Annotated in this window: 93 protein-coding genes, 2 tRNA genes, 2 pseudogenes, 1 CRISPR repeat array and 2 riboswitches (2 of these 100 cut by a window edge); of the genes and pseudogenes, 30 read left to right on the forward strand and 67 right to left on the reverse strand. The window is 47.3% G+C overall.

The window, feature by feature from the left end; all coding sequences use genetic code 11:
- Window positions 1-1,137, forward strand: partial view of a sodium/glutamate symporter gene (locus DW931_RS03695; RefSeq protein ID WP_107001073.1) — the 3' portion only. It extends 117 nt beyond the left edge of the window; 1,137 of the gene's 1,254 nt are visible here — the last part of the coding sequence; its start codon lies beyond the left edge, outside the window; its stop codon occupies window positions 1,135-1,137.
- A 416-nt stretch (window positions 1,138-1,553) separates the two neighbouring features.
- Complete coding sequence (locus DW931_RS03700) at window positions 1,554-2,576, forward strand: TAXI family TRAP transporter solute-binding subunit (protein ID WP_117795945.1); 1,023 nt, start codon at window positions 1,554-1,556, stop codon at window positions 2,574-2,576.
- A 126-nt stretch (window positions 2,577-2,702) separates the two neighbouring features.
- On the opposite strand, the gene ribE is transcribed toward DW931_RS03700, so the two are convergent.
- From ribE to DW931_RS03770, 14 genes are all read right to left on the reverse strand, one after another.
- Window positions 2,703-3,173 carry a 6,7-dimethyl-8-ribityllumazine synthase gene (gene ribE, locus DW931_RS03705; RefSeq protein WP_022359479.1) on the reverse strand — a complete coding sequence of 157 codons (471 nt, stop codon included), beginning with the start codon at window positions 3,171-3,173 and terminating at the stop codon, window positions 2,703-2,705.
- A 44-nt stretch (window positions 3,174-3,217) separates the two neighbouring features.
- The gene (locus DW931_RS03710) at window positions 3,218-4,420 is read right to left on the reverse strand and encodes a bifunctional 3,4-dihydroxy-2-butanone-4-phosphate synthase/GTP cyclohydrolase II (protein WP_107001076.1); all 1,203 of its coding nucleotides are present in this window, start codon (window positions 4,418-4,420) and stop codon (window positions 3,218-3,220) included.
- 15 nt (window positions 4,421-4,435) lie between these two features.
- On the reverse strand, window positions 4,436-5,083 hold the full coding sequence (locus DW931_RS03715; protein ID WP_118467255.1) for a riboflavin synthase: 648 nt from the start codon (window positions 5,081-5,083) through the stop codon (window positions 4,436-4,438).
- A 47-nt stretch (window positions 5,084-5,130) separates the two neighbouring features.
- Window positions 5,131-6,273, reverse strand: a complete 1,143-nt coding sequence (gene ribD, locus DW931_RS03720) for a bifunctional diaminohydroxyphosphoribosylaminopyrimidine deaminase/5-amino-6-(5-phosphoribosylamino)uracil reductase RibD (protein ID WP_118467254.1) — start codon at window positions 6,271-6,273, stop codon at window positions 5,131-5,133.
- 365 nt (window positions 6,274-6,638) lie between these two features.
- Window positions 6,639-6,754, reverse strand: a riboswitch (FMN riboswitch).
- Window positions 6,755-6,888: 134 nt separating this feature from the next.
- Entirely contained in the window at window positions 6,889-8,280 is a 1,392-nt protein-coding gene (locus DW931_RS03725; RefSeq protein ID WP_118467252.1) for an MATE family efflux transporter, read from the reverse strand.
- A gap of 662 nt (window positions 8,281-8,942) precedes the next feature.
- Window positions 8,943-10,304 (reverse strand): NCS2 family permease, encoded by a 1,362-nt coding sequence (locus tag DW931_RS03730; RefSeq protein ID WP_118467250.1) that lies wholly within the window; start codon window positions 10,302-10,304, stop codon window positions 8,943-8,945.
- A gap of 40 nt (window positions 10,305-10,344) precedes the next feature.
- On the reverse strand, window positions 10,345-11,622 hold the full coding sequence (locus DW931_RS03735; protein WP_118467248.1) for a ribonuclease E/G: 1,278 nt from the start codon (window positions 11,620-11,622) through the stop codon (window positions 10,345-10,347).
- Window positions 11,623-11,726: 104 nt separating this feature from the next.
- Window positions 11,727-12,533, reverse strand: coding sequence for a TIGR03936 family radical SAM-associated protein (locus DW931_RS03740; RefSeq protein ID WP_118467246.1), 807 nt, complete (start codon window positions 12,531-12,533; stop codon window positions 11,727-11,729).
- A gap of 13 nt (window positions 12,534-12,546) precedes the next feature.
- Window positions 12,547-14,415, reverse strand: a complete 1,869-nt coding sequence (locus tag DW931_RS03745) for a TIGR03960 family B12-binding radical SAM protein (RefSeq protein ID WP_118467761.1) — start codon at window positions 14,413-14,415, stop codon at window positions 12,547-12,549.
- A 294-nt stretch (window positions 14,416-14,709) separates the two neighbouring features.
- The gene (locus DW931_RS03750) at window positions 14,710-15,033 is read right to left on the reverse strand and encodes a pyridoxamine 5'-phosphate oxidase family protein (RefSeq protein ID WP_118467244.1); all 324 of its coding nucleotides are present in this window, start codon (window positions 15,031-15,033) and stop codon (window positions 14,710-14,712) included.
- Window positions 15,034-15,115: 82 nt separating this feature from the next.
- The gene (locus tag DW931_RS03755; protein WP_118467242.1) at window positions 15,116-16,429 is read right to left on the reverse strand and encodes an ATP-binding protein; all 1,314 of its coding nucleotides are present in this window, start codon (window positions 16,427-16,429) and stop codon (window positions 15,116-15,118) included.
- Window positions 16,430-16,940: 511 nt separating this feature from the next.
- The gene (locus DW931_RS03760) at window positions 16,941-18,287 is read right to left on the reverse strand and encodes a YjiH family protein (RefSeq protein WP_147353088.1); all 1,347 of its coding nucleotides are present in this window, start codon (window positions 18,285-18,287) and stop codon (window positions 16,941-16,943) included.
- Window positions 18,288-18,390: 103 nt separating this feature from the next.
- The gene (locus tag DW931_RS03765) at window positions 18,391-19,467 is read right to left on the reverse strand and encodes an iron-containing alcohol dehydrogenase family protein (RefSeq protein ID WP_118467238.1); all 1,077 of its coding nucleotides are present in this window, start codon (window positions 19,465-19,467) and stop codon (window positions 18,391-18,393) included.
- 1 nt (window position 19,468) lies between these two features.
- Window positions 19,469-20,644 carry an aminotransferase class I/II-fold pyridoxal phosphate-dependent enzyme gene (locus DW931_RS03770; RefSeq protein ID WP_118467236.1) on the reverse strand — a complete coding sequence of 392 codons (1,176 nt, stop codon included), beginning with the start codon at window positions 20,642-20,644 and terminating at the stop codon, window positions 19,469-19,471.
- A 113-nt stretch (window positions 20,645-20,757) separates the two neighbouring features.
- On the opposite strand from DW931_RS03770, the gene DW931_RS03775 reads away from it, so the two are divergent.
- Complete coding sequence (locus DW931_RS03775; RefSeq protein WP_118467234.1) at window positions 20,758-21,633, forward strand: MerR family transcriptional regulator; 876 nt, start codon at window positions 20,758-20,760, stop codon at window positions 21,631-21,633.
- A 10-nt stretch (window positions 21,634-21,643) separates the two neighbouring features.
- Here DW931_RS03775 and DW931_RS03780 read toward each other — a convergent pair whose 3' ends face one another.
- The 25 genes from DW931_RS03780 to hrcA all read right to left on the reverse strand — a co-directional run bounded on the left by DW931_RS03780 (window position 21,644) and on the right by hrcA (window position 59,058).
- On the reverse strand, window positions 21,644-23,353 hold the full coding sequence (locus tag DW931_RS03780) for an acyl-CoA dehydratase activase (RefSeq protein ID WP_118467232.1): 1,710 nt from the start codon (window positions 23,351-23,353) through the stop codon (window positions 21,644-21,646).
- Window positions 23,350-24,645: a 2-hydroxyacyl-CoA dehydratase family protein gene (locus DW931_RS03785; RefSeq protein ID WP_227589603.1), complete on the reverse strand. Its 1,296-nt coding sequence runs from the start codon at window positions 24,643-24,645 to the stop codon at window positions 23,350-23,352. Before DW931_RS03785 ends, DW931_RS03780 begins: the two co-directional genes overlap by 4 nt.
- 339 nt (window positions 24,646-24,984) lie before the next feature.
- Window positions 24,985-27,880: a CRISPR direct-repeat array (repeat unit 28 nt; unit sequence GGATCACCCCCGCTTGCGCGGGGAATAC).
- Window positions 27,881-27,924: 44 nt separating this feature from the next.
- Window positions 27,925-28,791 carry a type I-E CRISPR-associated endoribonuclease Cas2e gene (gene cas2e / locus DW931_RS03790; RefSeq protein WP_118467228.1) on the reverse strand — a complete coding sequence of 289 codons (867 nt, stop codon included), beginning with the start codon at window positions 28,789-28,791 and terminating at the stop codon, window positions 27,925-27,927.
- On the reverse strand, window positions 28,791-29,738 hold the full coding sequence (cas1e, locus tag DW931_RS03795) for a type I-E CRISPR-associated endonuclease Cas1e (protein ID WP_118482150.1): 948 nt from the start codon (window positions 29,736-29,738) through the stop codon (window positions 28,791-28,793). Before cas1e ends, cas2e begins: the two co-directional genes overlap by 1 nt.
- A complete protein-coding gene (gene cas6e / locus DW931_RS03800; RefSeq protein ID WP_118467224.1) occupies window positions 29,735-30,394 on the reverse strand; it encodes a type I-E CRISPR-associated protein Cas6/Cse3/CasE in 660 nt (219 codons plus the stop codon). Before cas6e ends, cas1e begins: the two co-directional genes overlap by 4 nt.
- On the reverse strand, window positions 30,391-31,047 hold the full coding sequence (cas5e, locus tag DW931_RS03805; RefSeq protein ID WP_118467222.1) for a type I-E CRISPR-associated protein Cas5/CasD: 657 nt from the start codon (window positions 31,045-31,047) through the stop codon (window positions 30,391-30,393). The genes cas6e and cas5e overlap by 4 nt, the downstream gene beginning before the upstream one ends.
- A complete protein-coding gene (gene cas7e, locus DW931_RS03810; RefSeq protein WP_118467220.1) occupies window positions 31,047-32,132 on the reverse strand; it encodes a type I-E CRISPR-associated protein Cas7/Cse4/CasC in 1,086 nt (361 codons plus the stop codon). Before cas7e ends, cas5e begins: the two co-directional genes overlap by 1 nt.
- The gene (casB, locus tag DW931_RS03815) at window positions 32,125-32,724 is read right to left on the reverse strand and encodes a type I-E CRISPR-associated protein Cse2/CasB (protein ID WP_118467218.1); all 600 of its coding nucleotides are present in this window, start codon (window positions 32,722-32,724) and stop codon (window positions 32,125-32,127) included. The genes cas7e and casB overlap by 8 nt, the downstream gene beginning before the upstream one ends.
- A 14-nt stretch (window positions 32,725-32,738) precedes the next feature.
- Window positions 32,739-34,352 (reverse strand): type I-E CRISPR-associated protein Cse1/CasA, encoded by a 1,614-nt coding sequence (gene casA / locus DW931_RS03820; RefSeq protein WP_118467216.1) that lies wholly within the window; start codon window positions 34,350-34,352, stop codon window positions 32,739-32,741.
- On the reverse strand, window positions 34,345-37,014 hold the full coding sequence (gene cas3, locus DW931_RS03825) for a CRISPR-associated helicase Cas3' (RefSeq protein WP_182426608.1): 2,670 nt from the start codon (window positions 37,012-37,014) through the stop codon (window positions 34,345-34,347). The genes casA and cas3 overlap by 8 nt, the downstream gene beginning before the upstream one ends.
- Window positions 37,015-37,469: 455 nt before the next feature.
- The gene (locus DW931_RS03830; protein WP_118467212.1) at window positions 37,470-37,679 is read right to left on the reverse strand and encodes a hypothetical protein; all 210 of its coding nucleotides are present in this window, start codon (window positions 37,677-37,679) and stop codon (window positions 37,470-37,472) included.
- A 155-nt stretch (window positions 37,680-37,834) separates the two neighbouring features.
- Window positions 37,835-39,667 carry an ATP-dependent helicase gene (locus tag DW931_RS03835; protein WP_118467210.1) on the reverse strand — a complete coding sequence of 611 codons (1,833 nt, stop codon included), beginning with the start codon at window positions 39,665-39,667 and terminating at the stop codon, window positions 37,835-37,837.
- A 281-nt stretch (window positions 39,668-39,948) separates the two neighbouring features.
- Entirely contained in the window at window positions 39,949-41,406 is a 1,458-nt protein-coding gene (gene gltX, locus DW931_RS03840; protein ID WP_118467759.1) for a glutamate--tRNA ligase, read from the reverse strand.
- Between the two features lie 162 nt (window positions 41,407-41,568).
- On the reverse strand, window positions 41,569-42,951 hold the full coding sequence (gene mgtE / locus DW931_RS03845) for a magnesium transporter (RefSeq protein ID WP_337496886.1): 1,383 nt from the start codon (window positions 42,949-42,951) through the stop codon (window positions 41,569-41,571).
- Window positions 42,952-43,295: 344 nt separating this feature from the next.
- The gene (locus DW931_RS03850) at window positions 43,296-44,405 is read right to left on the reverse strand and encodes a hypothetical protein (RefSeq protein ID WP_118467206.1); all 1,110 of its coding nucleotides are present in this window, start codon (window positions 44,403-44,405) and stop codon (window positions 43,296-43,298) included.
- Window positions 44,406-44,408: 3 nt separating this feature from the next.
- Entirely contained in the window at window positions 44,409-45,602 is a 1,194-nt protein-coding gene (locus DW931_RS03855) for an ABC transporter permease (protein WP_118467204.1), read from the reverse strand.
- Window positions 45,603-45,612: 10 nt separating this feature from the next.
- Window positions 45,613-47,418 carry a zinc ribbon domain-containing protein gene (locus tag DW931_RS03860; protein ID WP_118467202.1) on the reverse strand — a complete coding sequence of 602 codons (1,806 nt, stop codon included), beginning with the start codon at window positions 47,416-47,418 and terminating at the stop codon, window positions 45,613-45,615.
- A 65-nt stretch (window positions 47,419-47,483) separates the two neighbouring features.
- Window positions 47,484-48,155: an ABC transporter ATP-binding protein gene (locus DW931_RS03865; RefSeq protein ID WP_118467200.1), complete on the reverse strand. Its 672-nt coding sequence runs from the start codon at window positions 48,153-48,155 to the stop codon at window positions 47,484-47,486.
- A gap of 165 nt (window positions 48,156-48,320) precedes the next feature.
- Window positions 48,321-50,420 carry a polyribonucleotide nucleotidyltransferase gene (locus DW931_RS03870; RefSeq protein WP_107001095.1) on the reverse strand — a complete coding sequence of 700 codons (2,100 nt, stop codon included), beginning with the start codon at window positions 50,418-50,420 and terminating at the stop codon, window positions 48,321-48,323.
- A gap of 216 nt (window positions 50,421-50,636) precedes the next feature.
- Window positions 50,637-50,903, reverse strand: coding sequence for a 30S ribosomal protein S15 (rpsO, locus tag DW931_RS03875; protein WP_022358577.1), 267 nt, complete (start codon window positions 50,901-50,903; stop codon window positions 50,637-50,639).
- Between the two features lie 347 nt (window positions 50,904-51,250).
- Complete coding sequence (locus DW931_RS03880) at window positions 51,251-53,359, reverse strand: L,D-transpeptidase family protein (protein ID WP_118467198.1); 2,109 nt, start codon at window positions 53,357-53,359, stop codon at window positions 51,251-51,253.
- Window positions 53,360-53,818: 459 nt separating this feature from the next.
- Complete coding sequence (dnaJ, locus tag DW931_RS03885) at window positions 53,819-54,973, reverse strand: molecular chaperone DnaJ (RefSeq protein WP_118467196.1); 1,155 nt, start codon at window positions 54,971-54,973, stop codon at window positions 53,819-53,821.
- Between the two features lie 385 nt (window positions 54,974-55,358).
- On the reverse strand, window positions 55,359-57,227 hold the full coding sequence (dnaK, locus tag DW931_RS03890; protein ID WP_022359496.1) for a molecular chaperone DnaK: 1,869 nt from the start codon (window positions 57,225-57,227) through the stop codon (window positions 55,359-55,361).
- Between the two features lie 144 nt (window positions 57,228-57,371).
- Window positions 57,372-57,983: a nucleotide exchange factor GrpE gene (grpE, locus tag DW931_RS03895; protein WP_118467194.1), complete on the reverse strand. Its 612-nt coding sequence runs from the start codon at window positions 57,981-57,983 to the stop codon at window positions 57,372-57,374.
- Between the two features lie 31 nt (window positions 57,984-58,014).
- The gene (gene hrcA / locus DW931_RS03900; protein ID WP_107001098.1) at window positions 58,015-59,058 is read right to left on the reverse strand and encodes a heat-inducible transcriptional repressor HrcA; all 1,044 of its coding nucleotides are present in this window, start codon (window positions 59,056-59,058) and stop codon (window positions 58,015-58,017) included.
- Between the two features lie 452 nt (window positions 59,059-59,510).
- Here hrcA and DW931_RS03905 point away from each other — a divergent pair, with 452 nt between their 5' ends.
- On the forward strand, window positions 59,511-60,212 hold the full coding sequence (locus DW931_RS03905; protein WP_118467192.1) for a 3D domain-containing protein: 702 nt from the start codon (window positions 59,511-59,513) through the stop codon (window positions 60,210-60,212).
- Window positions 60,213-60,437: 225 nt separating this feature from the next.
- Here the strand turns inward: DW931_RS03905 and DW931_RS15855 are convergent, their stop codons facing one another.
- Window positions 60,438-60,581, reverse strand: a complete 144-nt coding sequence (locus tag DW931_RS15855; RefSeq protein WP_022358601.1) for a hypothetical protein — start codon at window positions 60,579-60,581, stop codon at window positions 60,438-60,440.
- Window positions 60,582-60,899: 318 nt separating this feature from the next.
- Between DW931_RS15855 and DW931_RS03910 the strand changes: the two genes are divergently transcribed.
- The 3 genes from DW931_RS03910 (at window position 60,900) to DW931_RS03920 (ending at window position 61,933) form a co-directional block, all read left to right on the forward strand.
- Window positions 60,900-60,973: transfer RNA gene (locus tag DW931_RS03910), tRNA-Pro, on the forward strand.
- 18 nt (window positions 60,974-60,991) lie between these two features.
- Window positions 60,992-61,063: transfer RNA gene (locus DW931_RS03915), tRNA-Glu, on the forward strand.
- Between the two features lie 240 nt (window positions 61,064-61,303).
- Window positions 61,304-61,933, forward strand: coding sequence for a DUF4397 domain-containing protein (locus DW931_RS03920; RefSeq protein ID WP_107001100.1), 630 nt, complete (start codon window positions 61,304-61,306; stop codon window positions 61,931-61,933).
- A 185-nt stretch (window positions 61,934-62,118) separates the two neighbouring features.
- Here the strand turns inward: DW931_RS03920 and DW931_RS03925 are convergent, their stop codons facing one another.
- From DW931_RS03925 to DW931_RS03940, 4 genes are all read right to left on the reverse strand, one after another.
- Complete coding sequence (locus tag DW931_RS03925) at window positions 62,119-62,529, reverse strand: metal-dependent transcriptional regulator (protein ID WP_107001101.1); 411 nt, start codon at window positions 62,527-62,529, stop codon at window positions 62,119-62,121.
- A 241-nt stretch (window positions 62,530-62,770) separates the two neighbouring features.
- Window positions 62,771-63,058: a DUF2325 domain-containing protein gene (locus tag DW931_RS03930; protein WP_022358490.1), complete on the reverse strand. Its 288-nt coding sequence runs from the start codon at window positions 63,056-63,058 to the stop codon at window positions 62,771-62,773.
- 211 nt (window positions 63,059-63,269) lie between these two features.
- Complete coding sequence (locus DW931_RS03935) at window positions 63,270-64,256, reverse strand: glycyl-radical enzyme activating protein (protein ID WP_118467190.1); 987 nt, start codon at window positions 64,254-64,256, stop codon at window positions 63,270-63,272.
- 117 nt (window positions 64,257-64,373) lie between these two features.
- Window positions 64,374-66,761: a formate C-acetyltransferase/glycerol dehydratase family glycyl radical enzyme gene (locus tag DW931_RS03940; RefSeq protein WP_118626907.1), complete on the reverse strand. Its 2,388-nt coding sequence runs from the start codon at window positions 66,759-66,761 to the stop codon at window positions 64,374-64,376.
- 178 nt (window positions 66,762-66,939) lie between these two features.
- Here DW931_RS03940 and DW931_RS03945 point away from each other — a divergent pair, with 178 nt between their 5' ends.
- Window positions 66,940-67,848, forward strand: a complete 909-nt coding sequence (locus DW931_RS03945) for an AraC family transcriptional regulator (protein ID WP_118467187.1) — start codon at window positions 66,940-66,942, stop codon at window positions 67,846-67,848.
- A gap of 96 nt (window positions 67,849-67,944) precedes the next feature.
- On the opposite strand, the gene proC is transcribed toward DW931_RS03945, so the two are convergent.
- From proC to DW931_RS04010, 13 genes are all read right to left on the reverse strand, one after another.
- Complete coding sequence (gene proC, locus DW931_RS03950; protein ID WP_107001105.1) at window positions 67,945-68,775, reverse strand: pyrroline-5-carboxylate reductase; 831 nt, start codon at window positions 68,773-68,775, stop codon at window positions 67,945-67,947.
- A gap of 105 nt (window positions 68,776-68,880) precedes the next feature.
- The gene (locus DW931_RS03955) at window positions 68,881-69,507 is read right to left on the reverse strand and encodes a GntR family transcriptional regulator (RefSeq protein WP_107001106.1); all 627 of its coding nucleotides are present in this window, start codon (window positions 69,505-69,507) and stop codon (window positions 68,881-68,883) included.
- Between the two features lie 177 nt (window positions 69,508-69,684).
- Complete coding sequence (locus tag DW931_RS03960) at window positions 69,685-70,656, reverse strand: hypothetical protein (protein WP_107001107.1); 972 nt, start codon at window positions 70,654-70,656, stop codon at window positions 69,685-69,687.
- Window positions 70,657-70,691: 35 nt separating this feature from the next.
- Window positions 70,692-71,750: a TRAP transporter substrate-binding protein gene (locus DW931_RS03965; RefSeq protein ID WP_182426606.1), complete on the reverse strand. Its 1,059-nt coding sequence runs from the start codon at window positions 71,748-71,750 to the stop codon at window positions 70,692-70,694.
- Window positions 71,751-71,780: 30 nt separating this feature from the next.
- Entirely contained in the window at window positions 71,781-73,061 is a 1,281-nt protein-coding gene (locus DW931_RS03970; protein ID WP_118467183.1) for a TRAP transporter large permease, read from the reverse strand.
- 16 nt (window positions 73,062-73,077) lie between these two features.
- Window positions 73,078-73,587, reverse strand: a complete 510-nt coding sequence (locus DW931_RS03975) for a TRAP transporter small permease (protein ID WP_118467181.1) — start codon at window positions 73,585-73,587, stop codon at window positions 73,078-73,080.
- A gap of 68 nt (window positions 73,588-73,655) precedes the next feature.
- Window positions 73,656-74,372, reverse strand: coding sequence for a hypothetical protein (locus tag DW931_RS03980; RefSeq protein ID WP_107001111.1), 717 nt, complete (start codon window positions 74,370-74,372; stop codon window positions 73,656-73,658).
- A gap of 16 nt (window positions 74,373-74,388) precedes the next feature.
- Entirely contained in the window at window positions 74,389-75,468 is a 1,080-nt protein-coding gene (locus DW931_RS03985) for a Gfo/Idh/MocA family oxidoreductase (RefSeq protein ID WP_118467179.1), read from the reverse strand.
- A gap of 381 nt (window positions 75,469-75,849) precedes the next feature.
- On the reverse strand, window positions 75,850-78,426 hold the full coding sequence (locus DW931_RS03990; protein ID WP_242995738.1) for a transglycosylase domain-containing protein: 2,577 nt from the start codon (window positions 78,424-78,426) through the stop codon (window positions 75,850-75,852).
- A gap of 283 nt (window positions 78,427-78,709) precedes the next feature.
- Window positions 78,710-81,325 (reverse strand): cation-translocating P-type ATPase, encoded by a 2,616-nt coding sequence (locus DW931_RS03995; protein ID WP_118467177.1) that lies wholly within the window; start codon window positions 81,323-81,325, stop codon window positions 78,710-78,712.
- Window positions 81,326-81,542: 217 nt separating this feature from the next.
- Window positions 81,543-82,505 (reverse strand): hypothetical protein, encoded by a 963-nt coding sequence (locus DW931_RS16180; protein ID WP_243015294.1) that lies wholly within the window; start codon window positions 82,503-82,505, stop codon window positions 81,543-81,545.
- 288 nt (window positions 82,506-82,793) lie between these two features.
- Complete coding sequence (locus DW931_RS04005) at window positions 82,794-84,746, reverse strand: oleate hydratase (RefSeq protein WP_118467757.1); 1,953 nt, start codon at window positions 84,744-84,746, stop codon at window positions 82,794-82,796.
- Between the two features lie 248 nt (window positions 84,747-84,994).
- A complete protein-coding gene (locus DW931_RS04010; protein WP_347475372.1) occupies window positions 84,995-86,179 on the reverse strand; it encodes an MFS transporter in 1,185 nt (394 codons plus the stop codon).
- Window positions 86,180-86,290: 111 nt separating this feature from the next.
- Here DW931_RS04010 and DW931_RS04015 point away from each other — a divergent pair, with 111 nt between their 5' ends.
- Window positions 86,291-87,190, forward strand: coding sequence for an AraC family transcriptional regulator (locus DW931_RS04015; RefSeq protein ID WP_118467174.1), 900 nt, complete (start codon window positions 86,291-86,293; stop codon window positions 87,188-87,190).
- 44 nt (window positions 87,191-87,234) lie between these two features.
- On the opposite strand, the gene DW931_RS16455 is transcribed toward DW931_RS04015, so the two are convergent.
- On the reverse strand, window positions 87,235-87,531 hold the full coding sequence (locus DW931_RS16455; RefSeq protein ID WP_347559428.1) for a hypothetical protein: 297 nt from the start codon (window positions 87,529-87,531) through the stop codon (window positions 87,235-87,237).
- On the opposite strand from DW931_RS16455, the gene DW931_RS04025 reads away from it, so the two are divergent.
- The 4 genes from DW931_RS04025 (at window position 87,467) to DW931_RS04040 (ending at window position 89,714) form a co-directional block, all read left to right on the forward strand.
- Window positions 87,467-88,246, forward strand: a complete 780-nt coding sequence (locus tag DW931_RS04025; RefSeq protein WP_118523256.1) for a DUF134 domain-containing protein — start codon at window positions 87,467-87,469, stop codon at window positions 88,244-88,246. The two genes, DW931_RS16455 and DW931_RS04025, sit on opposite strands and share 65 nt — an antisense overlap.
- 77 nt (window positions 88,247-88,323) lie before the next feature.
- Window positions 88,324-88,851 (forward strand): rubredoxin-like domain-containing protein, encoded by a 528-nt coding sequence (locus DW931_RS04030; RefSeq protein WP_279220878.1) that lies wholly within the window; start codon window positions 88,324-88,326, stop codon window positions 88,849-88,851.
- A gap of 21 nt (window positions 88,852-88,872) precedes the next feature.
- Complete coding sequence (locus DW931_RS04035; protein WP_117795958.1) at window positions 88,873-89,247, forward strand: desulfoferrodoxin family protein; 375 nt, start codon at window positions 88,873-88,875, stop codon at window positions 89,245-89,247.
- Window positions 89,248-89,429: 182 nt separating this feature from the next.
- Window positions 89,430-89,714 (forward strand): ABC transporter ATP-binding protein, encoded by a 285-nt coding sequence (locus tag DW931_RS04040; protein ID WP_147352785.1) that lies wholly within the window; start codon window positions 89,430-89,432, stop codon window positions 89,712-89,714.
- Window positions 89,715-89,764: 50 nt separating this feature from the next.
- Here DW931_RS04040 and DW931_RS04045 read toward each other — a convergent pair whose 3' ends face one another.
- The 5 genes from DW931_RS04045 to DW931_RS04065 all read right to left on the reverse strand — a co-directional run bounded on the left by DW931_RS04045 (window position 89,765) and on the right by DW931_RS04065 (window position 97,847).
- Window positions 89,765-90,118 (reverse strand): Hpt domain-containing protein, encoded by a 354-nt coding sequence (locus DW931_RS04045; RefSeq protein WP_118467168.1) that lies wholly within the window; start codon window positions 90,116-90,118, stop codon window positions 89,765-89,767.
- 51 nt (window positions 90,119-90,169) lie between these two features.
- The gene (locus tag DW931_RS04050; protein ID WP_118467166.1) at window positions 90,170-92,998 is read right to left on the reverse strand and encodes a transporter substrate-binding domain-containing protein; all 2,829 of its coding nucleotides are present in this window, start codon (window positions 92,996-92,998) and stop codon (window positions 90,170-90,172) included.
- 49 nt (window positions 92,999-93,047) lie between these two features.
- Entirely contained in the window at window positions 93,048-95,213 is a 2,166-nt protein-coding gene (locus DW931_RS04055) for an ATP-binding protein (protein WP_243015293.1), read from the reverse strand.
- Window positions 95,214-95,359: 146 nt separating this feature from the next.
- Window positions 95,360-97,204 (reverse strand): ABC transporter substrate-binding protein, encoded by a 1,845-nt coding sequence (locus tag DW931_RS04060; protein ID WP_118467164.1) that lies wholly within the window; start codon window positions 97,202-97,204, stop codon window positions 95,360-95,362.
- Window positions 97,205-97,304: 100 nt separating this feature from the next.
- Window positions 97,305-97,380: riboswitch (cyclic di-GMP riboswitch) on the reverse strand.
- Between the two features lie 134 nt (window positions 97,381-97,514).
- The gene (locus DW931_RS04065) at window positions 97,515-97,847 is read right to left on the reverse strand and encodes a helix-turn-helix transcriptional regulator (RefSeq protein WP_181986209.1); all 333 of its coding nucleotides are present in this window, start codon (window positions 97,845-97,847) and stop codon (window positions 97,515-97,517) included.
- 585 nt (window positions 97,848-98,432) lie between these two features.
- Between DW931_RS04065 and DW931_RS04070 the strand changes: the two genes are divergently transcribed.
- Both DW931_RS04070 and DW931_RS16185 read left to right on the forward strand, forming a co-directional pair.
- Complete coding sequence (locus DW931_RS04070) at window positions 98,433-100,127, forward strand: ATP-binding protein (RefSeq protein WP_243015292.1); 1,695 nt, start codon at window positions 98,433-98,435, stop codon at window positions 100,125-100,127.
- Window positions 100,128-100,139: 12 nt separating this feature from the next.
- Complete coding sequence (locus tag DW931_RS16185; RefSeq protein ID WP_227589577.1) at window positions 100,140-100,367, forward strand: response regulator; 228 nt, start codon at window positions 100,140-100,142, stop codon at window positions 100,365-100,367.
- A 151-nt stretch (window positions 100,368-100,518) separates the two neighbouring features.
- Here the strand turns inward: DW931_RS16185 and DW931_RS04075 are convergent, their stop codons facing one another.
- Window positions 100,519-100,959: a MerR family transcriptional regulator gene (locus tag DW931_RS04075; protein ID WP_118467162.1), complete on the reverse strand. Its 441-nt coding sequence runs from the start codon at window positions 100,957-100,959 to the stop codon at window positions 100,519-100,521.
- A gap of 119 nt (window positions 100,960-101,078) precedes the next feature.
- Between DW931_RS04075 and DW931_RS04080 the strand changes: the two genes are divergently transcribed.
- Both DW931_RS04080 and DW931_RS04085 read left to right on the forward strand, forming a co-directional pair.
- Window positions 101,079-101,789: a flavodoxin gene (locus tag DW931_RS04080; RefSeq protein ID WP_118467160.1), complete on the forward strand. Its 711-nt coding sequence runs from the start codon at window positions 101,079-101,081 to the stop codon at window positions 101,787-101,789.
- Window positions 101,790-101,804: 15 nt separating this feature from the next.
- Window positions 101,805-102,776: an alpha/beta hydrolase gene (locus tag DW931_RS04085; RefSeq protein ID WP_118482143.1), complete on the forward strand. Its 972-nt coding sequence runs from the start codon at window positions 101,805-101,807 to the stop codon at window positions 102,774-102,776.
- 46 nt (window positions 102,777-102,822) lie between these two features.
- Here DW931_RS04085 and rhuM read toward each other — a convergent pair.
- Window positions 102,823-103,026 (reverse strand): annotated as a pseudogene (gene rhuM, locus DW931_RS04090) (RhuM family protein); the annotation flags it as partial.
- A 55-nt stretch (window positions 103,027-103,081) separates the two neighbouring features.
- Between rhuM and DW931_RS15860 the strand changes: the two are divergent.
- The 5 genes and pseudogenes from DW931_RS15860 to DW931_RS04110 all read left to right on the forward strand — a co-directional run bounded on the left by DW931_RS15860 (window position 103,082) and on the right by DW931_RS04110 (window position 104,979).
- Complete coding sequence (locus DW931_RS15860; RefSeq protein ID WP_207664438.1) at window positions 103,082-103,249, forward strand: hypothetical protein; 168 nt, start codon at window positions 103,082-103,084, stop codon at window positions 103,247-103,249.
- An 85-nt stretch (window positions 103,250-103,334) separates the two neighbouring features.
- Window positions 103,335-103,607: a type II toxin-antitoxin system RelB/DinJ family antitoxin gene (locus tag DW931_RS04095; protein ID WP_118467157.1), complete on the forward strand. Its 273-nt coding sequence runs from the start codon at window positions 103,335-103,337 to the stop codon at window positions 103,605-103,607.
- Window positions 103,604-103,885 (forward strand): annotated as a pseudogene (locus DW931_RS04100) (type II toxin-antitoxin system YafQ family toxin). Before DW931_RS04095 ends, DW931_RS04100 begins: the two are co-directional and overlap by 4 nt.
- Before the next feature lie 34 nt (window positions 103,886-103,919).
- Window positions 103,920-104,456 carry a TIGR00730 family Rossman fold protein gene (locus DW931_RS04105; protein ID WP_107001131.1) on the forward strand — a complete coding sequence of 179 codons (537 nt, stop codon included), beginning with the start codon at window positions 103,920-103,922 and terminating at the stop codon, window positions 104,454-104,456.
- A gap of 79 nt (window positions 104,457-104,535) precedes the next feature.
- Window positions 104,536-104,979, forward strand: coding sequence for a GNAT family N-acetyltransferase (locus DW931_RS04110; RefSeq protein ID WP_118467155.1), 444 nt, complete (start codon window positions 104,536-104,538; stop codon window positions 104,977-104,979).
- 301 nt (window positions 104,980-105,280) lie between these two features.
- On the opposite strand, the gene DW931_RS04115 is transcribed toward DW931_RS04110, so the two are convergent.
- Both DW931_RS04115 and DW931_RS04120 read right to left on the reverse strand, forming a co-directional pair.
- A complete protein-coding gene (locus DW931_RS04115; RefSeq protein ID WP_118467153.1) occupies window positions 105,281-107,725 on the reverse strand; it encodes an FtsX-like permease family protein in 2,445 nt (814 codons plus the stop codon).
- Window positions 107,722-108,396, reverse strand: a complete 675-nt coding sequence (locus DW931_RS04120; protein ID WP_107001136.1) for an ABC transporter ATP-binding protein — start codon at window positions 108,394-108,396, stop codon at window positions 107,722-107,724. Before DW931_RS04120 ends, DW931_RS04115 begins: the two co-directional genes overlap by 4 nt.
- Before the next feature lie 339 nt (window positions 108,397-108,735).
- On the opposite strand from DW931_RS04120, the gene DW931_RS04125 reads away from it, so the two are divergent.
- The 8 genes from DW931_RS04125 to DW931_RS04160 all read left to right on the forward strand — a co-directional run.
- Complete coding sequence (locus tag DW931_RS04125; protein WP_117461868.1) at window positions 108,736-110,181, forward strand: ParB/RepB/Spo0J family partition protein; 1,446 nt, start codon at window positions 108,736-108,738, stop codon at window positions 110,179-110,181.
- A 282-nt stretch (window positions 110,182-110,463) separates the two neighbouring features.
- On the forward strand, window positions 110,464-110,805 hold the full coding sequence (locus tag DW931_RS04130; RefSeq protein WP_003020223.1) for a hypothetical protein: 342 nt from the start codon (window positions 110,464-110,466) through the stop codon (window positions 110,803-110,805).
- Window positions 110,805-111,518 carry an antirestriction protein ArdA gene (locus DW931_RS04135; protein WP_117461867.1) on the forward strand — a complete coding sequence of 238 codons (714 nt, stop codon included), beginning with the start codon at window positions 110,805-110,807 and terminating at the stop codon, window positions 111,516-111,518. The genes DW931_RS04130 and DW931_RS04135 overlap by 1 nt, the downstream gene beginning before the upstream one ends.
- A gap of 124 nt (window positions 111,519-111,642) precedes the next feature.
- The gene (locus DW931_RS04140) at window positions 111,643-112,041 is read left to right on the forward strand and encodes a PcfB family protein (RefSeq protein WP_117461866.1); all 399 of its coding nucleotides are present in this window, start codon (window positions 111,643-111,645) and stop codon (window positions 112,039-112,041) included.
- A complete protein-coding gene (locus tag DW931_RS04145) occupies window positions 112,028-113,863 on the forward strand; it encodes a VirD4-like conjugal transfer protein, CD1115 family (protein WP_117461865.1) in 1,836 nt (611 codons plus the stop codon). Before DW931_RS04140 ends, DW931_RS04145 begins: the two co-directional genes overlap by 14 nt.
- A gap of 95 nt (window positions 113,864-113,958) precedes the next feature.
- Complete coding sequence (locus tag DW931_RS04150; RefSeq protein WP_044963257.1) at window positions 113,959-114,171, forward strand: Maff2 family mobile element protein; 213 nt, start codon at window positions 113,959-113,961, stop codon at window positions 114,169-114,171.
- 11 nt (window positions 114,172-114,182) lie between these two features.
- On the forward strand, window positions 114,183-115,049 hold the full coding sequence (locus DW931_RS04155; protein WP_117461320.1) for a VirB6/TrbL-like conjugal transfer protein, CD1112 family: 867 nt from the start codon (window positions 114,183-114,185) through the stop codon (window positions 115,047-115,049).
- A 15-nt stretch (window positions 115,050-115,064) separates the two neighbouring features.
- A protein-coding gene (locus DW931_RS04160) for a septation protein SpoVG family protein (RefSeq protein ID WP_117461321.1) crosses the window boundary here: on the forward strand, window positions 115,065-115,343 show its 5' end (the start). It continues 453 nt past the right edge of the window; only the first 279 of its 732 coding nucleotides appear in the window; its start codon is at window positions 115,065-115,067; its stop codon lies beyond the right edge, outside the window.

The following is a 115,343-nucleotide window of genomic DNA, read 5'->3' on the forward strand; positions in this document are numbered from 1 at the left end:
TTAGGACGCGCGATTGTCGCTCACAGCGCCCTGCTCAGAAAATATGCAATACCGGCTCCGGTTATTTCCGGTATCATCTTTTCTGTTGTTGTATCTATCATCAAGGGTTCCGGAATCATCGGTTTTTCCTTTGATGCAAAAATCGTGAAAGACTTATGCCAGAACTTATTCTTCCTGTGCGTAGGTTTCGGCTTCAGCTACAAGATGTTAAAGCATGCAGGCGGAAAGCTTTGTATCGCAATCGCAGTTGCAGCCTGTGTCCTGATTACCTTACAGGATGTCGTTGGTTACCTGGTAGGCAGCGCCATCGGTCTTCATCCGCTTCTGGCTCTGCAGTGTTCTTCCTCAGCTATGTCCGGCGGTGTTGGTACTGCTTCTGCATTTGGTCCTATCTTCGAGAACATGGGTGCTCCGGATGCAACCACAGTCGGTGTAGCAGCCGGTACTATGGGCAACATCATGGGTTCCTTAATCGGTGGCCCGGTTGCAGCTTTCCTGATTTCCCGTCACGGTCTGAAATCTGACCCGAACGACAGACCGGAATCCGCAAAAGCAGGTTCAGCAGCTGTTCTTAACAACACCCGTATGATCAAAGCATTTGCCCTGTCTCTGCTTGTAGCAGCACTTGGTATGCCGATCTACTGCCTGTTAGACAACATCCCAATGATCGAGATGCCGAAATTCATCGGCTGTCTGTTCGCAGGTGCTATCGCAAGAAACATCATGGATGCAGCTGGTATCGAATTCCCGGTTCCGGAGATCGACGCTATCGAGCATATGTTCCTGGAACTCTACCTGGCACTGGTTCTGATGACCATCGATATCACAAAGCTGGCTCCGGTAGCTGGTCAGATGGGTATCATCCTCCTTGCACAGGCTATCCTGATGGCACTCTTTGCAATCTTCGTATCCTTCAACGTATTTGGCCGCGATTACGGTGCAGCTGTTATGGCAGCTGGTAACTGTGGATGGGGCTGTGGTTCAGGTCCGAACGCAGTAGCAAACGAGAAAGCCGTTATGGATCAGTATGGATGGCACACCGTTGCTTGGGTTCTGTATCCGTCCTTCGCAGTTATCATCGACGATATTTACAACCCGATTTTCCTTTCCATCTTCTCCAGCCTGATTACAAAATAATCACTGAGACGAGATAGGAACACTTCATATAAGACATCTTTTATATAACAACATACCTAAAGCTCAATTGAAAATGTAACCTGAAAGAAGAGCGTCCGGTTCCCCCACATAAACCGGACGCTCTTTTTTGTTACTGTTCACGCATACGTGCCCAGTAACGGAATTTGCCGTGGCTTCGCATTTAAATACGGCAAATTCCTGCTGCCACCACGTTTTCTTACGGCACTTTCGGTTCCAAAAGTGCCTACCTGTGAACAGTTACATTTATATTTTCCTCTTCCTTGGTCTTGTCTTATCACTGTTTTTTATGTTATACTTTTATAGAGTTTTAATATTCTTTTAATCGCTAAGGCAGCATTCGACAGAACCGCTGCGTTTTTTTCTATATACTGATAAACTACGAAAAGGTGAGATCTATGAAAATAAAAAAACTGGTAAAATTGGCACCAATGATGCTTCTTACCTTCCTGCTCGGACTTTCCGGCTGTTCCGGCAGCACCTCCGCAGATGCGCGGGTCAACGACCATCCCAACGAAGCAGACGAAGAGCTGCACGTTCTGACCATCGGAACTGCCGACAGCGGCGGAACCATGTACCCGGTTGGCAGTGCCATCGCCTCTGTTTTAAGCGGACATGATGAACAGCTCAAGGTCAATTTAAGCGCCTCCAACGGTTCCTACACGAACGTGGAAAATATCAAAAACGGACAATTTGATATGGGACTGGTCAGCGGCGATGTGGCATTTTCCGCCTATCAGGGAACGGACGAATTTTCCGGTCATCCGGTCGAATCCCTGCGGGCGATCGGGGCCGTCTATTCAAGCCTGTCCACCTGGATGGCGCCGGAATCCGAGCATATCTCCTACGTTCATGAACTCGCCGGACACCACATTGCCGTCGGACCAGAAGGATCCACCACGGAGCTTTCCGCCCGCACCGCTCTCAAGGCAGCCGGGCTCAATATTGCCAACACTGCCCTTGAAAACTACAGCTTCTCCGCCAGCGTGGACTCTGTCTTAAACGGTAAACTCGACGCCGTCCACAGCTTCGCCGGAATCCCGGTCCACAGCCTGACCGACCTGGCCAGCCAGACGCCCTGCCGCCTGCTGGAGTACACTGACGAAGAACTGCAAAAAATTCTTGCAGCCAGCCCCTTCTACGTCCGCGCCACCGTCCCAGCCGGTACCTATCCGGGACAAACCGAGACACTGAAAACCTTCGGAATCAAATGCCTTCTCTGCGTGGACGCATCCATGGACGAACAGCTGGTCTACACCATCACCAAGATTCTCGACGAATCCCGTGAAGAACTGATCAGCGCCCACCCCTCCTTAAGTAACTTATCTGATCCGGAATATATATGCAGCCAGCTTCCTATTCCGCTGCATCCGGGAGCTGAGAAATATTATACGGAACAGGGGCTGTTGAAAACAGAGTAACATGATAGCAAACAAAAACAGGTAACACCAAAACCTGGCGCATGGACGAATTTTCCTAAGACAAAAAACCAGGGCTGCAGCATTCCGCAGTCCTGGCTTTTTCGATGCCCGATTACCTGATTATTTTTACTTCCGGATCTCCCGCAGCAAATTCACCATCTCGATTGCTCCCATCGCGCAGTCAAATCCCTTATTTCCGCTCTTTGTTCCCGCTCTCTCGATCGCCTGCTCGATCGTATCCGTCGTCAGCACACCGAACATAACCGGCACGCTGCTTGCCAGAGAAACCTGTGCGATTCCTTTCGAAACCTCGCTGCACACATAATCATAATGGCTTGTGCTTCCACGGATAACTGCACCCACGCAGATCACCGCATCATACTTTCCGCACTTCGCCATCTCCGACGCAATCAGCGGAATCTCAAAAGCACCTGGAACCCACGCAACATCTACATCCTCCTCCGAGACATTGTGACGACGCAGCGCATCCTGCGCGCCTGCAACCAGTTTCGAGGTGATAAACTCATTGAATCGTGCCGCCACAATTCCGATCCTCATATTATTTTCCGCTACTACGTTTCCTTCAAATGTACGCATAAGTACCATCCTTTCCGACGATCTATTTTCGCCTGTCACTTTTTCTATTTAAAATTCAAAATATGTCCCATCCGCGCCTGCTTCGTTTTCAGGTAAAATCCATCATACGGCGTTGCCTCCATCTGAATCGGCACGCGCTCCTTGATTTCCATGCCAAAATCCGAAAGCTGATATACCTTATCCGGGTTATTGGTCAGAAGACGCAGCGTCTTGATTCCCAGATCCTTTAAAATCTGCGCCCCAATGTAGTATTCCCGCAGATCGCCCTTAAATCCCAGCGCCAGGTTCGCATCCAGCGTATCCATGCCGCCATCCTGCAGCTTGTAGGCGCGCAGCTTATTTAAAAGCCCGATGCCGCGTCCCTCCTGCCGCATATAAAGGAGAACGCCTCGTCCCTCTTTCTCAATCTGGGTCATCGCCGACGCAAGCTGCTGTCCGCAGTCACACCGCAGGGAACCAAATGCATCGCCGGTCAGGCACTCCGAATGCACGCGGCAGAGTACATCTTTCCCATCTCCGATATCGCCCTTGACGAGTGCCACATGGTGTTCTCCATTTAAGAGATTCAGGTAGCCATACGCGCGGAATTCGCCGTATTTCGTCGGCATCCGCGTCTCTGCCACACACTCGACCAGCTTTTCATGTCTCTTGCGGTACTCCTGCAGCTGTTTAATGGAAATCATCGCCAGACCCCATTGTTCTGCCATCGCAAATAATTCTTCCGACCGCATCATCGTTCCATCCTCGCGCATGATCTCGCAGCACAGACCGCATTCCGGCAGCCCTGCAAGCCGCATCAGGTCTACCGTCGCCTCTGTGTGACCGTTGCGCTCCAGAATGCCGTTTTTCTTCGCCATCAGCGGAAACATATGTCCCGGACGGCGGAAATCCTCCGGCTTTGTGTCCGGATCCACGCACGCGCGCGCCGTAATACCGCGCTCCTCGGCAGAAATACCGGTGGTCGTCGTTTTATGGTCGATCGATACGGTAAACGCCGTCTCATGGTTATCCGTGTTATCCATCACCATCTGTGGGAATTGCAGCTTCCGGCAGATTTCTGCGCTCATCGGCATACAGATTAAGCCCTTCGCATGCGTCGCCATGAAATTGACATTTTCTGTCGTGGCAAAACTTGCCGCGCAGATAAGATCGCCTTCGTTTTCGCGATCCTCGTCATCCGTAACCAGGATTAAATGTCCCTGTTTCAGCTCGTCCAGAGCCTTTTCAACTGTATCAAACTGCTTCATTGTTCTCCTCCTCTATTAAAATCCATATCGCTGCAGAAATTCTCTTGTCATGCCCTTTCCTGCCTTATCCTCTTCTTCTACTCCCATCAGCTTCGCCACATACTTTCCAATGCAGTCATTTTCCAGATTGACGATATCGCCTGCCCTCTTAAACGCAAGCGCTGTCTCCTGCAGTGTATGCGGGATGATGGAAACGGAAAATGATACGTGATCCACCCGTGCGACCGTCAGGCTGATTCCGTCGATCGCGATCGATCCTTTTTCCACAATCAGCCGCAGAATCGGTTCTGGGACCTGAATCGTATACCAGACGGCATTTCCGTCCCGGCGCACATCCCGGATGGTTCCAGTTCCATCGATGTGACCGGAGACGATATGTCCGCCAAACCGTCCGCCCGCCAGCATCGCCCGCTCCAGATTGACCGGGCTTTTGACACCCAGCGCCCCCAGGGACGAACGGTTCAGCGTCTCATGCATTACATCCGCACAGAAATAATCTCTCCCAAATGACGTGACCGTCAGACACACACCGTTGACCGCAATGCTGTCGCCCAGATGAACATCCGAGAGCACCTTGGACGCAGCAACCGTCAGCCGTGCCGAGACTGCCTGGCGCTCAATCGCACGGATCCTTCCCACTTCCTCTATGATTCCTGTGAACATCTTTTCTCCTTTTCAAATCAGCGATTTTTTCCCGTTCTAACACCGCCTCATGCATCTTGACCGGACACCTCATATTCCAGCAGCAGATCCTCTCCCAGCCACACTGCCTCCGGCTTTTTAAGAAGAAATGCCTCCGGCGGCGCATCCACACCGGTTCCCCTCACCGGGGTCGGGGCGCCTGCCCCTCCGAAAATCTTCGGTGCAATGTAGGCCTGCACCCGGTTCACAAGCCCTGCCTTTAAAAACGACCATGCCAGCGTCCCGCCGCTCTCGACCATCACGCTGTCCACTTTTTCCTCGCCCAGCCGCTGCATCATCGCCTGCAAATCCAGTTCTCCCTCTTTTGCCGGGACACTTAAAACACGACAGCCGGCGTCCTCATATGCTTTCTTTCTTCCGGCATCCGATACCGCCGTCACAATCCAGGTCGGTGTCTCCCGCGCGGTCTGTACCACGGTCGATGAAAGCGGCGTCCGAAGCTTCGTATCTGCAATCACCCGGATCGGATTTTTCCCTCCCGGAATCCGGCAGGTCAGCTGCGGATTGTCCGCCAGCACCGTCGAAACGCCAGTCAGAATCGCCATATAACGCCCGCGGTCCTCATGCACCCGCTTCCGCGCCGCCTCGCCCGTGATCCACTGGGATTTACCCAACACCGTCGCTGTCTTTCCGTCGAGTGTCATCGCGTATTTCAGCACCGTAAACGGAAGTTTCGTCCGCATGAAATGGAAGAACACCTCATTCTGCCGTTCACACTCTCCGCGTAAAACTCCGGCCACCACTTCCAGCCCTTTTTCCCTCAGAAGCCGGATGCCGCGCCCTGCCACCACCGGATTCGGATCCGTGCAGCCGACAATCACGCGCTTCACCCCGGATGCCAGCACCGCTTCCGTACACGGCGGCTGTTTTCCGGTGTGACAGCAGGGTTCCAGCGTCACATACAAATCTGCTCCCGCCGTCTCTTCGCCTCGCTCTGCCGCATTCTTAAATGCCTCCCGTTCTGCATGAAGCTGTCCATATCGTGTATGATATCCCTCGCCGATGATGCGTCCATCCTTTACCAGCACCGCGCCGACCATCGGATTCGGATTGACCCATCCGTGCCCTTTTTCTGCCAGTGCTAACGCCTGCTTCATATATTCCCGATCCTGTAGCTGCTCACCGGGAACCTTTACATGGATTCGTTCCATCTTTTTCCCCACCTTTCTATCAAAAGAATGTGCCAAGGCACATTCTCGCACCGAATGCGGTCGCCTGCGACATATTTCTGCTTCGCGCAAGTGTGCATCCTCACGGAGCGTTTTTTGTTTCATATGATACAATTTTCTATTGAAACAAAAAAGCCCTGAAATGTGAAATACTTTTATTTTCACATCTCAGGGCTTATAATTTCTATTTTATAATATCTTTCATGATATTAATTATCGTAAATATTTTTTTACATCCATTCTCGATGACTTCTCTCTCTCTTTTGCCATAGCGGTATATATCCGCCATATCCATCATCCGGGGGAGTGTATCTGGAAGCTTCCCGGCACCGCCGTTTTTATTTACGTTTTCTCTTCTTTCATCCAGACTATACAGTCGGTTTTGGAATTGCACCAAATCATGCGCCATGCGCTCGCGGACTTTACCGCCGGTCGGGAATTACACCCTGCCCTGAAGATATCGTTATTTTGTTGTCATTCATTATCTGTATTGCATTATAGATCCAGAGAATCCGTTTGTCAATCCATTATTTTTTTCATTTATTGATTGATGACAACGTTATCTGACACACATTTTCAGCCATTTTAAGCGCCGCTTCAAGTGTCTGCTTCCACTGCTTTCCCGTTCAATTTCGCGCGCTCTACACAGCGCCCCATAATGCGCCCAATCAAAAGAAGATACACGATCACCGACACCGTCGTTCCGCCGAAATCCGATACCACTTCTGCATAGAAAACATTTTCAACTCCCGCAAACACCGGAATCAGGAACACGCTGACCAGGTACAGCAGCTTCCGGAACATTGACAGCGAGATCGCCACCGACGGCACACCCATTCCGGTAAATCCATCTACGACCTCATACTGGACTGCCAGCGGAATAATCCCCATCGTGTAGACCCGGATCGCCCAGACAGTCAGTTCCACATAGGACTCATTGCGCGTAAAGAGATACACAAAATATTGCGCCAGCGTCCGGGAAAACAGGAACATGATGCTGCACTGCACCACCGCCAGCAATGTGATATACTTCTGTGCGCTCCGGATCCGATCCGGGCGTCCCGCGCCGAAATTGAATCCCAGGATCGCCCCCGTTCCCGATGTAATGCCTCCGAGCGGCATCGTCACGATCAGCATAAAGCTCTGCACGATTGTCGTACAGGTCAAAAGCATGTCCGCCTCCGCGCCGCCATACATCTGAATTACCGTATTGAGCGAAATGATCAGCACATTATCAAATGCGATGATCAAAAATGGCGACAGTCCCATCAGCGCAATCTTACAGACTGTCTTTACCTGCGGACATTCAAATTCAAGCCGCAGAAGCACGCGGTTTCCTCGCAGGAAACGAAGGACAAAGACCGCCGACGCAAACTGTGACAGAACCGTGGCAAACGCCGCCCCCGCCACGCCCATGTCAAACACAAAAATAAACACTGGATCCAGCACAATATTCGTTACCGCACCGAGCGCCACCGAAATCATTCCGATCCGTGCAAATCCCTGGCAGATAATAAACTGGTTCATTCCGATCGAAAGCAGCGCAAAGACCGTTCCCAGCAGATAGATCGTAAAGTACGATTCCGCATACGGCAGAATCGCCTCACTCGCACCAAACCGCGTCAAAATTTCTCGTTTAAATACAAACAGAACCAACGTCAGAACCGCCGACAGCCCGACAATCATCCAGAAGCTGTTTGCCAGAATCTTTTTCGCTTTCTCATCCTGCCCCTCGCCCATACGGATGCTCATGAGCGGCGAGCCGCCCAGACCGACCAGATAGGCAAACGCGGAGATCAGCGTCACAATCGGTCCGCTGACGCCGACGCCCGCAAGCGCCGTCTCCCCGATCACCGGGATATTTCCAATATAGATTCGATCGACCACGCTGTAGAGCACATTGATAAACTGCGCCAGCATCGAAGGAATCGCCAGACGGAGCACCAGCCGCCGGATATCGTCCCGCCCCAAATCATTTTCTATCTTCATATGTATCCCACCTCCGTATGAAACCCGCCCTGCTGTTTTATTTTCTTAACTTTTCCTCCCAGAACTGGTTCCATGCGTGTTTCTATCGCCAGAGTCTACTCTCTCTTCTGTCGTTACTGTTCACACACGTGTGCCCAGCAACGGGATTTTGCCGATGCTACGCATTCCAAATCGGCAAAATCTGCTGCCAGAACTGTATCGTACGGAATTTTCCGTTCAGAAAATTCCTACCTGTGAACAGTTACCCTCTGTCCTTTATACCGTCTGCCCGCCAAAATGTCAATGAGATATTCCTGATAAAAATTACCCCTTTTTTGTACAGTAAAAAGCGCCGGCACTGCAAGCAGGTCCGGCGCTTTTTACCCAATATCGGTTGCTGGTTGTCAACCGATACCGAAAAGATCCCAGCAGAAAATCTTGGACAGTTCGTAACGGAGTGTAATGCATCAAGGAATTTCGAGTAACTTGATTTGTTTTTGTTCGTCTCTGTCCGCGTTCTTCCGCGCGGGAATGATTTTCATCCGTTCAATAAGTTAATGCGCTGCATACGCATTTTATTGCACGTTAATCAAAAAAATTTTAAAAACTTTTTTTGATATAGACTATTTTATTATGAAAACCTGTTTTCGTCAAGTTTTCAGGGGTTAAATTATTACAAGTTGTTACAGGAAAATGTATTTGAGAACGAAGAGTACCGCCAGCACATACATAAGCGGAGTGATCTTCTTTGCTTTTCCTGCTGCCACATTCAAAAGCACATAAGAGATAATTCCCATGGAAATACCCTCGGAAATGCTGTAGAACAACGGCATGGCGATGATTGCCAGATATGCCGGGATTGCCTCGGTGATATTGTCCTCATCGAAACGAATTTCGGTTACAGTTCCCACCATCAGGAAGCCAACCATGATTAATGCCGGAGCCGTCGCAAAGGACGGGATCGCCGTAAAAATCGGTGCAAACAGGGTGGAAAGCAGGAACAGGAGTGCCGATACCAGGGCAGTCAGACCGGTACGTCCTCCGACTGCAACACCCGATGCAGACTCAACGAAGGTAGTCGTTGTGGAAGTACCTAATACCGCACCAAAGGAAGTTGCGATCGCATCTGCCATCAGCGCCGGACGGATACCCGGAAGACGTCCTTCCTCATCCAGCATGTCTGCCTTGGTTGCTACACCAATTAATGTACCAAGTGTATCAAAAATATCTACAAACAGGAATGAGAAAATAACTACGATAAAATTGATAATTCCAGCTGCATCGAAGTCAACGGTAAAGCATTTACCAAATGTCTCTCCCAGTTTGGAGAAATCGGTGATTCCCAGGGTCGGGAACAGGGTGTAGAAACCATTCTCTACGTCCGGTGTGTAAATGCCGGTTACCTGGCACAGCATACCGAGAATCCAGGTTCCCAGAATGCCGTACAGAATCGCGCCCTTCACACGGTAGGTGTATAAAACCGCCATGATAAACAGACCGATCAGCGCCAGCAGCGCGCAGATACCTGCGGTATGGAAATTTTCCGGGAAGCTGATGATCGTTACCAGTGTGGAAGAGTCTACTGAAAGTCCCGCATTCTGAAGACCGATAAATGCGATGAACAGACCGATACCGACGGACACACCGCGCTTTAAAGTCAACGGAATCGCATTGAAGATCGCCTCGCGCACGTTTGTCAGAGACAGCACGATGAAGATCAGACCTTCTGCAAATACAGCCAGCAGTGCAACATGCCAGCTATAGCCATAGCCCGCGCACACCGTATACGCCATATACGCGTTGAGCCCCATGCCTGCGGACAGAACGAACGGCAGGTTCGCCATAAATGCCATGCAGGCAGTACCGATGAATGATGCCAGAGCCGTAGCCAGAAGCACCGCAGTCGGGTCCATGCCGGTCGATCCGAGGATGCTCGGATTAACTGCCAGAATGTACGCCATCGTCATAAAGGTCGTAATTCCAGCCATGACTTCCGTCTTTACGGTCGTCTGATGCTCGGATAGCTTAAATACTTTTTCAAACATCTTTTCTTCTCCTTGTGTTTTTCATTCTATGACTCAACCGCTACAAAATCTCATGAAGCGGACGGCGCACCTTTTTGCGGGTGATCTCCACCAGCCCAAGCCGCGTCATATCCACCAGGATCGTTTTGACCGGGTCACGGGAAAGCTCTTCCCCGAGCGTCCGCATCAGCGTCTCCTGATCTTCTTTCGATTCCATATCGATAAAATCCACAATAATAATACCGGAAAGATTCCGCAGAGAAAGCTGGCGCGCCACCTCATGCGCCGCCTCCAGATTAATCTTAAGAATGGTCTCCGCCGGTGTCTTCTTGCCGGTGTATTTCCCCGTATTGACATCGATAACTGTCAACGCTTCCGTAGGTTCAATCACAAGATATCCACCGGATTTCATCCAGACACGGCGATCCGATGCACTTTTAAGCACCGATTCCAGGCGGTACAGCTTCATTAATGGAAGGTTCTCATCTGTATATAGGGACAATTTCGGAACCGCCTGTTTTATGCTTTCATTTTTATCTGCCTGGGTCTGATTTTCTTTTTGTTCCTTGTCCTCTTCCTTCTCTTCCTCCAGCCATGCCTCAATCTTCTTCGCATACTCCGGCACATCTGTGATGATCTCCGAAAGGGTTCCTTTCTTCGCATCCCTAAGACTCTGGATATAGGGCGGCGTACCCTGCTCTAAAAGGCTGTAACAGGTGCGGCAGGCTGCCCGGGCAAAAAGTTCTTCCATCTGCTGTTTCAGCTTCTCCGTCTCGGCACAGAGTGTTTCGATGGAAGCCGACGCCCCGTTCGTCCGGACAATCAGTCCAAACCGCTCATCCTTATGTGTCAGAAGTTCCTCCCGCACCTTCTCTTTCCAGGCATTATCCTTGATTTTTGCCGAAAATCCGATCTGCGGTTTTCCAACCGTCAGAACCATATAGGTACCCGGAAAATTCAGACAGCAGGTCACGGACGGATCCTTGGTTTTCAGGGCGTCGCGGGACACCTGGACGAGAAGCTCGTCTCCAGCTTTTAGTTTCCGTGGACTTACTTTCTTCTCAGAATTTCCAGAATATCCGAATGAACATAGCTGGTTCAGCTCGTCTGTATAAAGCGGAACCAGGTTTTCCGCCAGGCTGAAATATCCGGTTTTTCCACCGCCGAGGTCAATAAACGCGGCGTTGATGTTTTTTACCACATTTTTTACCTTGCCGATGTAAATATTCCCCAGCAGGCTTTCATAGCCAGATTCCAGCGTCAGCGACCGGCAGTGCCCGTCCGAGAGGAGCGCCGTCAGGCTTCGATCCTTCCATTTTGTCACTATTAACTGATCCAAACTCTTCGTCTCCTCTCTTTTTTACTGCCGTTCACACTTTGCGCTACCTGCAGCCGGATTTTGCTGGCGCTTCGCATTTCATCTCTTAATGAACATTGAAGCATTTACACAATCTCGCTTCCATACGCCTCAAGCGGCACATACTCCGGTGTGCCCTCGGCGCCCTCGTCCGCATACAGCTCCTCGCGCTCGACCTGAATGGCAAACGGGCGATAGGTCAGCCCCAGGCTCTCATAGAATGCCTGCAATACCTGCTCCGGCTTTCCGTTTGCCGCACTGCCCGATAAGAGGCGCAGGAAGACACAGATTCCTTCTGCCTGTTTTTCCTCCTCAACCGTCTCATTTTCCAGATCCGGATACCAGTCTGCGACCATCGCCGGAACATACTCTTTCCGCTCCGCGATTCGCGCCTCACAGATCAGCGGACGCAGATCCACGGTTCTCTCGCCCTTTTTCGTCTGCTTCACAAACGGAATTGTCTCGTTTTTGCAGAATGTCAGGAATTTCCCGAAAAATTCTTCTACACTGCTGCCGTCCTCCGGTTCAAATCCCTCTTTAAACCAGAATGTGTAATCAGCAGCTGCCACCAGCGACATCGCATTCTTTGCCGTCTCCGGAAGCTCGCGGTAGCTGAGCACCTCCAGCCCCTCGGCGCTGACCTCATTTAAGCGGCGCACCATCCCGGTCGAATTTCCGCTGGAATTGACATCAATATCCACATACTCCGCATGGCTGATAAGCCCCACGCTGAGCGGAGACGCAAACGACATGATCTGGTGCGGGCTGAATCCTTCGCTATAACGGATATCCACTTCCGCCCGGCGCATCACCTTCTGGAAGTAACGCATGACGTCCAGATGACCGATAAAACGCACCGTTCCCTGTTTTTGAAATTTAATTCGTATTTTCATGACCGCTCCTTCCTCATGCCCGTTCTTCGAAACAGACTCCGCCGCCGTACTTACGGACACCACATCCCGAACAGCGCATCCGGCAGTTCGGCGTTACCGTTTCCGCCTGTGCGTTCGCCCACTCTCGTTTTAAGAAATCCTTCGTCACACCCGCGTCGATGAAATCCCACGGGAACACTTCATCAAGGCTTCGCTCACGCGTCGTATAGAAATCAATGTCCACGCCACAGGTCTCAAACGCCTTCATCCAGATATCATTGTTGAAATACTCTGACCAGGAATCGTAGATTGCACCCTGACGGTACGCCTCTTCGATCACAGTTGCCACCTTGCGGTCGCCGCGCGCCAGAACACCTTCCAGCACAGTCACATCCGCCTCATGCCAGTTATAGCGGAGACTCTTCTTATTTAACATCTCCTTCATGCGGTGGTTGACGATGCTTGCACGCTCTAAGAACTGCTCTTTCGTGCACATCGGCGCCCACTGGAACGGGGTAAACGGCTTCGGCACAAAGAACGAGGTGCTGGCGGTTACCTGCACCTTGCCGTGGCGCTGCTCCTTCGGAACCGTGTCATAATACACTTCCGCTACCTTCTCCGAAAGCTCGGCAATACCCTGCATATCTTCCACTGTCTCGGTCGGAAGTCCCAGCATGAAGTAGAGCTTTACGCGGTTCCAGCCGCCCTTGAACGCCTCGGCGGAACCATTTAAAATATTTTCCTCGGTCAGACCCTTGTTGATAACATTACGCAGACGCTGGGATCCCGCCTCCGGTGCAAAGGTCAGGCTGCTCTTCTTCACGTCCTGCACCTTGCTCATGACGTCGAGGGAAAATGCGTCAATACGCAGGGACGGCAGGGACACATTGACGCCCTTTCCGTCAAACTCGTCAATCAGGAAATTGACGATTCCCTCCAGCTTCGTGTAATCACTGGAGCTCAACGAACTCAGCGAAATTTCCTCATGTCCGGTGCTCTTTAGCATCGTCCGGGCCAGACGTTTCAGTTCCTCCAGGCTGCGCTCGCGCACCGGGCGGTATACCATGCCCGCCTGGCAGAAACGGCATCCGCGGATACAGCCGCGCATGATCTCGAGAACCACACGATCCTGCGTCGCGCGCAGATACGGAACCACCGGCTTCTCCGGATACCAGGTATCGCTCATATCCATGACAAGCTGCTTGGAAACGGTCTGCGGCGCGTGCGGGTTGTTCGGCGTCATCGCCTCGATCGTGCCATCCTCTTTGTACGTCACATCATAAAATCCCGGCACATAGATACCCGGAATCTGCGCCGCCTGCTCCAGAAATTCCTTCCGGCTGCCGCCGCGCGCCTTGATCTCCTTGTAGCGGTCGATCAGGTCAAAATAAACCACCTCGCCCTCGCCCATGTAGAAGAGATCGAAAAATGGTGCAATCGGCTCCGGATTGTAGGTACACGGACCGCCGCCGATGACGATCGGATCCTCCTCGGTACGATCTTCTGCATGGAGCGGAATCTGTGATAATTCCAGCACCTGTAAAATATTGGTGTAGCACATTTCGTACTGGATTGTAATTCCAAGGAAGTCAAATTTTTTGATCGGATCCTGGCTTTCAACAGCAAACAGCGGGATCTTCTGCTCCCGCATGATCGGATCTAAGTCCATCCACGGGGAATAAACACGCTCACAGTAAACGTCATCCCGGCGGTTGAACATATCATAAAGAATCTGGATGCCCAGATGGGACATACCGATCTCGTACACGTCCGGAAAGCACATGGCAAACCGGACTGCTACCTTCGACGGATCCTTCTTCACCATATTCACCTCGCCGCCAATATAACGCGCCGGCTGGGAGATCTTGAGAAGGATTTCATCACTTAATGCTAATTTTCTCATAAAATTATTTTTACCTACATTTCTCATTTTTTGCGATGTGTTCATCGCTGTTTTTTAGTTCTTTTTTTGTTTTTCTCCATAAGCGTAAAAATACAAATTCTTGTCAAGTATTTTTTTGCAGACAGTTTACATAACTTTTTTCACTCTTACAGCAAAAAATTGTTTCTGAAATACGCACAATTCTGATTTTTCATTTTTTTACGGACAAATCTGTTGCATATGTGCAGATCAGACCGCATTATTATACGGTATTTCCCGCGTTTCCGCAACAGATTCTTTCCCGAAAGAAATTTTTCAAACTCCTATCATCGAACTTTTTATCAAGTTTTCCGAATATTCATCAAATCCAGGAACCTCAAATAACATCGGCTCGATGAGCTTTGCCGTTCCCATGACCAGTACGCTTTTCAGCGCACCAAAGTCCGGGGGCTTTTCAAAGACAGCAAGACTGACATTTTTATTCCTCTCAAGTCCTATGAACTTCTCGCCGCCTTCTGTAAAAATCCAAAACTGGCCATCATGATAGCTATATTCCAAGAGAGTACATCGCACATAGTCACCGATTCCGGCAGCTAATGCACATACTACATTGCCGTGAAGGGACTCCAGAACCTCCATTTCATTAGTTCGCTTAGCGCGAACTTCTGTATTGTCTGATTCAGAACAAAAAATACCCCGTTGGTTTTGAGGTAAATTGTTATCAGCTTACCACATATATTGTTCTTTTCAAATATTCCGCAAGCATATATAACGGAACATTTGTCAGCCAGTCTTCCTGCTTATAATTTGACATACTGCTACGAATCGCCATGTCCGGCTTATATTTATCGCAAAATGCCCTCAAACTCCTGGCACGGAGATTCTGTTCTGCCTTCACCTCAATCGGAACGCAGTCTAAATCTCCCTGCAACATAAAATCTATCTCTCCAGTTGATCGTGCTGTTGCAAAATAATAAAGCGGATATCCTGCAGCGTGTAACTCCTGTGCAACATACTGTTCCGTAAGTGCCCCCTTGAATTCTTCAAAGATCCGGCTTCCCTCCAATAGAAGTCTTGCTGATAGTCCGGCCTTTGCTGTTAACAATCCCACATCGAACATGAACATTTTAAAACTGTTCATTTCCATGTATGCAATCAGTGGAATATCTGGCTTTGATACTCTATAGCTTTTCAGGATTAACCCTGCATCTTCCAACCACTGAATTGCAAGTTCAAAATCTTTTGCCCGTGCACCCTCTCGTAGTGCTCCATACATAAACTTACGATTTTCCTTAGCCAATTGGGAAGGAATCGAATTCCAGACCATCATGATGCGCGGAACAACTTCCTTTGGCGCATGTTTGCTAAAATCCTCTTCATAGTACTGCAGAAGATTGTTTTGGATCTCACGTACCTCAAATAGATCATCGGAATCAATATATGTCTGGACTACTTCTGGCATTCCGCCCACATAATAATACTTTTTTAACAAATCCGTATATTTCCCGGCATATGCATTGATCAGTTCATAATCTTGGGACCTCAACGCTTCATGCAACCCCTTTTCACCAACTGCCAAAATGAATTCATTGAAGCTCATAGGGCATAATTTTAAAAAATCAACTTTCCCAACAGGAAAGGATGTTCCCTGATGTAATGCAACACCGAGCAGGGAACCAGCTGCAATGATAGAATACTGCGGTGCATTCTCATAGAAATATTTTAAAGATGCCAGCGCCTTTGGTGCTTCCTGGATCTCATCAAAAATAATCAATGTATTTTCAGCCTGAAAACTCTTTCCGTACTCAATTTTGATTGCAGAAAGGATCCGCTTTAAGTCAAAGTCTAGGTCAAATACATCCTTCATTGCTTTATTATTATCAAAATTGATATAGACTGTATTTTCATAGAACCTGGCTCCAAATTCCTTCATAATCCAGGTTTTTCCGACCTGGCGCGCTCCTTGTATGATCAGCGGCTTTCTGTTCTTTTTATTCATCCATCGTTCCAGTTTCGTAAACAGCTCTCTTTCCATTAAGAAACCTCCTGCGCAACATATACATCCAAAAGCATCTGTATTCTATCTTAACACTTTTCAGGGCATATTTCCATTGCTAAACAGCATTTTTGCGGACATTATTTTATTATAAATCACATTTTTTCGATTAATATTATTATAATTCCAACATTTTTTCGGACATATTCATTCTTCCAGAAGCGCCCATTTGACGGCCTCCAGATAGACCGAAAGCGTTTCTTCTTTTTCGTGTTCCAGAAAATGGGGGAAGGTTCCGTTTGGAATACAGTTGATTTTTATAGCCATATGTAAAGTCTTTTTGTATTGCAAAAAGCTATACCATAGATATAAGGATTCCAATCAGTAATGCTTCCCGCACCGTCCAAAGACATCAAAAATGAGGTGTCCTATACAGCCTGATTGGGTAAAAAATACCCCGTTGGCTTCCCAACGAGGCATCGAAGATTATAATGTTTTAATTTGATTTCTGATTTCAGAATGTAGATGCATTCTTGGATTTTTATTCACTTTACAGTCCAATCATATTGGCAAAAAGTACAATCAACGGAATCGCAACCAGTGTTCTCTCCAAGAAGATAACCAGCAGTTTCCAGAAATTCAGCGGAATCTCACTTTTGATGATAATGGTTCCTACCTCTGTCAGATATATAATCTGAACCAGAGATAAGACACCGACCACAAATTTTGTCTTCACGGAGGTAAGTCCCACCGACAGAAGCGCCGGAATAAACATATCTGTGAATCCAACCAGTGTTGCCGGTGCTGCTGCAAAGCTTTCCGGAACTCCCAGTGCCTGCAAATACATTCCCATCGGATAAGAAATCCAGCTGAAGAACGGAGTGTAGGTCGCGATAATCAGGGCAATGGTTCCCCAGGATACTACGATGGGAATCAGGTCAAAAAACATGCCCATCAGAACCTCAAAACCGCTTGTGACTACTGTTTTTGCAGTAAATTTATCCGCACGCTTGCAGCTCATCTCCAGAGCATAAGCAAACATTCCTTTTTCCTGTGGAATATCCTCATCAATCTGCTTTCCAACTGCCTCTCTATAGGTATTCGGAATGGTACAGATCGGTGGAATTCTAGCTATGATGACAGCCAGGATGATTCCCACTACACAGATGCACAGGTAAAATGGAGGGAAAATATTGGAAATTCCCATGGTATCTGCTACCATCAGACAGAACGGAATGGATACCAGAGAGAAGTTCGTCATGATATATCCAGCCTCTCTCCTGGTGTAAAAGCCCTTCATATACTGCTCTCTGGTCAGGATAACCGCCGCATTGGAGGCACCAAACCAGGATGCAATCAGGTCGATGGAAGCTCTTCCCGGTACATGAAACAGCGGGCGAACCACCGGTCTTGCGATCACTCCCAGAAATTCCATAATTCCGCAGTCAGTCAGAAACGGCATGATAAAACTAAAGGCGATAACGATGCTGAACAGCGTTCCGCACAGATCCACCATGGTTGCTCCGGTATCGGCGGAAATCACCTGCTCCGGTCCGATTTTAAATACAACCATAACGGCAAATACCGCACCAATTATCTTAGAAACAAGATACAGCGGTGTGGTCGAAAAAGCTCTGGACAGATAATGATTCTTCCGAATCCAATCCGGCTTTACGATGTAGTCATACAAACTGACCACGGCCGATACCACCAGAATCGCCATAATGATGTAGGGCAAACTCGCACCAAATAGTCCCTTAATCCAGCTTTTCAGAAAATCAAGCAGTGTTGTAAATGATTCTCCCTGCGGAATCGGCACAAGGAACATCAAAACACCAAATGCTGAACCAAACAGAAATTTACATAGATTCTTTGCTGTCACATATGATTTTTCCATATTGTCTCCTCTCGTTTTGCTTTTCTCCCAGAATCTTTCATCCGTAACTGTTCGCGCATGCGTGCCCAGCAACGGAATTTTGTTCAGCTGCACCCTTTATTGACTATAATTCTTCCACCTTACATAAGGCGTCATAAACCATGTCTTCCGTCACCTCATACGGAATATGCTCCATATCCGGACCGGTCACAATCTCTTTTAATACAGCCGTAAGCGCTTCTCTCTCAAAAGGCGCCCCCATCTCGGCTAAGGTGGTGCGGATTCCAAGCTTTTCAAGAAATCCCTTCATTTCCCGTGCTTTTTCTTCTTCGCCGTCTATCATCAGCTGAACCAGCACACCATAGGCTACCACATCGCCGTGAAGATTTTTCTCCTCAAACCCCGGCAGCAGCACCAGTCCATAGTAGACCGAATGGGCAATCGCACCGTTATAATCGTCCAGAACCAGAAGCGATACCAATCCGGTGCTCACGATATTGGCAAGAACCGCCTGCTCCAGCGCCTCGCCCGCCTGGTGTTTCCGGCATTCCTCCAGCGCACTTTCTGCATACTCCCGCAGTGGCAGATAACACATATTGCTGATTTCACGTCCAAGCGCCGAACTGTGCGTCAGCCGGTCGCCTCTCGCGGAAAAATGGCACTCAAAGTATTTTCCCAGCGTATCACCGATTCCCGCCCGCAGGTAGCACTCCGGGGCAGCGGCAATAATCTCTGTGTCAATAAAGCTGTGGCGCGCCGGTTTCTCATAGAAGTAGAAACTGTCAAAATTTCCGTCCTCCTTATAGACAACCGAGAGGGCCGTCGTCGCCGCGCAGGTTGCCGCGATCGTCGGGAAGGTAAAAACCGGAAGGGCGCATTTTTCAGCCGTTCCCTTCGCTGTATCCAGCGCCTTGCCGCCTCCCATGCCAAAAATCATATCCGCACCGCATTTTTTTACGTGTGCAGCAATTTTTTCCATCCCGGCATAGGTACAGTCCTCTCCAAACAGGACTGTATCCACGATCGTGACCGGATTTTCCCCTTCTGCAAGCGCTTGCAGAAGCTTTTCCTTTCCTGCCTCCAATGCCAGTTTTCCACCGATCAGCAGCGCTTTCGTACCGTATTGGCGGCACACTTCATTTACATTTTTATATGCTTCTTTTCCGATTGTATAATTCGCAAAATTTACCGAATAAGTCATCTTACAGCAACTCCTTTAATTTCTTCAAACGTGCCAGTGCCTTGTCGATCGTCTTCTCCTCCCGTGCAAAATGCAGACGGATCAGATTGTTTACATTTTCCCGGAAAAAGCTGGAACCCGGAACGGCTGCCACGCCGATATTTTTGATCATCCACTCGCAGAACTCCAGATCGGTATATCCGGCAAACTGCGGCAGATCCAGGAACTCCTGGATATCGATCATGACAAAATACGTTCCCTGCGGCACATTGTGCTTCAGACCGATCGCATCCAGACCTTTTAAGAAATGCTCCCTCTTCTTTGTATAGAGCGCCAACAGGTCGCTGTAATAGGATTCTGGAAATTCCAGCCCCACCACGGCAGCCTCCTGCAGCGGTGCGGCTGCTCCGACGGTCAGGAAATCATGTACCTTTTTCGCTCCCTCGATCACTTCCTCCGGTCCGATCAGATAGCCCAGTCTCCAGCCAGTGATGGAATAAGTCTTGGAAAGAGAATTACAGGTAATCGTGTGCTCGTACATACCCGGAAGGGACGCCATGCAGACATGCTCGTTCGGCGCATATACCATGTGCTCATAAACCTCATCCGTCACAACAAATCCATCATATTTGACTGCCAGCTCTCCGATCTGAGTCAGCTCTTCTCTGGTAAATACCTTTCCGCACGGGTTGGACGGGTTGCAGACGATGATCGCTTTCGCCCCTGCCTTAAAGCCCTCTTCTACCAAATTGATATCAAACTCATACGTCGGCGGCACCAGCGGAATATAGATCGGCTCTGCTCCGGACAGAATCGCGTCTGCCCCGTAATTTTCATAAAATGGGGAAAATACCATTACCTTGTCGCCCGGATTGCAGATGGTCATCATAGCACTCATCATCGCCTCGGTTCCGCCGCAGGTAACCACAATCTCCGTCTCCGGGTTGATCTCTCTTCCGATCGCTTTTCCCTGCTTTTTCGCCAGCGCTTCGCGGAAATTTTCCGCTCCAAAGGTAACGGAATACTGGTGCGGTCCCTCATAGGCCACCTCAGCCAGGCGATCCAGGATCGCCTTTGGCGGATCAAAATCCGGAAATCCCTGGGACAGGTTGATTGCCCCGTACTCATCGCTGATTCTCGTCATGCGCCGGATGACGGAATCCGTAAATGTATTAACTCGGTCACTTAATTTTGGCATACTATCTACCGCTCCTTTTTCGTTATATATGTTCTATTTAGTTGCTTTCTTTTAAAAACAAATATATAATATGGTATAACGTTACGGTATAGTCAAGAAGGAAATGAATATTTATGCAAAAACTCAAAAATGCGTGCATACGAACCGGCGATTTTGCAAAATTATGCAACACAAACAAGCGCACACTGATTCATTATGATGAAATCGGGCTCTTTAAACCCGCCTATATTGATGAAAAAGGCTATCGGTATTATAGTGAAAGCCAATTTGATGTGTTTTTTACCATCACCTGTTTAAAAGAACTTGGGATGCCTTTAAAAGAAATCGGTGCTTTTTTAGACCGGCGCAATCCGGAGTCATTAAAAGCACTTCTTTTGAAACAACGTGAAAAGATTAAGAAGGAGGAAGAACACCTCCGCAAAATTAAAGAAGTGGTTGAAACAAAATTATCCCTGGTATCACTCCAGGAATCACTGAATCAGAAACAGGCAGAATACACAGAAGATGAATTATTCTTCCATACAGAAAATAAAAATGGTCGTATTTTTCTCGAGACGACACCGGAAGAATATCTGATTCTCAGCGATCCGATTCATACAGATGACCATCAGAAAATCATCCAGGCTCTTTGCCGCCACATCGGTTACTGCAATGCCCACGCTCTAAATGCCGGTCATCCCTATGGTGCCATGCTTGATGTGGCAGATTTACGAAAAAATCATCTGGATACCTATGCTTATTTTTTCACAAAAGTTATAACAAAACCGAAAAATTACCCCTATCACTTAAAACCGACCGGAACCTATGCAGTTGCTTACTTAATGGGAAATTACTATGACTCGAAAGATACCTACGAAAAACTCTTTGATTGGATCGATGAACACAAGTTTAAAACCGGCAAATACTCTTATAAAGAGGCTGTGATCGACGAATTAGCCACAGCCTCTCCCAGTGAATATCTGACGAAAATATCGATACAAGTGTTTTAACCCTGCCGCTTCATCGCGTTTCCTCCGCACTGCCTTTACATTTCTCATAAGCAAATAGCGCCGCTCCCAGCGCACCGCAGAGCTGCGCCTCATCACAGATATAAAGTTTAGCACCAAGCTTCTCTTCCAATGCCTGGATGATACCCTGGTTCTTCGCCACACCGCCGGTCATCATATATTCGCCTGGATGATCCTTTCCAAGGCGGGCTGCCAACGCGCCGACTTTTGAGGCAACTGACACATTTAAACCGTGGATAATATCTGCCACATCCTTATTCTGTGCCACCAGCGACACGACCTCCGACTCTGCAAACACCGTACACATGCTGGAAATCACGATATCATGCTTCCATTCCAGTCCTTTCACACTCATTTCCTCCAGGGAAAGTCCCAGCGTTTTCGCCATCATTTCCAGAAAACGTCCCGTTCCGGCGGCACATTTGTCATTCATCAGGAAATTTTTCACGGCTCCCTGCCCGTCGATGCTGATCGCCTTGATATCCTGCCCGCCAATGTCGATGATAGTGCGGACATTCGGATTCAGATAATTTGCGCCCTTGGCATGGCAGGTAATCTCCGTGATGCTGTCATCCCCGCTGTCAATATAGGATCGTCCATATCCGGTCGTATCGATCCGCACGATCTCCTCTTTCTTAATTCCCGCTTTCTCAATCGCCAGATCCAGACTCTTCTCGGCGCTCATCATCGCACCGCCGCCGGTCGGAATAATCATCGTCGATTTAATTTTTCCATCCCGATCCAGTATGACCACATCCGTACTTGTCGAACCGCTGTCGATTCCCGCTACATAAAAAATGCCCGACTCCATCTTCTTTCTTGCCTCCTCACTGATACCTTTTCCCGGATCCATATCCTCTGATCCCTCGATCGTCTCCTCAAATGCCTGAATGCGCGTCAAAAGCTGCCCCGCGCTCTGGCTCGTAAAATCAGTCTCAATCTTAAGGAGCGGAACCTTGATATCCCGCTTGATACTCGCATACTCAAATCCATAATAATCACAGAACTTGATCGTGTGATAAATAATTCCCTTTAAATTCGGATCCAGATACAGACGGTTTCTGCGGATCGAACGGTTCATGCGGAAACACGGCATCTGTCCCAGCAGGACGTCCGCATAAGAAAGAAACAGCTCCTCTTCCTCCATATTCCACATTTCATCCTGTACGACCGACAGTTTCCGACCACCCGTACAGGTCAGATTTTCCACATCCATCTGGATATTGTCCCGGATCATATCCTCCAGAATACCGCTGACCCGCACGCCCAGCACACCAATGTACGGCTCCGTGTTCATTTCCGGCGTAATAAAGGACTTGATAAAAGCGCGTTTATCAAACACTTTCCCGGAATATGCCTCATATGCCTTTTTAAGCCTCCGGATCGTGCCCGCAAATTTCACTTTTTCACATTCATTATCATCATGCGGCAGATCCAGCATATATAAAAACTTACATTTTCCCGTGCTCTCCACGATATCGTAAACGCGCCGCATCGAATCGCAGCAGTTTACCAGCACCAGCTGTTCAACCTTTCCTTCCAGCACTGCCTGAATGACCGATTTTCCAAAGCCGCACAGATTTGCATGTGCAATCTGATCCGACTGTTCGAAATTTTCCGGCATTTCCTCCAAAACAGAACATTCTTCTCCAAACCCCCGGAACAGCTCAATCGGGGTGTACTTACAGACGTAATAAATCATGCGTGTTTCTCCTCCTTGCCCTTTTCCAGCATTTCCACAAACGCCTGAAGCCGCGTCGATACCTGACCGTCGCTTGTATTGGCAGGGTTGCAGCCGTCACCATCGAGAATCATCGTCGGAAGTCCTGTCTTTTCTAAGGACTGCTTAATCAGGCTGGATGCACCAATCGTTCCCTTACAGCCCCAGTGGGCAAATAAAACAGCACCATCCACTTCCGTGATTCTGGCAAGCCGTTCCGCTTCCTCAACTCTCTGTTTCACACTGCCATTGTAAATGCAATAGACCATTTTCTCTGCCATCGCCTCATACGGGTCTTCCGCATGCATCTCCTGAAAACCATCTGCGATGAAATCACAAGCGCGGATGTGCATTTTCTTACTATAATTAAAAATATCCTTAACCGGCTCCTGTAAAAATGGCATGATGTGCATCCAGATTACCGAAAGACCATCTCCCCTCGGTGACATCCGCACATCGCGCAGAAGTTTTTCCGTATAGGTAACCGCCGTCTCTGAGCCAGCCATCAGATGGCACATAAAAAGCGCATACAATTCATTCGTCAGAGAGGTCACCGGGTCATGCGCACACCGCAGGGCAAGCTGTTTTTTATAATTCGCTGCCGCTTTCCGGCTGTTATCTACCGCACTCCGCACTGTTTCCTCCGAAATCCGTCTGCCCGTCGTCTCCTCCAGAAACCGTTTCAATTTCCGCAGCTGATCCGCCACATACAGAACCGATTCCCGGTTTTTCTCATACGGAACATCAATATAAAAGCCTGGACATTCAAATTTATCCTTTAAATAAGGAAACGTCATCATATTCCCATCACACGCAAGGTTCGTATAAATCATGCAGTTCGGTTTTGGCAGAATCCCCGTCAGCGCCGCCCCCAGAAACACCCTGTGGTACGAACACATCGTCTCCGGAAATCCTTCTTCCTCCGTTTTCCGAAGAAACGTCTGCTCACACTTCGTTCCCGCCATAAAACAGGACATCGCCTCCACTGAGTACGGCGTCAGCCCTGCCGCCATCACCAGCTCTCCCGGCACAAATATGCTGACCATCGCCGCATTCTCCGGTTCCGACAGCGACTGAATGATATTTTTCATAACCACCCGCGCCACATACTGTCCCGACGACGGCAGCCCCCGATCCGGCAAAAACTGAAGCTTCTTTTCCTGCAGGCGGTATCCCGCAAGAAGCAGCCGACGCGCTTTTTCCGGATCCTTAAGCGCCTGGCTGCTCACCCTATTTCCAAATTTTCCAATTACATCCATTGTTGTTTCTTCCATTCTTTTAAATTCATTTTTCTGTCATATCGCCCTGATGCAGATGGATATGGTTCCGCGCCTTTGCAGGCAAACGGACATTCTTTATTATAGTCAGTTGGATGGGAATTGTAAATATATCGGATATGAAATGCGAAACAGAGAGGGAGAAGAACTTTACGCCTGTGACAAAATCATCTATATTCCAAAAAACTGAGCAAACAACCACCTATCATTTCCCACAAATTCTGGTGACCTTCAAGATGCGGCAGTGAAGTTTTCTATACGAAAAAAACAACCTTATGGCTTCATATGTTGAAATCATAAGGTTGTTCTTATCTTCCCAAACTTTAGATTTTAGGAAAAACACCCCCGCTTACGCGGGGAATACATCTGATCCATCGTCAACCATTCCGGTTTTTCGGGATCACCCCCGCTTGCGCGGGGAATACGGCAGACTTCCGGTTCCGCTGATTGTACCGGTAGGATCACCCCCGCTTGCGCGGGGAATACGGATACAGGAGGATGCAATGGTAAAAGCAACAAGGATCACCCCCGCTTGCGCGGGGAATACTTCCAGCTGTACTTTTCCATCTCGGCCAGATGAGGATCACCCCCGCTTGCGCGGGGAATACTCCAGCGCCCTCTTTGCTGCCTCTTCCTCCAGAGGATCACCCCCGCTTGCGCGGGGAATACCAACCCGTTTCCAACCAACATCCTCCGCGACCGGGATCACCCCCGCTTGCGCGGGGAATACATGCGCTACGGATTATAACTCGCGATGATGTGAGGATCACCCCCGCTTGCGCGGGGAATACTCCCACTAGGTCAAACTGCTCCGGATACCTTGAGGATCACCCCCGCTTGCGCGGGGAATACAAGCCATTGAATCAGGACAGGTTAAAGATAAGGGGATCACCCCCGCTTGCGCGGGGAATACTGTTATCCAATAAGTAATTCAGCTGAATTATTAGGATCACCCCCGCTTGCGCGGGGAATACGTGGTTACTATGTAATTCTTTTCTCCGATGAAAGGATCACCCCCGCTTGCGCGGGGAATACCCTTAAGTCCGATGATTTCGGGGCGCTTCTCAAGGATCACCCCCGCTTGCGCGGGGAATACATCATGAATCTATTGACATTTTAAATGCAATAGGGATCACCCCCGCTTGCGCGGGGAATACCCGTCAAATTTGAGGGGGCAAAAGTGCCGGAGGGGATCACCCCCGCTTGCGCGGGGAATACCCGTCAGTAATGTTAAGCTGGTTCGGTGTGACGGGATCACCCCCGCTTGCGCGGGGAATACCCTCCCTTCTACTTGCCAGCTTTACCCCAACAGGGATCACCCCCGCTTGCGCGGGGAATACACGTTTGCGGTGTGAAACACAACAAGCGCCCTAGGATCACCCCCGCTTGCGCGGGGAATACTTCTCTTCTCCTCTTGGGATAAGCATCTGCCGGGGATCACCCCCGCTTGCGCGGGGAATACTTCTCTTCTCCTCTTGGGATAAGCATCTGCCGGGGATCACCCCCGCTTGCGCGGGGAATACTTCTCTTCTCCTCTTGGGATAAGCATCTGCCGGGGATCACCCCCGCTTGCGCGGGGAATACAGGTTGGTGGCGGCGGAGAAAGCGGTTACTCAGGGATCACCCCCGCTTGCGCGGGGAATACTCTTAAATTTAAGATTACGCCGAAGCATCCGTAGGATCACCCCCGCTTGCGCGGGGAATACCATTTCCAAGGACTTTCCGCAATGCCTCATACAGGATCACCCCCGCTTGCGCGGGGAATACTGTTATCTTCGCAGGTGGCGGCAAGGAAGACAGGGATCACCCCCGCTTGCGCGGGGAATACCAAATGTCCCGTAACGTTGTTTGAGGATGTTCGGGATCACCCCCGCTTGCGCGGGGAATACCCTCAATTTGCTCGCATTTGCTGATACTGATAGGGATCACCCCCGCTTGCGCGGGGAATACCAACTTTATATGTATCATATCATGTAGATATGGGGATCACCCCCGCTTGCGCGGGGAATACATTACCATCCAGTAATTTTCATCAGATAATAAAAGGATCACCCCCGCTTGCGCGGGGAATACCAGGTCGTCGGGGTCTTATACGACAGGGACGCTGGATCACCCCCGCTTGCGCGGGGAATACGCTGTACCGAAGAATACAATCCGCTCATACCTAGGATCACCCCCGCTTGCGCGGGGAATACGAAACATTTGTTAAAAAATCCATTGCGGACGAAGGATCACCCCCGCTTGCGCGGGGAATACTTTTCATTAAACGCCACGCCCGACATGATTTTAGGATCACCCCCGCTTGCGCGGGGAATACTCTCCAGCATTAATAGTATAGTCTCCGGATACGGGATCACCCCCGCTTGCGCGGGGAATACCAAAATTGCTGATGGGAACGTTGCTGCTACCGAGGATCACCCCCGCTTGCGCGGGGAATACTGTTTATCCAACCATCCGGTTCGTACAATTCAAGGATCACCCCCGCTTGCGCGGGGAATACGTATGATTTTAAACGCCCGACACAATCGGCTAGGGATCACCCCCGCTTGCGCGGGGAATACCATAAAAAAGCGTCATTGTCCCACTGCACCTGGGGATCACCCCCGCTTGCGCGGGGAATACCAACAGCGTGTCTGGAATAGCATGACGCGTTCGGGATCACCCCCGCTTGCGCGGGGAATACTATACAACATTATCGCGGCAAGTTACAGGCATAGGATCACCCCCGCTTGCGCGGGGAATACGCTGGTTTACATGGATTCTAACGATTTCCAACGGGATCACCCCCGCTTGCGCGGGGAATACATTGCTCCCATAGCGCTGCCTTGGTAAACGCTGGGATCACCCCCGCTTGCGCGGGGAATACTTATTAGATATTGGAAATAAATCTGAACAACAAGGATCACCCCCGCTTGCGCGGGGAATACTAAATTTGTACCAGTGACCCAGATTGTTTTACGGGATCACCCCCGCTTGCGCGGGGAATACAATGACTGGAACACTGACAAGGCAACAGAGCAGGGATCACCCCCGCTTGCGCGGGGAATACCATTATATCTGTCAGACGAGGACAAAGAGATGGGGATCACCCCCGCTTGCGCGGGGAATACAACTATGGAGGCAACCCTCCAACTTGGAATCAGGGATCACCCCCGCTTGCGCGGGGAATACCAAGCAATGATAAGGAGATTCATGCAGAGTTCAGGATCACCCCCGCTTGCGCGGGGAATACACTAAAAAAATCCCTTATTTACAACCTTTTCCCGATCTCCATCTCTAAATTTCATTTAGTTTCTCAAACACCTGAAATGTTGTGATGCAATCACTTAATGCCCTATGTTCCTCCTCAACTTTTATCTGGAAATAGTCTGCTAGTGCATGCAGCTTATAATCATCAATATCATCGATTCGTCTTCTCGCAAGATCTAATGTATCTTTTGCCGGATTTTTTAGATTCATACGATTGGTCTTTCGACAAGCTTCCTTTAAAAAGCTGCGATCAAATGCGATGTTATGACCCACTATTGTACTTTGTCCAATAAATTCACAAAACTTCTCTATCGCTGAAGAAAGAACCATCCCCTTTTCCTCAAGAATCTCCTCTGTAATCCCCGTAAGTTCAGTAATTACTTTTGGAACACCTTTTTCTGCTTTCACTAGAATCTCCAATTGGTCTGCTATTTTGTGGTTAATGATTCTGATCGCCGCCAACTCAATAATCTCATCTGATGAACTATTTAATCCTGTTGTTTCTAAATCTATCACCACATAACCTTCTTGTCGTTCTTTATATGTTTGAGATTGCTTTTTCTTAATCAACATCTGTTGAACTTCTGCCCGACTTGCACGCGCTTTTGTTTCGCGCCGTGCCTGTTCTGGTCGCATAACTAATTGTAATCCATCAAAATCCACAGGTTTCCAGGATGAGTTGTGAACACAGAATTCCATTCCCTGTTCATTATTAGTACTATATACCATTGTTGCCCGTCCCTGAGACAGGTGCTCACAGATTCGCGTCCAAAGCATTTCCCGAATTCTTGCGCTCACCTTTCCAACGTATACTCCTGTATTGATCTCCATAAGCCACTTCGTAAGATCTCCGCGCAATTTAGGTGGGCAATCAGTCAGCGTTACAACTACCATTATTCACCTTCTTCAAGATCGTCTCCATACGAATGCCCATTCTCAACTTCCCCGACTTTGTTATCCCACAAATATACTGCATCTGAATCCTCTGCTTCTCCTTCTTTGGCAAACAAAGATTTGATATCATGCACCATTTGTTTCAGAATATTCATTTTTACCATTTTATCTCTGGTTTTTCTCCGCATTACAGACGGAATTTCTTCCTTGGAAATCGTTGCAGCCACCTCAAACGCTAACGGAATCGTGATATCTGCCTTATATAAATCTGCAATATCATATACAAATGAGTTTTCATGTCCAACATGTACAAATCCCAATCCCGGAGAGCACCCTAACGCAGCAATTACCGCATGTGCCAAGCCATAAAGACATGCATGGCCGGCAGATAATGCCTGGTTAACAGAATCTCCACTTGTAAAATCATCTGGATCGTATTCACGCCCATTCCAAGGTACATTCCACTCTTTTGATACTCTTTTATATACTGCACGAATTCGTGCTCCCTCCCGTCCTCTCAATTGCTGAAGCGTAAGGCGTGAAACATCTTCATTAGGAAATCGCATGGAATACATCTGTCTCACAATATTTAAATGCATTCTCGTATTGCTGACTGATTCCGCTTGTCTCTGCAAAAGAGCTGCCCGGTGGGTGAGCGGACAACCCGATGCATAATAACGCACACCATGTTCTCCCACCCATATCACTGTTACCCCGGCATCTCCAATTAATTCCATCGCCCGATGTGTAATCTTAGTTCCAGGTCCCAGCATAATCACACTGATTGCTGCTGCCGGTACAAAAACGGTTCCTCTATCATCTGCGACTGTAATTGCACTATCCTGTCGATTTAGGACACATCTTTCCAGATAAAGGAACGTCAGACGATCTGCAACCTGCGGCAGCATCTGGATTTCCGGCCGTATCATTCCAGGAATATTTGTCATACTGTTCCCTTCTCCATATGTACCAATGTCATAAGACCTACTCCATATGCCTTTTCACGTCCAATACCGTCTATCAGCATTTTTCGTACTTTCTCTTCATCCACTATTTTTAAAATACCTTCATATGTTACAGACAGCATACTAACCTGATTCTTTCCAGAAGCCTTATTAAAATGGTACCATTTAGATTCCCTAATCTCAAAAGAATCTTCACTCACTGCAAAACCATGCAGTTTACCCTGTTTTATAAGCCATTTTCGCTGATTATCTGCTGTAGTATGTGCACAAATTCTGCCTCTTTGATCCTTTCCTGCAGCTTTCTGGTATGTTGGATTTGCCGTCAAACGAAAATGCCACCATGAATTAGCTTTGATTTTCTCCAGAAAAGGATCATACTCTTTTGTCACCCATTCTTCACCTTCTGGCGCAAATTGGCTTACTGCTTCGGAGAGATCCGGTTTTTCCCGGCTTAGAATAAGCAAATAATACTTACTATTAAGCCGATCGATTCTCCATAGCTTTCTATGACGAACTGCTTCTGTCATATCAAACGAAGCCTCAACGGCTCCATGGAACAGGTTTGGCGAGCTCAATGCCCGCAATGTTTTCCTTTTAGTCACATCCAATGTCATTCTGCTTAAATACAAACCAATCACCCCAATTCTGCCATTGGATCATGGCATTGAAGCGGTTCTCGTACCGCCCGATATTTCTCCGTCACTTTTCGAAACGCATGTTTTCTCTTCTCTGGATTATAGGATATCGGAAGATCTTTAACAATATTTCCGTCTTCTCCTTCTTTTGCATCCAGTATTATGCGTACTGTTTCAACTGATTCATTCCGAAATGCTTCTTCAAGCAAAGCGTCTTCCAATTCTCGTTTTCTAATACCAAGGCATAATCTTCCAGTAGGCGGACACGATCTCCGCCCCAGATATAATGGAAACACCGGATTCAATAATGCATATTCAATTCTTTTTAAAAGTTCTTCATCCGCACTTTCAAAGCCTACCAGAAATTCTGCATCCGCAAGATAATAGCGATTTGTGACATATGAATCTCCTTTTTTTGAGCGTGCTATGTGAAAATCACGCATGAAATGCCCCTCTTTATCTACACGCACGCCAAATCGCAGTGTTGCTAATTGACTCACCATCTCATCATCATCTCTTTTGATTCCAAAGGCGGCGCAGATAAGCCCGATCACCCCGCTTTTGCTAGGTTCCCGTCCTGTCCGGCGAATATCAAACTTCGAATCAATTCCCCATGATTGAAGTGGTGCTGCCAACCGAAGCAGCAATGTACTCATTATTTCGTCACCTCTTCCAGATCAATAAAAACCTGTTTTTCCAGTTCATCTAATAATTTTGTTAGATTCATTGTTGCCGCAAGCGGCTCCAACTCTCTTCCCACTGCAAATGTCACTTCCGGCTCATTTACATAATCTTCATAAGATTCTTTTGCATAATCAACCAACGCCTTTATTGACTGCTCCACATATCCACCCTTTGTGGTAATTGGTTTTTCAAAAGCACAGGCCATATTAACCGGCTGATCTCTGCGAACCGTCACATAAACAGCATCCGGGCGTGTTCTGTTTGCAAATGTATTTTGTTTTCCTGTCGGCATACTGGTGATAAATGCCTCTGCAAAATTTCTAACTGCTTTCGGAGTATCTTCTCCCAGATAGTTTGCAAGTTCTGCCGCATTCACAGTCGCATAACGATATAAGGTAGATGAGCTATACTCCACTGTACCAAGATGTCCTGCCCCAGAATTATCTTCCGATGTACAATCATCAACAGCTGTAAAGTAATCATACTCATTATGTACAGCATGTGTTGATATGGCATGGGCCACTTGTGCCGTTGCGTCGTAATTCAAGGAAGGTTCATCTGCCACCATGCGGCCAAACAAAGCAAGATCAACTGACGGGTAGTTTTTTAATGCCTCCTGCAATTCTTTTTTATCCTCTTTTTCAAATTTCCCATCTGGATGAGCCATTGCCTTTTCTGCCAATTTTTCAATTTGTTTTGCACTAATAAAAAACAGAGCTCCTGTTTCTGCTTTTCCATTTTTCTCTGTTAATTTAATTCCTGCTGCTTCTAATACCTTTTTTGCCAATTTTTCAGCACTCTGAATCTCCGAATCCAACTCAGATATTTTCTTTGCAAGCAGGTCTACAATTTTCTTTGTTCGAATTCCTTTTTCTTCTTCTGTATACATATCAGCAAACATAAGGCGCATTGCACGTTTCCAGGACTGACTTGAAACCCTCGCTCTGGTTACACCACCATAAATCGCTGTCTTGGGGCTGCCTGTATCATCACGATTTACGCAGCTCGGCGGAAGTGTTTGAATCACATGAAGATCAATATACAAATTTTTACTCATTTTCTTTTTCCTCCTCTTCCTGTTTTACTACTCGATAAAAATCCTGTCCCCAGCGAAGCTTAACCTTCTGGGCACCATTCTCCGTTTGAAATTGATATAGGTCATATGCTAGCTGAATATAATCCATCGGCACTCCCTTTGCCCGCAGAAGCTGCACTAATCCTCGAAGATAATACGCACATTCTTCCATATCTGCCGATGTTGCAAAAACGGTAAATCGTTTTCGAATTCGTGTCAGTTCTGATTCATCCTGCAAAGCCGCCAATTTTCTAACTGCCTTTCCTAATGGTTGCTGTTCGCTATGCATGTTTTTTTTGTGAATATCACTTCCCTGCTGATGCAGAGCATACATACATAACGAAAGAGATACCGCCCACTCAGCCCAACTAGGTTCTCCATTTCTGCTCATCAATTCTTCCGGAAATCTGTTAAATAAAAGTTCCCACATTTCTGGAACCTCTCCGGGCTTTTTCCCGATTCCATGACGAAGCTGTGCCAATTCTCCTTTGACGCGTGCATCATTTGGCTCATTCTCCCATTGTTTCAGACGCATGGCCATATACTTTCTGACCATCTGTCCCTGGTTTCCCATACAATCCCTCCTTGCTACTGCTCAAAGCATTTTTTCAATGACACCTTAAATATATTAAAAGCACTTGAAGATGAATAATAAACTTTTCTTTCAACTCCATCCTTTTTTTCTTGTATTTCCCGCCCAACAAAAGCCTTATCTCCTGCTTGTTCAACATAGTTCATCCCAAGCTTTTCCGCTATCCGATATGCCTGAACTCTCCAGTCGTTTCGAATGTTCTCATAATATTCAGAATCACTCTCACCTATCGGATCCAACTCCTTTAACCATTTGCGGAATGGTATATCTATCTGGTAAAAGTACTCTTCTTTTCCATATTGAGTTTTTTCACCTGAACAATCTCCTGCAGCCTTCTTTAAGTCTTCTGTTAAATGATTAACTATATTTGCTGCTTTTTCACATTTTTCAATCTCTTCTCGTATGATTCTTACCAATATTTTTCCATTTGCAGTTAATAATTCTGTATGAAATTCCAGGTAATCGCCAAGAACATCTTTTACAAAAAAGTCTTTGTCCCCATATTGTACCGAGGCTGTCTTAAAGCAAATGATATTCTTTTTATCAATCATTTTCTTATCTTTCAGCCAAGCGACCCACCTAAGCACACCCGGTGTTCTGTTTTCCTGATCTGACATAACAAGGTTTGAAAAGTCGCGCCACATCTGTTTTTCTGGCAAATGCCTTCTTGGCTGATAATACGGAACGGCATTTCCTTTCGGTTCATATTTTTTCCATACAGTCATTTGTTCCATATATGCTGCTTCTTTTGGAAAAAAATCACCTCCCAACACATAATAACCACTGACCCCTTGCACCTCTTTTTTTAGAAGAATTCTTCTGGATTGTACTGTCAGTAGCTCTGCCTGATTTGATGGGACCACAATTTCGGTTCTCTCCGCACTCTTAACTGTTTCTGCTTCCCACACAGGTTTTGGACTGTCCCAACATTCTTTATCTGAAATATTGACCACTACAAGGTTCAACATCAAGGTTTCAAATAAATTGCTTCCATCTGCATAAATTAATCCCAGTTTTCCAAGCCATCCGGTTCCGGGTGATGGAAGACCCTTTTGCTTTGGCTTTGCAGATGTATCATCATATCCATTCAGATACAACAGCCATCTAGCTGCTTCTGAATCACTTAAAAATTTCTTTTCTTTTCCTGCACGATTTGAAAATAAGCGCAGTTTATTACTGCTCTCTGAGATTTCACCATTTAGCTTTGCTGCTTTACATTCTGTTCCAATAGCAGCCTTCGGTACCTGATAAAAGGGTCTGTTACTATCGTATAGATAAAAGCGTTCCTTCCACTTTGCTAAATATTCCCGAATCGGTTTCTCCGGAAGTTTTCCTTCATTCCAAATTTCTTCCCACCGTTCATATGCATCCTCTGTTTCTACAAGTTCGTCTTCATTTCCATCTGCATCATATCGATAAACAACTGTTTGCAATACTGCCAGAAGTAATCTTAATACTGCAACATCCTGCGTTGGCAACTCTCCAGATAATCCTCGATACTGGTGTGCATGGATCAGTGCATCTATCAATGATAGTTCCTTTACTTCTCCATTTTCCTGCATAACACAAACCCATGGTTCTTCTAAAAGATTGAATTTTTTATCATCCACGTTTCTCAACCTCCCATTCTAGACCCTTCTTTTCATCGTAAAACAGCTGGATTTCATCTAAACTCACGTGATTTGTCGTATCTAAAAATAATATTAACTCACCTTCCAGCATGGGACTGTTTTTCCACTCTTCTGTATGCCGTTCCATATCTATCCGTAATTGTTCTATCACACGTCCCACGCACCATGATTGCGCAAATCTTTGAGGAAGGCGGAGTTTTTGCTCTGATATTTCTCTGGCTTCCTCTATCGATAAAGTTTCCTTGAGATTGTATTTTTTCCCCTTTGATTTCCCAGCAATTATAGATGCAAAACCAGATTCTGCTTCTTTTACAACTATCACTTCTATTGATGGATTTCCATCCCTCACTGCTGCCTGTGCTTTTATATCGTCTAAGCCAACCGACTTATCCAGAAGCCCTACTAAAGTCCCTCCACATTTTCCTATCTCTGGTTTCTCCAGACAATATGGTTTCGCATTCTGTTTCCTAAGCATGCACTTCTTCTTATAATCTTCATATGCATTCTGAAAGCGTTGATTATCATCTGTTTCGCAATAAGTCTTCTGTACCAATGAGCAGATATCCGATGGAATCATAATCTTTTCCGGAAGAAGTGCTGATGTCTGCAGCAGCAGATATTCTCCATAAACCTCTGTCGCTCCCTTTTCCAGATTGTCTAACTCTGAATTCAATACTATGCATCTGGCACTTTCAAACATTTCTGGTCTTTTCCTCTCATGACGATGAAGACGACCAATTCTTTGCAATAAAAGATCCATTGGGCATAAATCTGTTATCAGTACATCAAAATCAAGATCCAATGATTGCTCCAACACCTGACTTCCAACTACAATCACCTCTCTTCTCTGCTCATTCGCCGAATGTTTTCCAACACAGTTCAAAATTTCTTTCTCATGTTCAAGTCGATCCGGAAGTATAAACTGCGAATGATCAATCAATACTTTTGCTTCCGGAAATTTATCCTGTATGAATTTTGCAATTTTCTGCACTCTTGAAACAGTATTTAATATAATTCCCATACACCCGCCATGTTTCAATACATTGCGGACTTCTTCTTCCAGTTGTTCTTCATTCTCTCTAACAATCTGAACAACCCTGTCTTTTTTATCATAAGGAATTGGTATTAATTGTACTCGTTCGTGATCTGACCATGAAATCAACGGGTATGAAGTTGTTTCCTTAATCAAGACATTTTTACATTTTTTCTTTCCGGCATATGCCTGCATCAAAGCCAATCGTTTATCCCCAGGGAGCGTAGCTGACAAAAGAATTACCGGAATATGATAAATCCCCAGCCACTGCAAAATACGTTCCAAATATGTATTCATATAAGGATCAAATGAATGGCACTCATCAATCACTGCAACTTTTCCTGCAAGCCCCAGATGACGAAGCATCACATGTTTCTGCATCAATGCTGCCATCAGAAGCTGATCGATTGTGCCAACCACAATATCGGATAACATTCTTGTTTTCTTTCCTCTAAAAAAGCTATGAACTATCAAAGCATCCTGATCATCGTCTTCTATGCAGACATCCCCATATTCCAGTTTTCTAAAATCTTCATTTAATTCCGCATTGGAATGATAAAGCTGGATCGAAACCTGATTAACATCTGACTGACCTGTTAGCCAGGAACTGATTCTTGTAAACATGGCATTTGTTGTTGCCTGTGATGGGAGAAAAAAGGCAATTCCTTTTAAATCGAAACGATTCATAAGAATCTCAGCTGCTGCCAGAGCCGCCTCCGTTTTTCCTTCTCCCATTGGTGCCTCCAGAATGATCAATCCTGGTTTTTTCATTCTGGCTGCAACACCATACATTTCCTTCTGTACTCGATTTGCAGTAAAATGGAACCTCTCTTCAAAAAAATCCTCCTGTTTCCACGCAGAACCCATCAAACATCCATCCGATAGGTTAAGATGTCTCATTGCATTCCTTGACCGATTATTATCATATGGTTCTGGATCATCTGTTACAGATAACAACGGAAAATAATAGCTGTTGCTTGCAATCCAGTCTGCCATAATCAAAAGTCCACAAAAAAGCATCTGAGCTGCTTCCGAAATACCTGGAATTTCTTCCTTTTCCGAATATCCCGCCTCTTCTAATGCCCATTTCAAGAGTTCCTCTTGCATTTTCCGCCATATAGATTTTTTATCTCCGTATTTTTTTCGCTCTAATGTTAATTCATCGATTGCGTCATCATCCATATTATTGGGTTCGGGAGATCCATGGTGTGCACCTACAATTGCTGCCACTGATTCCGGATATCCCATTGCTCGAAGAAGAACAGCCCCTGCATGTGCATGTTTAATATCCATCTGTGTTTTATTCAAGTTTGTTTCAATTCCGGCCGATTCTTGAAAACACCTGATGTCTGGAAGCTGTTCCAATATTCTTGTCTGGAATGCCGGAATACCTTTCCCTATATCATGCAGCAATGCGAGCAGTTTTGCTAATCGTATTCCCTCTTTTCTCGAGATCTCCATCTCATCATACACAGACCCCGGCAGCCATCTGCTCGCCAGGTATTCTATAACTCCAGCTGTGTCTTTTAAGTGGTCTAACAGCGGAAGCCACAAATTATCATTCTCTTTGCTGGCTTTTGCTGCAAGCAAGCGAATTTCAGGAATCATATATTCCCTCCTCACCAACATACATTTTTAAATTAACCATTCTTATTATATATTAGCACTCTGACCATCATTTATAAATCATTATTTATATTTTGCAAACTACTATTTGTTTTTCCTTTTTGCATAAATATGCTCACTTCTCTGTTCTTCACGTTCCTATCCGTTTTGCCATCTACAGATTATCAATCTTCACAGTGAGATAGTTTTTTGCAAAATCATCTGAACTTCCATAAATCAATCATATCATACTTTCCCATATATAGTAACCGCCAATCCGACAGATGTCGTATATATAGCCCACATAAAATCATCCATACAGTGATACTCTTTTCCAAAAAAGAAAAGCGGCTGCCCCCCGCTCAACCGCTTTAAATAATTCTTTTACCTATTATCTTCCTGCTTCTTCATCCCAGCTGCCGTTGACTTTTTCCATCTTTCTTCTGCATAGTAATTTTTTACAATACCAATTTTGCTATCAGCCAAACTCCGGCAATTCCCAAAAGCACCACCGAAAATGCCGCCGACAGTCCAAACACCAGTGTTCCAACTGCCAGTGAAATGATAAATCCAGCCAGACTCAGAACAGCTCCAAGGAGTCTTCCGCAGACACTTAAAAGCAGACCGACCACCTTAAAAACGACTACTAAAAATATAATTGCAAACAAAATCGGCGTACAACCGCCTCCTACCTATTTTCTTTTTCACCTTACGTTATGCTTCACGATAAACATATGCCAGAGTGCATCTCTGACTGACGATAGTATAGCTATTTTTCTGCCATTTGTAAATCTTATTATTCTCCCGTTTTCCGAATTTTTCTCTATGACTCCCGCCCCAGATACTCCCACACAAACCGCGATACTTCCGCCTTTTTATGGTACCTCTCCCGCACCGCATATACATGCAGCCGGGTCTTTGCACGCGTCATTGCCACATAGAACAGACGTCGTTCTTCCTCCATATCCTCGTCCAGCATCGCGCGGCTGTGCGGTGTGATGCCTTCATTGGCATCGAGAATATAGACAATGGGAAATTCCAGCCCCTTGGCACTGTGCATCGTCGCGAGCGTGATCGCGTCCGTCTCCGTCCGCCGCTGCACCGCCTGCCGGAGCAGTTCCTCCTTGTACGCGTCGATGTGTGCAAACCACTCGTCAAAGGTCTTGAAACCCGCCGCACTTTCTTTTAACTCATCGGCAGTCTCTAAAAGTTCCTCCGGCCGCATCCGCCGGAATGCCGCATACTCGATCAGATATTCGTCGTATCCCATGCCCTGGCGGATATAATTGACGGCTGCCAGAGGTGACATCCGGGCGATGGCCCGCAGATCGCCTTCCAGATTCTCGATCCGCTCGGCAATCCAGTCTTTCTCCGCATAGAATGCCTTCATCTTCTCGAACGAAACCGTCTCATCCGGCATCGCATCCCGGCTGATATAACGCTTCGGACGGTTGATGACCTGCAAAATATCTTCCCGCGCCCGGCTTCCCATGGCGATCCGGATATAGGTCAGGATATTTCGCGAAATCCAGTGTTCATAGAGGTTCGGCACCGTGTCCCGTGTCCGGAACGGCAGATTGTATTCCATCAGCTTTTCCATCAGAAAACGAGGACCAGCATTGGTCCGGTATAAAACTGCGATATCCCCCGGCCGCACTCCCGACTGCAGATACAGCTGTATCTCCCTGGCAATGGCCAGATTTTCTTCCCCCGGATCCTGCCAGAGCTTCGTGATCACGTTCTTCCCATGACGTCCCGTTGTATGGATGGCCTTTGAAAAACGTTTCTGGTTTTCTCCGATCAGCCGCAATGCCGGTGCCACGATCTCCTCGGTACTGCGGTAATTCACATCCAGAAGAATCCGTCCAGCCCCCGGATAATCCCGCTCAAACCCCAGCATAATCTCCGGTTTGGCCCCACGAAACCGGTAAATCGACTGATCATCATCGCCCACGATAAAAAGATTATCTTCCGGCTTGGCTAACATCCGCACGATCTCATATTGAAGCCGATTGATGTCCTGAAACTCATCAATCAGGATGTACCGATACCTTCTCTGCCAGGCAGACAGGATATCTTTTCTTTCCGTAAAAAGTTCCAGACACAGCACCATCATGTCATCGAAATCGATGAGTCCGGCTCGGCGCATTTTCTCTTCATAGCCTGCATAGAGCTGACGGAAAACTGCATCCGGACAGTTTTTGGAATAGTAATGTTCCAGTGCAATCCTCTCTCCCTTGACAGAGCTTATCTCACTTAAAATGGAGGCTGCAAACTCATTTTCATCCTCCGGCTCCAGACCTCCGGCCTGAGCCAGCTCCCGGACAAACTGCATCTGCTGCTCTTCCCGGACAATATTGTCAGCGGTATATCGGTATGCCAGCTTTAAGATCCTAAAAAAGATCGAATGAAAAGTACCGAAGGTGACTCTGGATCCGCCGCCGGTCAATGCTTCATACCGCTCCCGCATCTCCTCGGCTGCTGCCCGGGTAAAGGTGATTACCAGAATATCCCCCGGATCGATTCCGTACTCCTTCGTCAGATACTGGACCCGATGGGTGATCACCGTTGTTTTCCCTGATCCCGGTCCCGCCAGAACCATCATGGGACCATCTTTATGCATGATTGCCTGTGTCTGTGCTTTACTGAATGCCATTTCCTGTTTCCTTACTCCACAATTCAAGAATATCTCGGCATATTTGCTTCGAAATTCGCATTTTGACGTGCAAGACATCCTTCTGCCGCGCATCTGAAGCAAATCTGTCAAGTACAAATGTAAGAAAAGTGCGCCTTGGAATGTATTTCTCACAAAGCGCACCTTTTCACTGCTTTTCATGCATCTACGATACATGAAAAAGCAGTTATTTATTTACTACCTACTGATTTAATCTGCGAAGCCAAACTTGCTTCAAGTCGAACATCGACGGTTACGACAGCCTACTGCTGTGCCTCCAGAAGTTCAATCCCCTTCTTGATACGGCTGATCGACTCTTCCTTGCCAAGCACTTCCATGATCTCGGTCGCGCCTGCCGGCGTCATCTGCTTGCCGGATACAGCGGTACGGATCGGCCACATTACAAAGCCGGTCTTAACGCCCTCTTTGGATACATACTCGGACAGCGCCGCGTACAGGGCGTCGTTGGAGTAATCTTCCTGTGCTTCCAGAATCGGCAGAACATCTTTTAATACCTTTAAGGATGTCTCCAGATTGGTCTTCATCTTCTTGTGAACATACATCTGCGGATCATACTCCGGCAGTGTCTCAAAGAAATCGATGTGTCCCTCGATATCCGGGAAAATCTCGATTCTCGTCTTCACCATCGCCGCGATCTTCTTCAGATCCAGATCCTTGGTGATTACTTTTTTGATGTACGGCTCTGCCATTTCATAGAACTTATCAAAATCCATCGCCTTGATGTACTCGCCGTTCATCCATTTCAGTTTTACCATATCGAAAACAGCCGGAGATTTGCTGATATTCTTGTAGTTGAACTCTTTTACCAGCTCGTCTAAGGAGAAAATCTCCTGATTATTTTCCGGTGACCAGCCAAGCAGGGCAACGAAGTTGACAACTGCCTCGGAAACGAAGCCCTGATCGATCAGATCCTGATAGGAAGAATGACCGCTTCGCTTGCTCAGCTTCTTGTGCTCCTCGTTCGTGATGGTCGGGCAGTGCACATAAACCGGAACCTTCCATCCGAATGCGTCGTACAGACGGTTGTACTTCGGTGAAGAAGACAGGTACTCGTTACCGCGGACTACATGGGTGATCTGCTGTAAATGATCGTCCACCACATTTGCGAAGTTGTAGGTCGGGAATCCATCCGATTTGATTAAAACCATATCGTCCAGCTCGGAGTTATCTACGGAAATATCCCCGTAAATCTCATCGTGGAAGGTAGTCTTTCCCTCGGTCGGATTGTTCTGACGGATGACAAACGGCTTTCCTGCCTTTAAGTTTGCCTCTACCTCTTCCTTGGAAAGGTGCAGGCAGTGCTTATCATAGGTCATGATCTCTTCGCCGTTTACTTCTCTCTTTAAGCTGTTTAAGCGTTCCTGATCGCAGAAACAGTAATAAGCTTCGCCTTTATCAATCAGCTTCTTCGCATATTCCATGTAGATGCCCTGTTTCTGACGGTCGCTCTGTACATACGGGCCAACCGGACCTCCGATGTCCGGACCTTCGTCATGCTTCAGTCCGGTATCGCGCATCGTATTGTAAATGATCTCGGTCGCGCCTTCAACGAAACGCTCCTGATCGGTATCCTCGATTCGCAGGATAAAATCGCCGCCCTCATGTTTTGCAATCAGGTATGCGTATAATGCAGTTCTTAAGTTTCCTACATGCATTTTGCCTGTCGGGCTCGGTGCGTATCTGGTTCTGATCTTTGTCATACTTTTCACACGGCTGTCTGGAAGCTTATGTTCCAAACAGTTTTTCCTTTCCTAGAAATAATTAAAATATTGGAATTATAAAATAAAGTAACTGTTCCGTAAGTCTGCGCATTTACTGCGCTGACCATACGAAAACATGGGCCAGCAGGCAGGTAATTTATATCACGCCTTCATATTCAGCAGATGGCACGCCAGCTGGAAATAAATCATCAGGCTGCACGCATCCACGATCGTCGTGATCATCGGCGACGCCATGATCGCCGGGTCGAGGTGGATCGTCTTCGCCGCAATCGGAAGCACACATCCGATCGTCTTCGCGATGATAACCGTGCAGAACAGGCTGATAACTACCGTCAGGCAGATGAGTACCTGCCCCGGATACTGGATCATCAGGCGCACGAAATTGACAAGCGCCAGAGAAAGTCCACAGAGCATTCCCACGCGGATTTCTTTCCACATAACTTTCAGAATATCCGCCGGTTCTACCTCGCCGACCGCCATACCACGGATTATCATCGTGCTCGCCTGGCTGCCGGAGTTTCCGCCCGTATCCATCAGCATCGGAATAAACGTAACCAAAAGCGGAATTACCGAAAAGGCATTCTCATATTTTAACAAAATACCGCCGGTCACCATACTGCTCAACATCAGGATCATCAGCCACGGAATACGGTTTCTCGCGAGCTGGAACACGCCCGTCTTCAGGTACGGCTTCTCACTCGGCAGCATCGCCGCCATCTTCTCGAAGTCCTCCGTCGCCTCCTGCTCCATGACATCCATGACATCATCGACCGTGATGATGCCGACCAGACGGTCTTCACCGTCCACAACCGGTAAACTCAAGAGGTTGTACTCATTGAACGTCTCCACAACCTTTTCCTGGTCTTCCGTCGTATACGCCTTGATCACATGCGGATCCATGATATCGCCCATGAGCGCCGCATAATCATTCATCAGAAGATCCTTGACCGTCACAACGCCCTCTAAGCGGCGTTTTTCATCCATGACGTAGCAGGTGTAAATCGTCTCCTTGTCCACGCCATATTTCCGGATATAATCAAATGCCTGCTCCACCGTCATATTTTTCTTGAGTCCCACGTACTCCGCCGTCATAACGCTTCCGGCACTGTTTTCCGGGTAATTGAGGAACTGGTTGATCAGTTTTCTCGTATCCGGGCTGGAGTTCTGAAGTACGCGCCGCACGATCGTCGCCGGCAGCTCCTCCAGCATATCGACCGCATCATCGACATACAGGTCGTCAATGATGGCACGCAGCTCATTATCCGTAATACTGGTAATGATGTGCTGCTGCTGTTCGACTTCCAGACAGGCAAATACCTCCGATGCCAGCTCTTTCGGCAGCATACGGAATACAACGACCGTCTTTTCTGAATCCAATTCTTCGATAAATGAGGCAATATCCACCTCATTCATCTCGACCAGCTGGCTTTTCAGCTCCCGATACTTCTTCCCGGACAGCAGAGCCAGCAGCTCTTCTTTCTTCTCTTCTTCTAACATTCCCGTCTCCTTCCAAAATATTGTCATTTTGGAAATCGGACAGGCTGCTCCTTTCCTGCTCCTGCACACAGGCAGAATGCCGGAAACTTATCCACAGATGCGGCAGTGTACACAAGGAATCCGCTGTTTGCAGCTGTCATTCCTGCAAATGCATGTGTACGCTGCCTTCGGTTCTGGGTAGCTGCCGTCTGATTCCGCCTTATGACTCCGGCTTTCCATTGTGTTCACTCCTCTCCTGATTTTCTCGCATGAAAACATCCGGCAGATTGATGCTCGATACCGGATGTCTCTTTTTATTATAATAATTGAATGAAAAAATAGCAATCTTTTTATCGAAGTTATCCAAAAAAACGTTGTAAAAAAGTAATTGTTCACGGGTAGACACTTTGGGAACCAAAAATGCCGCTCAGATACCACCACGGCGGCAGCAGCTTTCGCACACCCGCGGCTCCCGGCAAAAAGAGCGAAGCGTCAAAAAAGATCGGACAGAGCAGGAGGCTCGCAAGGATAAACACCGGAATCAGCGCCGCCAGAAATCCCGGCTTCCGGCAGACTGCCAGGCATCCAAAGGCATACATGGTCACGAAGAAGAGATAAAAAAGCAGCTTTCCCGCCTCTAAAAGCGGCTCTGCCCCATTTCCCGACGCCAGAAGCGCCGCATAGGCCGAAATGGATGCTAAAAAGACAAATGCCGCGATCTCCGCCGTCTGCAGCAGCCACCGCTCCCGGCTCCGGACCGCCGCATAAAGCCCGCGCTCTGCATCCTCGCCCGCCATGACAGCTGCCGCCAGCCCCATGATAAAAAGGAAAACCGCCGTCAGCCCGCGCACCGGAAAGACCACCTTCATCGCCCCTGTCTGCAGTGCCGTTCCTCCCTGTAAGGTCTGATAATCAAAGGTAAAGGTGCTTCCGTTGCTGCGGTATTTTTCATAGAGTTTCATCAGCACGCCGCACGCCTTTTCCCGCGCCTCCGTCGTCTGGCAGCGCGCCATCACCGTCTGGAATGCCGCTCCATTTTTCCCATAATCTGCCAGCAGTTCCCGCCCGTACACCTCGAACAGTTCAGAAAATATCTTTTCTGATATAATTTTCTCTGCCACCGTGGACGGCGACACCAGCACGCGGACCGCACGGGTATAATGCCCCTCGTCCAGCCGTTCTTTTAATCTCTCTGGAAACAGGTAGGCGCACTCCGCCCGTCCGGTCATAACCGCCTTCTTTGCCTCTTCCTCCGTCCCGCACGGATAAAAGAAAAATGAACGGCTCTCTTCCGATTCCAGTCTTTCTGCAAGCGCCTGATTCCATGCATCCGTTCCCGGACAGAGCGCCACCGCGATCCGCCCGGAATCCCGTTTTTCCACCTGATGGAGCACGCCCATTCCCAATGGAAAAATCAGAAGAAATAGGAGGAACACCGGGCGGTAAAGAGCCCGCCGCAGCGTCATTCCAAACATACAGAACCACCACGCCAGCTTCCGCATCCGTCAATCCCTCCTTTTTCCGGCGGCAAGCGCCATTGCAAAGCATGCCAATGCAGCCGCTGCCAGTTTCCACAGCACCGAAACCGCCCCTGTCTCCTCGCCCGAAGCAATAAAGCGGATTCCATCCATCCAGAGCGCCGTCACCGTCATATTTCCGACTTTCTGAACCAGTTCCGGCAGAAAGACGGACGGGATGATGCCGCCCGCCAGAAAGAGAAATACCACACTGACCGCAAACAACGTCAAAATCGCCGCTGCCGAACTTCTGCACACCTCATAAAACAGCAGAATCCACGCCGAAACTGCCGCGCAGGTCAGCCCCCACGCCGCCAGTTCTTCCCGCCCCGCCAGCGCATATCCCTTCTGCACCGCCCAGCCATAGCCGCCCGCTGTGACTGCCATCAGAAGAAGCGTCATGCACAAGCATTTGCAGAAAAGCGGATACCACCGCCGGATCCCGATGCGCCGAAGCCCCTGTTCCAGCGCCTCCGTCTGGGGAGCCAGAAACGGTGCTGCCGGGATTCCGGTAAGAATCATCAGAAATACAATCCCCGAAATTCCATAAAAGACCGCCGTCGATACATTCCCTGCAGCGCTGACCGTTTTCTTCCGGAAAAGTGCCTCGCGGTTCATCGCATATTTTAAAAAGATACGGTTCAAATCCTGTTCAGACACCGAAATCTGTTCCGGCACTCCCTGGATATTTAAACATTCATTTGCCGCGTAGATCGCCGCCTGCGAAGTGCCAAGCATCGAACTGCCCGACTCTGCCAGTTCCCGGAAAACAGCGCCTTCCAGCCCGCTCTCATCCGGAAACCAGATCGTGGCTGGCTGGTTCGTACCGTCCAAAATGCCGCGCGCCATGCCGGACGGCACCTCGAAAACCGCTTGAAGCTCCCCGCTTTTCATCTTTTGAAACGCTTCATCGTGTTCCAGATACGAAAAGTCGCAGAGACTTTCCACGCTGTCCAGCGAGGCAATCATTTTGGTTATCTTTTCCGAAAGCGCATCGTCCTCCGGAAGCACCACGCCCACCTCGATTTTCTTTAAAGATGTTTCCCCATATAAAACCTTAGACGCCGAAAATGCCGCCATGCCGACGAGCAGCACCATCACCGCCAGCCCTGCCAGAAAATACGGCAGCTGGCGGAGCAGGCGCTTTCCGGTCAGCAGCAGATATATCATATATGTTCGCATTTTCCGCCGCCTATGACATGACTTTCAGGAGAATTGCGAACAGGTTGCCTGTTATCTCCGTTGTGACCTGGTTATAATCCTCCTCGGAGGAAGCCAGCACATCAAATGGAACGCCGTCCGGCTGCGCGATCTCATCCTCCAGCGGGTTGACATAATAGGAACCGGCAAATTCAACATAAGAACTGCTTCCATTTAACAATGTCGTTTCCAGACGCAGGGAATCCATATCGATATGGACGCTCTCGCCCTTCGAAAGCTCGCTGACCGCGCCATTCGCCGTGAGCGACGCCTGAGACGCACCATTACTCTGCAGATCCAGCTTTACCTCATAGCTGCCGTCCGCGATCTGATAGTCGCCATCCAGGATAAACTGGTATTTCTCTTCGTCGCCTTGCAGGGTCGCAATTACCTGACCACTCCAGCTCTTTCCAGCCTCGTAAGCGCCTGTTTTATCCAGGGAAACCGTGATAATCTGACCGTCCGAATCCTCAATATTTAACGCCCCATTCACATTCGACAGCATGTTGTAACCGCCGCCAAAGGAAACATCGCCGTAAAAACGGACATTTTCTTCCTCAACCGTTGCATCCGTCTCATAGGAAAATCCAGCCATTTTGCCGTCTTTTCTCACATAGACATCCATCGTCACATCCCCGATGGTATTTTCCATTTCCTCTACCAGATTGTCCAGCACCGCTTCCGCCTGGGCCCAGAGTTCCTTCTGCTGTTCCTCCGGATCCACGCTCTCTCCGTCCCCGTCCGCTGCATAGATGCCGCTTGCGCCGCCTGCCAGTTCCAGATAGCGCACCACATCCTGCTTGAGCGTCTCATCGTTCAGGAAAAATTCTCTCGTCGTCTTTGCAAAGCTGATCAGCGCATCCTTCGGCAGAGTCACATGGTAACCGCGGCAGTTCTCGCTCTGTCCGTCGATCGTAAACTCTTTTTTGTCATTCTTAGTGACGGTCATAGCCGCTTTGAGGTCATCAATCGCCTTGCTTCCCTCTTTGTAGCGGTTCCAGAGTGCTTTCAGATCCAGCATCGGCTCCTCGTCCGAAAGCGCTTCCTTGTACTGTCCCAGATAATTTGCCAGCCCCTCAATATCAATCCCCTGCTCTTCGAGCTTCTGCGCCGCATACGGAGAATTAATGAGCTGTCCTTCCAGATCATTGGCATAGTCAAGGGTAAACATACGGCTGGAAAGTACCGGAATCGCCGCCATGATCTGTGTATCATCCATGTAAAGCTGTGCGTCCGCCAATTCTCCTCCGCCATACTGCAAGGAAAGATTTAGCAGCTGCCGTCCGCTGTCCACATCGCGCTTCACATCCAGACCGATGCCCGCACCGCTCATCTGGTTCAGGGATTCATCGGAAATACCTGTCATACTTAACTCCATCCCCGTCTGCGCGGATCCCTTCTGTAAAAGGTCTTCCAGCTCTTTCGTCCCAAAGATCTCCTCAGACGGATTTAACTGCCCTTCCGCCGTGATGCTCTTGAACGCATCGATCACTGTGTCCTTCGGATCTGCCTGATGGCTGAGCATCACACCGCCGCCGATCACGGCCACCGCTGCGGCTGCTCCGGCTGGAATGAGCCATTTCTTCCTGCTGGAACCATTTCCGCCCGTTCTGCCACCTGCAGCATTTCCACCGATTTCAGCGCCAGCTGTTCCGCCTGCACCGGTTCCATCCGCTGTGTTAGATGCGGCCGTAAGCGCCTGCGCCGCTGCCTCTGCCGGGTTTAGTGGGGTTGAATTGTTTGACATGTTTGTATTGTTTGCATTGTTTGTGTTGTTTGTGTTGTTTCCCTCTTTCACCTTGTACCTCCTCCTGTTTTCTCACTCTTAAAACGTTACTGTTCACGCATACGTGCCCAGTAACCTTAAAACCTCTGTATCAGCTCCCGCGCCGAAAGCCCTGCCTCCGTCGGAACCAGCACACCGTCCTTTAATACATAAAGGGTTGTACACGCCCCTATCTCTCCCATCTCATGGGATGTTAAAAGAACTGTCCCCCCTGCTTTCACATAGCTCCTGATATAAGTCAGGATCTGCTCCTTGGCCTCCAGGTCAAGCGCTGCCCCCGGTTCATCGAGAATCAGGATATCCGCGCGTCCGGAGAGTGCCGCCGCGATGCTCAGCCTCTTTTTCTCTCCGCCTGAAAGCCGTCCCGCCTGCGTTTTCAAGAATCGGTCCACGCCCAGCACATGACCGACGCCGCATTCCAGATCCCGCTCCATCTCCCGCCGTTTCCCCCGGAACCAGAGACGGTAATTATCAAATGCCGTCAGCTCCGGGATCAATGGATTTTCCTGAGGCACATAGGCGATTTTTTCTTCTAATAGACGATGTCTTCCAAGCGCCTCCTGCCCGTCAATCCGAATACTCCCCCGATCCGGCTTGCGGATCCCCGCGAGGATCGAGAGCAGCGTCGTCTTGCCGCATCCATTTCCGCCGACAATCCCGATGCATTCCCCTGGATTTGCCCGAAAAGAGACATTTTTTAGGATCGTCCTTCCGCGGTACCGTTTTTCTATCCCTGTTACCTCTAACATATTTTTCCTCTTTGTAAAGTAAAAAGGAACACCGCAAAGCAGAAGCGAACCGCTTCTCTGCCTTGCAGCATTCCTTACTTTATCTGGTCTGCGCCGCAGTGATGCAGGCACATTGATTTTATGATGGATGATTGCAGCACATCGTGTGCATTTGCAATCTATTTATTATTTATTTTCAGCCAGATCGCCTGGTTTCATGCTCAGGTTGATACGCCCCATCTTATCGACCTCGATTACCTTTACAGTAACTTCATCGCCGATGTTGACAACATCCTCTACCTTCGCTACGCGCTTGTCCGAAAGCTTGGAAATATGAACCATACCATCCTTGTTCGGAGCCAGCTCTACGAATGCACCAAAATTCATGATACGGACAACGGTACCTGTCAGAATCTGACCCGGCTCGATGTCGGTCACGATGCCCTTGATGATGGAAACTGCCTTGTCGATCATTGCCTGATCGGTGCCGCATACAGATACGCTGCCATCGTCCTCGATATCGATCTTAACGCCGGTCTGCTCGATGATCTTGTTGATTACCTTGCCCTGTTTGCCGACTACATCGCCGATCTTCTGCGGATCGATGGAGATCTGAACGATCTTCGGAGCATACTGGCTGACGGTCTTTCTCGGCTCGGAGATAACCGGAGCCATAACTTCATCCAGAATGTAGAGTCTTGCCTCTCTCGTCTTAGCGATTGCCTCCTCGATGATCGGGCGGGTCAGACCGTGGATCTTGATATCCATCTGGATGGAAGTAATACCCTTGTGAGTGCCGCCTACCTTGAAGTCCATATCGCCGAAGAAGTCTTCCAGACCCTGGATATCGGTCAGAACGATGTAATCATCATCGGTGTCGCCTGTTACCAGACCGCAGGAAATACCAGCTACCGGAGCTTTGATCGGTACACCTGCTGCCATCAGGGACAGAGTGGATGCACAGATACTTGCCTGGGAGGTAGAACCATTGGATTCCATCGTCTCAGATACGGTACGGATTGCATACGGGAACTCTTCCGCAGTCGGAAGTACCGGCACAAGCGCACGCTCCGCCAACGCACCATGACCGATCTCACGGCGTCCCGGTCCTCTGGACGGTTTGGTTTCGCCTACGGAGTAGGACGGGAAGTTGTAATGGTGCATATATCTCTTGGATGTCTCGTTCTCATCCAGTCCGTCGATCTTCTGTGCCTCGGACAGCGGAGCCAGTGTACAGATATTTAAAATCTGTGTCTGTCCACGGGTGAACATACCGGAACCGTGTACACGCGGCAGAATGTCGATCTCTGCTGCCAGCGGACGGATCTCGGTAATACCGCGGCCATCCGGACGCTTGTGATCTTTGAGGATCATCTTGCGGACAGTCTTCTTCTGGTACTGATATACAGCCTCACCCAGAACAGCCAGCCACTCCTCGTTATCAGCGAATGCCTCTTCCAGGCGCTCAGTGATTGCGCGGATATTCTCTTCTCTCTTCTGTTTCTCGTCTGTAAATACAGCCTCTTCCATCTCTTCCTGCGGAACCAGCTCACGAATCGCTGCAAACAGCTCTTCCGGAACTGCACAGCTCTCGTAGGAATGTTTCGGCTTGCCGCACTCTGCTACGATGGTGTCGATGAATTTGATGATCTCCTGGTTTACTTCGTGTGCCTTGAAGATCGCATCGATCATGATGTTCTCCGGAACTTCCTTTGCGCCAGCCTCGATCATGATAACCTTCTCGCGGGTGGAAGCAACGGTCAGAGCCATATCAGATACTTTCTTCTGTGCGTTAGTCGGGTTTACGATAAACTCGCCGTCGATCATGCCGATCTGGGTGGTCGCACACGGACCATCAAACGGGATATCGGAAATGCAGGTTGCGATTGCAGAACCTAACATCGCGGTATACTCCGGGCTGCAGTCCTGGTCAACGGATAATACGAGGTTATTTAAGGTAACATCGTTGCGGTAATCCTTCGGGAACAGCGGACGCATCGGACGGTCGATAACACGTGCCGTCAGAACTGCGTTCTCAGATGCCTTTCCCTCTCTCTTGTTAAATCCGCCCGGAATCTTTCCGACCGAATACATCTTCTCCTCAAACTCAACGCTTAACGGGAAGAAATCAATACCGTCACGCGGCTTGTCAGAAGCTGTCGCGGTTGATAATACGGTTGTATCTCCATAATGCATAAATGCAGCACCATTTGCCTGAGCTGCTACACGGCCAACATCCACTGTTAAAGTTCTGCCAGCCAGTTCCATCGAAAAACTCTTGTACATCTCATATCTCCTTTCATCTTGTTTTGCAGAAGAACCTTCACATTCTCATACGCCGCTTTCGGTTCCAAAAGTGCCTTTCTGTGAAAAGTAATACCGAAACTACTGCTCTGCCCGCAAATATGTTTTTCTGCTTTACGGGTACAGCAGCGGTCTCGGACTTTTCTTCTACATAAACAACTAGGGTGGATTGCTCCACCCTATACGTTTTAATCTTAATTACTTTCTGATGCCTAACTTCTCGATCAGTGCACGGTATCCTTCCAGATCGGATTTCTTTAAGTAATCCAGAAGACCACGTCTCTGTCCTACCATCTTCAGAAGTCCGCGGCGGGAATGATGATCCTTCTGATTGGATTTTAAATGCTCTGTAAGCTCAGCGATTCTAGCGGTCAGAATTGCGATCTGAACCTCCGGTGAACCTGTATCGCCTGCTTTTCTTCCGTACTGTTCGATAATAGCTGCTTTCTTTTCCTTTGAAATCATTGTGATTTCCTCCTTAAAATAATTATTCTTACCGTATGCTAAGTTTATGTCGGAGTCGTCAAAAAACTGAGCACCGGCGGACTCATACCTAGTTAGTATAACACAATATGTTTTCGGTGTAAATCATTTTATGCAGGTTTTTTCTCGATTTTTATTCCCAATTCAAAGAAACGGGCACTGGAACTCTGTGCCAAAGGCTTTTCCCTTATCCAGTTGTACGCATCTTGAACACATCTGTCCGAATGTGGCGGACCGTGGTCCGTCACAGGCGAACAGATGTTGTGAAAGCAAGCGAACAACGATAAGGGAAGAAGCCGGAGGTGCAGAGTTCCAGTGCCCGTTTCTTCCTATGCTCCTGGTCCCACTGCAATATTTCCACCATTATCCCCCGAAGGACCTCCCGGTCCTGCCTGGGTCGGTGCCGCAGTCTCCGGCGCTTTCGTCTCCGCCTGCGTCGGCGCTGTGGTCGGTGCCGGACCCGGTGCCTGTGTTTCTGCCGGTGCTGGCGCCTGCGTCTCTGGCGGAGCTGCTGTTTCTGCTGGCGCCTGCGTCTCTGCCGGCTTCGTCTCCGCCGGTTTTGCCGTACCGCTCGTCGTACTCTTCTCCGTACCAGGCAGATTGTAGCAGATCACCGGAGTTCCTGCCGAAATATTGTCAAAGATCGTCTTTGCAACACTCGGCGGCAGGTTGATACAGCCGTGGGAACCGCCCGTCTTGTAAATCGTACCGCCAAAACTGCTTCTCCACTTCGCATCATGCATACCGATACCATTATTGAACGGCATCCAGTAATTAACCGGCGTCCGGTAATTTTCACCCTTCAGGACCGCATTTTTCTGCTTATATGCCAGCGGATACGAGCCTGCCGGGGTTCCCCAGCCTTTCGCCAGGTTTCCAGATACGAAATCCGACTCTACCACCAGCTTTCCTTCTTTATAGAAGAAAAGGTGCTGTCCGGTCAGGTTGATCTCCACGTAAGTATCGCCGTAGTCATTTGCCCCATGGCTCGCCGCCTTCTGGGAATACTCCGGCTCACGCGTCGTACTCTCGCCGGAGGCAATTATCGCTGCCAGCGCTTCCGTCTCTGCCGCCTGGTTGATCTTCCAGCCATACGTTCCGCCGCTTACCTGAATCGTGGAACCATACGATGTTTTCAATGTTTTCGCTTTGTTTGAAGTATTGTGTGCTTTCGCCATCTCAGACACGTACTCCGACACCTTGGAGGAATCTACCGAAACACTTCCGTCTGCATTGGCAATCAGCCACGCATGAATCTGATCTCCATTTAAGGTCTCCGTCGAATCGCCAAACTGGTATGTCACGCTCATTTTCGCGTATTTATTCATCTTATCCAGCTGTTCTGCCAGAGATGCATCGTCTTTCAATACCGTCGGCTTCTTATAGACATCTGCTTCCTCCAGCGATAAATGATCCTGCAGATTCTCGATCGCACCCGTTACCGCCTGTGTCAGCTTCTCCGCCTCGACTGCCGTTCCTTCCTGTTCGGGCTCAATCGAATATCCCTGTCCGGACACATACTCAGAAATCTTTGCATTGACCGGTTCTACCGCTTTCTCCGGGTCTAAACACGATAAATTCCGGATCTGACTTTCCAGCGCCGCATCGTCATACGCCACCATCGTTCCGATCGTATATTCTTCCTGTTTCATATGCCACAGCCATGCGAACGGGTTCTGCGCCGCTACCATCTTTTCCAGGCTGCCGTCAAACTCCGCATGCAGCTTGATATCGGTTCCGGCGATGGTTTCTGTCTGATTATTTCTCTCATCGATCGTCAGTGTATAACCATTCACACCTTCCGCAATCAGTTCCTGCACCTCTGCCGCTGTCTTTCCGGACGCGTCAACACCGTTGATCTGCGTATTCGGAAAGAACCGGGTCTTATATTTCTGGGACATTCCCACATAGACGCCTCCGGCTGCCACGAGCAGAATGCCCGCCGTACAGGCAGCGATCCACGCCGCCTTTTTACCGTTTTTTCTATGCTCAGCTTTCAGAGCTGCCTTTTCCGGGGTGGCTTCCGTCCAGGATGCCGTCTTTCCGGAATCCTGTCCCCGCTGCGGCGCCGCATGGGCTGCCTCCCGCCCTGTACCCGCGCTCTGATTTCCACGGGCGCGGCTGCGCTTTCGACTGGCTGTCTCCTCCGGCTCTTTCTCCGGCAGGCGTTCCGGCTCTTCCCACCGGTTCTGATCCTGACGCTCTGGCTGGTGTATGTTTTCCATGTCCAGCTCTGCTTCCCTTAGGATCCGTTCTTCCATATCCCGGTCGAAATAATCATCATCCAAATAGCCCTCATCCGGCTCATCCAGATAATCTTCATCTTCCAGCATAATCTCCCGGCTGTTCATCGCCGTATTTCGTCTCACCGGCTCCCGCCCATCTTCGCGGCTGCCGGAACGTGAATTTTTATTCAAATTCCCGTTTCTATCTGTCATCTTCCTATTCTCCCTTTAAAAATCCAATACGGGTTCCTATTCCCGGAAGGACCTGCCATTCAAGTAATGATTTTATCATTTGGCATATTTTTCTGACAAAAATCCATGCTATCTGTGTTGCTGGTCCTCCATCGTCCTATTGTATATAAGTTTTAAACGGAAGTCAACTTACAAAACTCTGTCATTTTCTGGTATATTCTGTTACGTTTCTGTTCACGGGTAGGCACTTTTGGAACCGAAAGTGCCGTAAGAAAACGTGGTGGCAGCAGGAATTTGCCGTATTTAAATGCGAAGCCACGGCAAATTCCGTTACTGGTCACGTATGCGTGAACAGTAACTATATTCTGTTACAGAACGCGTAATGGGACGTAATTTTCTATGAAACAGAAACAAAGAGCTGCCGCGCCGCATTTTTATGTCAGCCCGACAGCTCTTTTCTATTTTTGTCCTGTCCGTATTCTATTTCTCCAGCTTTCCGAACAGTCCTTTCTTCTTATGTTTCTCGCCCTCCGGTGCAATTCCGTTCATGGCATCGTCAAACTTGCGAAGCGCTTCCTTCTGTGCCTCGGTCATGCGCTCCGGAACCTGTACCACCAGCGTCACGAAATGGTCGCCGCGCACGTTGCGGTTACGCAGGGACGGAACACCTTTTCCTTTCAGACGGACTCTCGTATCTGTCTGGGTTCCCGGTTTGACCTCATACTCTACCTCGCCGTCCACCGTCTTGATGCGGATCGGACCGCCGAGTGCTGCTTTCACGAAGGAAATCGGCACAGTTGAGTAGATTGTTGTATCCTGACGCTTGAAGACCGGGTGCTGGGATACCACTACTTCTACCAGTAGATCTCCGCGCGGACCGCCGTTGGTACCCGGTTCGCCATTGCCGCGGTCACGCAGCATCTGACCGTTGTCAATACCTGCCGGGATCGTCACTTTGATCTTCTTTCTCTTCGCTACATAGCCGGTTCCGTAGCAATCCGGGCATTTATCCTTGATGATCTTTCCGGTTCCGTTGCAATCCGGACAGGTCTGTACATTCTGAATCTGACCAAAGAACGACTGCTGCGTGTACATGATCTTGCCTTTACCGTTACATTTCGGACAGGTCTGCGGCTGGGTTCCCGGTTTTGCACCCGTTCCATGGCATTTCTCACAGGTTTCCTTTAAGTTTAACTCCAGCTCTTTTTCACAGCCGAAGATCGCTTCTTCAAAAGTAATCCGCACACTGGTACGCACATCCGCGCCGCGCATCGGTCCGTTGCTTCTGCCGCCGCGGCTGCGTCCGCCGCCAAAAATATCTCCGAAGATATCTCCGAAAATGTCTCCCATATCGCCGCCGTTGAAATCAAAACCACCGAATCCGCCAGCGCCGCCTGCACCGCCGTCAAAAGCCGCATGGCCGAACTGATCATACTGACGTCTCTTCTCCGGATCACTCAGTACGCTGTAGGCCTCCGATGCCTCCTTAAATTTATCGGCTGCCGCCTGATCGCCCGGATTTGCATCCGGATGATACTTTTTGGCCAGGGTTCTGTATGCTTTTTTGAGTGTCGCATCGTCCGCATCTTTCGGGACGCCTAAGACCTCATAGTAATCTCTCTTACTCTCTGCCATTTCAGCTCTTCCTTCCCAAAATCCGCCGGTACATTTGACCGCATCCGGCAGAGTTTCTATCGTATCTATTTATCTTCCCACAACGTAACTGTTCAGTACCTTCACAGTCACGCGCAAAAATCCATTAAAAATTGCCTACGGCAATGGGATTTTTGCCTGCTGACCCATGTTTTCGTACGGTCAGCGCAGTAAATGCGCAGACCTACTGAACAGTTACCCCACAACCTACAAATGGGGGTCTGCCGCAGATTCCTGCGACAGCCCCTCACTGCGTTTTTCTATTGATACCCCGATGCCCCGGATTGCTCCGCACTGCGTGCTCCCGCAATCCTCAAAAGCATTCGTAATCCGCTCATTTTTCTTTGAAAAATGGCTGCTTATTATATTATACCTCTTTAAAGTCGCCGTCAACTACATTATCGTCGTGCGGTGCACTTCCTGCATCAGCTGCACCCTGAGCACCGCCCTGTGCTCCTGCTGCGCCAGCTGCCTGTGCCTGCTCGTAAACCTTGCTGAAGAGTGCCTGTGCGCTGTTCATCAGTTTTTCCTTGCCAGCCTTGATTTCATCAATCTGTGCATCGGTCATCTGGTCGATCGGAGCTTTGTTGATAGCCTCTTTCAGTGCATTTAAGTCAGCTTCTACGGCTGCTTTATCGTTTGCATCGATCTTATCGCCTACATCCTGCAGAGCTTTCTCGGTCTGGAATACCATGGAGTCAGCTTCATTTCTTGCATCGATGCCCTCTTTTCTCTTCTTATCCTGTGCCTCGTACTCAGCTGCCTCTTTGACTGCCTTATCGATATCGGAATCGGACATATTGGAACCAGAGGTAATCGTGATGTGCTGCTCTTTACCTGTACCAAGGTCTTTTGCAGATACATTTACGATACCGTTTGCATCAATATCGAAGGTAACCTCAATCTGCGGAACACCTCTTCTTGCCGGAAGAATGCCATCCAGACGGAAGGTTCCCAGTGTCTTGTTGTCCTTTGCGAACTGTCTCTCGCCCTGTACAACGTGGATATCAACAGCGGTCTGGTTATCGGCTGCGGTAGAGAAGATCTGGCTCTTCTTGGTCGGGATTGTGGTATTTCTCTCAATCAGTCTGGTTGCTACACCACCCATAGTCTCGATGGACAGGGACAGCGGAGTTACATCCAGAAGAAGGATATCACCGGCACCGGCATCGCCAGCCAGCTTACCACCCTGGATAGCTGCACCGATTGCTACGCACTCATCCGGGTTTAAGGATTTGCTCGGCTCTTTACCAGTCAGACGTTTTACTTCTTCCTGTGCTGCCAGCATACGTGTGGAACCACCTACCAGAAGTACTTTGCTTAACTCAGAAGCAGTGATACCAGCATCTTTCAGTGCGTTCTGTACCGGAATTGCGGTTCTCTCGATTAAGTCTCTGGTCAGCTCATCAAATTTAGCTCTGGTCAGGTTCATATCCAGATGCTTCGGTCCCTCGCTGGTTGCAGTGATGAACGGAAGGTTGATATTGGTTGTAGTTGCGGAAGAAAGCTCTTTTTTCGCTTTCTCAGCTGCTTCTTTCAGTCTCTGAAGCGCCATCTTATCAGCGGAAAGGTCTACACCCTCTGCTTTCTTGAACTCGTCGATCATCCACTGGGTAATACGGTTATCGAAATCATCGCCGCCCAGATGTGTATCGCCGTTGGTTGCCAGAACCTCGATAACGCCGTCACCGATCTCGATGATGGAAACATCGAATGTACCGCCACCTAAGTCATATACCATGATCTTCTGCTCTTTCTCATTATCAAGGCCATACGCAAGCGCTGCTGCCGTCGGCTCGTTGATAATTCTCTTTACATCCAGACCAGCGATCTTACCTGCATCCTTGGTTGCCTGACGCTGTGCGTCGTTGAAGTAAGCCGGAACAGTAATAACTGCCTCGTTTACCTTCTCGCCCAAGTAGCTCTCTGCATCTGCTTTCAGCTTCTGAAGAATCATCGCGGAAATCTCCTGCGGCGTATATTTCTTGTCATCAATGGTTACTTTGTAGTCGCTGCCCATGTGTCTCTTGATAGAAGAAATGGTCTTCTCAGCGTTGGTAACTGCCTGACGCTTTGCCGGCTCGCCGACCAGTCTCTCGCCTGTCTTTGTAAATGCCACAACGGACGGTGTGGTACGGATACCTTCTGTATTTGCGATAACAACCGGTTTACCACCTTCCATAACGGCTACACAACTGTTTGTTGTACCTAAGTCAATACCGATAATCTTGCTCATAGTTATTTCCTCCTGAAATTATCTTTTTCTGGCAGTTCTCTTTCTCCTCATGGGAGCTAAATTCTGCCGCCTGTCTGTCTATATTATATCAAATCAACCACCAGCACCGAATTCTGGGTGCCAGCTGTCTACGTGTTACCTATTTTAATTTGCCACTTTTACCATGCTGTGGCGAACCACGCTGTCGCGGTATACATAGCCTTTCTGGAACTCCTCGGCTACCACATTCTCACCCAGGTTTTCATCCTCAATATGCATCACTGCATTGTGGAAGTTCGGATCAAATGGCTGACCAACCGCTTCGATTGGCTTTACACCTGCATCACCCAGTGTTTTTACGAGCTGCTTGTAAACCTTATCCATGCCCTCGGCGAAAGCACTTTTTTCTTCGCCCTCCGGGATGGTCGCCAGACCACGCTCGAAATTGTCCACCACCGGGAGAATCTTCTCGATGATGTCCTTTGCGCCAATCTCATACATCGCTGATTTTTCTTTCTCCGTTCGTTTCCGGAAATTGTCAAATTCAGCCATCGTGCGCTTCAGGCGATCCGTCAGCTCCTCGATCTGCTCATCTTTCTTATCCTTCTTCTTGGAGAAAAATCCTTTTTTCTCTTTTTCTATCTCCGGCGCTTGTGCGTCTTCCGAAGAAGCTTCCTTTTCCTTCACTGCCTCAGCTTCTGCCTGGGTTTCTGTTTCTTTTACCTGCTCCTCATTTGCCGCCTCGGCTGCTTTGGAATCTATCTCTGTCTTTGCCATGTCTCTCACCTCTTTATTTTGCACATCCGTGCTACTCGGTATCTTTATGATTGAATGTCTGATCGAGCTGGCTCTTTAATGAGCGCAGGGTCGATACAACTTTGTCATAATCCATTCGTTTCGGTCCAACGATTCCTATCGTTCCCCGAAGTCCGTCCCCCAATTCATAATTGGCAGTAACGATACTGCAGTCCTTCATCGACTGCACCTGTGTCTCACTTCCGATGTAGACCTGAATCTCATTTTTCTTATCGCTGTCCGCATCGTCCTCGGTAAGAATCTCTCTCCAGAGGTCTTTCTGCTCCAGTGTCCCGATGAGCTGGCTGGCTTTCGCGCCATCGCTCAGTTCTGGATATTTGAAAATGTTCGTCGTACCTTCGGTGTAAATCTGTAAATCTTCCTCGCCGGAACGAATCGCCTCGGCCACCTCGCTTAGTACCACATCCACGATGTGGCTGCGCTCGCCTGCCTGCCCTTTCATCCGGGTAATGACATCCAGATTAATCTGCTCCATCGTCAATCCGTTGAGACCGCTATTTAAAAGAATATTCAGATTCAGGATGTCCTCATCGGTCAGCTCCGCATCGAGTGCCACAATCGAGTTCTTGATAATGTTGCCTTCTAAAACAGTGACAATCAGGAGTTTCCCGGCTTCCACTCTGGAAAGCTGTATAAACTTGATCTTCGTCTGGTGATACTGCGGTCCGCTGATCAGCGTCGCATAATTCGTATTGCTTGCCAAAAGCTTTGCCATCTGCTTTAACAGAAGCTCCACCCGATCCACTCTCTGGATGACCATATCACGCACTTGCGTGACCTCCGTCTCTTTCTCATGAATCAACTGATCCACATAGAAACGATATCCTTTATCTGAAGGAATCCGGCCTGCCGATGTGTGCGGCTGAATGATATATCCCAGTTCTTCCAGATCCGACATCTCATTTCGAATCGTCGCCGAACTGAGTTTCAAATCGGAATACTTGGAGATCGTTCTGGAACCAACCGGCTCTCCGGTCTCCAGATAGTTCTGGATAATCGCTTTCAAAATCTTTTCTTTTCTCTCATCCAGTTCCATCCAATCTCTCCTTCCGTGCATCCGCTTCCGCCGGTCTCTTAAACCCGCTCTGGAAGTTTTCTGTTAGCACTCAATCTATCAGAGTGCTAATATCTACAGTTCATACTATATTACTTACGCAAGTATTTGTCAATGATTTTTTTCGGTTTTTAAAAAAAATTTTTTCTTCTTTTTTCGAATAAAATTTTTCATTCTGCATACCCTGTTTTTAGGCACGCTGATTTTCACACTTTCTATAGGTAGAAACTCACTCACCCGCTTTCCTGTTTGCGCTCGAACAAGTTTTCGACTTGTCGAACCTCCGACCGCTCCCAAAGCCCTATTTCCGGCTCTCCGGCTTGACATTTAACATTTTTGTAATATAATAGTAACAAATTATAACATTTGTAAACGCATTGCAATATTTGTGAGATACACAATCGTTGCGGTGAGACAAATGAATCTAAATTGAAATGAGAGGTTTTTATTTGATGAATATGATGAACACCATGCGGCGCGGACTTGCCACAACGGCAATGAGCCTGGTCTGTCTCATGGCAGGCACCATGAATACACTGGCAGCCACAGATGCCGGAACCGAGCTTGTCTCCCAAATAGATGCGGCAGCCGGTGAAGAAACAAACGGCACTTCCACCGAAGCAGCCCAGACACCATCTGGTCCGGCTTCCGATCCGGAGCTGATTAGAAAGCAGACAAACGCTGCTGCGGAAGAAGCGGCTGACACGAACGCTTCCGAGGCAGAAGTCGCTGCATTTTCAAATGAGTCTGCACAGGTGGAGGCAGAGAACGCTGACGAAGCTGCAATGACTGAAAATACTGACACAAATGCTGCTGCCGAGGCACAGGAAGCAGAGGCACCTGCTGAAATCTACGCCGGACGTTTTACGACAACTGCTTACTGCAGCTGCCGCAGATGCTGCCGTGGCGGAAAGAACCGCACTAAATCCGGCACCATTCCGCAGGCAGGACATACCATTTCCGCTGACTTGCGCGTATTCCCGCTCGGAACCAAACTCCGCATCAACGGCGTTGTCTATACCGTCGAAGACAGCGGCAGCGGCATCCGCGGAAACAAACTGGACATCTTCTTCAACTCCCACAGTCAGGCACTACAGTATGGAAAGAGAAGCGCCGATGTCTATATTGTCCGATAATTACATTGATTTTAAGCAAAAAAGGGTCTTGCAGATAGAAAATCTTTCATCTGCAAGGCCCTTTTTTTATAATTCTTATTTGTAACTGTTCAGTACCTTCACAGTCACGCGCAAAAATCCATTAAAAATTGCCTACGGCAATGGGATTTTTGCCTGCTAGCCCATGTTTTCGTACGGTCAGCGCAGTAAATGCACAGACCTACTGAACAGTTACCCTTATTTTACTTAATCCGTCAGCGCCTTATGATATTTCGTTTTCCGGTAAATTTTCCAAATAATGATACCCGGAATGCTCACGGTACATACGACGGTACTCACGCCTCCGATCACTCCATATATTCCAAATAAGATGGCTGCGATGATGTTCATACTTAATTCCTCCTGACTCATTCATTTTTCAATGCAAGCTCACTATGCTTTGTTCCCCATTTTATTCTTTTTATCCAAAATGAAAAGAGTTTCGGCGCATCCTTAGCAAGACTTTAATCATCCTTTCGCTTTCTTACGTTATTCATAATAATTTCGAAATATAAGTTAAAAGCGTGAAAATATTGATTTTAAAGGGTTTTTTCAATTTTTTAAAACTTTTTCAATTTTTTTCAAAAAAAACGCTTGCATTTTTTGGGAAGGCGTGATAGTATATAGGAGTCGCTGATGAGCACCGCTTCAAAAGCGAGAAAATCATATCGAGGCGTGGCTCAGTTTGGTAGAGCGCTGCGTTCGGGACGCAGAGGTCGCGTGTTCGAATCACGTCGCCTCGATTGAATAAAATTGAATATGGCCTGTTGGTCAAGCGGTCAAGACGACGCCCTCTCACGGCGTAAACCCGGGTTCGATTCCCGGACAGGTCACTGAAAAGAGATTCGAGATTCGAGTCTCTTTTTTATTTTCTTCATTCTTGATCTTTCACCAAATCATGTAAACTATAACTGAATTTTGCCGATGCTCCGCATTCCAGATCGGCAAAATACACTTTTCTACAGTATCGAACAGGATTTTCAGTCCAGAAAATTCCTGCCTGCAAATAGTAACTCTCCTTTTTTCTTCTTCATATACTGCAATATAGCCAATATGAAAAGAGGTATCTTTTTATGGAAACATACAACTACGATGCAGCAGCAGTGCCTGAGGGGGATGCTGACACGACTCCGGCGGCGGCACCGGAGACGGATGCGGCAGCAGCTGGAACCAGTGATACGGCACAGTCTGGATTTAGTTCTCAGCCTCCTGTTATCTTAACATATCCGGACAGCTCATCCAATGATCTTCAGGTATCTCCGGGCTTCGGACCATACGGGGATGTGATGCCCACCCTGCCGTCCAATAATCATGGCAGCCCGAACACCGGTGGCTGCATAAACTGCGGCGGTTCCAACTGGAAGCCATCTCCAAATGGCGCGCTCTGGACCTGGGGCATTCTCTCGCCGTTCTTTTCCACCTCATCGGAGATCGCGCACCTGCGTTTTTACAATGCCGCCTCCATCCGCGAACCGATCGATATATACCTGAACGGACGTCTGGTCGTATCCGATCTGGATTACATGAATTATACGCGCTACATGCACATCATCCCCGGCATCTACCAGCTGACCGTCTACCGCCGGACCAATCCGGGCTTCGCCATCGTCAACACGAATATCCGGCTTCGCAGCGGTTACAGCTACACGCTGGCGGTTCTGGGTACTTTTAATGATTTTTCGGTACAGATGCTCAACGCCTGATCGCTTTTATTTGAGAAAAGCTTCTTCACGCGAGTGCAAATCCCGCGAAGCGTTTTTTGTTTCATAGGACGTAATTTCCTATGAAAAAAGAGACCGCCACGTTCACGCGTGCGGTCTCTCTTCCGTGTCCTCTGCAATTATAAATTTATGATGAGAATATAACTGTCCGAATCTTAAACAGCCATCTATTTTTCCGGCTCATCTGTCCGGTTTGCTTTCTCGAGCTTTGCCAGATGCGCGGCTGCAAATTCTTTGATTGCCTCAAAACTCTGCGGGCTGATCACATGTTCAATGCGGCAGGCATCTTCCACTGCCACCTCTCTTGGCACATCCAACGCTACTAAAAGCTTTGTCAGTAATGTATGACGCTCATAAATCATCTCCGCGATCTTCCGTCCCGACGGCTCCAGAGTGATATATCCCTCATGATCCATCGAAATATAACCGTTTTCACGAAGATTCTTCATCGCAACGCTGACGCTTGGTTTTGAATACCCCAGCTCATTGACTACATCGATCGAACGGATCATCGGCTTGCGATAGCTTAACATAAGAATCGTTTCCAGATAATCCTCTGCTGACTGCTGTATTTTCAAAGTGATTCCCTCCAAACTTCTAACACATAACCGGCCTGGCTTCGTGCCTTCCCGTCTCCCGCAGAATAGTCTTCCCAAGCTGCCGACCAGTTACCATAATACTATATACTAGAATACCATATTTGGAAGAATATTTCAAACCATATCGAAATCAATCTATCGTTTCCAGAAACCGACGGAGTTACTGTTCACGCATACGTGCCCAGTAACGGAACTTGCCGTGGCTTCGCCTTTAAATACGTCAGCAAGCTGCACAGTGTTCCTGCAAAATTTCTTCCAACGCGGTTTTGCTGCTGGTGTGGCAGCGGACAACTTCTGTCCGGCTTCCCTTTGCACCATCAACCGCCGTCCGAATCATTTTATGGGAAACGGTGCTTGTAAAGAGTACAAGCAGATCCGGCGCTCCGATCTGTTTGCCGAAATCCGCCGTCATCTGTGTAAATACCTTTGCCTTACAGTTAAATGATTTGCAGATTTTCACGTACTGGCTGACCATGCGGTCATGACCACCTACAATTACAACACTCATATTTTATCCTCCGAAAGTTAGTTCTGTCTAACTGCTGATGAAGTTAGTATACACTAACTTATCTTGTTTGTCCAGAGGAAAATTGAAATTCATAGAAAATTCATAGAAATAAACGTACCGTGCAAGACTATTTTTCACCAACCAACCTTATCTTACACGGTACGCATTTTCCCATTATCCATTTTTATCCAATACTAATTTTTATCGTATTTTACGCTTTTAACACCTCCTCTGTTACTCCCGTTTTTCCTATTCCAGCTTTATACACCTCCAATCCTGATATCGCTATATCAAACATCCAATCCATTTCGCACAGAAATCCCATTTTCTGATACACATCCCAACGGCTCATCGACGCATGTTCTTCTAATTGATAGTTTCTTCCCAGCTGCCGGTATGCATGAAGCCCCAGTCTATGATATGGCAGAAATTCCAATTCCTGACAATTTTTAAGTTCCTGGCATAACTGCGCCGTTTTCCGAATATTTTCCACATCATCATTGACTCCTTCTACCAGCGGCACACGGACATGAATCGAATGCGGCGCGCAGATCGCATCGGCTTTGCGGATATTTTCCAGAATACAGGCATTGTCCTGCCCCGTCCATTTCTTATGCTTTTCCGGATCCATGGTTTTCACATCCACATAAAACATCTGCAGATGCGGCACGATCCGTTTCACATTTTCAAACGAAGTAAACATATCTAACTCTGCCGCCGCATTGATACAGGCATCATCACAGGCCTCCAGCAGTGCTTCCGCAAAATCCGTCTGACAGAACAGATCACCTCCTGAAAGTGTCACGCCACCACCAGAATAGAAGAAAAACATCTCATCCTTCTGGATCTCGCGCATTACCTCTTTTACGGTCATCTCCTTGCCATAGATCTGCTGTGCCCGGTAATTGCAGGCATCCACACACTGAAAGCACTGTTTACAGCGGCTGTAATCCCTCACGATCTCTCCCGTTTTTTCGCTCCGGCGAAGTGCCTGTTCCGAACAGACCTGGATGCAGGCGCCGCATCCGGTGCAGCGCTCTTTCATATAGTAGACTTCCCGCTGCCCCGACTGTGACTCCGGTGTCGAACACCAGGCACAGCGCAGGGGACAGCCCTTAAAAAATACAACCGTCCGCATTCCCTTCCCATCGGAGAGGGATAACCGCTCAATCCGAAGAATATTTGCTTTTAATTCCATACGCTGTTCCTCCTGTCAAGTACACCTTGCCTGCTGCCCGCCACCGCGCATGATGCACATCCCCGGTAGCTGATTTGCCGTATTTTTTATGAAACACGGCAGATTTCACTCTTTTTCCTAGCAGATATTGGAATGTGAAGTTCTGGAAATGATATCGTCCTGTACTTCTTTTCCAAGCTCTGTAAAATATGCTGTATAACCAGCTACACGTACCAGCAGTCCGTTGTAATCCTCCGGATGCTTCTGTGCTTCTTTTAAGGTCTCCGTATCAATGACATTGAACTGTGTGTGGAATACGCCCAGGGAGCAGAGACTCCGCAGGTAGTTCATCAGTTCTTTTGTCGAGTTCGGGCTGTCGCGAAATACCGTATCCATCTTTACATTCAGCAGGGTTCCCTGATTGAAACGGCCATGCGGAATGTGGGAAATGGATTTCAATACAGCGCCCATGCCCTCGGTATCGGTTCCCTGGTTCGGAGATACGCCGTCTGCTAACGGTTTCCAAGCCAGACGTCCGGACGGAAGTGCACCGACCTCCAGACCAAACGGAGTATTTCCAGATACCGGAAGAATACCTGGCGTCATCTTGCCGAATTTGCTGTGGAACGACTCGATATAGTCCGCGATAAAACAGAACATATCACCGGTCAGCTCGTTTACTTCGTCGTCATCATTGCCGTACTTCGGAGCTTCATCACACATCTTCTTGACATCCTCATAACCCACAAAGTTTGCATCCAGTGCATCCAGAAGACGCTGCATCGTTACTTTTTTCTCATCAAATACAAGTTTCTTTACTGCAATCAGGCTGTTGATCAGGTCTGCTACGCCGATCGCATCAATACCATTTCCAAGGTTATATTTCGCACCGCCCCATGCGTAATCTTTCGCATTCTCTACGCACTCATAGAAGGAAAGGGAAAGTGCCGGAACGACCCTCTGGAAGCCAATGTCATCGCATACATGGCTGGAAGCCACGGTTCCGCGAAGTTCATAGCGGATCTGCTCTTTGACTGCCTCTTCAAACTCTTCGTAGGTATTAAAGGCAGTCGGATCGCCGGTCGTCTCAGATGCCTGAATGCCATATTTACGGCTCTTGCCGTTTAACAGGGCAAATTCAACCGCAGAACCTAAGTTAAAGTCTGCATATGCGGTGTAGCATCTCTGTTTTCCTTCCAGGTTCGTCTCTACACAGCCGCATGGATTCCAGTTATATGCTTCTTTTAACGGGATTCCCTTGTTCAGGAGCATCTCGATACCAACTTCATCGTTGTGGAATGCCGGGAAACCGGTTCCAAGCTTGATAACCTCTGCAATCTTCTTTAAGAAGCTGCTCGGATTCTTCGCCATATTGTAGCGGACAGACAGGGACGGCTGATATAACTGTACTTCTGCGGTTGCCTGCAAAATCAGGTACGACACGTCATTGACTGCGTCCATGCCGCGCTCATCCACACCGCCACAGCATACGTTCTGGAACATTGGGTAACCGGCGGAAAACTGTGCGGTTACCTGATCCTGGAACAGGCACTGCTCAGAGAATTTAACCCATAAGCAGTCCAAAAGTTCCTGCGCCTCTTCCTCTGTCAAACGGCCAGCCTCGATATCTGCCTTATAAAATGGGTAAAGATACTGATCCATACGTCCCGGGTTGTAGCTTGCTGCATTCTGCTCCATGAAAATACAGGTCTGGTAAATATACATCGACTGAATCGCCTCGCGGAAGTTACGCGCCGGTTTTTCCGGAACCTGATCGCAGGTCCCTGCAATCTGTAACAGTTCTTTTCTGCGCTTCTCATCCGGCTCTGCCTCTGCCAGCTTTCTCGCCTCTGCCGCATAGCGGTGTCCCAATGCGGAGATACCGTCAGCTGCCAGCTCCATCGCTTTCAGGTATTCAATCTTCTCATAGTCACCCGGACGGGTAATATCAAGTGTATCAAGCACTTTATGGATATGCACCTTGATTCCCTCCATGCCTTCTTTAATGACTCTGGAATAACCCGCAGTCGTCTCGCCCCAGCCACGAACCGATTTACGGTTGATGTAAAGAGCGCCGCAGTCACGTAAGGTTGCCGCAAAATCCGGGCATTGTACCAGCCACTGCTCATATGTGGAACGTCCCTTCCAGTACGGGCGGATGATCTCCTCAAATGCCTTCCGATCCTCTGGGCGCAGATAGAATGGGTCATATGGACGGGTACTGATGGTATCCAGCTCCTCATCCAGAACCGACCAGCAGGTATCGACACTTAAAATACCGCCGCGCTGCTTGCTTCCGGCATTGCCGACAATCAGCTCATCCCCCCAGATTTTTACAGTTTTCTCCAGGCACTGTTTCTTAAATGCATATGCTTTCCGGATGCACAGCGGCTGCCCCTCTGATTCCTGGAAACCCTTTGTCAGGATAATTGCATTTTCCAGATCCATCTCTGGCTTGGTCTTTAATACTCTCTGTTTTAATCGATCAATCCGATCCATGTATGGTTTTCTTTCGATTGCTGCCATCTGATTTCCTCCTATTTTTTACTCACATTCCCATTCTGTGGGATTTATTTTTTAGCACCTGCTATAAATCTCTTTTCGTTTAAAAGTATAGCAATTCTTATGTGGAAATGGTACAATATCAATAACTAAAAATACCAAAATCTTAACATATTGAATTTTTATAGAAAGAAGGGATCCTTTGAAATCTACTTCCCAGTTACAGGAAATCAACCACTATCAAGATCAAGATTTTCCGGTCAATGTCTACTATTCTGATATTCATTCCATGCAGCCGCCGGGACGCTGGCTGCGCGACTTCCACTGGCATGATGAGCTGCAGTTTACCCTCGTACTAAGCGGAACATTGACAATGCAGGCAGATAATCTTTCTCTGCCCGGACAGGCTGGAGATCTGATTTTCGTCAACACCTCCTTGATTCATGCCGTCACACAGATGTCGGAAGACGGCTCCTATGCAAGCCTCAATTTTCCTTACCGCCTTCTTGCCTTTTTTCCTGGAAGCCGCATGGATCAGGACTACGTCCTGCCCTATACCGCCGGCGGGAAATTCTCCGCTTTCTCTATTCACCCGGAATCCGAATGGCAAAAAGAGTTGATCGGACTGCACAAAAAAATAACCGATTTATTTCTTTCCAATCAGGTTAAAGGCAATGAATATTCTATTTGCATTAAGATTGCCTCGATGTGGAATCTGTTGATTTCCAATTTTCACAGCAGTGGGAATTCTACCTCTATTAACCTCCTGCGCCAGCAGCGCCTACAATCCATTCTCCTGTTCATCTATGCACATTACGCAGATGATTTACAGCTCTCAGACCTGGCTGCATCAGCCAATATCAGCGTCGGAGAATGCTGCCGGATTTTTCAAAATATTCTTCACACAACTCCTTATGGATATTTAACTAATTACCGCATCCAGACCAGTGTTTCCCTCCTTCACCGCGATCTGCCCATCTCACAGATTGCCGGACTGGTCGGATACAACCAGGTCAGCAATTACATCGCCACATTCAAACGGATCATTGGCTGCACACCGGCACAGTACCGGAAACAGCACTTATCAAAACCAGATATCCCAAGCAGTTAATGGGAAACCGGTCGGCTTCTCTTCATCAGGGAAACCGACCGGCTGCTAAGGTGGTATAAAAATATAAAGGGGGGCTTTTTCAGGATGATGCAACGATTATTTTAATTTTCCAATTTCATCAAATCGTTTATAAGCATCGACAACTGCATTGATCACGCTGCTGCGGAATCCACGGTCTTCCAGTGTCTTCACACCGATCATCGCCGGACCAGCCGGAGAACACACATCATCTTTTAAATTCTCAAGATGCTTTTCGCTCTGTAAAAACAGCTGCACGGTTCCAAGGATTCCTTCCAGTGCATATCTTCTCGCCTGATAACGTAAAAGACCATTGTAAACGCCGCCGTCTGCCAGAGAATTAGCAAACATTGCGATAAACGCCGGGGATGTAGATGTTAATACTGTGCCTGCCACAAACTGGGAGGCCGGAAGGCTGTCAAATCCACCGGCTTCACGTAGAATATACCGGAATTCGTCCTCCTGTTCCTTCGTGTAGCTGTCGCCCTGTTCGATCAGGATAAAACCTTTTCCAATCAAGCAGGCTGTATTCGGGAGAATACGGATAACCGGAACATTCTTTCCTTCTAACTCTAATTCTTTCATATAGGTTGAAACCTCAACACCCGCTACAATCGAAACGATAATTTTTTCCTGCCCTTCTTCTGCACATGCCGCAAAGACCGGTTTCACCTCTTCCAGAACACTCTTTAAAAACTGCGGTTTTACACAGAACACAACATAATGAGCTGCCTTGATCGCTTCTCCATTGGTCTCAACAAAGTTGCATCCCAGCTCGTCCGCTAATTTCTGTCCTTTTTCTGTAACCACATCTGTAATCACAACTTCCGATGGATCAATTCCCTTGCAGGCTGCCGTTGCAAGAGCTGTACCCATAGTTCCACTTCCAATAAAAGCAATTTTTTTCATAGCTGGTCTCCTTTCAACTTAAAGTCCGAGTTAGTAATATACTTCAAATATATCTTATGTGGCTTATATTTCCCTTCGCCTTTCAGCGAAGGGAAGTTCCCGCTCTCAGCGGATAAATTTTTCTTTAAATGCCTGAACATGCGCTTTCTGAACCGATATCAATTTATCTACATCTCTCTCCTGAAGACAACGATAAATTTCCTCATGATGTCCAATATCCATATCATCAATCGAAGATAAATTAATCCGGTTTAAAAACAGAAGACGAATACTCAAATCCTGGTAATTATTCATCTCCCGCTCAAGAAACGGATTCCTAGTCATAGAAGAAATAATTCTATGAAATGCTCGATCCAAAAGAACTCTTTCTTCCGCATCTGTCTCCTCTCTCAGGACTTCCAGGCTGTCTTTCAGCCGCTTTAAATCTTCTTCCGTCCGATTCATAGCAGCAAGCTCTGATTCAAGTGGAGACAGAGCAAATCTCATCTGATAAATCGATTCCACTTCATATAAGGAAATCTCATTTACCATAATACATTGTCTCGGGACAATTTTCACAAAGTTTTCCCATGCCAGTCGATTCAGTGCCTCACGGATGGGAGTTCGTCCCATCCCCAGCTCTTCCATCAATTCAGCCTCTACTAATGTCTGTCCGGGGCGAAGTCTGGCTGTAATAATCATCATCTTAATCTTCTCGTATGCCACATCACTAACTCGCATTGTTTCCCTCATCTTTCTTGTAGAACAAATCTGTGATTTGCATCCAACTTCTTTTAGTCTACAGGAATGCTTATTTTTATAATAGCGCAAATAAGGATCAAATTCAATTAGACTTTTGTATATACCCCGTTTCTGATATAGTTACTGTTCACGCATACATGCCCAGTAACCTGATATGCCCTATTTTTTTTATAATTTTTCGACGCATCGCTTGTAATTTTCTTCCGCGTTGCCGCCCTTATGCCAGATATCCGCGATCGCTTCCGCGATTGGAAGCGGATCCGATTCATTGTACATAACATTTCGTCCCAGCAAGATTCCGCGGATATTGCTGCTGATTCCGATCTCTTTCGTGTACTCTTCTACAACCTCAATCGGCTCACTCTTTACCTCGTCTGGAACTACCAGCACCGGACAGGTGGTCGCCGCCGTCGGAACTGCATATTCATGATTCAGCGGAACTTCAATCCATTTGCCGGATGCACGGCAGCCAAGAGCGCCTACCACGCCGACTACCTTACACAGACTCTCTGAATCCGTCTTCATCGTAAACCCCGTTTCCGTCGTTTCTACATACAGCGCCTCGATAAAAATTGGAAGACCAGCTGACTCTGCTGCATTGACAGCTTCTGCACAGTACCGAACCGTATATTTGCTTCGCTCATCCATCGGATTCAGACGGATCATAAACTTTACACCGTCCATCCGAAGTTTCACTAGGCGATCGACTGTATAACAGGACGGCATATCGTCCATCTCCCATACCGTATTTTTCAAACCGCCCCGGTTCACAGTGCCAACCAGCATCTTCCCATCCAGAAACGCCTTTTCTCCACGTTCCCGCTGCAACTTATTGAGGATAAATAAATCTTCAATAATATCCGGTGTCGCCTCGATTCCATCAATCTGATCACTCTGCAGCATCCGCACCAGGCGGGATAAATACTCCCGCCTATTACTTAAACCAATCGGATTTCCTTTGTACTCATTGATCATTCTGGCATTGTGATCCGCTGCCGCAAATACCAGCTTATCATGCGGAAATCCCGGTTTTTTTCGCGCCGCCGCTTCCTGCTCAATAACCTCCGGAGAAAAGGCTTTTATCTTGTTTAATTCTTCAAAAATCTTGTCATTCAAAAAACTTTGATAATCAAATCCCATATACACCTTTGCCTTTCTCTGTCACTGAACACATTTTATTTTCCAAAATTAACGATTGCGTCAATTTTATCTCTTCCGCCTACTTTATCGCCCCACTGATCATATACGCTCTGGGCTGCCTCGATAAATGGTTCGCGATCCGGCTCTGTGATTTCGATGCCCTCTCCCTTTAACAGTTCCAAGCACTCATCCTCAGATGCTGTATAAAGTTCTCTCTCTTTATCGATCATTTCTTTGGTGCACTCATCGATAATCTGTTTGTGCTCGTCCGAAAGAGAATCATAGAAATTCTTAGCAACTACGCAGATACCTAAGTCGTTGGTCCATCCAACCATTGCCCAGTGCGGCGCTGCCTCATAAAACTTCTTGGAATAATAGTTTGTATTGGCCGCTTCTGCACCGTCAATAATGTTCTGCTGCAGCGCTGTGTATAATTCGCCGTATGCCATCGGCAGCGGGCTTGCGCCGAATGCGGTAAAGGAATCCAGCTGTACCTGATTTTCCATGGTCCGGATCTTGAGGTTCTTTAAATCCTCGATACTGTTGATCGTCTTCTGCGTTGTCATGATATGTCTGGTTCCCAAATCCAGGAAGCCCATCAGATGGAAGCCTTTCTCCTCACAGTCACCGCTATAGGACATTCCAATCTCGTCAGAGTCCAGAACGGAATACATATGTTCCTTATCTCTCCAGAGGAACGGAAGGCAGAATATATTAACAGATGGAACAAAGCTGGAGAACGGCGCTACCGACGTCATCGCCATCTCTACAGTGCCAAGCTGCATACCCTCAATGACATCTCGCTCGTTGCCAAGCTGGTTATCCGGATATACTTCTACTTTAATTTCGCCATTGGAGCGCTCTTCCACAATCTCTTTAAAATACTCCGCTGCTTTTACCGGAGGTTCGGTTGCTGCCTGTGATAAGGAAACCTTTACGGTCACCGCACCACCGGATGAACCGCCTGTATTAGCCGCTGCCTTTGCGGACTCTCCTGTGGAAGCGCTGCCGCCTCCTCCACATCCTGCCAGAGAACCAGCTGCCACCAGCATCGCCATCGTCATGCTTACAAACCGTTTCACATTTTTCTTCATAACAATAAATCCTCCTTTCATTTCATCTTTTTATCCCATTAACTGCGGCAGCCATAAATAGGTCTGCGGGAAATATGTAACAATAATCAGTACAACTAACATTGCAAGAATCGTAGGAATTACAAACGGGAATACCTCTCTTACACTCTTGCCGGTCAATCCACAGGCAACGAATAAAGTTGCTCCATAAGGCGGTGTTACGTATCCAATCGCCAGGTTGATGCAGACAATAACACCAAAGTGAATCGGGTCGATTCCATAAGCGGTTGCTACCGGGAATAAGATCGGCATTAAAACGATAATTGCAGAGAAACTTTCCATAAACATTCCAACTAAGAACAGCGCAATATTTAAGAAAATAAGGAATGCAGTCTTACTTGTGATGAATGTATTCATAACCTGGATTAAGAGCTGCGGCAGCTGTTTTGCTGTGATAAACCATGCAAAGATATAAGCGCAGCCTGTGATAATCATGATGCCAGCCGCCGTCTGCGCGGACTTAACAAAAATACCAGGTAAATCTTTCAATGTAATTTCTTTGTAAATAAACATACCTACCAGGAAGCCATAGACAACCGCCACAGCCGCTGCTTCAGTTGCAGAAAAGATACCGCTGATGATACCACCGATAATGATAATCGGAAGTCCTAAACCAGGAAGTGCAGAAAACATCGTTCTCCGTACTTCTTTCGGATCAAACTTGGTTGTCTGGATATATGCATCTCCGCCCCTGGAAGCGTGAATATAGGAGTAGACCATCAGTGCCACACCAATCATAACTCCAGGAATAGCGCCTCCGAGGAATAACTGACCAACAGATGCACCTGTGGAATATCCAATCAGAACCATTAAGATACTTGGCGGAATAATCGGTCCGATACTTCCTGCTGCTGAGAGCAGAACCGTTACGAAACTCATGTTATAGCCTTTTTCTTTAAATGCAGGCGTCATGATCGAACCGATTGCTGCTGTTCCAGCCGTTGCTGAACCGGAAATTGCCGCGAAAATCATGGATGCCAGTACGGCTACCATCGCCAGACTTCCTTTTACAAAGCCGATCGACGCACTTGCAAAATCTACAATCCGTTTGGACATACCGCCCTGATCCATCAGATTTCCTGCCAGCATGAACATCGGAATCGCCATGATCGGCCAGCTGTCAAGACCCGCAAACATTCTCTGTGGTACCAGAACCAATGGGAAATTTCCCTCAAGCATAATCGAAAGTGTCGTTCCCATTCCGAGTGCAACAAAAATAGGGGCTCCGATTAGAAACAGACACAAAATACAGATAAATAAAAATCCTAACATATCGCAGCCTCCTTTACTAATCTATAAATTCTCTCGGTTCTTCCGGTGCATTCTTGTTTTTTAAGCGTTCGATAAAGGTAAGGAGCTGTTCCATAATCATCAAAGCTCCACCGGTTGGGAATGCCGCGTAAATCAAAGCCATCGGAATCTGCATCGCCGGAGACGTCTGAGCCGTCGTAGACTGTACTACTTTGAACCCGAAATATGTCATAATACATAAGAAAACAATCGTTAAAAGATCTACAATCGCGGTCAAAATGCGTTTCGGCTTTTGCGGAAGTGCAGATGTCAGAACATCTACCTGAAGGTGAGAACGATTTCTCATCGCAATCGCCGATGCCATCAATACCAGCCATATCATCAGATATCTCGCTAATTCTTCGGTCCATCTAAGAGGACTCTGTATTACAAAACGGAAAAAAACCTGAATAATAACCGTAATTGTCATCGCAAGAAAAAGAACAACTACTACCGCATCATTTACATTTCGAATTATCTGGAGAAGTGGGTTCCCCTTTTCTTTCATAACGTATCCCCCTTTCCTGGATAGTTTTTACAAAGGCGGCAGCCTGTGAAACTGCCGCCGGTTTTTCATTAGATCTTTCTCTCCAAGCCGCGTTTCTCATAATAAGAATCCGGGATATCTTTCGGATCTTTGTACATAACCATCACACACTTACCGTCGCTGCCGATAGTCGGCACATCCATGATGAATAATGGCCATCCAAACCATTTGTACCAACCAAACTCCCACATGGTTGTACAGTTCAGGCAGTAGCACTGGAATCCTTCCTTATTATAAGCTCTTGGATCCGGTTTATCTAAAGTCTGTACCTTGTCTTGACATTCGGTTACCAGCCAGCCGCCGCTGTTACAACGCGGAAGTGTAAAGGTAATCTTCTCCTCATCCTCTTCCCAAATCTGATCGCCGTTATCATGAAGAGCAGACCATAATACTGCACGGTTCTCCAGGAAATCTTCCATTGGGAAATCTTTATATGTAGCCTGACCCGCTTTATATTTCTCCATCCAGTCCTGCAGACATGGCGGATAGCACCATAATGCATAGTCTTCCATACATTCAAAGATCGCCTCATCCGGTGCCCATTTCTTGAAATTGCGTAATGTCTGATTTACCCAGCGGACTGCGAAATGGTGAAATCCTGTCTTTTTCTCTACATTTAATTTGTGCAGCTCCAGCGCTTTTTCCATATCACCGGCTTTGATCGCTGCCTCTAATTTATCAATATTGCGAACCGCATAATCATTGCGAACCTTTTCCAACGTCTCTGTATACATCTTCTTTTCCATAATCTATACCTCCTTATTACCAAGCTGTCTTCTTTCCGTATTTTTCATCTTCCTGGATCGGGAAATGCACTTCTTTACCAAGGTCGCTCGACTGATAAATCGCACGGATAAATTCAAGTGTTCTTCTTCCCTCTACGCCGTCTACCATCGGCTCACGATCTTCTTTGATCGCATGGATGAAATCAGTAAGCTGTCTTCTGTGATTTTCGGTTGCCACATAGCCAGCACCCGTTGCTGTATCACCAGAGTCAACTTTTACCTTGGTCAGGTAATCATCCTCGTTCATGCCTTCTACTTTCCATTCTACGATCTCTTCTTCCACAATCTTGATCGTACCTTTTTCACCATGGATTTCGATGTGACGCGGATAACCCGGACGGACTGCACTACTACTTACCAGGCTTCCCAACGCCCCATTCTTAAATTTGAATATTGCGTTGGCTACGTCATCTACTTCAATATCCGGATGCAGGGTTGTCATATAATTACCAGTCAGTCTCTCTACATCGCCGACTAAATAAAGCATTAAGTCAATAAAATGAACGGTCTGGCTAATCAGGGAACCGCCGCCCTCACCTTTCCATGTACCTCTCCATGCACCGGAAGCATAGTATTCATCGCTTCGGAAGCATTTTCCAGAACAATCAACCGAAAGAAGTTTACCAAGCTTGCCTTCATCCAGCGCTTTCTTGATCAGCTGAGCCTGATCCATGAAACGGTACATAAAGATAACACCAAATTTAACGCCCGCTTCTTTACATGCTGCAATCATCCTGTCAGCTGCATTACAATCGACAGAAATTGGTTTCTCACACATTACGTGTTTGCCAGCCTTCGCACAGTCCACAACCATCTGCTCATGCAGGAATGGAGGTGTTACTACACAGACAGCATCGATATCATCTCGTTTCAGCATCTCTTTATAATCCGTGTAATAAGACGGAATATTGTACTCTTTGCTGAATTCCTTTGCCACATCCTCTTTCACGTCACAGAATGAAACAACCTCTGCTTCCGGGATATCCCGAAGTGCTCCTGCATTTAACGGACCTGCCATACCGCCGCCGATAATACCAAATCTGATTTTGTCGCCCATACTCTTTTTCCTTCCTTTCTTTTTTAATCTTTTATTAGTACATGCACTTTGTTTTCTTTAATATATCTCAGATATCTTACTGATATATTAGCACTTTATTTTTTCATTTTCAAGTCGTTTTCTGATTTTATTTGACGAACTTTAAATCGTATTGATCTTTTATCATGTTTTATTTCATTGTATTGTACATTTCCAATCCATTTTCCCCCATATTTCCCTTATTGCATAAACAATCGGTCAATTTTATTCTCATTCAAATATTCTTCCGCCATTGATTCCACATAAATCTTGAACAGATTTCATAGAACAATTCTTTTCTACAAAACAAAGAAGAGCCATTTAATGTCTCTGCATCAAATGACTCTTCTCATTTTCAATTCTTTACTGCCCAATCTCCGCCGCCGGACCCACTGCCGGTTCCTGCGCCGGACCGTGTCCTGGTCCGATGTCGCTGCCCGGTCCTGCCGGCACGATCGTCGTGCTAGATTCTGCCGGATCTTCAACTGTCTCGGCAGGTGTTTCCGGCACCACCGCCGGGGCTGAATACCGTTTTCCTGCCGTACCCGTCTTGTGGATCCGCTGCATCCGCTCTTTGATGGATTCGCTCTTGATCTGCTCGATCTTGGCGCTGGCGTCTTCTTTTAACTCCTTGCTGCTGCGGCCGGAATCGCCGCTCTTTGCAGACTCCAGAAGCTTCGCCGCCTCATCCGAGAGCAAATGATCCCTTCTGAAATTCGCCGCGGTATATCCGCTGGTTGTGATTTCAAATGCATCCGGATGACCTGCCAGATAGGTTCCTTCTCCGCGTCCATTGTCCGTCTCCGGGGTATCAAAGGACGCCGCCGGAAGCCCCTCTACCATCTTTTCCATCGCATTTTTCCAGATCTTCGCCGGATACGTGCCGCCGTACAGGCTGGAAAGTGTCTTCTGCTGGTCGTAGCCAACCCAGACCGTCATCGTATAATATGGCGTCATGCCGCAGAACCAGCCGTCACGGCTGCCGTTGGTCGTACCGGTCTTTCCGGCCGCCTCTATATTGCCGCTCCACCCCATCGACGCCGCCGTACCTTTTGTGACAACTCCCTTTAAAATATCGGTCATCAGCACGGCGCTGCTCTCCTGGTAAACCTGAACCGATTCATAATCTTCAAAAATATCTTCGCCCTGGTTATTGATCATCTTGATAATACAGGTCGGTTCGCGGTACTGTCCCCGGTCTGACAGCGCCGCATAAGCGCCCGCCATCTCCTCGGTCGTCATACCGGTGGTAAAGCCGCCCAGGGAGGTCGCCGGATAATAGTCCGCCGCTTGCACACTCGCGAAGCGCATCTGGGTTAAATATGCCATGCCGACATCCGGTGTGATATCATCATAGATATACCATGCCACACCATTTTTACTTCGCTCGACCGCATTTCGAAGCTCCAGCCTCTCGCCGGAAAGGGACTTCACATCCACGCCCTTCTGCTTCGCCGCGTCAATATCGATATTCGGAATCCTTGTTTCCGATGTGTAACCATTTTCCAGTGCCGGTGTATACACAATCAACGGTTTGATAGAACTTCCCGGCTGTCTCGGGCTCTGGAACGCACGGTTTAATGTGTAGGTATCCGTCTCCTGACTGCGTCCACCCACAATCGCCACGACGCGGTTCGTCTTGTTGTCAATAACGGTGGACGCGCCTTGCAGCTTGTAAACGCCGTTTTCGGATGTATTGCCATCAAAGGACAGAACTCCATCTAATGCATCCTGCAGGATCGTCTGCTTGTCCGGATCCAACGAGGTATAAAGGTTATAGCCGCCCGTATAGAGCGCATCGCGCTCCTGGTTGTACACCTCGTTGTAATTGGCATTGTACTCTTTGTAAGCCTCGTCGCTGCGGAATCCATACTGGAATTCAAAACCGTCACGGCGCATCAGATAGCGAATCGCACAGTCGATCGCATACGTCGTCTCATAGTTGTGCAGCGGCACTCTCTGACGGTTGACCGTGATCTCCTCCGCCTTTGCCTCTTTGCACGCTTTCTCCGTAATAAATCCCATACTCAGCATATCTTCCAGAATCTTATCGCGGCGTGTCAGCGCATTTTCCGGATGACGGTACGGGTTGTAATACGTCGGCGAGTTCGGAATCGCACACAAATATGCCGTCTGGCTCAAGGACAGTTCATCCGCATCCTTGCCAAAATAACCTCTTGCAGCCGCCTGAAGCCCGTAGTACGTGTTCGCGAAGCTGATATCATTGATATAGAACTCCATAATCTGCTCTTTGGTGTATTTCTTCGTCAGATCTAAGGAAATCAGCATCTCCTTGATCTTCCGCTCCATCGACACCTCGCGGGTCAGAAAACGGTTTCTCGCTAACTGCTGGGTGATCGTACTCGCGCCGTGCTTTTCTGCTCCCTCAGTCAAAAAGTAATTGATTGCGACACGGAAAATACCTTTTATATCAATGCCTGGATTTTCCCAGAACGTCCGATCCTCGATCGCCACAAATGCGTTGACTGCATTCTGCGGTATCTGGTCATACGTCAAATAACTGGAATCCTCGTCTCCCGTCAGCTTCGCCAGCACATTACCGTTGGAATCATAAATATAACTTGCCTCCTGCAAACGGAACGTATCCAGCGTACTGTTTTCCACCACTCCCTCTATCTGGCTTTTATAGTCCTCATAGAGCGGAATCAGCTTATATGCGCCAAATCCGGCACCGCCAATCACCAGCAGTACCAGACACACCAGAAGCGTCTTGAACATGGTTCCAAAGATCCTTGCCATCGCATGGAACACGATCTGCCCACCGCTCCGGCTGTTATTTTTGCCCGCTTTCTTTTGCTTGCCGACATCAATTTTCCCGCTTTTCTTTGCGGTGCCCCGCCTGCCCGAAGATCGTGCGGATGAAGCTGCCGGCTTCTTTCGAACGCCGGAGGCGTCCTCTCTCGTCTGTTTCTCCCTCATCTCTTCCCTCATCTTCCTATGTATCTATGGTTGCTTCCATTCTATTTTCATGCGGCACCTTAGACTTCAAAAATGCCTGTCTGCGGACAGCAACTTTTTATACTTTTCTGACAAAATCAGCTTGGACTCCCTTTTATTATAAGTTTTTTTGTCCAAAAGAACAAGCCTGTTTTCGAAATCTGCTCAATCTCCTGCCGCGTGTTACTGTTCGCGCATACGTGCCCAGTAACGGAATTTGCCGGGGCTTCAAAAATACCTATCTGTAAACTGCATTTTCGCTGTATCAACGCCGTTTCCGAAAAAGAAATGCTAAAAGTTCATGCACTAACAGCGGCGTGGCGGATAACAGGAGAAGCGCCAGCCACTCTGCCGGGTGCAGCCGCACCGTGTGAAGGAGTTTCATCAAAAAAGGAATCTCCGTCACCGCAACCTGCATCAGAATCCCCACAAGGAATGCCGCAAGCATCAGCGGATTTTTTCCAAGACTGCGTGAAAATGCCGAGCCCGTAAGCGAGCGCATGCCGACCGCATGAAAGAGCTCCGACAGCCCCAGAACGGTAAATGCATACGTCTGCGCCCGCAAAAGCTCCTGTCTGCTGAAAAATGCCCCCAGCGTGACTGCTGCAATCAGAGACCCGTAAAATACCATGCAGAACCACCCTCCTCCGGCAAACAGCGACTCGCCCGTCCGGCGCGGCGGCTGACGCATCAAGTTCTCCCGGTCGTTTCCATCCATGCCGAGTGCCAGCGCCGGAAGCGAATCCGTAATCAGATTGATCCAAAGGATGTGCCCGGCTCCCAGCGGCGCCGGTATTCCGATAGCAACGGCGGCAAACATGGTTAAAATCTCCCCCAGATTGGAGGAAAGCAGAAACAGTATAGATTTTCGTATATTTTCATAGATGCCGCGCCCTTCCTCAATTGCCCTCTCGATCGTCGCAAAATTATCATCCGTCAAAACCATATCCGCCGCCTGCCGCGCCACATCGGTGCCACTCTTTCCCATCGCGATCCCGATATCGGCTGATTTAAGCGCCGGCGCATCATTTACGCCGTCCCCGGTCATCGCCGTCACGCACCCGGCGCGTTTTAAAGCCCGCACAATCCGGACTTTATGTTCCGGCGACACCCGTGCAAAGACTGATACAGAACCGATTCGTTCCTCCAGAGCTCCCTCATCCAGCGTTTCCAGCTGCGCCCCCGTCATGCATTCTTCCCGCCGTTTGGCAATCCCCAGCTGCCTGGCGATCGCAAGCGCCGTGTCTGCATGATCTCCAGTGATCATGACCGTCCGCACAGATGCCCTGCGAAATGCCTCAACTGCCCCGGCTGCTGCCTCCCTCGGCGGATCCATCATGCCTGCCAGACCCAGAAATATCAGGTTCTGCTCCAGCTGTCCCACCTGTTTCTCCCTCTTTCCATCCGGCATTTTTCCTGTTTGAAGCTCCCTATACGCCCCCGCGAGTACTCGCAGGGCACGCGCGGACATACGCGTGATCTCCGCCTCAATCTCTGTCCGCCTCTCCCTGGTCAGCGGCACAATTTTGTCCTCTTCCATCTCATAACGACACCTTTTAAGAATCACATCCGGCGCCCCTTTTACACAAGAAATCCAGTTTTCTCCCTGCTCATGCACCGTCGTCATTCTCTTCCGATCCGAATCAAAGGGAATCTCCCCTTTCCGCGGATATCTCCGACGCAGATGCTCCGGAGAAACACCACAATTTTCACAAAATCCGTACAGCGCCCGCTCGGTGGCATCCCCCACCGTCTCCCCGGCATCGCTGCACAGCGCAAATACCTCCAGAAGCCGTTTTCCCACTTCTCTTTCCTTAGAGCGCGCCAATTCCTGTTCCGTATACTCCTGTCGATTTACATAACATGTCGTCACCGTCATCTCATTTTTCGTCAGCGTCCCCGTTTTATCTGAGCAGACCACGCTGACTGCCCCCAGTGTTTCCACGGACGGAAGACGGCGCACGATCGTGCCAGCCCGCGCCATTTTCGTCACTCCCAGCGCCAGCACAATCGTCACCGTCGTCGGAAGCCCCTCCGGCACGGCAGCTACCGCCAGGGAAATCGCAGTGAGCAGCATTTCCATCACGTCGCGCTTCTGCCAGACGGCGAGGGCAAATAATAAAACGCACAGCCCGATCGTAAGAATACTCAATAGTTTCCCCAGATCCGACAGCCTTTTTTGCAACGGTGTCTCCTCCTCCGGCGCCTCGCGGATCAGAGAGGCAATCCGCCCTACCTCCGTATTCATGCCGGTGGCGATGACAATTCCCTTTCCCCGCCCTGCCGTCACATAAGAAGTCATAAATGTCTCATTTTTACGCTCTGCCACCGGAAGCGCACCGGCGGCTAAAAAATGGCTGTTTTTCTCAACCGCCCGCGATTCGCCGGTCAGCGCTGATTCTTCTGCCCGCATTTCAGCTGTCTCGGTAAGACGCAGGTCGGCTGGAACCTGCCGCCCGGCATCGAGCACGACCAGATCCCCCGGCACCAGCTCCCGCGCGGCAATCTCCCGCCCTTTTCCTTCCCGGATCACAACCGCCTCCAGCTGCGTCATCCGTTTTAAGGATTCGAGCGCTTTCTCCGCCTTCCCCTCCTGAATCACGCCCACCGTGGCATTTAATACGACAACCGCCAGAATTACCCCCGCATCGCCGTACTCGCCCAAAAGCAGGGAGATCCCGGCTGCCGCAAACAACACAAAAATCAGGGAGTCGCAAAGCTGTGCCCCGATGCGCACAATCAGACTCCGCGGTGGTGCTTCCCGCAGCTCATTTTCCCCATAATGGCGCTGCCGCACCTCCACTTCCGCTGCCGATAAGCCTGTCCGCAAATCGACCGAAAACTCCCTGCACACCTCTTCCACCGTCCGGTTCTCATACATGCGCATTTCCCCCTTTTTCTGTCCCTGTTCTGTACTTTTCACAGACTGCATTTATTCATATGCGGAAAATAGGGGGGATTAGAACTGAATGGTTAGAATAAAGAAATGGAAAGCATAGTCCTGTTTGATGCTCAAATGGCATCGGAACTCTTATTGTTTCGATGCCATTCTATAAATTCTGTGATTTAATTTTATCGTTCTGTTTCTGTCACATACCTTACACCTGTGGTTCCGGCTCCTGCGTCTGCGCGGCCGGTTTGCGCTCCATCGGCATATAACCTTCTTTCTTCCGCTGTATCGGCTGTACAGTCACCGTTGCTGCCGTATCCCGGAACGCCGGGAGGCTGCCTGTCTCCATGTAAGCGCGGAACGGAAGTTCGCCCTGCACTGGGTCTTTCACGGCCTCATTTTTCTCCACTTCTGGCCGTTCTCCTCTGCGCGATGGACGGCGCTCAAACCGCTCCCGCCTTCCAGAAGCCGGGCGGTCTTCCCGTTTCTCATTTTCCGGCACCGCGCGGTTTCCGCTACGTCTGTCCGCTGCTCTCTCGGCTCCCGAAACACGCGCTGCCCTCTCTCTCTCTGAGCAAGCTCTTTCTCTGCCCTGCGTGCGCTCAGTATTCCCCTCAGCAGCACGATCCGCTGTACGGTTCCGATAGCTTCTCTCCGATCGTTCCGGTCTGTCACTGCCAGACGGACGTTCTTGTGCGCTGCGCTCCTGTTCCGGCTTTTCGGCTTTTTCCGGTGTTTCCAGACGTGTTCCCCTATTCGGACCACTTACGCCTCTTGGCGCCTGTGTCCGCTCCGAAAGAGGTCGAACCTGCATCTTATTTTTCTTTTCCTTCTCCCGGAAGCTTTTAAGTACGATCGCCGCCGAATACTGGTACGCATAGATACAGCTTTTCATCAGTTCCTGCTCTTCCTCCGTCTTGCAGGAACTCAAGAGCATCTCTTCCTCTTCTTTTTCCAGATATGCCTCTCCGTTCGTATCGCGTTCCTTTACCGGCTTGTAGATCCGGTATTTCTTGTAATACGGCGGACATGGAAACTGCTTATTCTTAACCGGTTCCGGTACAATCCGCAGTTTGTAGGTATCGGACATGCGCGCCAGAACATTATGTATTTTCTCACAATTCTCTCTCGTATTTGTCTCCCGCGCCGGGATACAAAGTAAATAATCCATCTATTTTCCCTCACATCTATCAAACGATCCTTTTCAAAATCGTTTTCTTCTCAAATTTTCTACATTTACGCCAATCTTTATTGTATCATGTCAGAGAAAAACGGGCAAGTGAAAAAGAATGTGCCTCACGACAATTTCCTGTTACACAAAAAAGGCTGCCACACGAATGCCAAACGAACGTTTTCCGTCCGGGGCCTTCTGTTTGTGACAGCCTGTTTTCCTTTATCTAACGCAGCCATATTTACCTGCGTGTTACTGTGAACAGTAACACCTGCGTTCCTCAGTCTCTTACACCATCCAGTCTTTCAGCACGCCGTGATCGCGCAGCAGCTTTCCAATCACCGTCTTGTCAATCTTCCGGAGAATCGGCTTTTTGAGTGCTTCAAACGGCATCGGCAGCTTCATTTCCAGCGGCGATCTGCCGTCCATCAGCTTGACCGTGCTGTCCAGAAGCTCGCGGATATCGTAGACACTTCCCCATACCTCCGGTACGCCGCGGTCTACGCCGCACAAGCCATACACCGCTTCCATCGCGGTGCGGACGGAATACTCGGTCGTGAAAATAGTATCACGCGGGGTCTCCGCAAACTGCCCCAGAAATGCCGCATTGACACATCCATCCGGGATAACGTCCGGGCGGTCTCCGGCACGCCGCGGCATAAAGAATGCTGTAATATACGGCATCATCGTCGGCGTACAGTTCGCATGGTTCTCAGCCAGTTCCTCGATCTGATCCTCCGGGATTCCGAGATGGTACAGCCATTCTTCTGTGATCTCCTTGCCCGTGCAGGCGCGCATCGGCTTCTTCACATAATCGCCCGGTACATCCGTAAATAAACTGTATACCCAGACGCAGATCTCGTCCTTATCCTGCGCTTTGAACTGTCCCTGACGGTTGATCGTCCAGCTGAGCAGCCAGCTTGAATCACGGCAGCTCACGATACCGCCTGTTACGACGCGTCCACTTCTCGGATCCCTGCGGCAAATCTTGCGGATCTGGGAAATGATTGTCTCATCCGAAGTCGTGACCGTCGCAGACTCCCAGTTCGTCTTCTGGATATCCGAGCAGAATTTCTCCGGATGTCCAAATGCCGGATCCTGCGCAGCAATCTGACGCCACAGACTCCAGCAGCCGCTGGTACGCACTTCCGCACCTTCTACCGGTGCCTGATTCTGGTCACCGTAGATCGTTCCCTCAGTACAGCTTCCGTTCGTAATAAAGACAAAATCATCCTCAGTCAACGCGATTTCCTTCTTCTCGCCGCCCTTCACGTACTCGATCGCCTTCGCAACCTTTTTCTCACCCTGGATGTCAAACCGCACATTCGTAACCTCGGTGCCAAACTGGATCTGGACGCCTGCCGTCTCCAGATATTTCTGCATCGGCAGAATCAGCGACTCATACTGGTTGTAACGCGTAAATTTAAGTGCCGAGAAATCCGGAAGTCCGCCAATGTGGTGGATAAAACGCTGAAAATAGCGTTTCATCTCTAATGCACTGTGCCAATTTTCAAACGCAAACATTGTTCTCCAGTACAGCCAGAAATCCGAATCAAACACCTCATTATCAAACACATCCTCAATGGATTTGTCATACAGATCCTCATCCTTCGTGAAGAACAGCTTCATGATCTCCATGCTGCCTTTCTGGCTCAAGCGGAATTTGCCGTCCGTGTGTGCATCCTCGCCTCGGTTGACCGTCGCACGGCAGAGCGAGTAGTTCGGATCGTGTTTATTCAGCCAGTAATATTCATCGAGAACTGATGCCCCCGGCACCTCCAGGGACGGGATGCTGCGGAACAGATCCCACAGGCACTCAAAATGATCCTCCATCTCGCGGCCGCCGCGCATCACATATCCACGGGTCGGATCCTGAATACCGTCACATGCACCACCTGCTACCTCCATCGCCTCCAGAATATGGATATTTTCTCCCGGCATCTGTGCGTCTCTCACTAGAAAACACGCCGCCGCCAGAGAAGCCAATCCACTTCCGACGATATAAGCCGATTTGCCCTCGATTCCCGCCGGTTTCTCCGGACGTGCAAATGCCTCATAATTTCCCTTTGAATAATAAATTCCCTTGCTGTTTTTCTCCTGGCTGCCGCGTTCCGTATTCCGGTAATCCGAAGCCGACTTAACCACTTTTCCTGCCTTTTTCCGCTTCGACGCCGCTGCCGCCAGCCCCGCTCCAACTGCCAGTGCCGATACCGCACCCGCTTTCCATGCTTTCTTATTCATGTCCTGATCGCCCCTGCCTTTCTTCAACTTTCAAACCACTTCTTTTTTACATTACCCCGATATCTAGTTTTTAATACTATCTAATAATGATTTGATAGTAAAACTTTTTTGAAGAAAAGTCAAGGGCATCATCTTCTGGCACTTCCCGCTTGCCTTTGGTCATTCCATTTTCTTACTACCTTTTGTACTGACTTTTCATGAGCTTTGGCTTTATACTTCTTGGCTTTGAATTGATTGTAAAAAAGCTTTCATTTATTATTTTTTTGCCTTGCAAAAATAAAAAGCACGATTAATAAAATAACCGGGAACAATAGCCCAACTCCCATACCTGCACGAATATTGTCTCCTGCACTTTGTGTAACACGTCCAACAATCCCCGGACCTATGCTTCCACCCAGGTCCCCCGCCATAGCAAGCAAAGCAAACATAGCCGTTCCACCTGCCGGAAATCTTTCTGATGAAATACTGATTGTGCCGGGCCACATAATCCCAACAGAAAAGCCACAGATAATACATCCAATCAAACCTGATATCGGATTCAACGATACAGAAGCAAGCAGGTAGCATATCACACATAAAATTCCAGATCCGATCATAAATTTCATCAGATCCATTTTATCACCATATTTTCCGAAAATTATACGACTGATCCCCATTGTAACAGCAAACATGCAGGGACCGGCCAGGTCACCAACTGTCTTTGACAGCCCCAGAGCAGCTTCCGCATAAGCAGATGCCCATTGTGCCATAGCCAGTTCTGATGCACCGGAGCAAATCATCAAGCATATGGAAAGCCAGAAAAGAGGTTTTCGAAACAGTTCTTTTATTCCCATTCCTTCCCCCTCATCTACCAAATGCTCGATCGGACAGGTTGCAAAATTATAGATATTTATGGCCGGAACAAGCGCCCATAAGACAGCCAGCCATTTCCAGCTGTCCATGCCAAACACCGCAAAAAACAGTGTAGAGATCACAATCGTTCCCACTGCTCCCCAACAATAAAAAGAGTGAAGCAGACTCATCGTTGCCTCTTTGTTATCAAATGGACACGCCTCCACGATCGGGCTGCAAAGCACTTCAATCAGACCACTTCCGACTGCATATACAATCACACTCAGGATAATTCCAACAAGCGGTTCCGGCAAAAGCTCTGGCAAAAAAGCCAGACCAACCAATCCTGCTGCGGAACATACCTCAGAAGTAACAATACAGATGCGATACCCTATTTTGTCCACAAACTTTGCACAAAACAGGTCTACCAACAACTGTGTAAGGAAAAAGCAGGTAGAAATCAATGCGATTTTTCCAAGTGCAATCTGATAATCATTATGAAATTTCAAAAATAACAATGGGGCAAAATTAGCTGCAATTGCCTGTGTAATAAATCCCATATAACAGGCTATTTTTGTTTTCCGGTAATTTGGCATGGCCATCACTCCTCGTTTTTTATTGAATTATATAACATAACATCTTTATTTTCATTGATTTATTTCCGAAATTTATTGTATAATATCGTAAAGTATGTTTCAAAGAGTGGGGTTTCTATGAATATAAATACAACCTATACCAAAATCATTACAGGTGAAGATTTGATGGAGACAGCTCAGCACGGAAGCACTCTCTATCCTTTCCAGTTTTATTATGAAGATCTGTCCGTTTTCGATTTCAACTGTATCGAATGGCACTGGCATACTGAATTGGAGTTTATTTATATTGAATCCGGAACCGTTACTTTGTGGATTGGAGAAGACCAATTTCATTTAACCGAAGGAAATGGCGTATTCATTAATACAAAGGTACTCCATCGCCTTTATTCTCCCTCAAAAGCCCTCATTCCCAATTTTGTATTTATGCCTTCTTTTATTGCCCCTTGCGACAGCCTGATTTATCAGAAATATATTCTGCCGATCATTTCTTCCTCATTGCCATTTCTCGTATTTCATAAAAAAGTATGCTGGCAAGCAAAGGTTTTATCTATCATGCGGCAAATTATTTCTGCACAGGATTCCGTTTTATCCAAAGAACTCCTTACCAGTTCTCTCCTTCAGAATCTCTGGCTGGAAATATTTGAAAACACAGACATTTCATATCAGGAAGAACACAAGGATCATTCAACCGCTTCTCAAGCCCGGTTACAGCTCATGCTGCAATTTATCCATCTAAATTACTCACGGAGTATCTCATTGGATGACATTGCAGAACAGGCAATGGTCAGTAAAAGTACCGCTTTGAATCTGTTTCGGAAATATTTACATATAACGCCGGTTAACTATCTCATTAACTACCGTTTAAAACAGGCCGGTCAGTTGCTTTCAAAAACCGAGAAAAAAGTCAGTCTCATTTCTTCTGAGACAGGTTTTCATAACGTTGACTATTTTTGCAGATTATTCAAAAAACGCTACCAATTAACCCCAACGGAATACCGGAAACAGAAAAGCCGCTGATTGGGACGGCGCTGCATTTCCGGCTGCCATCCGCGGGATTCTGGTCAATGCCTCCCACAACGCGGTGAGGAAGATAGGGTGTCAAGTGCGTGTTTGACCACTTTCTCTGTTTCATCCAGCGTCCAGTCGTGCATGGTCCCTGCCTTGCCGAAACTCATGCAGCCGACACACAGCTCGGAGATAAGCATTACAGCGGCTTTTAAAAAATCTGTATTGATTTTTCTGCGTGAGATGTTATAATCGGTATATACCGAAAACAAAAGGAGGAAATCGTCCATGCCAAGACCGCCACGGTGCCGCCGGATTTGTGGCGCACCACAAATTGATACCTTCTGCCCCAATGGGTGCGAGAATACCAAGCCGATCCTGCTGACGCTGGACGAATACGAGGTCATTCGTCTGGTTGACTTGGAGCAGCAAACCCACGAACAGTGTGCCGCGCAAATGGACATTTCACGCTCTACCGTGCAGGAGATTTACGAAGTCGCACGGCGCAAGATCGCAGCGTGTCTTGTCCACGGGAAACCGCTGCACATCACCGGGGGAAACTACCGCATCTGCGGAGGACAGGAGGCAGCCCACTGCGGCCGTTGGTGCCGGATGCAGAGAGCCAACACAGAAAAATCCAACAAAAAATGCAAAGGAGATTCCATTATGAAAATTGCAGTTACCTATGAAAACGGTCAAATTTTTCAGCATTTCGGCCATACCGAACAGTTCAAGCTTTATGAAGCTACAGACGGCAAAATCACTCATGCGGAAGTTGTTGATACCAACGGCAGCGGTCACGGCGCACTGGCAGGCTTCCTGATGCAGAACGGCGTGGACACTTTGATTTGCGGGGGCATCGGCGGCGGTGCCCAGGCAGCTCTGGCCGAAGCGGGCATCAAGCTCTACGGCGGTGTCAGTGGGGACGCTGACGCAGCAGTGAGCGCATTGCTCAGCGGAAATCTGGGCTATGACCCCAATGTTCATTGTGATCACCATGACCATGAGCACGGCGAGTCTGGTCACACCTGCGGTAACCACGGCTGCGGCAAGCATAGCTGCCATTGATATGGAACGAACACTGACACAGCTTCCGTTCTGGTCATCCTTGACCGAACACGAAATGGAAACGCTTTTCTGATGTGATGTGGGCGATGCAGCAGATCATGTTCAAGGGATTGGATCGGCGGCTGGCAGAGTTTCTCCTTGCCGAAGCGGAACGTACTGACTCCGACACGATACACATGACCCATGAGCAGATCGCGGCGTTGTTCCTTAAAACCGCTGACAACGAAAAGGAACATGCTAAGCTGTGGTTCAAAGAACTGAACGGCATTGGCGATACCTCTGAAAATCTTCTCTCTGCCGCTGAGGGCGAGAACTACGAGTGGACGGATATGTACGACGGCTTTGCCAAAACCGCCGATGAAGAAGGCTTTCATGAACTGGCGCAGCGCTTCCGTCTGGTTGCCGCTATTGAAAAGCACCATGAGGAGCGCTACCGTGCCCTGCTGCACAATGTGGAGATGGCGGAGGTCTTTGCAAAGAGTGAGGTCAAGGTATGGGAGTGCCGCAACTGCGGCCACATTGTGATCGGTGAGAAAGCGCCGGAAGTCTGCCCTGCCTGCAATCATCCCCAGAGCTATTTTGAGATCCACGCGGAAAATTATTAAAGAAAGAAAAGGAGAATCATCATGGAGCAGAAGTTTTACATTTGCAAGCATTGCGGTAACATCATTGCCAAGGTCAAGGACACGGGCGTTCCCGTCATCTGCTGCGGCGAGCCGATGAGCGAGATCGTTCCCGGCACCACCGACGCCGCCGTGGAGAAGCATGTTCCCGTCTGGACGGTAGAAAACGGCATCGTCCATGTCAAGGTCGGCTCCTTGGAGCATCCTATGCTGCCGGAGCACTACATCGAATGGGTATCTCTCCAGACCAAGCAAGGCAATCAGCGCAAGGAACTGCATCCCGGCGAAAATCCGGAGGTCTGCTTCGCTCTCTGCGAGGGCGATGAAGTCGAAGCGGTCTACGCTTATTGCAACCTCCATAGTCTGTGGAAAGCGTGATTCATCTTTCAAAAATCTGTTGCCATTTCTCAACCCCTATCGCGGCAAGTGTGTATTCATCCTACTTGTCACGCTGGCGAATGCGGCAGGCGCTTTGCTGATCCCTACCATCACCGCCGACAAGATCAACATTGCCGTGGAGGGCAGACACATGGATTGCGATCCTCGGCGGTGGGATGCTTATGAAAGGCAGCCTGACCCCCGGCACGTTCCAGGCCTTTTTCCAGTACATGAACATGTCCAGCGAACCGATCACAGAGCTTTCCTATATGACAAACTCTCTGCAATCGGCGCTGGCCTCCATGGAGCGGGTATATGAGCTGCTGGATGAGCCGGAGATGGAAGCAGAGCCGGAAGCACCGAAGCGAATCGGCCATGCGCTGGGAGCGGTGGAGTTTTCCCACGTTCGCTTTGGCCAATTATTGGTGAATCGACATTTTGTTTCCTTTATCCACTCATTTTTATGATGTTCCAAGCACTTGATTCAAGGCAGAAAGTCATGTCGCATTACTTAATACTACAGCCCCTTCTTTATTTCTTCAATTGTCATCTCATATACTTCTGTTACTTTTTCCATTGCTTCCGATATCCCCGGCTGCTCTCCGGTTCCATCTCTCAAAAGTTCTATCAACTCATGACTAACCTCATACAGACGGTCAAAAGAAAGATTCTGACACACCCCTTTCAGTGTGTGTGCACCGCGGAAAGCATCTTCATAATTTTTATTTTCCAATGCCTGTTTTAACTGTATATAACTCTGATCTTCAAGGAACTTTAATGCAAATCTCCGAATCAGTGCTTCGCTGTGAAGGCGTCCCAAGACAGCTTCATAGTTTCCTCCAATAGCTTCGTAACACTCTTGCATTGTCATATTTTAGTCCTCCTGTCAATTGTATTCCACTAATTCATGAACCTCTGCGAATCAATTATATACATACCTTAAAATCGTTTTTATAACTTCATCAATCACAATCGGCTTTGACAAATGTGCGTTCATTCCTGCATCCAGTGATGCCTGAACATCTTCTGCAAATGAATTAGCTGTCATTGCTATAATAGGAATGTTTTTTCCATCCGGTCTGTCATTCATTGCCCTGATTGCTTTTGCTGCTTCATAACCATTCATTTCATGCATCATGATATCCATCAGGATTACATCAAATGTGCCTTCCGGATGATTTCTGAAAATCTCAACAGCATTCTTTCCATCCACAGCTCTTTCTACATTCATCCCGAACTCTTCCAACTGCACGGTAGCAATCTCTGCATTCAGTTCATTATCCTCTACAAGAAGGACATTCACACCTGTAAGATTTACCTTTTCAGAAAAACCTGTGTCTGACTTATTACATTCCTTATCTGTAATTTCCAAAGGAATATCCACAGTAAATGTGGTTCCCTCATGCTTTTTACTCTGCACGGAAATAGTTCCACCCATCATATCTACATACTTCTTTACGATAGCCATCCCCAGTCCAACTCCATGGTACTGCGTTCTCACATCGGAATCTTCCTGCGCAAATTCCTCAAAAACTTCTTTTGTAAATTCCTCACTCATGCCAATACCAGTATCCGAAATGCGATAACGCATATTTATATATCCATCCCCGCCCTTTTCCTGACACCGGGCTTCAAATGTAATCGTCCCTCCATCCGGAGTGAATTTTACGGCATTGCTCAGAATATTGACCAGCACATCACGCAGGCGTGCAGGATCCGCAAGCACATTTGGAATCTTTGCTTCTTCACGCCGAATCTTAAAGTTGATATCCCTGTTCGTAAGAAAACCTTTTGTAATATCCAATGCAGAATCTGTAATGTTTTTCACATCCGCCGGTACCGGATTGTAATTCACTTTTCCACTTTCGATGCGGGTCAGATCTAATATATCATTGATCAGCGACAGTAAATGCTCTGAGCTTTCGTCAATCTTTTCCAGACAATTTTTCACTTCGTCTGACGGATTATTTTTCATTGCAATACCGGTAAATCCTATGATTGCATTCATCGGTGTCCTCATATCATGGGACATATGTGACAGAAATGCTGTTTTTGCCTTGTTTGCAGCCTGTGCCTGCTCTGCCAGTTCCGCCATTTCCTCAGCTTTCTCCTGGGCCGCCTTCTGAGCTTTTTTTCTTGCACTGAGACGCACCATTGTCACAGCCATAGCAGTCAGCAGCCATCCAAAAATAAGAAGAACCAAAACAGTAACAACAGGATGCAGACGGATCCAGTCAACAAATGTCAGCTCTGTTGCTTTGTATGTGGTATACTGTGCTGCAAGATCTTCAACAAGATTTTGGGGCATGGCATACATTGCTTTCGTCAGAATACCAGCCAGCGCATGGTTCTCAGTTGATGAAATTACCATGCGGTAGGTGAATGTAGGCTGTTCCAGCAGAGTATATGTCATGGTGCCTGTAGTGTCACTGTTCACAAACGCCTGTGCCATGTAATAGTAGACGAAGGCAGCATCTGCTTTACCCTTACGGACAGCTTCCATCATTTCCTGTCGGGTACTGCACATCAGTTTTTCTGCACCGGGTGCCATTGCATCTTCAATTGAATTTGATACTGTCTGGTCAACAGTAGTAACAACATTAATTTTCCCATCAAAGTCACGCCGTGTCACCCTTGCCAGCTGCATCGTAATGAAAGGTGCAGTAATCCCCCATTTTTTCGTCTCAGCATAGTTATCTGTTTCCAGGCGTGCATCGATGCTCATATCTGTGGTTTCCTTATTTTTCTGATAAGCAATATACTCATCTCTGGTGACAGGTGTAAGAAACTCATAGGAAATCCCGGCATAGTCTGCAATTTTCCGGAAGTAATCCGGGATAATACCCTTCATCTCACCATTTTCATTATAAGAATATGGATAACGGGTCGGATCACACAGAACATGAAGCGGGTTGTCCTTGGAATACTGTGAAATAATACTTTTTTCTTTCTCCGTATATTCCAGATTCTTAGTTTCTATGCTTTCATAATTTTTATTGTAAAGCGTCGTTTTCCAGTCACCCTCAACCGCATTCATCTGATCGATCGCATAATTGATCTCATTCAGCAATTCTGTATTGCCCTTTTTAACAATGACATAGAAATCGCTGCTGCCAAATTTCTCCACGATTCGCTCATTGTTTGTTTTTCTCAGAGAACTGGTAACAATCGCATCAACTTTTTCGCTCTGAAGGGCTTCATCCATTTCTGTGGTCGTATCAAAATAAGATGGAACATATGTAAATCCTTTGTTGTCTGCAAAATCCGCAAACTCTTCATTCCGGGTGTTTCCGTTCAAAAGCGCCACACGCATACCGTTGTAAGTGCTGTAATTGCCGTCCACAATCGTGCTGTTGTCACTGCGGACGGTCAGCATCCCATAATTGGTTCCGATTGGACGTGAAAAATCAAACTTTTCTTCTCTGTCCGGTGTTTTGCGGGCAGATGTTACCATGTCAATCTCGCCATCTTCAAGCATCTGCTGCATATCATCCCAGCTCTTATCATATCCGACATATTCGTAATCTACATCCCAATAACGGGCCATCAGCCGAAGAAAATCATAGCCATACCCGCTGCGGTTGCCTTCTTCATCCATCACATGATAACCATCCATGGCAAAGAAACCGACTTTGACAGTTTCATGCTGCGAACTGTCCTCGGCTGCATATGCGGTCTGGGGAGAAAATATCATACACACGCATACAAAAGCCAGTAACACTGCCACATATTTCTTTGCTCTCGAAATCATATTAAATCTCCTTGTCAACCTCCTGGTTTAATAAAATTGCACTGCCGCATCAAATCCATTTGTTACTGTTCAGTGACCTGCGGTTCGGTACCCCCCCCCCACCAGATTTTATGCTTCTGATCGTCTTTTCCAGCACCTTCATCTCAACCGGTTTTGAAATATGTGCATTCATACCAGCTGCCAGAGAATGCTGAACGTCCTCCGAGAATGCATTGGCAGACATTGCAATGATTGGAATTTTCTTTGCTACTTCATGGGAGCTTCTGCGGATTGCCTTCGTTGCATCATAACCATTCATAACAGGCATCTGCACATCCATCAGAATCATGTCATAATCACCTGGAGCAGACTGTTCAAATGCTTCCAAAATCTCTTCGCCATTTTCACAAATGGTACATTCCGCACCTTCAATCTTTAACAGTTCTATCAGGATCTCCGCGTTCAACTCATTATCCTCTGCACACAGGAATTTCATTCCCTGCAGAATATTTCCATCCTGCTCATCTGTTTCTTCTTGTGCCGCCAGAGCAACCGTTCTATCCTCTGCAATTTTCAGATCCAAGAGAACCTCAAAACAGCTTCCCTGTCCCAATTCACTCTCCACATCAATGGTACCTCCCATTGCCTCAACCAGATTCTTAGTAATCGCCATTCCAAGTCCGGTTCCCTGTATTTTATTTGTAAGGGAACTTTCCGCACGGGTAAACGCATCAAAAATTGTATCCTTGAAATCTGCCGACATTCCCATACCATTATCGCTAACTAAGAAACGGTACTTTGCATAGACAGATGACTTTGTCTCACATTCTTCTACAAAGAACTGAATTCCCCCACCTTCCTGGGTATACTTCACTGCATTGGAAAGCAGGTTGCTGAAAATCTGCATCAGGTGAACCTGATCCGCATTCACCCACTCATGCTGAATATTTTCTTTTATGATTGTAAGGGTCTGCTGCTTTTCATATATTTGAGTATGAAATATAGTGTCAAGTTCCTGTACAAGATCCAGAATAGAAAAGTCAGAATACTTGAAGACTGTTTTTCCTGCCTCAATCTTGCTCATATCCAGAACATCATTGATAATTCCTAACAGGTGCTGTGATGAAATGTCTATTTTTTCTGCATACTCTATAACTTTTGCTTTATTACCTGCATCATGTCTGATCAAAGATGTGATACCAATGATTGCATTCATAGGTGTACGAATATCATGTGACATATTAGACAGGAAATCCGTTTTCGCCTTATTTGCATTTTCAGCTGTCTGCAAAGCCTCTGTTGCAACGTTCTTTGCCTTTTTCAGTTTTTGATTGACTACTTCCATTTCCTTCATTGTTTGTAAATGAAGTTCATTATTTCTTTTTTCATATTCTGCTTTTTGATCTGCAAGACTAAGTCTGGAAATACTGTAGAATAATCCGGCAAAAAGTAAAAATATATAACCTGCCATGAGTATTGTTGTAAACAACACCGTTTTCTGGTAATCCCTCAGCACATTGTCAACAACTCCCCTTTCCACAATACATACCAAAATGGTGTTGTTGCTTTCTATCGGGCAATACCCCAGATAATAGGGGTTCTGTTTTCCCAAAAGTGCAACTCCGGATTCTCTGTTATTAAACTTCTTTTTGAACAAATCAGCCTCTTCTTCTGTAATAGCCTGTTCTCCTTTTAAATGTTTTAACAGGGAATAATTACGCAGGTATTTATCACCACTCTGGTTCGTATACGTAATATTTCCGTCATTATCCAGAATGAACAAATATGCTTTCCCGTCATAACCTTTCAGTTTTAACATGGAATCCAGTTTCGAATGATCATACACGCTTCCAATTGCCGTATAAATTTCCCCATTGATAGTATATTCCTGACATGGAATCGCAACCAGATAACCGTCTTTTTTCTTCTGATCATAATCAACACGCACCAGTTTTCCAATATTGTATCCATTCTTTAAGTCCAGCAGAAATTTACTTGGCATATCAATCCGCATTTTTGTTCCACCTGCTGATATTGCCTGACCATTTTCCCGAAGGAATATAAGTGTACTTTCCGATTCTTTTTCCCATGCTTCAAAGAAACTTTTGTTCATATCCGTTTCAAGAGACAGCTCCCTCTCATGAAGTAAAAATTCCTTAACCAACTGCAGCTGGCTGTAGTACCCACTCACTTGAAGATCATAGGTCTGCTGCATCTGCTCAACAACAGCTCCCATACTGCTTTTTCCATTTTCACTGATATACTTGCTAGACTTACTTATAAGATACTTTATACAAACTACGCTTAAAAGAATAATAAGTAGTATAAGCAACAGCCTTGTTATTTTTTTTCTTTTATTTACCGTTTGTTCTATCTCCACTTTTACTGTTCAACCTCTATATAATCTTCCGGTGCTGACGGCTGCTGTCCTTTTGACATTGCTTCGATCCATGCACTTGATAATGTTGTATCTTTAAGCTGCTCAATCTCACATTTCGGATTTATTTTTTTCAAAACAGACATTGTGGTGTCTGTAAGAAGAATAGAGTATTCCTTTTCTTTGTCTATTTTCTTATCATTAACTGTCAAGTCCTTTAATGAAAATCCACTTTCCGCTTGATTGACGATAATTTTCATACCGGATGCAATTGGTAATTCGTATTTATTGGTTACATAAAAATTCTCATCCGCATCGGCGAAATAATTTTCCACGAGTTCACAAACCTGTTTACCACTAATTTTTGTAAAATATAATGCTGTATCTGAACTCTTTGCTGTCATCATGCCAACCCGGCTATTGGTGCATTCTCCTTTATACATAGAAGAAGTGAAATAATAATATGGTGCCAGAGCCAGCTGTGCATCATTTTCTTCTCTGATCGTAGTTAAAATGGAAGATGCTGAATCACGGCCATTTCTATCGTTCAGTGAAATGGAATATTCATTTTCAAAATTCACCGTTGCTTTTTCTTCCGGAACTTTACGATTCATTACACTGCGCAAAGTATCATAAGCCTGTGTTTCATCCATTTCCCCTGACAGTAATCCGTGAACAGCCTCAAGACTTGCATCAAATGATTTTTGAGCGGAATATCGGATATAAACAGCATTATTTTTAATTTCCTCTTCCAGTCCAGGTACATCCTGCATCATGGTTGGAACATCTGTATTCAATGAAATAACACCGCTTCCATCCGCAATCAGCTTTTGCCCCTCTTCTGAAATCATACAATCCAGCACATCCAGTGCAGTATCCAGTTTCTCCCGGTCTTTTTCCAGGTTTTTGTTAAATGCAATGTTTAATGACGGAGTCATATACACATAGGATTCATCCGATGTCTGTGAAAAGTAAGGAATACGGATCAGCTCCGCATCCATCTGTTTCTGCAGCTGCTGCATAACCGTCGGATGTCCATGAAACATTGCTGATTTTCCCTCGACAAACATCTGGGTTCCTGTATTGATGTCAATATTGATATCTTCTTTGCCAAAATGCGAGTCCTTAAGAAACTGACTGGTTTCTGAAAAAATACGTTTCCATAATGTATCATCAAACTTTACTTCATCCGCTGCAGTCTCTGCACCGTTTCGCCATTCAATACCATCCAGGCTTGTAAACTCACCGATTGCCGCTGCCTGGATGATTTCATTATTAGACCAGTCTTCACCAAGATCCATGGAATACGGTTTTATGCCATTATCATAAAACTGCTGACAGGCCTGTACATATTCCTCATAATTTTCTGGAATCTTTATGCCATACTGATCAAACAGTGTTTTGTTGGCAATGATCGTCTGCGGAATACCACAGATTGGCAGCCACTGGATTTCATCCTCCTCATTCTTATAATATTGCACCGCATAGGAATAATACTTAGAAACAACATCATAAGAAGCAAAATCCATAAGATAAGGCTGTAAGTCCTGTGCATCTGTTCCAGAAAATCGACGTACTGTTATGATATCCGGTAATTCATCATGTTCTTTAAAATAACTGTATAAATCGGTATCATTGTTACCAATAATAAATTCGATATCCTGATCAGGAAACTGTTCATGGATATAGGGTGCAATATTTTTCATCAAACGATTTTCCCACAGATAAACGGTAAGATGATCATCATTTTTAGATACTTCTTTCTTTGACTGTCCACATCCAGACAAGACAGCAGCTGCTACAAGTACACCTGACACCACCGCTATCAGACAACGTTTTGCCTTTTTCATACTTTCATTTTCCTCATTCTTTCCTATATAAAGTCATTATTGTTACGTCTATGAAATAACACCACAAAAAAGCACTGTCAGACAGACAGTGCACCTCATTTTATGCAACTGGCTGCCATTTTACAGGCCCTGTAGTTTTGCGTCCCAGACTTTCATCTGGTTTGCCGATTTCCTTATTATAGCTTTTAAACTTATGCAAAAAACTGGTTTTATTATACTATAGCGCTCTACTGTACACAAGAAAAACATTACCGTTTTAACGCCTGAAAACAAAAAAAGAACAGCCGATATATATACTCGAACTGTTCTTCTACTTCCGAAGTCCACGAAGCATTGACATTACTGTTTCCTGCTCATTTGCATTCAGATCGTTCCATATCCCTAGAACTTCTTTCTGTTTTTCTGTCAGATTCTCTGAATTACCTTCCTGAAAAAACTGCGATAATGTCACGCCCAAAGCTGCACATATTTTTTCAAGTGTGATCAGCGACGGCAGGTTTTCCTGCGCCATGATCCTTCCCAGTGACGACTGGGAAATTCCCGACAGCTGCGATAATCTGTATTTACTGATATCACGCTTTTCACATAAAGATGTTATTTTATCCGCAATATACTTCTCTACCTGCAAGTAACTATACCTCATTTCCGCTATTACATGTTCTTATTGTACCTGTAATAATGAAAAAATATTAGTAATCAACTTTGCAAGTATTTATCCCCATCATGGGAAGTATACGGATAAAAAAATATAAAGATACTTTCGTTTCCGCAAAAGTCATTTTCGCTTATATCATTTTTATAATAACACAGACAGTTATGTTTGTCACATAAAAGTTTGAAACCCCAAACAAAAAAATAAACCTTCTCATACCGCAAAGCCGCATATCCACGGATAAATCCCCATCCCAGAGGGATCACCCTTCTGATGAATATAAAGGCTATTCGCAGATGGCTACGCAATCTGACATGGATGCCTTTTCACAGAAAGTTCACAGCTCATATAATGACACTATATTGACGTGACACGAGTATGTGAGTATACTGTAAGCCATGTGGAGGTTGTGCGTATGTCAGCAACAAATCTGAACATCCGAACGGATAAGGAAACAATTAAAGGATAAATCTGAAAAGCGAATCAGCTGATGGAAAAATGCACGCTCTGCAGATGCGGTATTTACATCAGCCCCTTCCACATATTTCTATGAAATAAAAAGTGGAGTCAAATTGAATGAAAACACAAGCAGACAAGAAGTCAGTCAAAGACATCCAAGAGTTAAAGCAGAGATTTACCAAGTTTTCCATAGGTTTATTTGCAATTTTGACGCTTTCAATCACATTGTTGGCATCAGCATATACATATATTCTGCAAAAATCGTATACAGATATCGCCCTTGAAACGGAACTCAAACGTGATATGGAAAATGCAGATGCAATTCATAAATTGGTAAATAAAAAAATCGGAAGAGAAGAATTTGCCACGCTCCGCCATCAATCTGATGAAAATACAGAAATGTATCACGAGATTTCCTCGTTTCTAAATGAAATTCGAACGCTGAATTCAACCAGATATTTATACACCGCCACCCGAAATGAAGAAAACAGGCTGATCTATGTGGTGGACGGTCTGGATCCCAACGCAGGAGATGTCAGACATCCGGGAGACTATATTGAGGATGAAATGATTCCGTATATTAACAAGGCTCTTTCAGGAGAAACGGTGTATTCGCAGAACATTGTTGATACGACATGGGGTCCTATTTTCACAGCCTGTTATCCTATAACGGGCGATTTAACGGGTGATTCGGATGAAATAGTTGGTGCTTTATGCATTGAAATGGATATGCAGTCTGTGAATGGGCTGGTAAAGCGAACAAGAAGAGCATCCGTTTATGTTGGAGCTATGGCAGGATGTGTGCTGTTTTTGCTTTGTGCTGTCTGCTTTATCGGCTACAAAAGAAAAAGAGAAAATGAAATTGAACAGACGCTTTTGTTGCGCGAGGCTGCGGAAAAAGCAGAGACCGCAAACAGAGCAAAATCATCCTTCTTACTTAACATGTCACATGATATTCGATCACCTATGAATGCTATTATCGGATTTACGGACATTGCACTGAACCAGACAAATGTATCTGAAATTCACGATAGTCTGCAAAAGGTAAAAATAAGTTCAGAGCATCTGCTGTTGTTATTGAATAATGTACTGGATCTTAGCCGTATCGAGAACGGAAAGGTAAGCTTCTCACCTGAGCCGGAGAATTTGCCTGTCCTAATAGATAATGTGATTGCTATCGTGGATGGACTCCTACTGAATCGGGATTTAACATTTGAGATACATCGCAGCATCCCCAAAGAACTTTATGTTCTGACGGATGCAACAAAAATTCGTGAGATATTGACGAATCTTCTGAGTAATTCGGTCAAGTTCACAAAAGATGGCGGAACGATTACTTTTGAAATTAGTATCAAACCGGGCATAGACGAACGGCATATTGTAAGCAGTTATGCGGTAAAAGACAATGGCATTGGTATGAGTGAAGGATTTCAGAAAAGGCTGTTTGAACCCTTTTCACAGGAGGATAACGGCGCACGAACACATTATGCCGGAACGGGGCTTGGAATGGCAATTTCCAAGCAATATGTAGAACTGATGGACGGTACAATTACGGTTCACAGCAAGAAAGGGTGTGGTTCGTCTTTTACAGTAGAAATTCCTATGGAACTTGCAGACCCAAAACAAATACCTGAGCTGAATCTGATACAGGATGTCAGCCTTAATGGAGTAAAGGTTCTTCTCGCAGAAGATAATGAGCTGAATGCGGAATTGGCAATCACGCTGCTCGAAGAAGCAGGTATGCATGTAACTCGTGCAGTAGACGGACAGGACGCAGTTGCTTGTTTTGCCAACAATCCAGCAGACACATAGGATGTGATTCTAATGGATGTCCTGATGCCTAAAATGAATGGGCATCAGGCAGCAAGGGCAATTCGTGCAATGAGCAAGGAGCGCCCAGACGCTGCGAAAATTCCAATCATCGCACAATCTGCAAATGCTTTCAAGGAAGATGTACAGGCATCCTTGGATTCTGGAATGAACGGACACATTTCAAAGCCATTCAATATAGATGCAGTGACCACTGCAATAAAACAAAATATAAAGAGATAGAAGATTGAGCAACAATCCGCTAACTATCAGAGCATCGTTCAAGGTTTATTTGGACGGTGCTTTTTCTATACCCACAAACTAAACCTTCATTCCATTTGAATACTACTAATGCCGTATATTTGTCTCTAAAGGGCAAATATGCAGCATTTCTTTATTCTTTATGTGCGTGATCGTACATCTTTTGAATATCCTCCGGCAACTTATCCGGTATCATACTATGTACCCGATCTTCGTTGCCATCCTGCATGGCTTGTTCATAATACCAGCGCTTGAATTTAATCATATCCAACACACGACTTAAATGTTCAATTTCAGCTTCCACTGTTTTCTTTTGCTTCTCAAACAGTTCTTTTCGTTGAGGATAAGTAGCTGCTCCCTCCACACACCAGTCCATAAACTGTTTAATATCCTTGATTTCCAGACCGGAGCGTTTCAGGCACTCAATTACACGTAATGTTTCAATCTCTTTCTCACTGAATTTACGGATGCCGGAAATTCTTTCCATTCCCGGAAAAAGCCCCTGCTTGTCATAATAGCGCAAAGTTGAAATCGGAAGTCCAAACATTTCCGAAACCTGTCCAATCGTATACATGTATGCCTCCACAAAAAGTTAACAAATTTATTTTGCAAACCTCTTGACCTAAAGTTAGGTTTAGGTTTTATCATTAGTATAGCAGTTATACAGAAAGATTGCAATGGCTAACATGGATTATGAAAAAAGTTATATCGTTGTTACTCATACTTTTCATGTGTTTTGCCTTATCTGCCTGCAATAGCAGTCAAAATGCCGAAACAACAGAAACTACCGGGTATACCGTTTCAGAAGAAAGTAATGCCGCAAAAGAAGAAAGTAGCAGCACACAACAAGATGAGAATGGAGATACAGAGACTATGAAAGTTCTAGTAGCATACTTTTCCCGCACTGGTGAAAATTATGGTGTCGGGCATATTGAAAAAGGAAACACTCACATAATAGCAGATATGATTGCAGAACAGGTCGATGCTGACCTATTCGAAATCAGCACCGTTGTGCCATATCCCGATGAATACGAAGCTTGTACAGAAACCGCAAGGCAGGAGCAGGAAGAAGATGCTCGTCCCGAACTGTCAGCTACCGTGGAAAGCATGGAAGATTATGATGTTATCTTTCTCGGTTACCCGATTTGGTGGAGCGACATGCCGATGGCAGTCTACACATTTCTTGAGAGTTATGATTTTTCGGGAAAGACAATCATTCCGTTCTGTACCCACGAAGGCAGTGGTCTTTCTTCCACCGACAGCAGCATTGCTGAAATCTGCACAGGTGCAGATGTTTTGGATGGATTAGAAATAAGAGGTTCTGTGGCACAAAATTCGCAGGATGAAGCATTAACAGCAGTTACAGACTGGCTTGATAAAATTGAAATTTTAGACGAGAACTAAGGAGATATTACCATCATGGAAAAATTAAATTTAACACAAGAATGGGACAAGGTGTTCCCGAAAAGCGACCAGGTGGATCACAAAAAAGTGACTTTCCATAACCGCTACGGCATCACACTGGCGGCGGATATGTACACGCCAAAAAGTGTGGTGGGCAAGCTTCCCGCTATTGCCGTCAGCGGTCCGTTCGGTGCGGTCAAGGAGCAATCCTCCGGTCTATATGCTCAAAAAATGGCAGAGTACGGATTTTTGACCGTTGCTTTTGACCCGTCCTTTACAGGCGAAAGCGGTGGTAGTCCTCGTTATGTGGCTTCTCCGGACATCAATACGGAAGATTTCTGTGCGGCTGTGGATTTTTTGTCCGTACAGGAGAATGTTGACACAGACAGAATTGGTATCATCGGTATCTGCGGCTGGGGCGGTATGGCAATCAACGCTGCTGCACAGGACACCCGTATCAAAGCAACTGCGGCAATGACCATGTACGATATGACCCGTGTAAATGCCAACAGTTATTTTGACAATGAAAACACACCCGAGGCTCGTTTCGCCAAAAAACTGGCAATGAATACCCAGCGTACTGAGGATTATAAAAATGGCAGTTATGCCCTTGCAGGCGGTGTCATCGATCCTTTGCCGGACAATGCCCCACAGTTTGTAAAAGATTATTATGCTTACTATAAAACCGAGCGTGGTTATCATCCTCGTTCTCTTAATTCCAACAACGGATGGAATGTGACCTCTCCTCTGTCCTTTATGAATATGCCAATTTTGCAGTATGCCGCTGAAATTCGGTCTGCGGTTCTACTGGTACATGGAGAAAAAGCGCATTCCCGTTACTTCAGTGAGGGAGCTTATGAAAAAATGACCGGAGATAATAAAGAGCTGCTTATCATTCCGGGAGCGAACCATGTTGATCTTTATGACAATTTAGATGTCATTCCTTTTGAAAAGCTGAACAGCTTTTTTAATATGTATCTTAAATAAGGATAGAAAAATCAGTGTATAGGATAGGAGGAATGGAACATGGAATACGCTCTAACTGCTCGTCGAAATACTTCTCTGTCAGATAGGTTCCTCGTTTCAGCCGTTCATCATCCATCACCCAGCCTTTGATGGTGTAGTCCTTGGCGATCTGGTTTACCCATTTACAAAACTGTACGGCACGCTCGGAATTGACCTTGAAGCCTACGGCAATGATCATTTGAAGGTTATAGTGTTTGGTATCGCGTGTGACCTGAATGTCCAGACGGATATGGAGTCTAAAAAAACTTCACGCAACTGACCGCCCGATGACCACACCATTGTTTCTGCTTCGCTGCGTACAGCTCGGCATCTCCATCCGGGATCTTGACTTACTCACAATCGGAATGGTGAACGACATGTACGCGGAAAGCAGCAATGATGAGTACAAAGTCTATTCGCAGATTGCTACGCAGAAGGACTTTGATGCATTTTAACAGAAAATTCGCAGCTTGTATAATGACATTGTGTTGATATCACCCGAATTTCTGCATATACTATACTTGAATGGAGGTGTTCTGTATGGCAACAACTAATTTAAATATTCGTACAGACAAGGCAATCAAGGATCAGGCGGAGGAAATCTTCAATGAGCTTGGTCTGAATATGACAACTGCTGTAAATATATTCCTGAGAACCGCTATCCGTGAGCATGGTATTCCTTTTGAATTAAAACTGGAAGTACCAAATGATACCACAGCCGCTGCCATTGAGGAAGGCAGAAAAATGATGAAGGATCCTTCTACTCCGCATTATTCCAGTATGGATGCGCTTAAGGCAGCTCTCGATGTATGAAATACGACATTTAGTTTACCAATCAGTTTAAAAAGGATTTGAAGCTTGCCAAAAAGCAAAATAAAAATCTTGATAAGCTGTTTGAGGTAATCGATATTCTGGCGAATGGCGGTATGCTGGAAGCAAAATACAGAGATCATGATCTTACAGGCAACTATAAAGGCACGCGTGAATGTCACATCGAACCAGACCGGCTGCTTATTTATGAGATTCGTGGAGAAGTTCTTCTTTTGATGCTTTATCGCCTTGGTTCACATTCTGAGCTGTTTAAGAAATAATCCCAAAATCGGAAGTTGTAGGAGGAAATTTTTAATGAATATAACGGTTTATCTTGGGGCAAATGAAGGAAATGACCCATGCTTACGAAAAGCAGTTGAGGAATTGGGGGCATGGATTGGAAACAGTGGAAATGCACTTGTTTACGGCGGTTCTAAAGGTGGTTTAATGGGAGCATTGGCAGACAGTGTATTGAAGGCAGGCGGTGATGTTACGGGTGTTGAGCCGAATTTTTTTATTGAAAATGAGTTTCAACATGATGGACTGACAAAACTGATTGTGACTAAGGATATGTCTGAGAGAAAAAACAAAATGATTGAGTTAGGAGAAGCCTTTATTGCCTTCCCGGGCGGCACGGGAACATTGGAGGAAATTGCAGAGGTAATGTCGAAGGTGTCTTTGAAACATCTGGAGGCACCCTGCATTCTCTACAACCTGAACGGTTACTACGATGATTTGAAAGCACTTCTAAATCATATGATTGAAAAAGGATTATCTTCTAACGAGCGACAGGAGGGAATCTTTTTTGTTGAAAATCTGGATGATATAAAGCGAATCTTGAGACGGGCATAACTTATGTTTGCACAGTAAAATGGAGTTGCATTAGCGAAAGACAGAGCACGATCAATTCCAATTTGACGGAGTAATGGATATGAAAATCCGAGAAGTGAACGAAAATAAAAAGCAATTTATATCATTATTGTTATTAGCTGATGAACAGGAGAGCATGGTTGAGCGCTATCTTGAAAAAGGTACTATGTATGTGCTTGAAGACAATGATGAAAAAGCAGAATGTGTTGTTACCGATGAAGGTAATGGAATACTTGAAATCAAGAATATCGCAGTCGATCCGGAAAATCAGGGAAAGGGCTATGGCAAAGCACTAATTGATTTTCTTGCCAGTAAATATGCAGATGAATATTCTGTTTTGCAAGTTGGAACAGGTGACAGTCCATTGACGATACCATTTTATGAAAAATGTGGGTTTGTTCGTTCTCACAAGATTCCCCATTTCTTTACTGACAATTATGACCACCCAATTTATGAGGGCGGTGTACAGTTGATAGATATGATATATTTGCAAAGATGTTTATAACTTCCAGTATTTGTCAACTTCTTACTTTTGCTCATATTATCACCTCATCAAATTCCGATTGAGATTTCACCTGTTTTAAGAGATTTAATAACTGTTATATTTTCTTATTAAATTCTCCGCAAACCCTTGAAAACACTGGATTTGTCGCAGGTGAGCTTTCCCTTATTTTTTCCCTTGTGTTATATATTCCCATATAAGTTTACGAACTCTGATAAGGGAAAATACAAGGGCACAGAATCTTTTGACGTATACTCGCAAACAAAGCTGTCACTCATTGTCCGAGTGACAGCCTGGTTACTTGCTATCCCTGATACCTTATTCTTTCAACCAACGTTTCCTTTTTCAGATTACTGCTTAAAACGAGGGAAAGCACAATCTGCAACAGACCGACCAAAAAAATCATAATAAAAATTGGTACGATTGGAACATGATAGATATTCATTCCAAATATTCCATTATGCTTTGCATAGGCAAAGAGCACGTAGCCAAGTGGCAGACCAACGACAAGTGCTACACATATGGTGCCAACCGTAAAAATCAGTCCCTGTAACTGCAGACATAAATTTAATTGTTTATTTGTCATACCCACAGCCTGTAATACACCATATTCCTGCTTTTTTGTCGTAATATTCATGATCATGGTGTTTGCCATATTCATAAAACCGATGAATCCTACAACCGCCATAAACAGATAACAGCCAAGCTTCATCGTGCGAGCTGAGAATTCTGCAGATTGTAACTGCGCATGATAAGTACCCATTTTTATATGCGAAGTATTAGAAATCAATGTATTCAGATTTTGCTCCACAGATGCCACATCTTTTTTGTCACAGTCCACCCACAGATAGCCATAGGCTGTTCCTCTCGGATTCATGGAACGGTATACACCTTCTGGAATGACAAGATAAGTGTCCGCGCTTACAAAGGATCCTGCAATCTTTCCCTGATAGGTATAGGTTTCACTTCCATTCTCAAAGTCAAATACAATGGATTCACCCGGAGCATATCCATCTTGTTCCATCCACGTTGACCAGCCAAAGAAAATATCACCATTCTTTACCGCCTGATCATAGTCCATAGAGCCAATATCCCCGTCCTGGCGCATAAAATCAAAATCATTTTTACTCACAATATCAGCCGGAAATCTTGTTCCGTTCAGATTTACAGAGACTATCTCTCTCGTCATGACATCTGTCACTCCCGGAATGCTTTTGATTTCTTCAATCAGCGAATCATTCAATGGATCATCCGTCAGAATCGTATCCAGATTATTCTCCGGATATCTTTCATCATACTCAGCAGAATAGTCAAGCTGCAGTTCAAATTGTCCATGATTAACGGAAAGACGTGCTTCATGCTCCGTGTCAATATTTCCCACATAATTAGAGATAATCACAAACAATACGCAAGAAAAACCCATTGTGAGGATAGTACCAATAGTTCTTTTGGGATTACCCGTTACATTTGCCATTGCCATAGAAAACACGGTGACATTTTTTCTGCCATTTCGTTTTCCTTTTTTTTGTGTTTCTGCATTTTCTAAATACCGTGTTGCTTCGATAGGTGAAATCCATGAAACAATTTTCATTGGTTTACGCAGTGCCAAAGCAACGGTAAGAAATGATACGAAAATACAGAGAAACATAACAGGCAGGGAAAACAGAGGCACCTGCTGATTTTGAACTCCCATAGAGCCAGTTCCGGTTGATACAAGGTTCCCCTGTTCTACCAGCCAGTTAAAACCGCATTTTGCAATCAGAAAGCCAAACAGCAGCCCCAGCGGTATCGAAGGAACCGCCAGAAGAATGCCCTCACGAAAGATCAACTGCTTCATCTGCTTTCTGGTTGCACCCAGCGCCTTGATTTTTCCGTACTCCTGAACCTTCTGGGCGATCCCGACCTGGAAGATATTATAAATGACCCCAACGGAAAACAGCACGATTCCGAGGATCAGGGTTCCACAAACCACAATCATTTCATAACTCGGCTGCAAGACCCATTGCAAATAGAGATCATTGACTATAACGTTTTTTTCTTCGATCCCACAGGCTGCTGCAAACTGCTTTATAACCGAATCAATATTATTCATAGATACATTTGCAGAATCATTTAAAGTAAAATAAATATTATACTGTCTGTCATTCTCTGCGACGTGCTCATCATAAAACTCCTGTGACCCGAAAGCAACATAAGATGCCTCGATGGTATACTCATCCCGATCATATAGGATTCCACTGACAACAAATTCTTCCGGCTTATATTCTGACTGCATCCCTGCGCGGTAATCCAATGTCACCGTATCCCCGACTTTTACATCACCATACCCCATTGCACGGAAAAATGCTCTTCCTGCGGCAATTTCCTGCATTTTTTCCGGATACTTTCCTTCCTTTAACTCATATTCTTTATTATAGGGAAGCATTTTTTTTACAGTCTCATCCATGCAGACAAACCCGCCTTTTTCATTGCCTTTTATGACACCTTCGGTGCACATAGTGCCTGTAGCATCTATTTCCGCACGGCGGTTTACTTCTTTTAACTGCGATCCGTCTGCGGAAACAAACAGACCATAATTGCTTCCATATGAGCCTGCCGCCTGACTTTTCTGTAAATGAATTACCCCATTTCCCACAGTACTGATGATAACAAGCAGCATCGTGGTCAGACATATGGACATCATGATCAGTATACTTCTTGTCTTGTTCTTTTTGTCATTGCTATGTGCAATCCTGCTTATTGTCTTCATCTGAAATCCACCACCTGTCCATCCTCAATCACCAGAATGCGATCAGCGACCTGTGCGATTTCGTCATCATGGGTAATCATTACAATCGTCTGACCATATTTTTTTGCTGTCATTTTAAGCAGTGCAATCACCTCATCACTGGTCTTAGAATCAAGATTGCCTGTCGGCTCATCTGCAAATATAATTTCCGGACGATTCACCAGTGCTCTTGCAATCGCTACTCTCTGCTGCTGTCCTCCGGATAACTGATTTGGCAGATTGTAAATCCTCTTTTCAATCCCCAGAGTTGCAATAATATCATTTACATACGCTTCATCCACTTTTCTTCCATCCAGCCCCAGTGGCAGTACAATATTTTCCCATACATTAACAGATGAAACCAGATTAAATGCCTGAAAAACAAATCCGATTTTTCTTCTGCGGAAAACAGCAAGAGCATCTTCTTTCATCCTGTATAAATCTTTCCCTGCTAAAGTAACACTGCCTTTTGTCGGGGTATCAAGCCCTCCAAGCATATGAAGTAATGTACTTTTACCGGAACCTGACTTTCCAACAATTGCGACAAATTCTCCCCGCTCAATCTGAATGTCCACCTGATTGACCGCTTTGACCTGATTCTCACCTGCGCCATAAAACTTACAAAGCTGCTTGGTTTCTAATATCACACTCATGTGTTGCCTCCTTTTCATCTTACATCCAAATTGTATCAGGGCAATCTTTCATTTCACTTTCAAAAAACGAGCAGAAGTCTTACAGAATTGTAAGATTTCTGCTCACTTAAAATTTAACCAACATATGATTACTTCCTATTAGGAACACTGTAAATACAAGGCTTTTCGGAGCCTACAAATCAGAAAAAATAATATTTGATCTATCACATTACGCAAAAAGCCGTCCGGCATGAAAAACGGGCGGCTTTTTTGCGTGGATAGACGGAAAGGAGGCACAAAAATAACTACAAAATTTTAGCGTTCAAATTTGTGCAACTTTAACGAAAAGGAGGATCGTAAATGGCCGATGAAAAACTGAACACAGGCCCTGCGGAGAATACTTCCCCGGAGGCCGCCGGGCCTATCACCACACCCGAACAGGCCGCAGCGTCTGAGCCCCGGCAGGAACAGACCGGGCCTGCCATACCTGAGTCCGGCGATGTGGTTGTGTCCTTTGACAAAATCAATGAGCTTATGGCGGAAAAGAGGCAGAATGCCCGCGCCGAAGTCGAAAAGGCGGAAACCCCCGAAACGCCAGAGGCGGCAGCCCCCGGAGAAACACCGCAGCCCGCCAATACGGAGGAACCGAAAAAGCCGCGCCGTGGCCGTCCGCCGAAAGCGGAAAAGGCTGCGACTGAAAATCAGAAAGCGGAGAAATCGGCTGGGGCCCGCAAGGGCCGCCCACCCAAGGCGGATAAGGCGGCCCCTGACAAGCCCAAGCCGTCCAAACGAGACAAAGTGTCCCGAAGTGATGGAAAGGCTCCGGATGCCAAGGAGCCCATTAAGCCCGCACAAGATACGGCACCGAAGGAGACTGTTGCGGAACAGACAGCTCCCGAGCCGACTACACCGCCCCGCCCGGTTGAGGAAGGCAAGCTGGTTTATCTGAAACTTTCCGAGGTTCATCCGTTTCACACATTCCGTCCGCACCCCTTTAAGGTACGGGACGATGCGAAGATGCAGGAAATCGTTGCTTCTATCCGCGTAAATGGTGTAATGGTTCCCGGTCTTGCCCGCCCGGAGAAAGATGGAAACGGCTATGAAATTGTAGCGGGTCATCGCCGTACCCACGGCAGTGAACTGGCCGGGTTGGATGAAATGCCCTTTATCGTCCGTGAAATGACCGACCACGAAGCGGTTCAGGCCATGAAGGACAGCAACAAGCAGAGGGATCAGACGCTCCCCAGCGAACTGGCCGCCCTGCTGGAGCTGGAAGTGGAGGACATCAAGCACCAGGGCGGGCGGCTGAAAGGCGTTGCGGAAGGCGATGTCGGGAAACGCTCGGTTGAGATTGTGGGCGAGGCGCATGAAATGAACTATAAAAAGGTCATGCGCTACTTGCGGCTCAACTCCCTTGTGCCGGAGCTTCTGGACAAGGTAGACGATAAAAAGATGGGCTTCATGCCTGCCGTGGAGCTGTCCTACATCAAACCGAAAAATCAGAGGCTTATCGCTGTTTCCATTGACGGGGAGCAGGCATCGCCCTCACTGGCCCAGGCTAAACGGCTCCGGGAGCTGGATAAGGAAGGCAAACTCAATGGCGATGTCATTGACGGTATCTTATCAGAACAGAAAAAGGAGGATCGAGGCGTGATTATTTCTACTGCGGAACTGGAAAAGTATTTTGGCAAGGAGGTCACTCCCGCCAAAATGAAAGAACAGATTATGTCCCTGCTGGATGACTGGAAAGAAAAACAGCCGCCGGAGCTGGCAAAAGCCCCGAAAAAGCAGGAACTTGACAAGTAACAACTTCGAGACACTTTGTCCCGAGGGCCCCGCCCTCGCGCAGAGGCTCTGGTGGTATATATACCCGTCGCCGCCTGTTTTTTAGTACAGCCGGGAGTGGGCCGTCAAGGGTGCAGCGCACCGCCGTTTTCGGCGGCTCGCCCTTGACGGTCTGCCCCGGCTGTGCTATTTCCCCGGCAAGCGGCGGGGGTATATCCTCCAGAGCCGCCCCCTTTCCCAAGACTGGGAAAGGGCGTGGGGTTTGGGTTGAACTTTCTTATTAAAATATCGGAGGTATGAACGATGAAACGACCCCTTGCTTATATCACCGCTGCATGGCTCGGCGGCGATAGCGAAAACGCAGAACTGGCGGCGCAGTATTGCCGCACCGTGTATGAGGCAGGCTTTTCTCCTATTTGCCCGCCCCTGTACTTGCCCTTGTTTCTCAATGATGCTGTTCCCGAGGAGCATAAAAGCGGCATCGACATGAGCCGTGACCTGCTCCGCCGTTCTCATGTGCTGGTTGTTTGCGGGCACAGTATGACCGAAGCCATGAAAAATGATATTGCCGTGGCCCAGCGGCTGGGAATTACGGCAACAACCCTTGAGGGCATCCTGACCGTCAAGGGACAGGGCCGCCGCTAATGGCAACCCTGTTTGAAGCCTACGTTACCAACGTCGGAAAGTACAGCGAGGGCCAGCTTGTGGGTGAAACACTGAAATTTCCCACAACCGCCCAGGAGGTGGAGGCTCTCTTGAAACGGATCGGCGTGGATGGCGTCCGCTATCAGGAAATTTTTATTACCTCTTTCGATGGGGATGTGCTGGGGCTCTATGACCATTTGAGCGAGTATGAAAATCTGGACGAGCTTAATCATCTGGCCTGCCTGCTTTCCGGGCTTACCTCATCGGAGCTGGAAACACTGGAGGCCGTCCTCGACAGCGGCGATCACTGTTCTTCGGTGCGGGACATCATCAATCTGACACAAAATCTGGACTGTTACGGCTTTTACCCCGGCGTATCCGATGAGGAAACGCTGGGGCGTATTTATGTGGACGATCTGGAAATGTTGGATGTGCCGGATCAGGTAAAACCGTATTTCGATTATGAGGCGTATGGCCGGGATGCCTGCATCCACGAAAACGGCCATTTTGCCCCGGGCGGCTATGTTGTCAAAGAAAGCGATCATTTCGTGGAAGTGTATCACGGCTTGCAGGATATTCCCAAGGAGCATAAGGTATTCTCTTTCCCGAAGCTCTCTATCCGGGAGCAAATGGCCGCTTATCAGGAAATCATAGACGGTTCTTCTTTGGAGGGCTACCGTCAAATGCAGAAAAAAGACCGTGGGGATCGATGATGGCACTTCGAGACAAATTGTCCCAAGGAAGGAGGCGGTGTAACTGATTGATGAAGATATTTCCCGGCGCACGATAGCCATATCCGTAAAAACAACCAAGCTGACGGCGCGGGGACTGGCGTATGTGCTGGGCATGGTGGGCCGGAAGATCCGCAAGGCATACCGTGGGCGGCAAGTACCGCATGGAAAACAAAGTGTGCGAAAGCTCATGGCCCACGGTACAGCCACCAACAGCATTGAGCTATCCGGGGATGCCAAGTCCTTTGACCGCGTGGCCCGGAAATGGAATGTAGACTATGCGTTCTATAAAACCGGGCCGGACAAATACCTGCTGTTTTTCAAGGCTGGACAGGCAGACGCAATGACCGCCTGCTTTTCTGAGTATTCCCGGAAGGTGTTAAGCAAAGCAAAATCGAACCGTGTTCCCCTCCGGGAACAACTGCAACAGGCGGCAGATCAGCTTTCCAAAGAAAAGCCGAAGCAGAAAGAACGTGCAAAGGAGGTGGCCCATGAGGACAGATAAGATCAGAAAATATCTCATTCCGAACATTCCCTATCTGTTCATCCTGTGGGCGTTCCTCAAGCTGGGAACGGCCTACCGGCTGGCAGCGGGTAACGATTTTGCACATAAGCTCATCGGACTGGGCCAGACGATTGGCCCGGCCTTTGCTGACTTTGCACCCGGTCTTGCCCCGCTGGATTGGCTTGTCGGTATTGTAGGCGCAGTTGGTTTCCGGCTGCTGATCTATTTCAAAAGCAAGAACGCTAAGAAGTTTCGGCGGGATGCAGAATACGGCAGCGCTCGATGGGGAACGGAAAAAGACATCAAACCGTTTGTCGATCCGAAGTTTGAAAACAACGTGATTTTGACCGGGACGGAGTTTCTCACGATGAACACCCGCCCTAAAATCCCCGCAAATGCCCGAAACCTGAATTGCTGCATTATCGGCTCATCCGGCTCCGGCAAAACCCGCTTCTGGCTCACGCCCCAGCTTTTACAGGCTCATTCCTCTTATGTGGTGGTCGATCCCAAAGGCGGTGTGCTGGGACAGGTCGGAGCTTTCCTGCAAAAACGCGGGTACAAAATCAAGGTATTCAACAGCATAGATTTTTCAAAATCCATGCACTATAACCCGCTGGCGTATATCCGCAACGAGGCCGATATTCTGAAATTCGTGGATGCCCTGATTTCCAACACCAAGGGCGAAGGCAAGGAAGGCGATCCATTCTGGACGAAATCGGAAACGCTTTTATACTGCGCCCTGATTGCCTACATCATTTTCGAGGGGCCTGCCGAGGATCGGAACATGAATACCCTTGTGGATATGATTTCCGGCATGGAGGTCAAGGAGGATGACGAGGACTTTATGAACGCGGTGGACTATATGTTTGCCGGGCTTGAAAAGCGCAAGCCGGATTGCTTTGCGGTCAAACAGTATAAAAAGTACAAATTGGCCAGCGGCAAGACGGCAAAAAGCATTTTAATTTCCTGCGGTGCGCGGCTGGCTCCCTTTGACATCCCGCAGCTTCGTGAAGTCATGGCCTATGACGAATTGGAGCTTGACCGCATCGGAGATCGGAAAACGGCGGTATTCTTCATCATTTCCGATACCACGCAGACCTACAACTTTTTAGTGGCACTTGCATTTTCGCAGATGTTCAACCTCCTGTGTGAACGGGCGGACAATGTTCACGGTGGCCGCCTGCCGCACCATGTACGGGTGCTGTGGGACGAGGCAGCCAACACGGGACAGGTGCCCCAGCTCGAAAAGCTGGTCGCGGTTATCCGCTCCCGCGAGGTGAGTCTTTGCCTGCTGTATCAGCAGTTGGCACAGTGCAAGGCCATTTACGATAAGCACGCCGAGACAATCCTCGGCAACATGGACAGCGTGGTGTTCCTTGGTGGCCGCGAAGCCAGCACCATCAAGGAAATATCCGAGAACTGGCTGGGAAAAGCCACAATCAGTATGCAGACCGACAGCCGCTCCCGTGGTCAGTCGGAAAGCTACAGTCAAAATACCCAGCGGCTGGGCCGGGAACTGATGACCCCAGCCGAACTTGCAACCATGCCGGGAGATAAATGTATTTTGCAGCTTCGGGGCCTGCCCCCGTTCTTCTCTCCCAAGTATGATCTGAAACGGCATCCGAACTACCGCTATACGGCGGAGGCCGATAAACAGAAAAACGCTTTTGACCTCGACAGGCTCATTAACCGCCGCAGGCGGCCCGGTCTGAACGAGGCGTGTACGATGTATGAGGTGACTGTGCCGGACGATGCACTCACGGAAGAGGACGAGGACATCCTCAACTATGATGACATCGACGATCCAGACGCCTTTGCATAAATGCTTCGAGACAAAGTGTCCCGAAGTTTGTAACCTGCCGCCTGCATGGGCGGCTTTTTTGTTACCGGGAAAATCCCGGAGAAATGGAGGCTTATATGGCATTTTTCTCATCTGCAATCGACACTTTACAGACCCTCGTTATTGCTCTCGGTGCTGGCCTTGGCGTGTGGGGCGTGGTTAATCTGCTGGAGGGCTACGGCTCGGATAACCCGGGCTCCAAGTCCCAGGGCATGAAGCAGCTCATGGCGGGCGGCGGCATCATCGTCATTGGCACCACACTGATCCCTCTGCTGTCTGGCCTGTTTTAAGGTAGGCGCTTATGGATTTTCTCACCGACTGGCTCACAAACTGGCTCAAAGAGCTTCTGATTGGCGGGATCATGGGGAACCTCGAAGGTCTTTTTGATACTGTCAATACCCAAGTCGGAGAGATTGCGGCACAGGTAGGGACTACCCCGGCGGCGTGGCACGCCGGGGTTTTCTCCCTGATCCGACAGCTTTCCGAAACGGTGATCCTGCCGATTGCCGGAATGGTGCTGACCTTTGTTGCCACTTATGAGCTCATACAGATGCTTTTGGAAAAGAACAATATGCACGAGGTTGACGTTGCGAACCTCTATAAATGGATGTTCAAAACAGCCTGTGCAATCCTGATCCTGTCAAACACATTCAATATCGTCATGGCCGTGTTCGATGTGTCACAGAGCGTCATCGCGCAGGCAGGCGGGCTCATTCAAGGCTCCACCGATGTTTCGGCGGATATGCTTGCTGAACTGGAAACCTCGCTGGAGACGATGGACTTAGGGCCGCTTTTGGGGCTGTGGCTGCAGTCTGCGCTCATTGGCTTCACAATGAAGGCGATGGGAATTATCATTTTCGTTTTGGTGTATGGCAGGATGCTGGAAATCTATCTGCTGACCAGTCTGGCCCCCATCCCCGTTGCTACGCTTTCCAACCGGGAGCTTGGCGGCACCGGGCAGAACTACATCAAGTCCCTGTTTGCCGTGGGCTTTCAAGGGCTGCTGATCCTTGTATGTGTTGCAATTTACGCAGTGCTCATTCAAGGCATCGCAACAGGCGGCGATCCCATTGGGGCGATTTGGGGAACTGTGGGCTACACGGTTCTGCTTTGCTTCATGCTCTTTAAGACCGGGAGCATTGCCCAGCGTATCTTTGGCGCTCATTAACAGGAGGTGGTGCTTATGCCGAGAAGATACGGGGCAGACGGAACGCGCTTATGGAATGGAAAAACGCCGGAGGAGTTTACTGAGGCAGACGCTTACCGCTTTATGGCGGAAACAGAGGCCGTCCTGCAAAGAAAAGAGTTGATGGACGACCCCGCCCAGCCTGCTCCGGCAAGCGGAAAGGAGGAATTTTATCTGAGTAAGAAAGACGATGTGTTGCTGACCCCGGAGCAGATTGCTGCGGAGGAACGGCGCTGGCTGTTTGATGCTCCCATCGCGGAGCTTGCAGAAGTCAAG

Source organism: Clostridium sp. AM43-3BH (genome assembly GCF_003479985.1).
GTDB lineage: Bacteria > Bacillota > Clostridia > Lachnospirales > Lachnospiraceae > Otoolea > Otoolea fessa.

Excerpts from the sequence above, each read along its gene's own strand:
- hrcA (WP_107001098.1), bottom strand. The coding sequence starts at position 59,058 with ATGGAACTGGATGAGAGAAAAGAAAAGATTTTGAAAGCGATTATCCAG.
- DW931_RS04150 (WP_044963257.1), top strand. The coding sequence starts at position 113,959 with ATGGCATTTTTCTCATCTGCAATCGACACTTTACAGACCCTCGTTATT.
- rpsO (WP_022358577.1), bottom strand. The coding sequence starts at position 50,903 with ATGATTTCAAAGGAAAAGAAAGCAGCTATTATCGAACAGTACGGAAGA.
- DW931_RS04015 (WP_118467174.1), top strand. The coding sequence starts at position 86,291 with ATGAATATAAATACAACCTATACCAAAATCATTACAGGTGAAGATTTG.
- ribE (WP_022359479.1), bottom strand. The coding sequence starts at position 3,173 with ATGCGTACATTTGAAGGAAACGTAGTAGCGGAAAATAATATGAGGATC.
- grpE (WP_118467194.1), bottom strand. The coding sequence starts at position 57,983 with ATGGCAAAGACAGAGATAGATTCCAAAGCAGCCGAGGCGGCAAATGAG.
- DW931_RS16180 (WP_243015294.1), bottom strand. The coding sequence starts at position 82,505 with ATGGATTATTTACTTTGTATCCCGGCGCGGGAGACAAATACGAGAGAG.
- DW931_RS03975 (WP_118467181.1), bottom strand. The coding sequence starts at position 73,587 with ATGAAAGAAAAGGGGAACCCACTTCTCCAGATAATTCGAAATGTAAAT.
- DW931_RS03930 (WP_022358490.1), bottom strand. The coding sequence starts at position 63,058 with ATGAGTGTTGTAATTGTAGGTGGTCATGACCGCATGGTCAGCCAGTAC.
- DW931_RS03985 (WP_118467179.1), bottom strand. The coding sequence starts at position 75,468 with ATGGGCGACAAAATCAGATTTGGTATTATCGGCGGCGGTATGGCAGGT.
- DW931_RS03755 (WP_118467242.1), bottom strand. The coding sequence starts at position 16,429 with ATGGAAAGAGAGCTGTTTACGAAACTGGAACGATGGATGAATAAAAAG.
- DW931_RS04110 (WP_118467155.1), top strand. The coding sequence starts at position 104,536 with ATGAAAATCCGAGAAGTGAACGAAAATAAAAAGCAATTTATATCATTA.
- DW931_RS03700 (WP_117795945.1), top strand. The coding sequence starts at position 1,554 with ATGAAAATAAAAAAACTGGTAAAATTGGCACCAATGATGCTTCTTACC.
- DW931_RS03780 (WP_118467232.1), bottom strand. The coding sequence starts at position 23,353 with ATGATTTATTACGTCTGTAAGTACACCCCGATTGAGCTGTTCCGGGGG.
- DW931_RS04075 (WP_118467162.1), bottom strand. The coding sequence starts at position 100,959 with ATGTATACGATTGGACAGGTTTCGGAAATGTTTGGACTTCCGATTTCA.
- DW931_RS04045 (WP_118467168.1), bottom strand. The coding sequence starts at position 90,118 with ATGACAATGCAAGAGTGTTACGAAGCTATTGGAGGAAACTATGAAGCT.
- DW931_RS04120 (WP_107001136.1), bottom strand. The coding sequence starts at position 108,396 with ATGAGTGTGATATTAGAAACCAAGCAGCTTTGTAAGTTTTATGGCGCA.
- cas2e (WP_118467228.1), bottom strand. The coding sequence starts at position 28,791 with ATGGTAGTTGTAACGCTGACTGATTGCCCACCTAAATTGCGCGGAGAT.
- gltX (WP_118467759.1), bottom strand. The coding sequence starts at position 41,406 with ATGACAAAGATCAGAACCAGATACGCACCGAGCCCGACAGGCAAAATG.
- DW931_RS04005 (WP_118467757.1), bottom strand. The coding sequence starts at position 84,746 with ATGAATAAGAAAGCATGGAAAGCGGGTGCGGTATCGGCACTGGCAGTT.
- DW931_RS03745 (WP_118467761.1), bottom strand. The coding sequence starts at position 14,415 with ATGAGAAAATTAGCATTAAGTGATGAAATCCTTCTCAAGATCTCCCAG.
- cas3 (WP_182426608.1), bottom strand. The coding sequence starts at position 37,014 with ATGATTCCTGAAATTCGCTTGCTTGCAGCAAAAGCCAGCAAAGAGAAT.
- DW931_RS04050 (WP_118467166.1), bottom strand. The coding sequence starts at position 92,998 with ATGATTTCGAGAGCAAAGAAATATGTGGCAGTGTTACTGGCTTTTGTA.
- DW931_RS03955 (WP_107001106.1), bottom strand. The coding sequence starts at position 69,507 with ATGAGGGAAACAATGCGAGTTAGTGATGTGGCATACGAGAAGATTAAG.
- DW931_RS03850 (WP_118467206.1), bottom strand. The coding sequence starts at position 44,405 with ATGCGGAAGCTGGCGTGGTGGTTCTGTATGTTTGGAATGACGCTGCGG.
- DW931_RS04135 (WP_117461867.1), top strand. The coding sequence starts at position 110,805 with ATGGCAACCCTGTTTGAAGCCTACGTTACCAACGTCGGAAAGTACAGC.
- DW931_RS04145 (WP_117461865.1), top strand. The coding sequence starts at position 112,028 with ATGAGGACAGATAAGATCAGAAAATATCTCATTCCGAACATTCCCTAT.
- DW931_RS16185 (WP_227589577.1), top strand. The coding sequence starts at position 100,140 with ATGGATGTCCTGATGCCTAAAATGAATGGGCATCAGGCAGCAAGGGCA.
- DW931_RS04025 (WP_118523256.1), top strand. The coding sequence starts at position 87,467 with ATGCCAAGACCGCCACGGTGCCGCCGGATTTGTGGCGCACCACAAATT.
- DW931_RS03960 (WP_107001107.1), bottom strand. The coding sequence starts at position 70,656 with ATGGGATTTGATTATCAAAGTTTTTTGAATGACAAGATTTTTGAAGAA.
- DW931_RS04130 (WP_003020223.1), top strand. The coding sequence starts at position 110,464 with ATGAAACGACCCCTTGCTTATATCACCGCTGCATGGCTCGGCGGCGAT.
- DW931_RS03750 (WP_118467244.1), bottom strand. The coding sequence starts at position 15,033 with ATGGAGGTTCTGGAGTCCCTTCACGGCAATGTAGTATGTGCATTAGCT.
- DW931_RS03995 (WP_118467177.1), bottom strand. The coding sequence starts at position 81,325 with ATGTATGAGAACCGGACGGTGGAAGAGGTGTGCAGGGAGTTTTCGGTC.
- casB (WP_118467218.1), bottom strand. The coding sequence starts at position 32,724 with ATGGGAAACCAGGGACAGATGGTCAGAAAGTATATGGCCATGCGTCTG.
- DW931_RS03760 (WP_147353088.1), bottom strand. The coding sequence starts at position 18,287 with ATGGAAAAATCATATGTGACAGCAAAGAATCTATGTAAATTTCTGTTT.
- DW931_RS04105 (WP_107001131.1), top strand. The coding sequence starts at position 103,920 with ATGAATATAACGGTTTATCTTGGGGCAAATGAAGGAAATGACCCATGC.
- DW931_RS03710 (WP_107001076.1), bottom strand. The coding sequence starts at position 4,420 with ATGAAGCAGTTTGATACAGTTGAAAAGGCTCTGGACGAGCTGAAACAG.
- DW931_RS03970 (WP_118467183.1), bottom strand. The coding sequence starts at position 73,061 with ATGTTAGGATTTTTATTTATCTGTATTTTGTGTCTGTTTCTAATCGGA.
- DW931_RS03880 (WP_118467198.1), bottom strand. The coding sequence starts at position 53,359 with ATGACAGATAGAAACGGGAATTTGAATAAAAATTCACGTTCCGGCAGC.
- DW931_RS04030 (WP_279220878.1), top strand. The coding sequence starts at position 88,324 with ATGTGGGCGATGCAGCAGATCATGTTCAAGGGATTGGATCGGCGGCTG.
- DW931_RS03965 (WP_182426606.1), bottom strand. The coding sequence starts at position 71,750 with ATGAAGAAAAATGTGAAACGGTTTGTAAGCATGACGATGGCGATGCTG.
- DW931_RS04125 (WP_117461868.1), top strand. The coding sequence starts at position 108,736 with ATGGCCGATGAAAAACTGAACACAGGCCCTGCGGAGAATACTTCCCCG.
- DW931_RS03785 (WP_227589603.1), bottom strand. The coding sequence starts at position 24,645 with ATGGAAGAAACAACAATGGATGTAATTGGAAAATTTGGAAATAGGGTG.
- DW931_RS15860 (WP_207664438.1), top strand. The coding sequence starts at position 103,082 with ATGACCACACCATTGTTTCTGCTTCGCTGCGTACAGCTCGGCATCTCC.
- DW931_RS03865 (WP_118467200.1), bottom strand. The coding sequence starts at position 48,155 with ATGTTAGAGGTAACAGGGATAGAAAAACGGTACCGCGGAAGGACGATC.
- DW931_RS03940 (WP_118626907.1), bottom strand. The coding sequence starts at position 66,761 with ATGGCAGCAATCGAAAGAAAACCATACATGGATCGGATTGATCGATTA.
- DW931_RS03740 (WP_118467246.1), bottom strand. The coding sequence starts at position 12,533 with ATGAAAATACGAATTAAATTTCAAAAACAGGGAACGGTGCGTTTTATC.
- DW931_RS04060 (WP_118467164.1), bottom strand. The coding sequence starts at position 97,204 with ATGAAAAAGGCAAAACGTTGTCTGATAGCGGTGGTGTCAGGTGTACTT.
- DW931_RS04155 (WP_117461320.1), top strand. The coding sequence starts at position 114,183 with ATGGATTTTCTCACCGACTGGCTCACAAACTGGCTCAAAGAGCTTCTG.
- DW931_RS04085 (WP_118482143.1), top strand. The coding sequence starts at position 101,805 with ATGGAAAAATTAAATTTAACACAAGAATGGGACAAGGTGTTCCCGAAA.
- DW931_RS03730 (WP_118467250.1), bottom strand. The coding sequence starts at position 10,304 with ATGTTTGAAAAAGTATTTAAGCTATCCGAGCATCAGACGACCGTAAAG.
- mgtE (WP_337496886.1), bottom strand. The coding sequence starts at position 42,951 with ATGACAATATTTTGGAAGGAGACGGGAATGTTAGAAGAAGAGAAGAAA.
- DW931_RS03765 (WP_118467238.1), bottom strand. The coding sequence starts at position 19,467 with ATGACTTATTCGGTAAATTTTGCGAATTATACAATCGGAAAAGAAGCA.
- DW931_RS04070 (WP_243015292.1), top strand. The coding sequence starts at position 98,433 with ATGAAAACACAAGCAGACAAGAAGTCAGTCAAAGACATCCAAGAGTTA.
- cas1e (WP_118482150.1), bottom strand. The coding sequence starts at position 29,738 with ATGACAAATATTCCTGGAATGATACGGCCGGAAATCCAGATGCTGCCG.
- DW931_RS15855 (WP_022358601.1), bottom strand. The coding sequence starts at position 60,581 with ATGAACATCATCGCAGCCATCTTATTTGGAATATATGGAGTGATCGGA.
- DW931_RS04010 (WP_347475372.1), bottom strand. The coding sequence starts at position 86,179 with ATGGCCATGCCAAATTACCGGAAAACAAAAATAGCCTGTTATATGGGA.
- DW931_RS03835 (WP_118467210.1), bottom strand. The coding sequence starts at position 39,667 with ATGGCATTCAGTAAAGCACAGACACAGGCAATCATGCATAAAGATGGT.
- dnaJ (WP_118467196.1), bottom strand. The coding sequence starts at position 54,973 with ATGGCAGAGAGTAAGAGAGATTACTATGAGGTCTTAGGCGTCCCGAAA.
- DW931_RS03775 (WP_118467234.1), top strand. The coding sequence starts at position 20,758 with ATGCAAAAACTCAAAAATGCGTGCATACGAACCGGCGATTTTGCAAAA.
- dnaK (WP_022359496.1), bottom strand. The coding sequence starts at position 57,227 with ATGAGCAAGATTATCGGTATTGACTTAGGTACAACAAACAGTTGTGTA.
- ribD (WP_118467254.1), bottom strand. The coding sequence starts at position 6,273 with ATGGAACGAATCCATGTAAAGGTTCCCGGTGAGCAGCTACAGGATCGG.
- DW931_RS03935 (WP_118467190.1), bottom strand. The coding sequence starts at position 64,256 with ATGGAATTAAAAGCAAATATTCTTCGGATTGAGCGGTTATCCCTCTCC.
- DW931_RS04080 (WP_118467160.1), top strand. The coding sequence starts at position 101,079 with ATGAAAAAAGTTATATCGTTGTTACTCATACTTTTCATGTGTTTTGCC.
- DW931_RS03990 (WP_242995738.1), bottom strand. The coding sequence starts at position 78,426 with ATGAGGGAGAAACAGACGAGAGAGGACGCCTCCGGCGTTCGAAAGAAG.
- DW931_RS03725 (WP_118467252.1), bottom strand. The coding sequence starts at position 8,280 with ATGAAGATAGAAAATGATTTGGGGCGGGACGATATCCGGCGGCTGGTG.
- DW931_RS04055 (WP_243015293.1), bottom strand. The coding sequence starts at position 95,213 with ATGGGAGCTGTTGTTGAGCAGATGCAGCAGACCTATGATCTTCAAGTG.
- DW931_RS04115 (WP_118467153.1), bottom strand. The coding sequence starts at position 107,725 with ATGAAGACAATAAGCAGGATTGCACATAGCAATGACAAAAAGAACAAG.
- DW931_RS03715 (WP_118467255.1), bottom strand. The coding sequence starts at position 5,083 with ATGTTCACAGGAATCATAGAGGAAGTGGGAAGGATCCGTGCGATTGAG.
- DW931_RS03870 (WP_107001095.1), bottom strand. The coding sequence starts at position 50,420 with ATGTACAAGAGTTTTTCGATGGAACTGGCTGGCAGAACTTTAACAGTG.
- proC (WP_107001105.1), bottom strand. The coding sequence starts at position 68,775 with ATGAAAAAAATTGCTTTTATTGGAAGTGGAACTATGGGTACAGCTCTT.
- DW931_RS03855 (WP_118467204.1), bottom strand. The coding sequence starts at position 45,602 with ATGCGAACATATATGATATATCTGCTGCTGACCGGAAAGCGCCTGCTC.
- cas5e (WP_118467222.1), bottom strand. The coding sequence starts at position 31,047 with ATGAGTACATTGCTGCTTCGGTTGGCAGCACCACTTCAATCATGGGGA.
- DW931_RS03920 (WP_107001100.1), top strand. The coding sequence starts at position 61,304 with ATGGAAACATACAACTACGATGCAGCAGCAGTGCCTGAGGGGGATGCT.
- cas7e (WP_118467220.1), bottom strand. The coding sequence starts at position 32,132 with ATGAGTAAAAATTTGTATATTGATCTTCATGTGATTCAAACACTTCCG.
- DW931_RS03905 (WP_118467192.1), top strand. The coding sequence starts at position 59,511 with ATGAGAGGTTTTTATTTGATGAATATGATGAACACCATGCGGCGCGGA.
- DW931_RS04040 (WP_147352785.1), top strand. The coding sequence starts at position 89,430 with ATGAAAGGCAGCCTGACCCCCGGCACGTTCCAGGCCTTTTTCCAGTAC.
- DW931_RS04035 (WP_117795958.1), top strand. The coding sequence starts at position 88,873 with ATGGAGCAGAAGTTTTACATTTGCAAGCATTGCGGTAACATCATTGCC.
- DW931_RS04095 (WP_118467157.1), top strand. The coding sequence starts at position 103,335 with ATGGCAACAACTAATTTAAATATTCGTACAGACAAGGCAATCAAGGAT.
- DW931_RS03770 (WP_118467236.1), bottom strand. The coding sequence starts at position 20,644 with ATGCCAAAATTAAGTGACCGAGTTAATACATTTACGGATTCCGTCATC.
- DW931_RS04065 (WP_181986209.1), bottom strand. The coding sequence starts at position 97,847 with ATGAGGTATAGTTACTTGCAGGTAGAGAAGTATATTGCGGATAAAATA.
- DW931_RS03980 (WP_107001111.1), bottom strand. The coding sequence starts at position 74,372 with ATGGAAAAGAAGATGTATACAGAGACGTTGGAAAAGGTTCGCAATGAT.